General features: G+C 61.0%; 99 protein-coding genes (1 of these 99 running past the window's edge). 65 read left to right on the plus strand and 34 right to left on the minus strand.

Annotation, left to right across the window (positions count from 1 at the left end; genetic code table 11):
• Positions 1-228, plus strand: a 228-nt coding sequence (locus EJ576_RS29870) for a hypothetical protein (RefSeq protein WP_218570329.1), incomplete at its 5' end; no start/stop codon positions are given.
• Positions 229-335: 107 nt separating this feature from the next.
• On the opposite strand, the gene EJ576_RS03595 is transcribed toward EJ576_RS29870, so the two are convergent.
• Together EJ576_RS03595 and EJ576_RS03600 are read right to left on the minus strand one after the other, a co-directional pair.
• Positions 336-1,832 (minus strand): CoA-acylating methylmalonate-semialdehyde dehydrogenase, encoded by a 1,497-nt coding sequence (locus EJ576_RS03595; RefSeq protein WP_122730728.1) that lies wholly within the window; start codon positions 1,830-1,832, stop codon positions 336-338.
• 39 nt (positions 1,833-1,871) lie between these two features.
• Positions 1,872-3,221, minus strand: coding sequence for an aspartate aminotransferase family protein (locus tag EJ576_RS03600; protein WP_032887096.1), 1,350 nt, complete (start codon positions 3,219-3,221; stop codon positions 1,872-1,874).
• A 125-nt stretch (positions 3,222-3,346) separates the two neighbouring features.
• Here EJ576_RS03600 and EJ576_RS03605 point away from each other — a divergent pair, with 125 nt between their 5' ends.
• The 6 genes from EJ576_RS03605 to EJ576_RS03630 all read left to right on the plus strand — a co-directional run bounded on the left by EJ576_RS03605 (position 3,347) and on the right by EJ576_RS03630 (position 9,306).
• Positions 3,347-4,267: a LysR family transcriptional regulator gene (locus EJ576_RS03605; protein ID WP_028615621.1), complete on the plus strand. Its 921-nt coding sequence runs from the start codon at positions 3,347-3,349 to the stop codon at positions 4,265-4,267.
• Between the two features lie 80 nt (positions 4,268-4,347).
• Complete coding sequence (locus EJ576_RS03610; RefSeq protein WP_126569843.1) at positions 4,348-5,742, plus strand: uracil-xanthine permease family protein; 1,395 nt, start codon at positions 4,348-4,350, stop codon at positions 5,740-5,742.
• 87 nt (positions 5,743-5,829) lie between these two features.
• Complete coding sequence (locus EJ576_RS03615; RefSeq protein ID WP_028615619.1) at positions 5,830-6,489, plus strand: TetR/AcrR family transcriptional regulator; 660 nt, start codon at positions 5,830-5,832, stop codon at positions 6,487-6,489.
• A gap of 12 nt (positions 6,490-6,501) precedes the next feature.
• Positions 6,502-7,083, plus strand: coding sequence for a YigZ family protein (locus EJ576_RS03620; RefSeq protein WP_028615618.1), 582 nt, complete (start codon positions 6,502-6,504; stop codon positions 7,081-7,083).
• A gap of 35 nt (positions 7,084-7,118) precedes the next feature.
• A complete protein-coding gene (locus tag EJ576_RS03625; RefSeq protein WP_122730724.1) occupies positions 7,119-7,805 on the plus strand; it encodes an SDR family oxidoreductase in 687 nt (228 codons plus the stop codon).
• Positions 7,806-7,950: 145 nt separating this feature from the next.
• On the plus strand, positions 7,951-9,306 hold the full coding sequence (locus EJ576_RS03630; RefSeq protein WP_126569585.1) for an 8-oxoguanine deaminase: 1,356 nt from the start codon (positions 7,951-7,953) through the stop codon (positions 9,304-9,306).
• Here EJ576_RS03630 and EJ576_RS03635 read toward each other — a convergent pair whose 3' ends face one another.
• Positions 9,307-10,398, minus strand: a complete 1,092-nt coding sequence (locus EJ576_RS03635) for a calcium:proton antiporter (protein ID WP_016977045.1) — start codon at positions 10,396-10,398, stop codon at positions 9,307-9,309.
• Positions 10,399-10,592: 194 nt separating this feature from the next.
• On the opposite strand from EJ576_RS03635, the gene EJ576_RS03640 reads away from it, so the two are divergent.
• Complete coding sequence (locus EJ576_RS03640; RefSeq protein WP_126569586.1) at positions 10,593-11,546, plus strand: adenosine deaminase; 954 nt, start codon at positions 10,593-10,595, stop codon at positions 11,544-11,546.
• Between the two features lie 24 nt (positions 11,547-11,570).
• Here EJ576_RS03640 and EJ576_RS03645 read toward each other — a convergent pair whose 3' ends face one another.
• Positions 11,571-12,275, minus strand: a complete 705-nt coding sequence (locus EJ576_RS03645) for a helix-turn-helix transcriptional regulator (protein WP_122730721.1) — start codon at positions 12,273-12,275, stop codon at positions 11,571-11,573.
• 137 nt (positions 12,276-12,412) lie between these two features.
• The gene (locus EJ576_RS03650; RefSeq protein ID WP_122730719.1) at positions 12,413-13,339 is read right to left on the minus strand and encodes a LysR family transcriptional regulator; all 927 of its coding nucleotides are present in this window, start codon (positions 13,337-13,339) and stop codon (positions 12,413-12,415) included.
• A gap of 117 nt (positions 13,340-13,456) precedes the next feature.
• On the opposite strand from EJ576_RS03650, the gene EJ576_RS03655 reads away from it, so the two are divergent.
• From EJ576_RS03655 to EJ576_RS03665, 3 genes are all read left to right on the plus strand, one after another.
• Positions 13,457-13,750 carry a putative quinol monooxygenase gene (locus EJ576_RS03655; RefSeq protein ID WP_028615612.1) on the plus strand — a complete coding sequence of 98 codons (294 nt, stop codon included), beginning with the start codon at positions 13,457-13,459 and terminating at the stop codon, positions 13,748-13,750.
• A 22-nt stretch (positions 13,751-13,772) separates the two neighbouring features.
• Positions 13,773-14,786 carry a zinc-binding alcohol dehydrogenase family protein gene (locus tag EJ576_RS03660; RefSeq protein ID WP_028615611.1) on the plus strand — a complete coding sequence of 338 codons (1,014 nt, stop codon included), beginning with the start codon at positions 13,773-13,775 and terminating at the stop codon, positions 14,784-14,786.
• 146 nt (positions 14,787-14,932) lie between these two features.
• Positions 14,933-15,115 (plus strand): hypothetical protein, encoded by a 183-nt coding sequence (locus tag EJ576_RS03665; RefSeq protein ID WP_016977039.1) that lies wholly within the window; start codon positions 14,933-14,935, stop codon positions 15,113-15,115.
• Positions 15,116-15,123: 8 nt separating this feature from the next.
• Here the strand turns inward: EJ576_RS03665 and EJ576_RS03670 are convergent, their stop codons facing one another.
• Complete coding sequence (locus EJ576_RS03670; RefSeq protein ID WP_028615610.1) at positions 15,124-16,317, minus strand: multidrug effflux MFS transporter; 1,194 nt, start codon at positions 16,315-16,317, stop codon at positions 15,124-15,126.
• 85 nt (positions 16,318-16,402) lie between these two features.
• The gene (locus EJ576_RS03675; RefSeq protein ID WP_122730714.1) at positions 16,403-16,600 is read right to left on the minus strand and encodes a heavy-metal-associated domain-containing protein; all 198 of its coding nucleotides are present in this window, start codon (positions 16,598-16,600) and stop codon (positions 16,403-16,405) included.
• Positions 16,601-16,747: 147 nt separating this feature from the next.
• Between EJ576_RS03675 and EJ576_RS03680 the strand changes: the two genes are divergently transcribed.
• From EJ576_RS03680 to cueR, 3 genes are all read left to right on the plus strand, one after another.
• Positions 16,748-17,128, plus strand: a complete 381-nt coding sequence (locus EJ576_RS03680) for a hypothetical protein (protein WP_123474001.1) — start codon at positions 16,748-16,750, stop codon at positions 17,126-17,128.
• Between the two features lie 66 nt (positions 17,129-17,194).
• Positions 17,195-19,396 carry a cation-translocating P-type ATPase gene (locus EJ576_RS03685; protein ID WP_126569587.1) on the plus strand — a complete coding sequence of 734 codons (2,202 nt, stop codon included), beginning with the start codon at positions 17,195-17,197 and terminating at the stop codon, positions 19,394-19,396.
• Positions 19,393-19,791: a Cu(I)-responsive transcriptional regulator gene (gene cueR / locus EJ576_RS03690; protein ID WP_122730708.1), complete on the plus strand. Its 399-nt coding sequence runs from the start codon at positions 19,393-19,395 to the stop codon at positions 19,789-19,791. The genes EJ576_RS03685 and cueR overlap by 4 nt, the downstream gene beginning before the upstream one ends.
• Before the next feature lie 57 nt (positions 19,792-19,848).
• Here cueR and EJ576_RS03695 read toward each other — a convergent pair whose 3' ends face one another.
• Positions 19,849-20,748, minus strand: a complete 900-nt coding sequence (locus tag EJ576_RS03695) for a PA4780 family RIO1-like protein kinase (RefSeq protein ID WP_016977033.1) — start codon at positions 20,746-20,748, stop codon at positions 19,849-19,851.
• 124 nt (positions 20,749-20,872) lie between these two features.
• Positions 20,873-22,150: an acetyl-CoA C-acetyltransferase gene (locus tag EJ576_RS03700; protein WP_126569588.1), complete on the minus strand. Its 1,278-nt coding sequence runs from the start codon at positions 22,148-22,150 to the stop codon at positions 20,873-20,875.
• Between the two features lie 114 nt (positions 22,151-22,264).
• Between EJ576_RS03700 and EJ576_RS03705 the strand changes: the two genes are divergently transcribed.
• The 4 genes from EJ576_RS03705 to EJ576_RS03725 all read left to right on the plus strand — a co-directional run bounded on the left by EJ576_RS03705 (position 22,265) and on the right by EJ576_RS03725 (position 28,286).
• Positions 22,265-23,608 carry a 3-oxoacyl-ACP reductase gene (locus EJ576_RS03705; protein ID WP_126569589.1) on the plus strand — a complete coding sequence of 448 codons (1,344 nt, stop codon included), beginning with the start codon at positions 22,265-22,267 and terminating at the stop codon, positions 23,606-23,608.
• 2 nt (positions 23,609-23,610) lie between these two features.
• A complete protein-coding gene (locus tag EJ576_RS03710) occupies positions 23,611-24,459 on the plus strand; it encodes a MaoC family dehydratase (RefSeq protein ID WP_122730702.1) in 849 nt (282 codons plus the stop codon).
• Between the two features lie 301 nt (positions 24,460-24,760).
• On the plus strand, positions 24,761-26,431 hold the full coding sequence (locus EJ576_RS03720) for a collagen-like triple helix repeat-containing protein (RefSeq protein WP_178083523.1): 1,671 nt from the start codon (positions 24,761-24,763) through the stop codon (positions 26,429-26,431).
• 172 nt (positions 26,432-26,603) lie between these two features.
• Positions 26,604-28,286 carry a ShlB/FhaC/HecB family hemolysin secretion/activation protein gene (locus EJ576_RS03725; RefSeq protein ID WP_126569590.1) on the plus strand — a complete coding sequence of 561 codons (1,683 nt, stop codon included), beginning with the start codon at positions 26,604-26,606 and terminating at the stop codon, positions 28,284-28,286.
• Between the two features lie 27 nt (positions 28,287-28,313).
• On the opposite strand, the gene EJ576_RS03730 is transcribed toward EJ576_RS03725, so the two are convergent.
• Both EJ576_RS03730 and EJ576_RS03735 read right to left on the minus strand, forming a co-directional pair.
• On the minus strand, positions 28,314-28,712 hold the full coding sequence (locus EJ576_RS03730) for a response regulator (RefSeq protein WP_126569591.1): 399 nt from the start codon (positions 28,710-28,712) through the stop codon (positions 28,314-28,316).
• Positions 28,713-28,759: 47 nt separating this feature from the next.
• Positions 28,760-28,957: a Flp family type IVb pilin gene (locus tag EJ576_RS03735; RefSeq protein WP_126569592.1), complete on the minus strand. Its 198-nt coding sequence runs from the start codon at positions 28,955-28,957 to the stop codon at positions 28,760-28,762.
• A 333-nt stretch (positions 28,958-29,290) separates the two neighbouring features.
• Between EJ576_RS03735 and cpaB the strand changes: the two genes are divergently transcribed.
• The 8 genes from cpaB to EJ576_RS03775 are packed head-to-tail and all read left to right on the plus strand — an operon-like array spanning position 29,291 to position 36,724.
• Complete coding sequence (gene cpaB / locus EJ576_RS03740) at positions 29,291-30,235, plus strand: Flp pilus assembly protein CpaB (RefSeq protein WP_123474006.1); 945 nt, start codon at positions 29,291-29,293, stop codon at positions 30,233-30,235.
• A 19-nt stretch (positions 30,236-30,254) separates the two neighbouring features.
• A complete protein-coding gene (locus EJ576_RS03745; protein ID WP_123474007.1) occupies positions 30,255-31,484 on the plus strand; it encodes a type II and III secretion system protein family protein in 1,230 nt (409 codons plus the stop codon).
• On the plus strand, positions 31,481-32,674 hold the full coding sequence (locus tag EJ576_RS03750) for a pilus assembly protein (RefSeq protein ID WP_123474008.1): 1,194 nt from the start codon (positions 31,481-31,483) through the stop codon (positions 32,672-32,674). The genes EJ576_RS03745 and EJ576_RS03750 overlap by 4 nt, the downstream gene beginning before the upstream one ends.
• On the plus strand, positions 32,671-33,942 hold the full coding sequence (locus EJ576_RS03755) for a CpaF family protein (RefSeq protein WP_126569593.1): 1,272 nt from the start codon (positions 32,671-32,673) through the stop codon (positions 33,940-33,942). The genes EJ576_RS03750 and EJ576_RS03755 overlap by 4 nt, the downstream gene beginning before the upstream one ends.
• Positions 33,943-33,952: 10 nt before the next feature.
• Complete coding sequence (locus EJ576_RS03760) at positions 33,953-34,834, plus strand: type II secretion system F family protein (protein WP_126569594.1); 882 nt, start codon at positions 33,953-33,955, stop codon at positions 34,832-34,834.
• Position 34,835: 1 nt separating this feature from the next.
• On the plus strand, positions 34,836-35,723 hold the full coding sequence (locus EJ576_RS03765) for a type II secretion system F family protein (RefSeq protein WP_122730692.1): 888 nt from the start codon (positions 34,836-34,838) through the stop codon (positions 35,721-35,723).
• A gap of 10 nt (positions 35,724-35,733) precedes the next feature.
• Entirely contained in the window at positions 35,734-36,444 is a 711-nt protein-coding gene (locus tag EJ576_RS03770) for a tetratricopeptide repeat protein (RefSeq protein WP_122730690.1), read from the plus strand.
• A 10-nt stretch (positions 36,445-36,454) separates the two neighbouring features.
• The gene (locus tag EJ576_RS03775; protein WP_126569595.1) at positions 36,455-36,724 is read left to right on the plus strand and encodes a DUF3613 domain-containing protein; all 270 of its coding nucleotides are present in this window, start codon (positions 36,455-36,457) and stop codon (positions 36,722-36,724) included.
• 12 nt (positions 36,725-36,736) lie between these two features.
• On the opposite strand, the gene EJ576_RS03780 is transcribed toward EJ576_RS03775, so the two are convergent.
• Positions 36,737-37,525: a response regulator transcription factor gene (locus EJ576_RS03780; RefSeq protein WP_122685894.1), complete on the minus strand. Its 789-nt coding sequence runs from the start codon at positions 37,523-37,525 to the stop codon at positions 36,737-36,739.
• A gap of 126 nt (positions 37,526-37,651) precedes the next feature.
• The gene (locus EJ576_RS03785; protein ID WP_028615591.1) at positions 37,652-38,101 is read right to left on the minus strand and encodes a prepilin peptidase; all 450 of its coding nucleotides are present in this window, start codon (positions 38,099-38,101) and stop codon (positions 37,652-37,654) included.
• Between the two features lie 72 nt (positions 38,102-38,173).
• Here EJ576_RS03785 and EJ576_RS03790 point away from each other — a divergent pair, with 72 nt between their 5' ends.
• Positions 38,174-38,623 (plus strand): TadE/TadG family type IV pilus assembly protein, encoded by a 450-nt coding sequence (locus tag EJ576_RS03790; protein ID WP_028615590.1) that lies wholly within the window; start codon positions 38,174-38,176, stop codon positions 38,621-38,623.
• Positions 38,620-41,337 (plus strand): PAS domain-containing sensor histidine kinase, encoded by a 2,718-nt coding sequence (locus EJ576_RS03795; protein WP_126569596.1) that lies wholly within the window; start codon positions 38,620-38,622, stop codon positions 41,335-41,337. The genes EJ576_RS03790 and EJ576_RS03795 overlap by 4 nt, the downstream gene beginning before the upstream one ends.
• Here EJ576_RS03795 and EJ576_RS03800 read toward each other — a convergent pair.
• The 6 genes from EJ576_RS03800 to pbpC form a co-directional block, all read right to left on the minus strand.
• Positions 41,334-43,280 (minus strand): pilus assembly protein TadG-related protein, encoded by a 1,947-nt coding sequence (locus tag EJ576_RS03800; protein WP_126569597.1) that lies wholly within the window; start codon positions 43,278-43,280, stop codon positions 41,334-41,336. The two genes, EJ576_RS03795 and EJ576_RS03800, sit on opposite strands and share 4 nt — an antisense overlap.
• Before the next feature lie 104 nt (positions 43,281-43,384).
• On the minus strand, positions 43,385-43,942 hold the full coding sequence (locus EJ576_RS03805; RefSeq protein ID WP_028615587.1) for a DUF4136 domain-containing protein: 558 nt from the start codon (positions 43,940-43,942) through the stop codon (positions 43,385-43,387).
• 44 nt (positions 43,943-43,986) lie between these two features.
• Entirely contained in the window at positions 43,987-44,589 is a 603-nt protein-coding gene (locus tag EJ576_RS03810) for a DUF4136 domain-containing protein (protein ID WP_016977011.1), read from the minus strand.
• Positions 44,590-44,613: 24 nt separating this feature from the next.
• Positions 44,614-45,363 carry a methyltransferase gene (locus EJ576_RS03815; RefSeq protein WP_122730681.1) on the minus strand — a complete coding sequence of 250 codons (750 nt, stop codon included), beginning with the start codon at positions 45,361-45,363 and terminating at the stop codon, positions 44,614-44,616.
• Positions 45,356-45,664 (minus strand): MazG-like family protein, encoded by a 309-nt coding sequence (locus EJ576_RS03820; RefSeq protein WP_122730679.1) that lies wholly within the window; start codon positions 45,662-45,664, stop codon positions 45,356-45,358. The genes EJ576_RS03815 and EJ576_RS03820 overlap by 8 nt, the downstream gene beginning before the upstream one ends.
• A 140-nt stretch (positions 45,665-45,804) precedes the next feature.
• Positions 45,805-48,135, minus strand: coding sequence for a peptidoglycan glycosyltransferase PbpC (gene pbpC, locus EJ576_RS03825; protein ID WP_126569598.1), 2,331 nt, complete (start codon positions 48,133-48,135; stop codon positions 45,805-45,807).
• Positions 48,136-48,225: 90 nt separating this feature from the next.
• On the opposite strand from pbpC, the gene EJ576_RS03830 reads away from it, so the two are divergent.
• A complete protein-coding gene (locus EJ576_RS03830) occupies positions 48,226-48,519 on the plus strand; it encodes a hypothetical protein (RefSeq protein WP_016977007.1) in 294 nt (97 codons plus the stop codon).
• A gap of 36 nt (positions 48,520-48,555) precedes the next feature.
• Here EJ576_RS03830 and EJ576_RS03835 read toward each other — a convergent pair whose 3' ends face one another.
• Positions 48,556-53,454 (minus strand): alpha-2-macroglobulin, encoded by a 4,899-nt coding sequence (locus tag EJ576_RS03835; protein ID WP_126569599.1) that lies wholly within the window; start codon positions 53,452-53,454, stop codon positions 48,556-48,558.
• Between the two features lie 178 nt (positions 53,455-53,632).
• Between EJ576_RS03835 and EJ576_RS03840 the strand changes: the two genes are divergently transcribed.
• Positions 53,633-54,970 (plus strand): MATE family efflux transporter, encoded by a 1,338-nt coding sequence (locus tag EJ576_RS03840; protein WP_126569600.1) that lies wholly within the window; start codon positions 53,633-53,635, stop codon positions 54,968-54,970.
• On the opposite strand, the gene EJ576_RS03845 is transcribed toward EJ576_RS03840, so the two are convergent.
• From EJ576_RS03845 to EJ576_RS03865, 5 genes are all read right to left on the minus strand, one after another.
• The gene (locus tag EJ576_RS03845) at positions 54,915-55,808 is read right to left on the minus strand and encodes an alpha/beta hydrolase (protein WP_126569601.1); all 894 of its coding nucleotides are present in this window, start codon (positions 55,806-55,808) and stop codon (positions 54,915-54,917) included. The two genes, EJ576_RS03840 and EJ576_RS03845, sit on opposite strands and share 56 nt — an antisense overlap.
• A gap of 98 nt (positions 55,809-55,906) precedes the next feature.
• On the minus strand, positions 55,907-57,820 hold the full coding sequence (speA, locus tag EJ576_RS03850) for an arginine decarboxylase (protein ID WP_065925556.1): 1,914 nt from the start codon (positions 57,818-57,820) through the stop codon (positions 55,907-55,909).
• A gap of 143 nt (positions 57,821-57,963) precedes the next feature.
• Positions 57,964-58,335: a translation initiation factor Sui1 gene (locus EJ576_RS03855; RefSeq protein WP_123474020.1), complete on the minus strand. Its 372-nt coding sequence runs from the start codon at positions 58,333-58,335 to the stop codon at positions 57,964-57,966.
• A gap of 214 nt (positions 58,336-58,549) precedes the next feature.
• Positions 58,550-59,086 (minus strand): NUDIX hydrolase, encoded by a 537-nt coding sequence (locus EJ576_RS03860; RefSeq protein WP_095014536.1) that lies wholly within the window; start codon positions 59,084-59,086, stop codon positions 58,550-58,552.
• Between the two features lie 2 nt (positions 59,087-59,088).
• Positions 59,089-60,066, minus strand: coding sequence for a DUF2333 family protein (locus tag EJ576_RS03865; protein WP_370468598.1), 978 nt, complete (start codon positions 60,064-60,066; stop codon positions 59,089-59,091).
• A 388-nt stretch (positions 60,067-60,454) separates the two neighbouring features.
• On the opposite strand from EJ576_RS03865, the gene EJ576_RS03870 reads away from it, so the two are divergent.
• The 13 genes from EJ576_RS03870 (at position 60,455) to EJ576_RS03935 (ending at position 77,461) form a co-directional block, all read left to right on the plus strand.
• The gene (locus EJ576_RS03870) at positions 60,455-62,125 is read left to right on the plus strand and encodes a PleD family two-component system response regulator (RefSeq protein ID WP_123474021.1); all 1,671 of its coding nucleotides are present in this window, start codon (positions 60,455-60,457) and stop codon (positions 62,123-62,125) included.
• Positions 62,126-63,096: 971 nt separating this feature from the next.
• Positions 63,097-64,140, plus strand: a complete 1,044-nt coding sequence (locus EJ576_RS30150) for a methyl-accepting chemotaxis protein (protein ID WP_370468599.1) — start codon at positions 63,097-63,099, stop codon at positions 64,138-64,140.
• Between the two features lie 296 nt (positions 64,141-64,436).
• Complete coding sequence (aroQ, locus tag EJ576_RS03880; RefSeq protein WP_010213488.1) at positions 64,437-64,892, plus strand: type II 3-dehydroquinate dehydratase; 456 nt, start codon at positions 64,437-64,439, stop codon at positions 64,890-64,892.
• A 24-nt stretch (positions 64,893-64,916) separates the two neighbouring features.
• Positions 64,917-65,378 carry an acetyl-CoA carboxylase biotin carboxyl carrier protein gene (gene accB, locus EJ576_RS03885; RefSeq protein WP_123474023.1) on the plus strand — a complete coding sequence of 154 codons (462 nt, stop codon included), beginning with the start codon at positions 64,917-64,919 and terminating at the stop codon, positions 65,376-65,378.
• A 17-nt stretch (positions 65,379-65,395) separates the two neighbouring features.
• On the plus strand, positions 65,396-66,757 hold the full coding sequence (accC, locus tag EJ576_RS03890) for an acetyl-CoA carboxylase biotin carboxylase subunit (RefSeq protein WP_010213490.1): 1,362 nt from the start codon (positions 65,396-65,398) through the stop codon (positions 66,755-66,757).
• 263 nt (positions 66,758-67,020) lie between these two features.
• Positions 67,021-67,899, plus strand: a complete 879-nt coding sequence (gene prmA / locus EJ576_RS03895; RefSeq protein WP_122730670.1) for a 50S ribosomal protein L11 methyltransferase — start codon at positions 67,021-67,023, stop codon at positions 67,897-67,899.
• Between the two features lie 30 nt (positions 67,900-67,929).
• On the plus strand, positions 67,930-69,153 hold the full coding sequence (locus EJ576_RS03900; RefSeq protein WP_123474024.1) for a DUF3426 domain-containing protein: 1,224 nt from the start codon (positions 67,930-67,932) through the stop codon (positions 69,151-69,153).
• Between the two features lie 185 nt (positions 69,154-69,338).
• Positions 69,339-70,352 carry a tRNA dihydrouridine synthase DusB gene (dusB, locus tag EJ576_RS03910; RefSeq protein WP_016976994.1) on the plus strand — a complete coding sequence of 338 codons (1,014 nt, stop codon included), beginning with the start codon at positions 69,339-69,341 and terminating at the stop codon, positions 70,350-70,352.
• Entirely contained in the window at positions 70,349-70,669 is a 321-nt protein-coding gene (gene fis, locus EJ576_RS03915) for a DNA-binding transcriptional regulator Fis (RefSeq protein ID WP_002555375.1), read from the plus strand. Before dusB ends, fis begins: the two co-directional genes overlap by 4 nt.
• Positions 70,670-70,751: 82 nt before the next feature.
• Positions 70,752-72,359, plus strand: a complete 1,608-nt coding sequence (gene purH, locus EJ576_RS03920; RefSeq protein WP_123474025.1) for a bifunctional phosphoribosylaminoimidazolecarboxamide formyltransferase/IMP cyclohydrolase — start codon at positions 70,752-70,754, stop codon at positions 72,357-72,359.
• A gap of 174 nt (positions 72,360-72,533) precedes the next feature.
• Complete coding sequence (purD, locus tag EJ576_RS03925) at positions 72,534-73,826, plus strand: phosphoribosylamine--glycine ligase (RefSeq protein WP_122730663.1); 1,293 nt, start codon at positions 72,534-72,536, stop codon at positions 73,824-73,826.
• A gap of 100 nt (positions 73,827-73,926) precedes the next feature.
• A complete protein-coding gene (locus tag EJ576_RS03930) occupies positions 73,927-76,701 on the plus strand; it encodes a hybrid sensor histidine kinase/response regulator (protein WP_122730661.1) in 2,775 nt (924 codons plus the stop codon).
• A gap of 163 nt (positions 76,702-76,864) precedes the next feature.
• A complete protein-coding gene (locus EJ576_RS03935) occupies positions 76,865-77,461 on the plus strand; it encodes a MarC family protein (RefSeq protein WP_003171467.1) in 597 nt (198 codons plus the stop codon).
• Here EJ576_RS03935 and EJ576_RS03940 read toward each other — a convergent pair.
• The 5 genes from EJ576_RS03940 to cobG form a co-directional block, all read right to left on the minus strand.
• Positions 77,458-78,237, minus strand: coding sequence for a hypothetical protein (locus EJ576_RS03940; protein WP_126569603.1), 780 nt, complete (start codon positions 78,235-78,237; stop codon positions 77,458-77,460). The genes EJ576_RS03935 and EJ576_RS03940 overlap by 4 nt on opposite strands.
• A 236-nt stretch (positions 78,238-78,473) precedes the next feature.
• Positions 78,474-80,111 carry a precorrin-3B C(17)-methyltransferase gene (gene cobJ, locus EJ576_RS03945; RefSeq protein ID WP_126569604.1) on the minus strand — a complete coding sequence of 546 codons (1,638 nt, stop codon included), beginning with the start codon at positions 80,109-80,111 and terminating at the stop codon, positions 78,474-78,476.
• Positions 80,111-80,842: a precorrin-2 C(20)-methyltransferase gene (locus tag EJ576_RS03950; protein WP_122730656.1), complete on the minus strand. Its 732-nt coding sequence runs from the start codon at positions 80,840-80,842 to the stop codon at positions 80,111-80,113. Before EJ576_RS03950 ends, cobJ begins: the two co-directional genes overlap by 1 nt.
• Positions 80,842-81,468 carry a precorrin-8X methylmutase gene (locus tag EJ576_RS03955; protein ID WP_016976987.1) on the minus strand — a complete coding sequence of 209 codons (627 nt, stop codon included), beginning with the start codon at positions 81,466-81,468 and terminating at the stop codon, positions 80,842-80,844. The genes EJ576_RS03950 and EJ576_RS03955 overlap by 1 nt, the downstream gene beginning before the upstream one ends.
• Positions 81,461-82,807 (minus strand): precorrin-3B synthase, encoded by a 1,347-nt coding sequence (gene cobG / locus EJ576_RS03960; protein ID WP_126569605.1) that lies wholly within the window; start codon positions 82,805-82,807, stop codon positions 81,461-81,463. The genes EJ576_RS03955 and cobG overlap by 8 nt, the downstream gene beginning before the upstream one ends.
• Positions 82,808-82,845: 38 nt before the next feature.
• On the opposite strand from cobG, the gene cbiE reads away from it, so the two are divergent.
• The 21 genes from cbiE (at position 82,846) to ureC (ending at position 101,061) form a co-directional block, all read left to right on the plus strand.
• Complete coding sequence (gene cbiE / locus EJ576_RS03965) at positions 82,846-84,051, plus strand: precorrin-6y C5,15-methyltransferase (decarboxylating) subunit CbiE (protein WP_126569606.1); 1,206 nt, start codon at positions 82,846-82,848, stop codon at positions 84,049-84,051.
• Positions 84,048-84,767 (plus strand): cobalt-precorrin-6A reductase, encoded by a 720-nt coding sequence (locus EJ576_RS03970; RefSeq protein ID WP_126569607.1) that lies wholly within the window; start codon positions 84,048-84,050, stop codon positions 84,765-84,767. The genes cbiE and EJ576_RS03970 overlap by 4 nt, the downstream gene beginning before the upstream one ends.
• A gap of 371 nt (positions 84,768-85,138) precedes the next feature.
• A complete protein-coding gene (locus EJ576_RS03975; protein WP_122730649.1) occupies positions 85,139-85,447 on the plus strand; it encodes a type II toxin-antitoxin system RelE/ParE family toxin in 309 nt (102 codons plus the stop codon).
• The gene (locus EJ576_RS03980; protein ID WP_122730648.1) at positions 85,444-85,731 is read left to right on the plus strand and encodes an addiction module antidote protein; all 288 of its coding nucleotides are present in this window, start codon (positions 85,444-85,446) and stop codon (positions 85,729-85,731) included. Before EJ576_RS03975 ends, EJ576_RS03980 begins: the two co-directional genes overlap by 4 nt.
• Positions 85,732-85,827: 96 nt before the next feature.
• Positions 85,828-86,223, plus strand: a complete 396-nt coding sequence (locus tag EJ576_RS03985) for a DUF2946 domain-containing protein (protein ID WP_095014519.1) — start codon at positions 85,828-85,830, stop codon at positions 86,221-86,223.
• 47 nt (positions 86,224-86,270) lie between these two features.
• Positions 86,271-86,753: a copper chaperone PCu(A)C gene (locus EJ576_RS03990; RefSeq protein ID WP_126569608.1), complete on the plus strand. Its 483-nt coding sequence runs from the start codon at positions 86,271-86,273 to the stop codon at positions 86,751-86,753.
• A gap of 11 nt (positions 86,754-86,764) precedes the next feature.
• Positions 86,765-87,154, plus strand: a complete 390-nt coding sequence (locus EJ576_RS03995) for a DUF2946 domain-containing protein (protein ID WP_122730643.1) — start codon at positions 86,765-86,767, stop codon at positions 87,152-87,154.
• Between the two features lie 93 nt (positions 87,155-87,247).
• The gene (locus EJ576_RS04000) at positions 87,248-89,308 is read left to right on the plus strand and encodes a TonB-dependent copper receptor (protein WP_126569609.1); all 2,061 of its coding nucleotides are present in this window, start codon (positions 87,248-87,250) and stop codon (positions 89,306-89,308) included.
• A 115-nt stretch (positions 89,309-89,423) separates the two neighbouring features.
• Positions 89,424-90,806 (plus strand): PepSY domain-containing protein, encoded by a 1,383-nt coding sequence (locus EJ576_RS04005; RefSeq protein ID WP_122730640.1) that lies wholly within the window; start codon positions 89,424-89,426, stop codon positions 90,804-90,806.
• Positions 90,781-90,978, plus strand: a complete 198-nt coding sequence (locus tag EJ576_RS04010; RefSeq protein ID WP_371923928.1) for an iron chelate uptake ABC transporter family permease subunit — start codon at positions 90,781-90,783, stop codon at positions 90,976-90,978. Before EJ576_RS04005 ends, EJ576_RS04010 begins: the two co-directional genes overlap by 26 nt.
• A gap of 187 nt (positions 90,979-91,165) precedes the next feature.
• A complete protein-coding gene (urtA, locus tag EJ576_RS04015; protein ID WP_126569610.1) occupies positions 91,166-92,431 on the plus strand; it encodes an urea ABC transporter substrate-binding protein in 1,266 nt (421 codons plus the stop codon).
• Between the two features lie 167 nt (positions 92,432-92,598).
• Positions 92,599-94,101 (plus strand): urea ABC transporter permease subunit UrtB, encoded by a 1,503-nt coding sequence (gene urtB / locus EJ576_RS04020; protein ID WP_126569611.1) that lies wholly within the window; start codon positions 92,599-92,601, stop codon positions 94,099-94,101.
• Positions 94,101-95,168: an urea ABC transporter permease subunit UrtC gene (urtC, locus tag EJ576_RS04025; protein WP_122730634.1), complete on the plus strand. Its 1,068-nt coding sequence runs from the start codon at positions 94,101-94,103 to the stop codon at positions 95,166-95,168. The genes urtB and urtC overlap by 1 nt, the downstream gene beginning before the upstream one ends.
• Positions 95,165-95,998 carry an urea ABC transporter ATP-binding protein UrtD gene (urtD, locus tag EJ576_RS04030; RefSeq protein WP_163002065.1) on the plus strand — a complete coding sequence of 278 codons (834 nt, stop codon included), beginning with the start codon at positions 95,165-95,167 and terminating at the stop codon, positions 95,996-95,998. The genes urtC and urtD overlap by 4 nt, the downstream gene beginning before the upstream one ends.
• A gap of 12 nt (positions 95,999-96,010) precedes the next feature.
• Positions 96,011-96,709 carry an urea ABC transporter ATP-binding subunit UrtE gene (gene urtE, locus EJ576_RS04035; protein WP_028615555.1) on the plus strand — a complete coding sequence of 233 codons (699 nt, stop codon included), beginning with the start codon at positions 96,011-96,013 and terminating at the stop codon, positions 96,707-96,709.
• A 31-nt stretch (positions 96,710-96,740) separates the two neighbouring features.
• On the plus strand, positions 96,741-97,580 hold the full coding sequence (locus tag EJ576_RS04040; protein ID WP_126569612.1) for an urease accessory protein UreD: 840 nt from the start codon (positions 96,741-96,743) through the stop codon (positions 97,578-97,580).
• A gap of 3 nt (positions 97,581-97,583) precedes the next feature.
• Complete coding sequence (locus EJ576_RS04045) at positions 97,584-97,886, plus strand: urease subunit gamma (RefSeq protein WP_010213535.1); 303 nt, start codon at positions 97,584-97,586, stop codon at positions 97,884-97,886.
• Positions 97,887-97,895: 9 nt separating this feature from the next.
• Positions 97,896-98,408: a GNAT family N-acetyltransferase gene (locus EJ576_RS04050; protein WP_028615553.1), complete on the plus strand. Its 513-nt coding sequence runs from the start codon at positions 97,896-97,898 to the stop codon at positions 98,406-98,408.
• Positions 98,409-98,413: 5 nt separating this feature from the next.
• Positions 98,414-98,947, plus strand: a complete 534-nt coding sequence (locus tag EJ576_RS04055) for a GNAT family N-acetyltransferase (protein ID WP_028615552.1) — start codon at positions 98,414-98,416, stop codon at positions 98,945-98,947.
• Entirely contained in the window at positions 98,944-99,249 is a 306-nt protein-coding gene (locus EJ576_RS04060) for an urease subunit beta (RefSeq protein WP_028615551.1), read from the plus strand. Before EJ576_RS04055 ends, EJ576_RS04060 begins: the two co-directional genes overlap by 4 nt.
• A 111-nt stretch (positions 99,250-99,360) precedes the next feature.
• On the plus strand, positions 99,361-101,061 hold the full coding sequence (gene ureC, locus EJ576_RS04065) for an urease subunit alpha (RefSeq protein ID WP_126569613.1): 1,701 nt from the start codon (positions 99,361-99,363) through the stop codon (positions 101,059-101,061).
• Positions 101,062-101,116: 55 nt separating this feature from the next.
• Here ureC and EJ576_RS04070 read toward each other — a convergent pair whose 3' ends face one another.
• The 3 genes from EJ576_RS04070 to EJ576_RS04080 all read right to left on the minus strand — a co-directional run bounded on the left by EJ576_RS04070 (position 101,117) and on the right by EJ576_RS04080 (position 113,319).
• The gene (locus EJ576_RS04070) at positions 101,117-106,399 is read right to left on the minus strand and encodes a dermonecrotic toxin domain-containing protein (protein WP_126569614.1); all 5,283 of its coding nucleotides are present in this window, start codon (positions 106,397-106,399) and stop codon (positions 101,117-101,119) included.
• A 298-nt stretch (positions 106,400-106,697) separates the two neighbouring features.
• Positions 106,698-111,893: an NEL-type E3 ubiquitin ligase domain-containing protein gene (locus EJ576_RS04075; protein WP_126569615.1), complete on the minus strand. Its 5,196-nt coding sequence runs from the start codon at positions 111,891-111,893 to the stop codon at positions 106,698-106,700.
• 484 nt (positions 111,894-112,377) lie between these two features.
• On the minus strand, positions 112,378-113,319 hold the full coding sequence (locus EJ576_RS04080; RefSeq protein ID WP_126569616.1) for a DnaJ C-terminal domain-containing protein: 942 nt from the start codon (positions 113,317-113,319) through the stop codon (positions 112,378-112,380).
• 237 nt (positions 113,320-113,556) lie between these two features.
• Here EJ576_RS04080 and EJ576_RS04085 point away from each other — a divergent pair, with 237 nt between their 5' ends.
• A complete protein-coding gene (locus EJ576_RS04085; RefSeq protein ID WP_126569617.1) occupies positions 113,557-114,825 on the plus strand; it encodes an Hsp70 family protein in 1,269 nt (422 codons plus the stop codon).
• A gap of 108 nt (positions 114,826-114,933) precedes the next feature.
• Here the strand turns inward: EJ576_RS04085 and EJ576_RS04090 are convergent, their stop codons facing one another.
• Positions 114,934-115,343, minus strand: partial view of an AI-2E family transporter gene (locus EJ576_RS04090; protein ID WP_016976954.1) — the 3' portion only. Its footprint extends 604 nt past the window's final position; only the last 410 of its 1,014 coding nucleotides appear in the window; its start codon lies off the right edge, out of view — the gene reads right to left on this strand; it ends in the stop codon at positions 114,934-114,936.

The following is a 115,343-nucleotide window of genomic DNA, read 5'->3' on the forward strand; positions in this document are numbered from 1 at the left end:
TTTTCAGAAGCTTTCGAAGATTTCTTCAACAACTTCAACCACTTGCGCTTCCGATCTCTCGTCAGCGGGAGGCGAATTCTACAGCGTTACACGCTGCTGTCAACACCTCTTTTTCAACTTCCTTTTGGCTTCGATGAACTGAAGCAACCTACTGCCGAAACTTACATAACTCATTGTTTACCAAGAAGTTTTCCGTTTCGACTGCGCCGGAAGTGGGGCGAATTATAGACATCCAGAATCTGCCGTCAATGCCTTTCTTCATATTTCTGTCATATAAGTCAGAAAAGCCCCAAAAACGCGAAAGCCGGCCCCTAGGGGCCGGCTTTCAGCTTGCCTTAAGACAAGCTAGGGAACGCAAACTGCGACGCTTCATGGCTGGCCCGCTGCGGCCAGCGCTGGGTGATCGCTTTGCGACGGGTATAGAAACGCACCCCATCCGGCCCATACGCATGCAGGTCACCAAACAGCGAACGCTTCCAACCACCAAAGCTGTGATACGCCACCGGCACCGGCAGAGGAACGTTCACGCCGACCATGCCCACTTCAATCTCGTCACAGAACAAACGCGCCGCTTCACCATCACGGGTAAAGATACAGGTGCCGTTGCCATATTCGTGATCGTTGATCAGCTGCATCGCCGCTTCCAGGCTATTCACCCGCACGACGCACAGCACGGGCCCAAAGATCTCTTCCTTATAGATGCGCATCTCTGGCGTCACACGATCAAACAGGCTGCCGCCGAGGAAGAAACCCTCTTCATGTCCGGCAACACTCAGGCCACGACCATCAACCACGAGCTGGGCACCCGCCGCCACGCCGTCTTCTATATAACCACTGACTTTGTCTCGGGCTTGCCCTGTCACCAGCGGCCCCATATCCAGGCCGCAGGACGTGCCCGCACCGATTTTCAGCGCCTTGACCTGCGGCACCAGCTTGGCAATCAGCGCATCCGCTACCTGGTCGCCCACGCACACGGCTACCGAGATCGCCATGCAGCGCTCGCCGCAAGAACCATAAGCAGCGCCCATCAACGCGCTGACGGCGTTATCCAAATCCGCATCCGGCATCAGCACCGCATGGTTCTTCGCACCACCCAGTGCCTGCACGCGTTTGCCACGCTTGGTCGCTTCCGAATAGATGTACTCGGCAATCGGCGTCGAACCCACGAAGCTCAACGCTTTCACTTCCGGCGCTTCAATCAGCGCATCCACTGCGCCCTTGTCGCCGTGCACCACACTCAGCACACCTTTAGGCAGACCGGCTTCCTGCAAAAGCTGCGCGATCAACAGTGTGGAGCTCGGATCACGTTCCGATGGTTTCAGGATGAAACAGTTACCGCAGACAATCGCCAGCGGATACATCCACAACGGCACCATCGCTGGGAAGTTGAACGGCGTAATGCCAGCGACTACGCCCAGTGGTTGGAAATCCGACCACGCATCAATATTCGGTCCTACGTTACGGCTGTACTCGCCCTTCAGAATTTCCGGCGCAGAGCACGCGTACTCGACGTTTTCGATCCCCCGCTTCAGTTCACCCGCGGCATCTTCCAAGGTCTTGCCATGCTCTTCGCTGATCAACTGCGAGATACGCGCTTCGTTCTGCTCCAGCAATTGCTTGAAACGAAACATCACCTGGGCACGCTTTGCCGCTGGAGTATTACGCCAGGCCGGGAACGCCGCCTTGGCCGAGTCAATTGCCTGTTGAATGGTTTCACGGCTGGCCAACGGCACTTGGTGGATCACCTGGCCGGTGGACGGGTTGTACACGTCGGCACTGCGACCGCTGTCGTTGACCAACTCACCGTTGATCAAATGCTGGATAAGGCTCATGCGGGGCTCCTGAAAAGTTGTTCTATATAGAAGGAGAAATCAGTCGATCTTGTTCAGCACTTCGCCGACCGCATCGAACAGGCGATCCAGGTCCTGTGGCTTGCTGTTGAAGGTTGGCCCGAACTGCAGGGTGTCACCGCCAAAACGCACGTAGAAACCGGCTTTCCACAAAGCCATGCCGGCCTCGAATGGGCGCACGATCGCATCGCCGTCACGCGGGGCAATCTGGATCGCACCGGCCAGGCCGTAGTTGCGGATATCGATCACGTTCTTGCTGCCCTTCAGGCCATGCAGCGCATTCTCAAAGTGCGGTGCGACCTCAGCGACGCTCTGCACCAGGTTTTCCTTCTGCAACAGGTCCAATGCCGCCAATCCAGCGGCGCAGGCGACCGGGTGCGCCGAGTAGGTGTAGCCATGGGGGAATTCCACCGCGTACTCGGGCGTGGCCTGGTTCATGAAGGTCTGGTAGATCTCGCTGCTGGCAATCACCGCACCCATCGGGATCGCGCCGTTGGTGACTTGTTTGGCGATGCACATCAGATCCGGGGTCACGCCGAAGCTGTCAGCACCAAACATCGAACCGGTACGGCCGAAGCCGGTGATCACTTCGTCAAACACCAGCAGGATGTTGTGCTGGTCGCAGATCTCACGCAGACGCTTGAGGTAACCCTGTGGCGGGACCAGCACGCCCGCAGAACCTGCCATTGGCTCGACAAAGACAGCGGCGATGTTCGATGCGTCATGCAGCTCGATCAGCTTGAGCAGCTCATCCGCCAGCGCGATACCGCCCAGCTCCGGCATGCCACGGGAGAAGGCGTTGCTCGCCAGCAAGGTGTGCGGCAGATGGTCAACATCCATCATCGCCTGACCAAACATCTTACGGTTGCCGTTAACGCCGCCCAGGCTGGTGCCGGCGATGTTAACGCCGTGATAACCACGGGCGCGACCGATCATTTTGGTCTTGGTCGCCTGGCCTTTCAGGCGCCAGTAGGCCCGCACCATCTTCACCGCGGTATCGGCACACTCGGAGCCGGAGTCGGTGAAAAACACATGATTCAGGTTGCCAGGGGTCAGGTCAGTGATCTTTTCCGCCAGTTGGAAAGACAACGGATGACCGTATTGGAAGCCTGGCGAGTAGTCCAGAGTGCCCAATTGCTTGGCCACCGCTTCCTGGATTTCCTTACGGGTATGCCCGGCGCCACAGGTCCACAGCCCCGACAACGAGTCATACACCTTGCGCCCCTTGTCATCGGTCAACCAGCTACCCTCGGCCGCCACGATCAGGCGCGGGTCACGCTGGAAGTTACGGTTGGCGGTGTACGGCATCCAGTGCGCGTCCAGCTTCAATTGGCTGGCCAGGGACGATGGGGCGTTTTCGGGCATGTTCATCAGCAAAACCTCGCGGGACAGAAGGCAGCGTCGGGATTGAAAAGCGTTGTTGCAGCTAAATTGCCATGGCGATAAAGTCGGTGAAATTCAACTCTTCTAACCTTCAGTCAGGCCTTCACTAAACTATGAGCAGCCGTCGACCCGATCCCCTGGCCCAAGTCAGCGACTTCGATATCCGCCTACTGCGCATCTTTCGCAGCGTGGTCGAATGCGGCGGTTTCTCAGCGGCGGAAACCGTGCTGGGCATCGGGCGCTCGGCGATCAGCCAGCAAATGAGCGATCTCGAACAACGGCTCGGATTAAGACTGTGCCAACGCGGCCGCGCCGGCTTCTCGCTGACCGAAGAGGGCCGCGAGGTCTACCAATCCGCCCTGCAATTATTAAGTGCCCTGGAAAGCTTCCGCACCGAGGTCAACGGCTTGCACCAGCACTTGCGCGGCGAGTTGATCATCGGCCTCACTGACAACCTCGTCACCCTGCCCCACATGCGCATCACCCATGCGCTCGCACAGCTCAAAGAACGCGGACCGGACGTGCAAATCCAGATCCGCATGATCGCCCCCAACGAAGTCGAGCAAGGCGTACTCGACGGCCGCCTGCATGTGGGCGTGGTGCCCCAGGCCAGCGCCCTGTCGGGATTGGAATACCAGCCGCTGTACAGTGAGCGTTCACTGCTCTACTGCGCCGTTGGCCACCCGCTGTTCTACGCCGACAACAAGCAGTTGGGCGACGCACGCATCGATGCCCAAGACGCGATCGCCCCAACCTTCCGCCTGCCCGCCGAGATTCAGGCCCATTACCAGGCCCTCAACTGCACCGCGAGCGCTTCGGACCGCGAAGGCATGGCCTTCCTGATTCTCACCGGCCGCTATATCGGCTACCTGCCCGACCATTACGCCAGCCTGTGGGTACAACAAGGACGACTGCGTGCGCTGAAACCGACTACACGTTTTTACGATTTAAGCCTCGCATCGGTCACGCGCAAGGGCCGACGCCCCCATTTGGTGCTGGAAAGCTTCCTGGAAAGTCTCGCGGCAACCCGCTAACTCGGCCTCGCAGCTAAAAGCTGAGCAGTTGGACAGCTTTTTGCAATAACCCAAGGACATAGACCTTGAGTTTGCCCGCCATGCCACCAGAAGCGTCCAACAGCAGCGACCTGATCTACGGCCTCAATGACCGCCCAAAACCCGCCCCGGCTTTTCTCGCCGCACTGCAACATGTGCTCGCTGCATTTGTCGGCATCATCACCCCGCCGCTGATCATCGGCTCCACCCTGGGCCTCACTGCCCATTTGCCCTACCTGATCAGCATGGCGCTGATGGTCTCCGGCGTAGGCACCTTCATTCAGGCGCGTAGGCCATTTGGAATCGGCGCCGGGATGATCTGCCTGCAAGGCACCAGCTTTGCCTTCCTCGGCGCAGTGCTGTCGGCCGGATTCCTGGTGAAACAACGCGGTGGCAGCCCGGAAGACATCATGGCGATGATCTTTGGGGTGTGCTTTTTCGGCGCTGTAGTGCAGATCGTGCTGAGCCGCTTTATCGGCCAGTTGCGTCGAGTCATCACGCCCTTGGTGACCGGGATTGTCATCACCCTGATCGGCATCAGCTTGATCAAGGTCGGTATCACTGATCTCGGCGGCGGCTTCAACGCCCCCGACTTCGGCGCGCCCACCAACCTTGCGCTGGGCGTGTTCGTCGTTTTGACGATCATTCTGCTCAACCGCTCCAACACACCTTGGGTACGCCTCTCTGCCATCATCATCGGCTTGGCCCTCGGCAGTCTCGCCGCCTGGTTCAGCGGCAAACTCGTGCCTCAAGCCCTGCCCGACCTGCCTCTGGTCAGCCTGCCCATTCCGTTTCGCTTCGGTTTCAACTTCGACTGGAGCGCTTTCCTGCCGATTGCGCTGATTTATCTGATCAGCAGCATCGAAACCGTCGGCGACCTCACCGCCAACTGCATGATCGCCCGCCAGCCCATCAGCGGCCCTTCTTATATAAGCCGGCTTAAAGGTGGCGTACTCGGCGATGGCGTGAGCTGCATGATCGCTGCGACATTCAGCGCCTTCCCTAACACCACCTTTGCGCAGAACAACGGCGTGATCCAACTTACCGGCGTGGCCAGCCGTTACGTCGGCCTATACATCGGCGTGGTGCTGTTTTCCCTCGGCTTGTTTCCATTGATTGGCGCGATACTGCAACAAATCCCCAAACCCGTATTGGGCGGCGCCACCCTGGTGATGTTCGGCAGTGTGGCCGCCGCCGGCGTGCGCATCCTTGCCCAGGCACCGTTGGACCGGCGTAGCATGCTGATCATCGCCACCTCGTTTGGCGTCGGCCTGGGCATCGCAGCGCAACCGAACCTGCTGCACCTGATGCCGACGCTGGTACAGAACCTGTTCGACTCCGCCATCACCAGCGGCGGGTTGACCGCGATTGTGTTGTGCCTGTTATTACCCGAAGCCAAAGCAACCGCGACTGCCGCAAACCACACTCCGGAAAGCGACACCCTGGAACCGCTTTGACGGTTTTATTGCATCAGGACTTGTCTGAGGCTTGAGGGTGGGTTATCTGTGCACACGTCGCCTCTATCGATCAGCACGGAAACCTCCATGAGCCTCGAAGTTCCTGCCCACAGCAACCACGCCGGTAAGCCCGCCAGCCGCATTCGGCAAAAGAACGAACAAGCGATTCTCCAGGCTGCTGAAGATGAGTTCGCGCGCCATGGCTACAAAGGCACCAGCATGAACACCATTGCTGCCAGTGCCGGGTTGCCCAAGGCCAACTTGCATTACTACTTCACCAATAAGCTGGGCCTGTACATTGCGGTGCTCAGCAACATCCTCGAACTGTGGGACAGCACCTTCAACACGCTGACCGCCGAAGATGACCCGGCCGTCGCCCTCACCCGCTACATCCGTACCAAGATGGAGTTCTCGCGCCGCCAACCCCAGGCCTCGCGAATTTTCGCGATGGAAATCATCAGCGGCGGCGAATGCCTTACCGAATATTTCAGCCAGGACTACCGCGCCTGGTTCAGTGGCCGCGCCGCAGTGTTCCAAGCCTGGATAGACGCCGGCAAGATGGACCCGATCGACCCCGTGCACTTGATCTTCCTGCTGTGGGGCAGCACCCAGCACTACGCCGACTTCGCCACCCAGATCTGCCGCGTCACCGGTCGCACCAAGCTGACCAAGCAGGATATGGAAGACGCCGGCACCAACCTGATCCACATCATTCTCAAAGGCTGTGGCGTCAAGCCCGCCTATTAAACGAAGCGACTTATGCCTTTCACGCTCACCGGCCTTTGCGAGTTTCGTGAAGAAATACGCAAAAGCCGATTCATTACCCTCGCCGGCCCCATCACCAGCCCACAAGATGCCCAGGCGTTTTTTGAGCAGCACAGCGACTTGAACGCCACGCACAACTGCTGGGCCTGGAAGCTCGCTGACCAATACCGCAGCAATGACGACGGCGAACCCGGTGGCACCGCTGGACGGCCGATTCTGGCGGCCATCGAGGCACAAGGGTTTGATCAGGTCGCGGTGCTGGTAATCCGCTGGTACGGCGGCATCCAATTGGGCACCGGCGGCCTGGCCCGCGCCTACGGCGGAGGCGCCAATAAATGCCTGCAAAATGCCGAACGCATCGAACTGATCAGCCGCGTGCCCTTGAGTTGCGCCTGCGCTTTCGCCGAGCTGAACCTGGTTAAACTGCGCGTCGCTGAACTGGGCGGGCTGGTGGTCGAAGAAACCTTCACCGCCAACGGCGTCGAGTTGCAGCTCGCCTTGGGCGAAGCACATATCGATACCCTGCAAATTCAACTCGCCGACCTCAGCCGTGGGCGTATCCTGCTACAACGCTGAACACCCTGAACCGCGACTCTTAAAGGAAGCTTTTCATGTCTACGCCAAAAACCGCATTGATCATCGGCGCCTCGCGCGGACTGGGCCTTGGCTTGGTCAAGCAACTGTTGCAGGACGGTTGGGACGTGACGGCCACCGTGCGCGATCCGAGCAAGGCCGATGCCCTGAAGGCCGTCGGCCCAGTAAAGATCGAAAAACTCGACATGGACGACCAGCAAGCCGTGATCGCCCTGAGCCAACGCCTGAAGGAACGGACCTTCGACCTGCTGTTCGTCAACGCCGGCGTCAAGGGCCCCGTCAATCAAGAGCCGGGCCACGCCACCTTGGCAGAAGTCGGCCAACTGTTCTTCACCAACGCCGTAGCGCCGATCAACCTGGCCCAGCGTTTTGTCGGGCAAATCCGTAAAGACAGCGGCGTATTGGCCTTCATGAGTTCGGTACTGGGCAGCGTGACCATCCCCGACGGCTCCGACCTGGCGCTGTACAAAGCCAGCAAGGCGGCACTCAACTCCATGACCAACAGCTTTATTACCCAGCTCGGCGACCATAAGTTGACCGTGCTGTCGTTGCACCCAGGCTGGGTGAAGACCGACATGGGCGGTGAAAACGCACACATCGACGTCGACACCAGCGTGCGCGGCCTGGTGGACCAGGTGAACGCCTACACTGGCAAAGGCGGCCATCATTTCATCGATTACAAAGGCGACACCATCGCCTGGTAAAACCCTGAGTATCGTTATCGACCGATTGCCGTCGGTAACGATCCGCGCGTAGACTGCCCCCTCGCCTTTACCGGCGACCCTGGATCAGCAGACAGGGCAACACTGAGCTGGCAAACCTGAACCCATCATTCAGAGGAGCCGGCCAATGCCTGCGACCCGTATCTGGTTAAAAAACCCCCTCGCGATTTTCACGGCCAACGGCCTCGACGCCCGTGGCGGCCTGGTGCTGCAAGACGGTGTAATCAGCGAAGTGCTAGCCCAAGGCCAAGAACCCGCGCAGCCCTGCGCCCAAGTGTTCGAGGCGCGTGAGCATGTGGTCTTGCCGGGGCTGATCAACACTCACCACCACTTTTATCAAACCCTGACTCGCGCCTGGGCGCCGGTGGTCAATCAGCCATTGTTTCCCTGGTTGAAAACCCTGTACCCGGTCTGGGCACGACTCACCCCGGAAAAGCTCGCCCTCGCCAGCAAAGTCGCATTGGCCGAATTGCTGCTCTCGGGCTGTACCACAGCGGCGGACCACCACTATTTGTTCCCCGACGGCCTGGAAAACGCCATCGACGTACAAGTGGAAAGCGTCCGCGAGTTGGGCATGCGCGCCATGCTCACCCGTGGTTCCATGAGTTTGGGTGAAGCCGACGGCGGCCTGCCACCGCAACAGACGGTGCAGCAGGGCCAAGTCATCCTTGAAGACAGTCAGCGTCTGATCCGCGAATACCACCAGCGTGGTGACGGCGCGCAAATCCAGATCGCCCTGGCGCCCTGCTCACCGTTTTCCGTCACCCCGGAAATCATGGAAGCCAGCGCCGAACTGGCCAACCGCCTGGATGTACGCCTGCACACCCACCTGGCCGAAACCCTCGACGAAGAAGATTTCTGCCTGCAGCGCTTCGGCCTGCGTACCGTGGACTACCTCGACAGCGTCGGCTGGCTCGGCCCACGTACCTGGCTGGCTCATGGCATTCACTTCAACCCGGATGAAATTGCGCGCCTGGGCGCTGCAGGCACCGGCATCTGCCATTGCCCAAGCTCGAACATGCGCCTGGCGTCCGGCATCTGCCCGACCCTGGACCTGCTCGCGGCCGGCGCGCCTATCGGCCTGGGTGTGGACGGTTCCGCGTCCAACGACGCGTCGAATATGATCCTTGAAGCGCGCCAGGCTTTGTACATCCAGCGCCTGCGTTACGGCGCGGAAAAGATCACCCCGGAAGGCGTGCTGGGCTGGGCAACCAAAGGATCGGCGCAGTTGCTGGGCCGTACGGATATCGGTGAATTGGCCGTCGGAAAACAGGCCGACCTGGCGCTGTTCAAGCTCGACGAGCTGCGCTTCTCCGGTAGCCATGATCCGATTTCGGCGCTGCTGTTGTGCGGCGCCGACCGTGCGGACCGGGTGATGATTGCAGGCAAATGGCGCGTGATCGAAGGCCAGGTCGAAGGCCTGGACCTGAAAGGCCTGATCGCCGATCACACCCAGGCCGCGCGGCAGTTGATCGCTGGCTGATTACAACCCCAACAGCGACAGCATGATAAAGGTCGCAAACAGCACGAAATGGGTCATCCCTTCGATGGCGTTGGTTTCGCCATCGTTGAGGTTGATCGCGCTGACGATCAGCGTGATAAACACCATCACCGTTTGTACCGGCGTCATCGCCATCTGGAACGGCTGGCCGGTGTAGAGCGCCATAGCCTCCATCACCGGCACCGTCAGGATCACCGTCGACAGCGAAGCACCCAACGCAATGTTGACTACCGACTGCATGCGGTTGGCCAACGCGGCGCGCAATGCTGTCAGAATCTCCGGCGCTGCCGAAATGGCCGCGACCACAATCGCCGTAATCACCGGCGGCGCCCCCGTGCCTTCCAGGCCAAGGTCCAGGGTCTTGGACATCACCTCGGCCAGCGCACCGATCACAATCACCCCAAACACCAGGGTACCGATGGAGAACGCCAGGTTGACCGGCGGCGCCTGCTCGTCTTCCGGCAACTTCTTGCGGCGTTTTTCCGGGTAGCTGTAGCTGAAGAAGTAACTGTGCGGCCCAACCTGCATGCGCAGGAACAGGGTGTACAACACCACCATCGCGCCAATGGTGAAGGCCGAATAGATTTTCCAGTCGGCTTCGGGGATGAATTCCGGCACCACCATCGACACACCCATGGCGGTGAGGATCATCACGCTGTAGGTGCGGGCCGAATCATCGTTGTAGGACTGTTCGCCATGCTTGATGCCGCCCATCAGCGCTGCCAGGCCGAGGATGCCGTTGATATCGAGCATCACCGCCGAATAAATGGTGTCCCGTACCAGGGTGGGCGACGGCTCGTTGCTCATCATGATCGCCAGGATCACCACTTCCACCAGCACAGCGGCGAGGGTGAGGATCATGGTGCCGTAGGGGTCACCGACCTTTTCCGCCAGTTGCTCGGCATGATGGGCCACGCGCATTGACGCCACCACGATAAAACCGATCAGCACCACGCCGGCCAACAACGCCGTGATCTGCCCGCTGTGCAGCATCCAATGCTCTAACGGGTAGGCGGCGATGGCAGCAATCAGCGCCAGCAGCATGAATTTTTCTTGCTTGAGGGATGTGAGCATTCCGGGCCTTTTAGTGCGGCAAATCAGTCATTGATGGGGTACAGACTGCGTCACGCCGCTAACGTTTCGTTACACCTTAGTTCACGCGGCCATTGCGCGAATGCAACGAAAACGATCCTGCTGGTCAGGTTTTGCCGATTATTTCGGCCATGGCCTGTAGAATGCCGCCATTGCACCTGATGAGAATTTAGAAAATGTACGATTGGCTCAACGCCCTGCCCAAGGCTGAACTGCACCTGCACCTGGAAGGCTCGCTGGAGCCTGAGCTGCTGTTTGCCCTGGCCGAGCGCAACAAGATTGCGCTGCCGTGGAACGACGTCGAAACCCTGCGCAAGGCTTATGCCTTCAACAACCTGCAAGAGTTTCTCGACCTGTATTACAAGGGCGCCGATGTGCTGCGCACCTCCCAGGACTTCTACGACCTGACCTGGGCCTACCTGCTGCGTTGCAAAGAGCAGAACGTGATTCACACCGAACCCTTCTTCGATCCGCAGACCCACACCGACCGTGGCATCCCGTTCGAAGTGGTGCTCAACGGCATCGCCGCCGCATTGAAAGATGGCGAGCAGCAACTGGGCATCACCAGCGGCTTGATCCTCAGCTTCCTGCGCCACCTGAGCGAAGCTGAAGCCGAGAAAACCCTGGACCAAGCTCTGCCATTTCGCGATGCGTTCGTGGCCGTGGGCCTGGACAGCTCGGAAATGGGTCACCCACCGCGCAAGTTCCAGCGTGTGTTCGACCGTGCCCGCCACGAAGGTTTCCTCACCGTGGCCCACGCCGGCGAAGAAGGCCCGCCCGAGTACATCTGGGAAGCCATCGACCTGCTGAAAATCCAGCGCATCGACCATGGCGTGCGCGCTATCGAAGACGAGCGCCTGATGCAGCGCATCATCGACGAGCAGATCCCGCTGACCGTGTGCCCGTTGTCCAACACCAAGCTGTGCGTGTTCGATGACATGGCCCAGCACAACATCCTCGACATGCTTGAGCGTGGCGTGAAGGTGACGGTGAACTCGGATGACCCGGCCTACTTCGGCGGTTATGTCACCGAGAACTTCCACGCGCTGTACACCTCGCTGGGCATGACCCAGGACCAGGCCAAACGCCTGGCGCAGAACAGCCTGGATGCGCGCCTCGTAAAGCCGTAGCTGAGTAGAAAAGGATTGGCCATGTCATGCAGACATGGCCAATCGGGTGATTTTCCTGTGTCCTGCGGCGTTGACCCGTAAAGCCTGGGAGTCATTGACCACGCTGATCCAATTGGACTGTAGAAACAGTTGCAACAACCCCGCCCCCAACGCGCCGCCCAGGTGAGGTTGGGGCTGGCTCCAATCGAAACAATTACACACCAGCGGCGACGCCAGGGCTTGGGTAAAAATCCCCAGGTTTGCCAGGCGCTGCGCGCCCTTGACCGTGATATCGGCGCGCTGCTCATGGCGCTCTATCCAACACGCGTCCAAAAGATGCTGATACAGCTGCGCGCCCAATTCCCCGCCGAGGTGGCCATGGCACAACCGCGCATGGCGTAACAACGCCGGGGCAACTAGGGCCGGGGCAACCAGGGCGGGCGTTAGAGCCTCCGGCCCACGGCGTGCGGCGCACGCCATGGTGGTCCTGGCCAAGGCATCAATAGCGGCGCTGACATCAGGCGCCGCGACACGGAACAAGCGCTTGCCACGCTGGGCTTCGACTCGCAGCACGCCACTTGCCGTCAGTCGCGCCAGATGCGCGTTGGCAGAGGTCGGTGACAACCCGGCAAGTGCTGCCAACTCGACGGGCGACTTGGCCGAGCCATCCATCAAGGCCCACAGCATGGCGGTACGTTTGGGTTCGGCGAGCAAGCTGGCGATCTGACTGATGCAAGGTGCAGCTTCCATCTTTTCACTCCCTGTCGATTTATTTTTCTGCTGAGGTAGGCACCGAAGTATAGGGGCGCAAACCGTCGGTTCCATCGCGTCTGACAGCGTAGAGAGGGACAGGAGCTGAGTGAAATTTCCTACTTTGATGGAGTCCGTTACGTCGCACTGGATCGCACTGGCAATTGGGCGGTCAATGTCGTACAGCGGGAAGCGAGCATTTCCCGCAGCAGATTGATGGGCTTGCTCAGTTGCGCACGATGGGCACACAACAGATTGAGCGGCGTGCGCTCACCCCGCAGCTCCGGCAGGATAAGCCGCAAGCGCCCGGCCAGCACGTCGGTACTCACATCCAGCCAGGACTTGTAGGCAATGCCCACACCCGCCACCGCCCAGCGGCGGACCACATCGGCATCGTCACTGAAGCGGTCGCCAGTGACGGTCAGGCTGATCTCGCGCTTGCCGTCGTGAAAGGTCCAATGATCGTGGACCCGGCTGCCAAGCATGTACAACAGGCAATTATGCTGGGCCAGTTGCTCCAGGTGCCGAGGCTCGCCATAACGTGCGAGATAGCTGGGAGAGGCACACAGCACACGCACATTGTCTGGGGCGATGGGCAGCGCAATCAGGCTGGAGTCTTCAGGCTCACCATAGCGCAAGGCGATATCCACCGGCTGACGGAACAGATCGGCAATCCGATCACCCAGCAACAGCCGCACGGTGAGTTGCGGGTAGTCACGCTGGAACTCATCCAACCACGGCAATAGCTGATTGCGCCCGAAATCCGACGGAGCCGACAATTGCAGCACACCGCTGACATGGTCCTGCCCGCTGGCCAATAAGCGTCGCCCTTCATCCAGCGAGCTTAAGGCCGCACGGGCATATTCCAGGAAGCCCTCGCCTTCGGCCGTTAGCCGCAGGCTGCGAGTGGAACGCGCCAGCAAGCGTGTACCCAGTTGCTGTTCGATCCGCTTGAGTGCCGCACTCGCCACCGCAGGCGACAGGTCCATCACCCGTGCCGCAGCGGACAAGCTGCCAAGGTCAGCCGCACGCACAAACAACTGCAAATCATCAAAACGCAGCATGCACTTGCACTCATTATCAAAGTTTTGTTGAAACAGACTGCTGTTTTAGCGGGTTTTATCTGCGCAGGAAATAGCCAATCATCTGTGCATCCGTTCATTACGTGTCTGGAGTTGAATATGACCACCGCCTTTAACGTCATCGCCACGCTGATCGCCAAACCCGGCCAACAGGCCACCCTGGAAACCTTGCTGCGCGGCCTGTTGGAACCCACTCGCCTGGAAGCCGGTTGCGAGCAGTACGACCTGCACCAGGATCTGCAACACCCCGAAACTTTCTACATGCTCGAACGCTGGAGCGACGACGCGGCGCTGGCCGACCACGACCAGAGCGCACATATCCAGAGCTTTCGCGCCAAGGCCGCTGATGTGCTCGAACACTTCGAGCTCAAGCGCCTGAAATTTCTCGCCTGATCCCCCCTTTTCTGGAGCCATCATGAAAGCCATTGCTTACTACGCCTCACTGCCGATCAACGATCCAAACGCCCTGCAAGACATCGAACTGCCTGCGCCTGTCGCCGGCCCGCGTGACTTGCTGGTGGACGTAAAAGCCATCTCGGTCAACCCGGTGGACACCAAGGTTCGCCAGAACGTCGCTCCGGAAAATGGCGCCGCCAAGGTACTGGGCTGGGATGTGGCCGGTGTGGTCAAGGCCGTCGGCAGCGACGTGACGCTGTTCAAGGCCGGCGACAAGGTGTTCTACGCCGGCTCCCTGGTGCGTCCAGGCGGCAACAGCGAATTGCACACCGTGGATGAGCGCATCGTCGGGCATATGCCGAAAAGCCTGGGTTTTGCCGAAGCCGCCGCGTTGCCGCTGACCGCCATCACCGCCTGGGAATTGCTGTTCGAACGCCTGCAAGTGCAGGAAGGGACACAAGACCTAGGCCAGAGCCTGCTGATCGTCGGCGCTGCCGGTGGCGTGGGGTCGATCCTGACCCAACTGGCCAGCCAGCTCACCGCCTTGAAAGTGATCGGCACTGCTTCGCGTCCGCAAACCCAGGAGTGGACCAAGGCCCTCGGCGCCGACTTGGTGATCGACCACAGCCAACCGCTGAGCGAAGCGCTGAAAGCCGCTGGCCATCCGCAAGTGACCCACGTCGCCAGCCTGACCCAGACCGATCATCACTTGGACCAGTTGGTGGAGGCCTTACAACCTCAAGGCAAGCTGGCGCTGATTGACGATCCCAAGGCGCTGGACGTCAGCAAACTCAAGCGCAAGAGCCTGTCGCTGCATTGGGAGTTCATGTACACGCGTTCGATGTTCGAGACCCCGGACATGATCGAACAGCACAACCTGCTCAATCGCGTAGCCGAACTGATCGACGCCGGCACCTTGAAAACCACGGTGGGTGAGCACTTCGGTGTGATCAATGCGGCGAACCTGCGCCGTGCCCATGCACTGCTGGAAAGCGGCAAGGCCAAGGGCAAGATCGTGCTGGAAGGCTTCTGAAAAAACAGCTGTCAGAGTCGTCCATTATTCATGTAAGTAATGGACGACACCGCTAGTCAGACAGTTGACCTTTGTCATATCTCTGAGCGTATTCGGGTTTATATTGGCCGCCTTTGCCACGATTCTTTTACGTGAGGAAGTCAGCAATGAAAATCCTGATAAAAGCGTTAGCAAAATCCGCAGGCAATAAATGGCAAGTCCGTCTCGACCAGGACGCCTTCACCTTCCGCACCGAGGCAGAGGCCCGTGCCTTTGCCGACACCCTGCAAGCCCGTATCCAGGCGCCCCACCGTTTTCCAAGCAGCCAGCAACGCTCCGCCGCTGGCTGATCCGCTGTTCAGACCTGCGCCTGCAAGGCCCGTTTGCGTTGCAGGCGCTGGGTCGACATTGCGATCGTCACCGCCAACACACCGCACAAGCTGATGACCATCGCCATCGGCATCGCCGTGCCGTCGTGCAAAACTCCGACCAACGACGCCGCCCCCGCCGCCACGCCAAACTGAATGCAACCGAGCAACGCCGAAGCGCTACCGGCCCGTGCACCCTGCCCGCTCATGGCACAGGCCGACGTATTCGGCAAAATGCAGCCCAGGCTGGCGATGCAAATAAACAGCGGCACCAGTAATGGCCACAACGCATCGGTGCGCAGCGCCGCGATACCCAGCAAGCTCAACGCGGCCAGCAGATAGACCCACACACTGCGCGACAACAGGAACGCCGGGCCACGCTTGGACAGCAACCGCGCGTTGACCTGCGCCACCAGGATAAAGCCCGCAGCGTTGGAGCCGAACAGCCAGCCGTAATGCTCGGCAGGCACGCCGTAGAGCTGGATGAAGACGAAAGGTGAACCGGCGATGTAGGCAAACATCCCGGCAATCGAGATACCACCGGTGAGGGCATAGCCGAGGTAGACCCGGTCCGACAGCAGCGCAGCATAACGACGCAGCGACCCGGACAACGGCTGGCGCGGCTGATGGGCCGGGAAGGTTTCCGGCAGCCCGACGGCCACGGCGATGGCCGCCATCACGCTGAAGATCGACAAGGCGAGGAAAATCGACTGCCAGCCCCATATTCCCACCATCAGTCCACCGGCCAGCGGTGCAAGGATCGGCGCCAGGCCGGTGACCAGCATCAACTGGGAAAACACTTTGGCTGAGCCGACCGCGTCGCATTTGTCACTGACCACTGCGCGGGAGATCACCATGCCAGCGCAGCCACCAAGGGCCTGCACAAAACGCGCGCCGATCAGCCATTCCAGGGAAGGCGCAAAGGCGCAGGCAAATGAAGCCAGGGTAAACAGCGTGACCCCACTTAGCAGCGGGCCGCGTCGGCCAAAGCGGTCAGCCAGTGGGCCATAGATCAATTGGCCGATGGCCAGGCCACCGAAATACACCGCCAGCGTCAGTTGGATGTGTTTTTCGTCGGTCGCGAAGGCCTTGGCCATGGCCGGGAAGCCGGGCAGGTAAAAATCGATCGCCAAGGGCGCGAAGGCGCTCAAGGCACCCAGAATCAGGATTATGCGGAGGTTCATCGGGCACCCAAGTGAGACGGCAGCCCGATAGTCTAGCCGCGCTTGGGTGCATTGAACACGATAGCTCGCTAACTATTTACCTGTATCAGGCAAGCTTGGCGCTGTAGCCCTCTTCGGTGATCGCCTCGATCACCTGTTCGGCAGACAAGCGGCTTTCGACGCCCACTTCCTTCGCGGCCAAGTCGACCGTCACACTGGCCGCCGAATCCTGGTTCTGCACTGCCTGGGTCACCGCTCGAACGCAATGGCCGCAGGTCATTCCTTCAACGCTGAATACTTGCATGACATGACTCCTTTGATGAGGTTGGACCCAGTCTCGACCTTGCCACGATGGCAAGGTCAAGTTCCGGAAATTTCTGCCGGGCTGGTATTTGGCCGCTTCAAAGGCCAAGCTTCACCCATCTTTGATTCACACCACGGAGCATTCGCCATGCGCTGGTCGTTTTTTGCCCTTGCTGGCCTGATGAGCTTGTCGGCCGCTGCGCCCCAAGCCTTCGCCGCAGAAGACTATGCGGTGCTGATCATTTCCCGGGAACGCCTGGAAGTGCCGACCAACTGCGAAATCGGCCTGTACCTGAATGACCAACTCGCGGGTAGGCTGTTCCAGGAACAGGCCACATCGTTCAACTTGCCGGCGGGCAATCTGTCGTTGCGCCTGAAGCTGCTGCCGGGCCAATCCCCTGGCTGCCTGCCGGGGATGTTGGCGCCGCCGGCGCAGAACATCACGCTCAAAGTCGGTGACGTGCGCAAACTGCGCATTGCCCAGGGCCCGAATGGGATGTACCTGAAAGCTGCCAAATTGGAATATTAAAGGCGCTTGACCTTCCCCACAGGTCAAGGTTGATCCTAAGGGCAACTTCTCTTGGAGGACTGCCCCATGAATGGATCCACCACCTTTGACCTGCCGATCAGCGGCATGACCTGCGCCAGCTGTGCCGGCCGGGTCGAGCGGGCGCTGGGCAAGGTGCCGGGTGTGCAAAGCGTCAGCGTCAACCTGGCCAATGAACGCGCCCATATCGAAGTGCTCGGCCAGATGGACCCCGGCGTGTTGATCGCCGCTGTCGACAAGGCCGGCTACACCGCCACGTTGCCCCAGAGCGAAACAGCCACCGACGCGGGCCAAGCCCAGCGCCTGCACCGCGAACGTTGGTCGCTGGTGCTGGCGATCCTGCTGGCATTGCCATTGGTGCTGCCGATGCTGGTGGAGCCGTTCGGCCTGCACTGGATGCTGCCCGCCTGGGCGCAGTTCGCCCTGGCCACCCCCGTGCAGTTCATCTTTGGCGCACGCTTTTATGTCGCCGCCTGGAAAGCCGTGCGTGCCGGTGCTGGCAATATGGACCTGCTGGTGGCGATCGGCACTAGCGCCGGTTATGGCTTGAGTATTTATGAATGGCTCACCGCGCATCCTGGCATGGCACCGCACCTGTACTTCGAAGCCTCGGCGGTGGTGATCGCTCTGGTGCTGCTCGGTAAATATTTGGAGAGCCGCGCCAAGCGCCAGACCGCCAGCGCTATCCGCGCCCTGGAAGCCTTGCGTCCGGAGCGGGCGATTCGGATGATTGAGGGCCGTGAAGAAGATGTCGCCATCAATGCCCTGAAACTCAATGATCTGGTGCTGGTAAAACCCGGCGAACGTTTCCCGGTGGACGGTGAAGTGGTCGAGGGGCAGAGCCATGCGGACGAAGCCCTGATCAGTGGCGAAAGCCTGCCCGTGCCAAAACAACCCGGCGATAAGGTTACCGGCGGCGCCATCAACGGCGAAGGCCGGCTGCTGGTGCGCACCCTGGCCCTCGGCGCCGAAAGCGTACTGGCGCGAATCATCCGCCTGGTGGAAGACGCCCAGGCCGCCAAGGCTCCGATCCAGAAACTGGTGGATAAAGTCAGCCAGGTCTTCGTCCCGGCCGTGCTGGTGCTGGCGTTGGTGACTGTGGTGGGTTGGTGGCTGTATGGCGCGCCCCTGGAAACCGCAATCATCAATGCCGTCGCGGTCTTGGTGATCGCCTGCCCTTGCGCCCTGGGCCTGGCCACGCCAACTGCGATCATGGCCGGCACGGGTGTTGCCGCGCGCCACGGTATTCTGATCAAGGATGCCGAAGCCCTGGAACGCGCTCATGAAGTAAGCGCGGTGGTCTTCGACAAGACCGGCACCCTCACCTCCGGCGCGCCGAAGATTGCGCACTTGGCAGCCGTGTATGGCAACGAAACCTTGCTGCTGCAACAAGCCGGAGCGTTGCAACGTGGCAGTGAGCACCCGTTGGCAAAGGCCGTGCTGGACGCCTGCAAGGAACAAGGTCTGACAGTGGCGGACGTGACCGCCAGCCAATCCCTGACCGGGCGTGGCATCGCCGGCACGCTGGACGGTCTGCAACTGGCTCTGGGCAATCATCGCCTGCTGGAAGAAACCGGCTTGAACGCGGGCCATCTGGCCGACTCCGCCAAGGCTTGGGAGGCAGAAGGCCGCACCTTGTCCTGGCTGATCGAGCAAGGCGCACAACCCCGAGTGCTTGGGCTGTTCGCCTTTGGCGACACGCTCAAACCCGGTGCGCTGGAAGCGGTGGAGCAACTCAAGGCCCAGCACATCAGCAGCCACTTGCTCACGGGTGACAATCGCGGCAGTGCCCGCGTGGTGGCCGAGGCATTGGGCATCGACGATGTGTACGCGCAAGTACTGCCTGCCGACAAAGCCGCCACCGTCGCCGAGCTGAAAAAAACCGGGGTTGTCGCAATGGTCGGCGACGGCATCAACGACGCCCCGGCCCTGGCCGCCGCCGATATCGGCATCGCCATGGGTGGCGGCACCGACGTGGCCATGCACGCCGCCGGTATCACCCTGATGCGCGGCGACCCGCGCCTGGTACCTGCGGCACTGGAGATCAGCCGAAAGACCTACGCCAAGATCCGCCAGAACCTGTTTTGGGCCTTTGTGTATAACTTGATCGGCATTCCCCTGGCCGCCTTTGGCCTGCTCAACCCGGTACTGGCCGGCGCGGCGATGGCCTTGTCCAGCGTCAGCGTGGTGAGTAATGCGTTACTGTTGAAGACGTGGAAGCCCAAGAACCTGGAGGATCAGCGCCCATGAACATCGGCCAAGCCGCACGCCAGAGCGGGTTGAGTGCCAAGATGATTCGCTACTACGAATCCATCGGCCTGCTCAAAGCCGCGCATCGCACCGACAGTGGCTATCGCGTGTACGGCCAGGATGACTTGCACACCCTGGCGTTTATCAAACGCTCGAGGGATCTGGGGTTTTCATTGGATGAGGTCGGCAAGCTGTTGACCCTGTGGCAGGACCGGCAGCGGGCCAGCGCCGATGTAAAGGCGTTGGCACGCCAGCATATCGATGAGCTGAACCAGAAGATTCTTGAGCTGGGACAGCTGCGCGATACCTTGCAGGACCTGGTAGAGCACTGCCAAGGCGATCATCGGCCGGATTGCCCAATCCTCAAGGAATTGGCGTCCGGTAGCTGTTGCTGACAATCCCTTGTAGGAGCCGGCTTGCCGGCTCCTACAAGGGATTGTGTTGTCAGCGGGTCATTGCATCCACGGTGGTGGCGGTGGCTCGTCCGGCACCTTGCTCGGCGGCGCATCATCCGCCGCGCGGATCGCCTGGCGACGCTCTTCATCGAGCCGCGCCGCTTCGATCTCGCGGATCACACCGCCGACATCCGCCAGCTCTTCCGGCTCGTCGAACTCGCCGGTCAATACACTGGCCGGGTGCAGGGTGCCGGCTTCGTAAAGCGCCCACATCTCCTTGGCGTACTTGGTCTTCTTCAACTCCGGAGCAAAGCGCCCAAAGTAGGAGGCCATGTTGCCTACGTCCCGCTCCAGCATGCTGAAGGCGTGGTTGTTGCCCGCCGCATCCACCGCCTGGGGCAGGTCGATGATCACCGGACCGGTCGGCGTGAGCAGCACGTTGAACTCGGACAGGTCACCGTGCACCAGGCCGGTACACAGCATCAGCACGATCTGGGAAATCAGGAAGGCGTGGTATTCGCGCGCCTGGTCCGGTTCCAGCGTGACGTCGTTCAGACGCGGTGCTGCATCGCCATACTCGTCGGCCACCAGTTCCATCAGCAGCACGCCTTCGAGGAAGTCGAACGGCTGGGGCACGCGAACGCCCGCACCGGCCAGGCGGAACAACGCCGCCACTTCGGCGTTCTGCCAGGCATCTTCGGTTTCTTTCTTGCCGAACTTGGAGCCCTTGGCCATGGCCCGGGCCTGCCGGCTGTTACGGACCTTACGGCCCTCCTGGTATTCGGATGCCTGACGAAAACTTCGTTTGTTCGCCTCCTTGTAAACCTTGGCGCAACGCAATTCGTTGCCGCAGCGCACCACATAAACAGCTGCTTCTTTACCACTCATGAGTGGGCGCAGCACTTCGTCGACCAGACCGTCTTCGATCAGGGGTTCAATGCGTTTAGGAGTCTTCATCAGCTTTTATTGTGGGTCCTTTATTACCAAATACGCGTATGGCACTCGTTATACGGCAATCAGCGCGTCGGTGGGAGGGGCTACCGACCGTTGATCACTTAAGAATGCAACCAATAGGCCAGTTTCAGCGCTCTATGATCGCTGTAACCCCTTGCCCGCCCGCCGCACAGATGGATATCAGCCCGCGGCCTTTGCCCGCCGCATCCAGCAACTTGGCCAGATTGGCGACGATACGCCCACCCGTGGCGGCAAACGGGTGCCCGGCGGCCAGGGAGCTGCCTTTCACATTGAGCCGGCTACGGTCGATGGCGCCCAAGGGTGCGTCGAGCCCCAGGCGTGTCTTGCAGTAGTCCGCGTCTTCCCAGGCCTTGAGCGTGCACAACACTTGGGCAGCGAAGGCTTCGTGGATCTCGTAGTAATCGAAGTCCTGCAGCGTCAGACCATTCCTCGCCAGCAAGCGCGGCACCGCATACACCGGCGCCATCAGCAGGCCTTCGGCGCCGTTGACGAAATCCACCGCCGCCGCTTCGCCATCGCGCAAGTACGCGAGGATCGGCAAACCGCGCTCTTTAGCCCAGGCTTCACTGCCCAAGAGCACCAGCGAGGCGCCATCGGTGAGCGGCGTGGAGTTGCCGGCGGTGAGCGTGCCCTTTTCGCTGCGCTCGAAAGCGGGCTTGAGGGTCGCGAGTTTTTCCAGAGTCAGGTCTGGCCGCAGGTTGTTGTCGCGGGTCAGGCCCAGAAACGGGGTGAGCAAATCGTTATGCCAGCCTTCGGCATAGGCGGCGGCCATTTTCCGGTGGCTTTCCAGCGCCAGCTGGTCCTGCTCGGCGCGGGGAATTTGCCAGGCCTGCGCCATCAATTCGCAGTGTTGCCCCATGGACAAACCCGTACGTGGTTCGCCATTGCGCGGCAGTTCCGGCTTGAGGTGATGAGGACGAAGTTGTAACAGGACTTTTAATTTATCCGCCACGGATTTGCTGCGGTTGGCCTGCAGCAGGATCTTGCGCAGGCCTTCATTCACCCCGATCGGAGCGTCGGAGGTGGTGTCCACCCCGCCAGCAATCCCGCATTCAATCTGACCCAAGGCGATCTTGTCGGCCACCAGCAACGCCGCTTCCAGACCGGTGCCGCACGCCTGCTGGATGTCATAGGCTGGCGTTTGCGGCGACAGGCGCGAGCCCAGCACGCATTCGCGGGTGAGGTTGAAGTCGCGCGAATGCTTGAGTACTGCGCCAGCGGCCATCTCACCCATGCGCAGGCCGTGCAGGTTGTAGCGTTCGATCAGGCCTTCTAGGGCGGCGGTCAGCATGGCCTGGTTACTCGCCGTGGCGTAAGGGCCATTAGAGCGAGCGAAAGGAATGCGGTTACCGCCGATGATCGCCACACGGCGCAATTGAGTCATGGAAAGCTCCCTGAAGGTTGTGGGTGGAATCATTCAGCCTAGCCTAGGCTCAATCGAACGACTGCCGCCCCGGGGTGGTCAACCCTTTGAACCCCAGCCTTCGGAGAGCGTTCCATGTCTGACCGTTATATCGACTTCGCCAACTCAAGCCTCGGCCATCGCCTGGTCGCCGCCATTGGCCTGCCGTCACCGGTACGCCTGGAACGCTGGCAAGCCGGGCGCCTGCGTCCAGTGGAAGGTGCTTTGCTGCTGGGCGGCGGCGCGCTGACGAGCAACGTGCAGGCGTTTGCCCACAAGCTCACCGACGCGATTTATACCTACGGCGCGCAGACGTCGACGTGGATTCCCGGTCACGGTCCCAAGCTCAAGGCCGTGGTGTTCGACGCCAGCCACTTGCAGCACACTGATCAACTCAAGCAACTGCGCGAATTCTTCCAGCCGCTGCTGAAAAACCTGGATAACAGCGCCCACCTGGTGATCCTCGGCCGCGCGCCGGAAAGCCTCAGCGACCCCTTCGCCGCCAGTGCCCAGCGCGCCCTGGAAGGCTTCAGCCGCTCGCTGGCCAAGGAACTGCGCAATGGCGGCGTGCTGCAATTGCTTTATGTGGCCGATGGTGCCGAAGACCAACTGGAAGGCGCGCTGCGCTTCTTCCTCTCGCCCAAAAGCGCGTATATCTCGGGGCAAGTCATTCGCCTGGACGCTTGCGCCACACCCGTCGAGGACTGGACGCGGCCCCTGGCCGGGCGCAAAGCGCTGGTCACTGGCGCAGCCCGAGGCATCGGTGCCTCCATCGCCGAAACCCTGGCCCGCGACGGCGCCGAGGTGATTTTGCTGGACGTGCCCCAGGCCAAGGCCGACCTCGAAGCCCTGGCCGCGCGCCTGGGGGCACGCACTGTCGCACTGGATATCTGCGCTGCAGATGCCGCCAGCCAATTGGTCGAACAGCTGCCTGATGGCCTCGACATTCTGGTACACAACGCCGGGATCACTCGCGACAAGACCCTGGCCAACATGACCCCGGAATACTGGGACGCGGTGCTGGCGGTCAACCTCAATGCGCCGCAGGTACTGACCAAGGCGCTGCTCGACAGCGGCACCCTGCATGACAACGCCCGCGTGGTGTTGCTGGCGTCGATCAGCGGCATCGCCGGCAACCGTGGGCAGACCAACTACGCCGCAAGCAAAGCTGGATTGATCGGCCTTGCGCAGGCCTGGGCGCCGCTGCTCCAGGAGCGCGGCATCAGTATCAACGCCGTGGCGCCCGGCTTTATCGAAACCCAGATGACTGCGCATATTCCGTTTGCCTTGCGTGAGGCCGGACGACGCATGAGTTCGCTGGGCCAGGGCGGCCTGCCGCAGGACGTCGCCGAAGCGGTAGCCTGGCTCGGCCAACCGGGCTCCGGGGCCGTTAGCGGCCAAGTGCTGCGGGTGTGTGGGCAAAGCCTCTTGGGAGCATAAACATGCAATGGAAGACGCTAGGCACTACGCCATTCCTGCCGCCGTTGTATTGGCGCGCCGCGCTCAAGCGCAAGATCACCGGCAACACGTTGCCCGAGCAGGGGTTGCGCTGTCGGGTGAGCATCAACTTCGAGCAAGTAGCGGCGTACCGCAAGGTCTGCGGTTTTGCCGACAGCCCGATCCTGCCGGCGACTTATCCGCATATCCTGGCGTTCGGGTTGCAGATGCAGTTGCTCACCGACAATAGTTTTCCCTTCCCGTTGCTGGGGTTGATTCACCTGAGTAACCGCATCCGTATCCATCGCCCGCTCGGGGGTGTAAGCGAGTTGTCCATCGCTGTCCACACGCAGAACCTCAAGCCCCATCCCAAGGGCGCGACCTTTGATCTGATCACCACCGTCGAGGACTCCCTCGGCCTGCTGTGGGAAGCCGAAAGCCGCATGCTTTGCCGGGGCGTAAAGCTCGAAGGTGAACCCGAGGATGACGCCCAGCCTTCCCCCACTCAGGTCAGCGAACTGACCCGCTGGAAAGCCCCCGCCGATATCGGCCGCCGTTATGCGCGGGTCTCCGGCGACTACAACCCGATCCACCTCAGCGCCCTCACCGCCAAGCTGTTCGGTTTTCCCCAGGCCATCGCCCACGGGCTGTGGAACAAGGCGCACACCCTTGCCGCCCTCGGCGAACACCTGCCCGCCGCCAATATCGAGATCAGCGTCGAGTTCAAAAAACCCGTGCGCCTGCCCGGTGAAGTGACGTTGTTGACCAGCGCCGCCGGCTCCAGCGGTGAGTTGTGGTTAAAAGGCGCGGGCGATATTGAACATATGGTGGGCAAGTGGTGGCCGATCGCCTGAAAGAAACCGATTAATTGTATATATATACCCTAAGTAATAGCGGACTTTTTTACGTCCGCTTTTTTATTCAAGTCATTGATTCAAAACACATATACATCTTGATACATCCTTGCCTTATACCCTTGGTATTAGTTACTTAACCGGTACACCCGTGCCGTATATAAATCGTTAATACCAAGTAGAGCATTGAGCGAACGCACCGCCCGGGCTGTTATAGCCATACGGACAAACACATTGCTACCCCGAGAAGTAGCGAGTGTTTGAAGACAACCAAGGTTGTACAGGTGCAAGGAACTCAATCATGAAAACTCAAGTCGTGTTTTGGAAAGCAAGTACCGCGCTGGCCCTGGCCGTAGCACTGGCACTCGGCGGCTGCAGCAGCGGTGGTGGTGGGCACAAATCCAGCGTGGCATCGTCCTCACCCGATGCGGGTGCAGGAACAGGTGGCGGTACCGGTGGCGGCACAGGTGGCGGCACAGGCGGCGGCACAGGTGGCGGCACAGGCGGCGGTACCGGTGGCGGCACAGGTGGCGGCACAGGCGGCGGTACCGGTGGCGGCACAGGTGGCGGCACAGGCGGCGGTACCGGTGGCGGCACAGGTGGCGGCACAGGCGGCGGCACAGGCGGCGGCACCGGCGGTGGCACCGGCGGCGGAACAGGTGGTGGCACGGGTTCGACAACCACTCCCCTGGTGACTGGCCAGATTGCCGGCACTCTGGGCGGTACTGTCGGTAACGTGGGCGCTGCGGTCGGCGACCTCGGCGACACCTTGAACAACGTTCCCATCGTTGGCACTACGGCTGGCGGTCTCGTCACTGCTACCGGCAACGCCGTCACCAGCATTGGCACTGGCGTCACTGCCGGACTGGGCTCTCTGGGTACCAACAGCAACTCCCTCGGCATTACCGTGGCGGGGGTCGGTAACGGCGTTGCCGACCTGGGCGACGGTCTTTCGACGACCGGCAAATCCCTGTCGACCACACTGGGCGGCATTCCGGTGGTGGGTGGTTTAACCGGCGGCGTCGGCGGTGCTGCCGGCGGCGTGGTCGATAAGGTGGGCCAGACCGTCACCATGCTCGGCGATACCTTGAGCACTGCCAGCACCACCGGGCCGCTGGGTTCTCTCACTAACACGGTCGGCGGTAAAGTGTTGGTGCCTGTGGTCTCGCTGGTGGAAAACACCACGGGCAACCTCGGCAAGGCCACCGGCCTTGGCAACCCGGTCAATGGCCTGCTGGATAAAGTCGGCTCCACTGTGACCGGCCTGGGTGGTCAGGTTGCCAGCGCAGGGGGCACCGGCAACCCGGTGACCAATATCGTCGGCGGTGCATTGACCGGCGTCGGTGGCGTGCTCGACAAGTCCGGTGGCTATGTCGCCCAAGCGGGCGGCGCTTCGAAACCCGGCCTGCCTGAGTTGGTGGGTGGCCTGGTAGCCAACGTCGGTAATGGCCTGAATGCCGGCAACACCAATGGCGCCGTGAGCGCGGCAGGCGTGACCGGTGGAGCATTGGGTGGCACTGTCGCTTCCCTCGGCACAATCATTGGCGGCAATGGCGTCGCCAATACTGCAGCGACGTCGCCCGTTGCCGGCTTGGCGACCAACGTCGGCGCGGCCCTTAACCCAGTGACCTCCGGTGTCGCCAGCCTGACGCAAAACATCGGAAACACCACGGGCATCGGCGCTCCGGTCAATGGCCTGGTGACTCAAGTCGGTGGCGCCGTCAGCGGTATCGGTGCCAACCTGACGGCGGCCAACGCCAACCCGATCACCAATGCCCTCGGCGGCACCGTCAGTGCGGTTGGCAGTACCGTAGGCTCGGTCGGTGGGTTGGTCACAGGCGGTACCGGCACCAGCGGCGGTCTGCTTGGCGGACTGAACGTAGGCGCCAACACCTCGGCGGGTGGCAGTGCGAATACAAATACCGGCAGCGGCCTGGGCGGTTTATTGAACGGCCTGACCGGCAAAAAATAGAATTGCACCTGGCCGATTAGACGGCCTCCCCTACAGCGCCTACGCTTGGTTGAGACGAGAGACCCAATAAGTCTCTCGTCTTTTTTATGGGGCCTGGAACATGCCCCACCCGAACCGAGTCCCAGAACCGGGCGGGCCCGAAACGCTGCTGCAGTTGACCATGGAGTGTCCTATGCGCGTGTTGACGCCGTTGTTATTGCTTACTCTCAGTGCCTACGCCCAAGCCGAGACCCTTCCCAGCTTCCTCAACAGCAACGACACCATCCGCAACCTGCCAGTGCCCAACCTTCCCGCCGACGCCTATCGACCGGCCACGCCACAGACCCAGGTGCCCGAAACACCACCTACTCAGGGCCAGCCGCTGTTGATGGACACCAAGGTCACGATTCGCAAGCTGCAGATCGAGGGTGGCACCATCTACCCGCTCGACGAGACCGCCAAGGCCTACGAACCGTTGTTTGGTCATGAGACCAACCTGGCGCAACTGATCGAAGCCACCCGTGGGGTTACCCGTCGCTACCAGCAGGACGGCTACCTGCTGTCCTACGCATTCCTGCCCCAACAGAGCTTCGAAAATGGCCTGGTGCGCGTGATTCTGGTGGAAGGGTATATCAAGGACTACCAGCAAACTGGCGATATCGGCTCGGTCTCGGCTTACGTCGACAAACTGGCCAATAAACTCCTGGCCGAACGCCCGCTGACCCGCAAGACCTTCGAGCGCTATACCACGCTCATGGGCCGTATCCCAGGCGTCACACTGCAAGCGCAAGTACCCGCGCCGGGAACCACCGACGGTGGCACACACATGCAGATCACTGCCAGCCGCAAGCCCTTCACCAGTAGCATGAGCATGACCGATGACAGCCGCGGAGGCCTGCAGGCCCTGCTTACCGGCACCAGCAACTCCCAGACCTCAATGGGCGAGCAACTCAACGTCAGCGGGCTGTTCCCGCCTGGCGAAGATAAAGAGCACTACTACCGTGTGGGCTACAGCCAGTTCATCAATGCCGAAGGCACCCAGCTGGCGCTCGCCGCCGAACGCTACCGCGCCGACCCCAAAACCAACGTGCAACTGGACGGCGGCTTCGAGCTCAAGCCGCACCAGTCCATCGATCGCTATTCCATCGGCCTCAGCCACCAGCTGATAGCCTCACCGAATGAATCGCTGACCCTCGGCACGCGCCTCTACGCAGTGGACCAAACCACAGGCTACAAACTCTTGGGCTACCCCCAGCGTTTCGACGTTGAAACCAACCTGCGCGCCCTGGCCTTGGAGGGTGACTGGCGCAAGTCCGACACCCGCCAACTGCGTATCCTCAGCGCCGGTCTGTACCAGGGCATCAACGGCATGGGCGCCAGGACCCACAGTGATTTCGAAGGGCTCAAGCCCGACCTGGACTTCTTCCGCCTGCGCCTGTCCGGCGTACAAAGCGACAAGTTCTTCGATAACTGGCAAGGCGTCCTGTCGGGAGCCTTTTACTGGAGCAATGACACCCTGCCGGACAGCGAACGCGCCACGTTCGGTGGGCAGAACTTCGGTCGTGGCTACCCTGACGACCAGGGTTCCGGTGACAAGGGCTGGGGGCTGGCGTATGAGGTCAACTACAGCTACAACCGCGCCGGCGACTGGGTGAGGATTCTGCAGCCCTACATCGTGTTCGACCGCGCCAAGACCTGGTTCAACGATCTGCCCGTCAAGAGCAACGACCTGTCATCGGCTGCAGTCGGGCTGCGTTTTGGGGACAACAAGTACTACAACATCGCACTGGAAGCGGCCAAGCCGATGTCGGATATCGCGCTGGACAGCTTCAACCGACGGCCCCGGTATACGTTGAGCTTCAGTTATCAGCTCTGACCCTGCCTGTAGGCGCCGGCCTGGCGCCTACAGCCTGGGCTTCGGAAGGGGAAACAGATTGTTCAACGTATCAATCAACCGCACCAGATAGATCGGCTTGCGAAACAGGTCCAGCACTTGCAAACGCAGCATGTCGCTCACATCGTCCATTTCGGCATGGCCCGACATCACAATCACCGGCAGGTGTAAGCGTGAGGTGTGTTCGCGCAGGCGCTTGATCAAGGAGATACCGCTTTCCTCGGGCATGCGCAGATCGGTGATGACCAAGGCGATGTCGGGGTGAAGTGTCAATTCTTGCAGGGCGAAGGTGACGGAGGTGGCGGTAAAACAGACAAATCCCTCGTTTTCGAGGGATTCGGCGAGTTCGATCAAGGCGTCCTCTTCATCGTCCACCAATAGAATTTGCTGGCGTGAAGACGCGCTCATGGCATCACCTTCAAGAGGGGATCATCATAACGGCCACCACAACTAAATCATGTTCCGGTCGGCATATTAGTGGTCATATTGGTGAAAATGGTTTTTACCTTAGTTCCAAGCTCCGTCCCGGCACCCACTATAACGAGCGCTACCAACGCTACGACAATGGCGTATTCGATGCCTGAGGCTCCTTCTTTGCGACTGAAGAATAGTTGGGTTTGGACATACAGCTTCAACACCAGGTCAAGGAACATAAGACTTCTCCCTAAAACGCCACTGGAAGCCGGAACGGCTCTAGTACCAGATAATCGCGGCGTGCCATTAGAGCATTGTCAACAAACCCCAGCCTCACAACTGTAATAACGAATTAATCATAAAGTATTAGTCGTAACGTCAACCCCCCATAAACGCGCCGTATAAAGGCAGCGTTTATAAGCTCACATAATTTTTCTCTAGGGTAATGGCATTTCGTCCTAGCTGAGCTACCTTCAAATAGCCAAATCGTTAGATGTTCATCACAGCCAGGTTGCGGATTAACCCATTCGAATTAATCGGGTGTGCAGTGCAACGGGAAAGGGAGAGCCGTCATGAACAGTCGCATCAGCATGGTCCTGGCCGGCTTGTTGCTGATCGGGGCCTTGATCGCCGGGTACTGGGGGCTTGTTTTGAGCCGCGCTCCGGAGCCTGTCGCAGTCCCCGCCGTACCTGTCGTTTCCGTTGATAACACTGTCGCTGCGGTGGAAGACCAGACCCGCCAACCGGTGGTGGTGCTGGCGCATGACGTGCCCGCTTTTGTGCCACTGACCGACGCCGACCTGATCCTGGAAAAACTGCGCACCGCGCCCGCCGGCAGCCTGACCCAGCTCGATCAAGCCATCGGCCGCATCCCCCTGCGGACCTTGGGCGCAGGCACTTGGCTCACCGAAGAAAGCTTCAGCGGCGGCGGCCCGCTCGCCCGCATGATTCGCCCGAATGAGCGCGCCCTGGCCGTGGCCGTGGATGAGGTGAGCGGCGCTGGGGGCCAACTGACGCCAGGCGATTACGTGGATGTGCTGCTGTTCCTGCGCCAGGATGTCGGTAACGTCGAGCAGTCGGCGCAGATCGTCCTTCCGGCCATGCGCCTGCTCAGCGTCGGTGACCAGTTGGGCCTGGCCAACGATGGCAAACCCGCTGTGCCACCCCCGGTCACGCCTGAAGAACGCGCCCAAGCCGCCCAACGTCGATACGGCGCACGCACCGTGGTGCTGGCCGTGCCGGAGCCACTGCTAAGCCGACTGATGCTCGCGGCGCAAGCCGGCGTGTTGCGCCTGGCGGTACGTAGCGCCGAGGAACAACTGCTCAGTCGCTACTGGGCTGGCGAAAGCGACGCATCAGAGAGACTGGAAAGCGCCAACCGCAACCTCTACCAATTCACCCAATTGGCCTTGACCGGCCCGCCCAAACGCGTGGTCCAAGCCAGCACCACTGGGCCTGGCGTACGCCGTGGCGTTGAAGTGATTCGCGGTGCCCAAGCGGCACCACAAACTCCGTGATCGAGCAAGGATGCCTTGAATGAGCCATCGCTACGCACCCCTGTTCACGCACATGGCCTGGGCCCTGATGCTGTCGAGCCTGCCGGTCGGCATGGCCTTGGCAGCGCCGGGCAACTGCGGTGCCCTGGGTCAGTTACCCGCCGTGGTCGAGGTGGGAGAAGGCCTGCAACAAGAGCTGCAATCACCGGTGGCCATTACGCGCCTGGCCATCGGCGACCCGAAAATCGCCGATGTGCGGGTCAACGGTGACCGGAACTTTCTGCTGACCGGTGTTTCGTCCGGCGCTACCAGCCTGATGGTATGGACCGCCTGTGCCAGCGCGCCGCGCCAAAGCATGGTGTTCGTCAAGGGCAAGGCCACGTCAGCGCTGACCAGCGTGTCGCTGCCGCCGTCGGAAGACCCGTTGTTACCCAGCCAGGTGCAGACCGATATCCGCTTTGTCGAGGTCAGCCGTACCAAGCTCAAGGAAGCCAGCACCTCGCTGTTCGGTCAGGGAGGTAACTTTCTGTTTGGCAGCCCCGGCAATGGCACGGCACCTGTTGCGCCGGCCAATAGCTTTCGCGGACAGGGAGTGAATAACGGTTTTTTCAATATCGGCTTCGGCGGTGGCCGCATCTCGGCCATGATCAATGCCCTGGAGCAAAGCGGCTTCGCCTATACCCTGTCGCGTCCCAGCCTGGTGGCGCTCAGCGGACAGAGTGCAAGCTTCCTTGCGGGCGGTGAAGTCCCCATTCCAGTGCCCAGCGCCGGCAGCGACAGCATTTCCATCGAGTACAAAGAGTTCGGCATTCGCCTGACCCTGACCCCGACCGTGATTGACCGCAACCGCATCACCCTCAAGGTGGCGCCAGAAGTCAGCGAACTGGACTACAGCAACGCGGTGCAGATCGAAGGCATCCAGGTGCCGGCGTTGACCGTCCGCCGTACCGACACCAGCGTGTCCCTGGCCGATGGCGAAAGCTTTGTGATCAGCGGCCTGATCAGCAGCAACAACCGCTCCACCATCAGCAAGTTTCCGGGGCTGGGCGACATCCCGATCCTCGGGGCGTTTTTCCGCGACTCCAATATCAGCCGCGAAGAAAAAGAGCTGCTCATGATCGTCACGCCGCATCTGGTGCAACCGTTGGCGGCCAACGCCCAACTGCCCTCCTTGCCCGGCGAGAAACTACGCAGCTACGACCCAAACTGGTACCGGCTGTTCTTCCTGGAAAACGGCAACTTTGACCGTCGCAGTGGACTTTCCCAATGAGCGATAGCCTGAGCCAGACCTTTCTCGCCATCACCCGCAACACCACTGACCTGGAGTGGCTGCAGGGCGCCCTGGCACCGCTTGGCCAAGTCGTCAGCGCCGGCACCGGCAGCCTGGACGAACTGCTGGCACTGGTGGATGTGACCTTCGCCAACCTGGTGTTCGTCGGCCTGGACCGCGAAAACGTCGTGGCCCAGAGCGCATTGATCGAAGGCGCCCTGGAAGCCAAGCCGATGCTCGCCGTCGTCGCGCTGGGCGATGGCATGGACAACCAGCTTGTGCTGAACGCCATGCGGGCCGGCGCCCGCGACTTCGTGGCCTACGGCTCGCGCTCCAGTGAAGTGGCGGGCTTGGTGCGACGCTTGAGCAAGCGCCTGCCCACCGTCGCCAACCATGCACAACTGGGTGGCCTGACCGTGCTCTTTGGCACCCAGAGCAATGCCGATGGGGCGATGCTGGCCACCCACCTGGCGCTGGTCGTGCAGAAAAGCGGCCAGCAAACCCTGTTGCTCGACCTGGGCCTGCCGCGCAGCGACAGCCTGGCCTTGCTGGGTCTGCAAAGCACCTTCAATTTCGGTGACGCGTTGCGACACTTGCGCCGCCTCGATACCACCCTGATCAACAGCGCCTTTACCCCTGCCCTGGACGGGCTGCGCATCCTGGCCTACGCCACCGGTGACGAACCGCTCAAACTCACCAGTGCCGCCGAGCTGTTCATGTTGCTCAGTGCACTGCGCCAGCACTTCCAGCACATCGTCGTGAACATTACCGGGCAACCCGACAGCGAGGCCCTGCGCACCTTTGTCAGCCACTGCGACAAACTGCTGTGGTGCACCGACCAGAGCGTACTGGACTGTCGCCGCAACCTGGCAATACTCAACCGCTGGCGCGAAAAAGGCATGAAGCTGGATCACGCCAAGCTGGTGGTGGACCGCTACATCAAGGCCTGCGCACCCGATACCGAGGCCCTGGAAAAAAGCTTCGGCCTTGAGTGCATCGCCGTACTCCCGCTGAGCGCCGAGCTGCGCCTGAATGTGAAAAACCAGGGCCAGACCCTGTTTGCCCTGGCCCCCCGTGAACCTTTGACCCAAGCCGTGCGCACCTTGGGCGAGCGCCTGGCAAAACGCTCCGAGGGCCTGACGAAGCCGTCGATGCGCTGGTTTGAACGCTTCCTGGGGTCTGGACGATGAACGGCGAAAAACTGTTTGGCGGCCCAGCCCGCGCCGATGGCGGCAACAGCGATCACGATGGCCTGAAACTGGTGCTGCACCGCTACATCATCGATGCCATCGAGGAATCGGGTAAAAACCTGCTCGAAGGCACACGCCAGTCCCTGGCGCAATTTGTCATCGACAAGGTTTCCGAATACATCACGCGCATGCGCCTGGCGATCTCGCGTTATGAGATGGAGCGCCTGGCCGAAGAGATCGTCGACGAACTCACCGGTTTCGGCCCGCTGGAAGTGCTGCTGCGTGACCCTTCGGTGACAGAGATCCTGGTCAACGGGCCGCACCGTGTGTTTATCGAACGCGATGGTGTGTTGCACCAGAGCGACCTGCGTTTCATCGACGACCACCATGTGGAGCGCGTGATGCAACGCATCCTCGCGCCACTGGGCCGGCGCCTGGATGAATCCTCGCCGATGGTGGATGCGCGCTTGCCCGACGGCAGCCGGGTCAACGCGATCATCCCGCCGATTGCCCTGGACGGGCCGTGCCTGTCGATTCGGAAATTCCGCAAGGACATGCTCAAGAGCAGCGACTTGGTTGCCATGCAAACCATTGATCAAAGCATCTTCGAGTTCTTCCAAGAGGCCGTGGGCAAGCGCTGCAACATCTTGATCAGCGGCGGCACCGGCACCGGCAAGACCACGCTGCTGAACATCCTCAGCCAGTTGATCAACCCCCACGAGCGCCTGGTGACCATCGAAGACGTCGCTGAACTGCAACTGGGCCACCCCCATGTGGTTCGCCTGGAAACCCGCCCGCCCAACGCCGAAGGCCATGGCGAAGTGCGCTCCAGCGACCTGATCCGCAACGCCCTGCGGATGCGCCCGGACCGCATCATCCTCGGCGAAATCCGTGGCGTGGAAGTGCTCGACGTGATGACCGCCATGAACACCGGCCACGACGGTTCCATGAGCACCGTGCACGCCAACAATGCCCAGGATGCGTTGCTGCGCCTGGAAACCCTGGTGGGTCTGACCGGCCGTGTGGTCGCGGAAAAAACCCTGCGCCAGATGATCTGCGCCGCGCTGGACGTGATTATCCAACTGACGCGCATGCCCGATGGACGCCGCTGTGTGAGCGAAGTGGTGGAAGTGGTCGGCGTGCGCGAAGACGTGTATGTCACCAACACCCTGTTCCGCCTGGACCGGCGCACCGGCGTCGGTTTCCTGCGCGAAGCCATCAACCCGGCCGGCGACAAACTGCGCCGCGAATCGGCCTTGCAATCCTAGGGAGCGCCAGATGATCGGACCTGTGTTGCTCCTTATCTGCCTGCTGCTGATCGGCCTGTCGTTCTGGCAATTTCAGCACGGCCTGCGCAAGGCCCAGACGGACCGCGTGCTGGAACGTCTCGGCGACGGTCAGCCCGAAGTACAGGACACCAACACCCGTTGGACGGGCCTTGAGCGGATGTTTCAACGTGCCGGGCTGGGCAAACCCACGGACCGCCTTGGCCTATGGCTGAGCGCCTGGGTGACCGGCGTACTGTTGGGCTGGCTGCTCGCCGACGGGTTGGGCCTGGTCACAATGATCGTCGGACCGCCTCTGTTTCTGCGGGTGTACATCAGTTGGTGTTATCAACGCCGCGTGCAACGTATGGTCGAGCAACTGCCTCAATTGCTCGACCACAGCGTGCGCAGCCTCAAATCCGGCAGAACCTTGGCCGACGCAGTACTGGGCGGTGTCGAGAGCACTGAAGATCCGCTCAAGGAAGCCATGGGCCGCGTTCAACGCAATGTGCGCATGGGCGTCAGCCTGCCGGACTCGGTCAGCGACTTTGCCGAGTTCTATGAACAGGATGAATTCCGCCTGTTCGCCCTGGGCTTGAAGGTCAATCACCGCTACGGCGGCAACGCCAGTGAGCTGCTGGAAAACCTGATCAAGATGATCCGCGAACGGGAACAGGGCGCCCGTCAACTCAGGGCCATGACGGGTGAAACCCGCATGACCGCGTATGTGCTGGGCGGGCTGCCGATACTGATCGTGGGTTATTTCATCCTGGTCAACCCCGATTACCTGATGACCATGTGGAACGACGATACGGGACGCATCATGCTGTTCAGCGCGCTGGTCATGGACATCAGCGGCACCTTGCTCATGTGGCGCATGCTGAGGAGTGTCTGAGATGGCGCTGCTGGCCTGTGTCTTGTTGTTGCTCGCCGCCTTGGTATTGTTCGGCGGCCAATTGCTCGAGAATCGCCGACGTGACCGCCGGGTGGCTGAGCGCCTGCAAGGGCGTATGGGCGGCGATGCCAAGCTCGGCACGTTCATGCGTCAACTCGGCGCCAGCACCCTGGCCCAGCGTTCGGTCAGCCTGGACAACGAGACCCAGATACTGCTCAACCGCATCGGTTGGCGCAAGGCCAGCCAACGTTCTCTGTTTGCGGCCTTTCAGATCGGCTTGCCCATCGTGTTCCTGGGCCTGACCGTCATCGGCCAGCAGGTTTTTTTCCCTGAAATGGACCCCGCGTGGATTGCGCCCCTGTTTGGCCTGGGCATTGGCTACCTACTGCCCAAACGCGTGCTCGCCGCCGCCACCAAACATCGTCAGCAAACCATCGCCAAGGAAATCTCAACCTTCATTCCGCTGCTGCGCATCCTGTTCGAATCGGGCATGGCGGTTGAACAGTCATTGCGCGTCATGGGCACCGAAGCCCAGCGCTTGCTCCCTCACCTCACGCATGAGCTGCGCCTGATCCTGGCGCGGGTCGATTCCGGCCTGGAGCTGGGCGAAGAACTGGGCAAGACCGCGCGTTTGCTGGAAGTCGATGAGTTCACCGACACCTGCATCATCCTTCAACAATTGATCCATCAGGGCGGCGGCGCGATGAAGTCCTTGCTGGCGCTCAAGCAACTGCTCGACGACCGACGCCTGACCCGCCTGCAGGAATACATTTCAAAGATGTCAGCAAAAATGTCGGTGGTGATGATGGTGTTTCTGTTCCCCGCTTTGCTGATCGTGCTCGGCGGCCCGGCCTTTATCGGCATCGCCCGTGCGATGGCCAACTTTTGAGGAGACCTTGATGAGAGTACTGATTGCCGGCTTGGCCCTGCTGATGCTCGGCGGCTGCGCCACCAATGGCCAATCACCCTGGGCAGCGTTGACCTCACCGGGCAGTTGCGCCAAGCCAAGCTCGGAACAGGAACTGGCGCTCAACCTGTCTGATGATTTGGCCAACGAAGGCAAGCTGCACGCCAGCCTGGCCAACCTGCAAAGCCTGCCCGAAGCCTTGCCCCAAGTGCGCCAGCGCAAGGCCCGCACTTACCGCCTGCTCGGGCGCAGCGAAGCTGAACCGTTGTACCGCAGCCTGCTCGGCACCTGCATGACCGCCGAAGGCGAGCACGGCCTGGGGCAATTGGCGGCCGCCAAGGGCAACAACGCCCTGGCCATGGCCCACCTGCAGCGGGCGGCGCAGCTGGCGCCCACTGACGAGAAAATCCGCAATGACTTGGGCGTGGTCTACCTCAACCAATTGCGCGTGGAAGAAGCCCGCTTTGAATTCATGACCGCCATCGAACTCAAGCAGGGCGACCCGTTGGCCGCGGTCAACCTGGTCACGCTGTTGATCTACCAGGACGACTGGGGGCAAGCGGCCAAGGTCGTCAGCCAGTTGGGCCTGAGCCGCGAGCAAGTCTCCGATGCCCAGGCCCGCGCGGGAAAACTCAAGGGCGCCCGGACAGCGGCGCGCAAAATCGCGACAGTGCGCGATGCCCTGCCGGTGAGCCTCAAGTAAGGAGTGATCAATGAAAGTACATTACCTGATCGGCCTGGCGCTGTTACCGCTGGGCGCCATGGCCATCGAACCCGGCCCGTCGTCCCCGCAGCAGGCGGAAACGGAAAACTGGATGGTCTTGCAGATCAACGGGCGAGCCGCTTCGCCGACGCCACAAAGGGCCACGCCCGCGGAACGGGAGCAGGCCTCGCAGCGTTGGCTGGACACTTACAAATATCCGATTCCAGAGTTTTTCGAAACGGGCACCAGTGGGGACTCTAAAGGCGGCCAGAGTCAATGAGGTCCTGGCGCTTCAGTGCGCCGTCACTCGCTGGCGCATCGCCGAGTTGCTCGGCGACAAGGCCAGTGCCAGTTGGGTACGGTTATGCATATGGGTCAGGCGCAGTACTTGGGACACGTACAGCTTGACCGTGTTCTCGGTAATCCCCAGTTCGCAGGCGATCTGGTAGTTGGTCTGGCCCTTGCCCACCAGGCGCGCTACATCCAGTTGGCGTGGCGAGAGCTGGTTGAAGATGCTCGGAATTTCCACCGGGCCGGCTTCTTCGGCGACCAGGTCGGCCTCATCCGCCACGCCGGCACCTGGGCTGCGGCGCACTTTGTCGAGGTCCTGGTACAGGTCGTTGATGGATTCGGAAAGGTATTGCAGCTTCTGGTTCAGGTGCCCCAGTTGCAGCTCCTTGCGTCGCTCTTCCAGCGCTGCTTCCTGGCGTTGTAGACCTTCGAGCAACTCGTCGAGGTTGATCGGCTTCTGGTAGTAGTCCGAGATTCCGGCACGCAGGGCCTTGATCACGTCCTGTTTATCGGCGCGCCCAGTGAGCATGATCGCCTCGAATGCCCGCGCCTTGCCTGCCACCTTTTGCATGGCCTTTACAAGCTCGATGCCGTCCATGTCCGGCATGTGCAGGTCGCACAGCACCAAGCCGATCTCGGCGTCTTCGCTGAAGCGCTGCAAGGCGTGTCGGCTGGACTCACAAGGGACGCAGCGATAACCACTGCCTTCAAGAAATTCGCAGAGCTCTTCCACGATCAATGGCTGATCGTCGACCACGAGCACTTTTACCGCCGAGGTAAGCTTGTTCACGCGTTACTCCATGCCTGGCCAGCCAAAAGATTGACCTATCCTTTTTGACGAAGAATCCTACACATCTACTCAATAAACGTAGACCTACTTTCCGACTATGTACATAGCGATAGAGGCCTTGTGCGACTAATGGATCCAAAGCCAGTACAGCACAAATCCTGTCAATACAAAGGGGGCAAAAGGCTGCTTTGTTGACACGCCCGGTGAAGGTACCTCTCGGTGCGCGCTAAACCTTTGATGGATAAGCACCCAGGCGCCCTGGAAGACGGCGGCACCGATCAACGACCATAACAAAGCATCCAGATTGCTCGCCAGGGCCAGCGCGGCCAACAGCTTCACATCCCCCGCGCCAAAGCGGCCCAGTGCATAGCCCGGCAAGGTCAGCAGCAGGGCCACGGCAAAGGCCCAGCCTCCGTCGCCAGCGGGTGCCCCCAGCCAGGTCGTGCCCCTCCACAACAGGTAAATCAACGCCAACAGTGCCACTCCGAGGGTCAAGCTGTTGGCGATTTGCCGTTGACGCATGTCCTGCAACGCACAGAGCCCCAGCCAGAGCAGTATCACCGCGCTATGAATCACGTAAAAAACATCCCTTTTCGCTGATTGATTCTATGCTGATATCAAGTAGTAGCCGTCAGGGTAGACGCAGTCATGAAAACAGGCCTCCCTAGAAAGCAAAAAGGTGCAGCAGCGATTGAGTTCGCCCTGGTCTTCGGGATCTTTTTTGCAGTGTTCTATGGGTTGATCAGCTATAGCCTGCCGTTGCTAATGTTGCAGTCGTTCAACCAGGCGGCGGCTGAGGGCGTGCGCCAGGCCATGTCGGTGGACCCGGTAGCTGCCGGTTCCGCTTATACCAACCAGGTGACCACCCTCGCCAAAACCACCGCCTTAAAACAGTTGCAATGGATCCCGACCAGCTTCCAGTTTACCGATGACCTGGTCACCGCCACCTACGCCGGCACCGGCACCACGCTGAAAGTCACGATCAAATACCCCTCCAGCCGCCTCTATTCGGTGTTCCCGGCGCTGGTGTTGCCGGTCATTGGCACCGTGCCGAATCTGCCGGCGAACCTGTTGGTCAGTTCGAGTCTGCAGCTTTGACCTCGGGGGACAAGCTCTTCGGGCGACTGCTCGGCCGCAGCAGCGCGCTCACACTCGACATGCCCGGCGCCCCCACGCCAGGGCTGCACCTGCAACTGGACGCTCTGGGCCACGTGCTGGGCATCAACGGCACCCTGCGCTCACTGCTCGCGCCGCATGAAGCCCGACCGCTGCTGCGCGAGCTGTTATGTGCCAGCAGCGCCTTGAGCATCGAAGGACCCCCCGCCGACTGGCAACGCCAGAGCCTGGACCTGGACTTTCAAGGCGCCGCCGGCCAGATCCTGCACACCCGTGGCTGGGTCGAACCCGAGGGCGATGGCTGGTGCTTGCGCCTGCAGGACGTCAGCGACTTGCTGGCCAGCCGGCAACTGGCCCAGCACCGCGAACAGAACCATCAACTCGCCTGCCAGATGAGCGAACAACTGCGGGTATGCAGCCTGACCCGCCTGCCCGAGGTGTTCAACGAACACCTGCGCAGCCTGGCCCAGCGCTGGCGAATCCCCTGCGTGGCCATGGCCTTGCTCGATGAAGAAGACCAGGGCTGGCGGATCTACAGCCACTACGCCGCCCACGATGCGCCCACCTTGTGGCAGACCGGCCAGTCCTTGGGCATCAGCCCGGACAGTGCCAATGGCAATACGCCGTTGAGCCTGGCCCAAGAGCGCAGTGACAACCCGCGGCTGCAGAGCATTTTCGGGAATGCCGATGGATTCCTGGTGCCTTATCGTGACAGCCAGGGCGTCGCCGCGTGGTTGCTCTGCGGGTTCTACAGCGGCCAGCAACACACTAGCGAACGGGACTGGTTGAACCTCACCGCCGCCCTAGCCGCCCCGCTGCTGAGTCGCCTGCGCGAGCAACGCAACCACCAACAGCTTGACCGCATGGAAGCCCTGCAAGGCCTGCTCGGCACCGGCTGGTGGGAACTGCTGCCAGCCACTCAGGAGATCCAGTTGGCCCCGCAGTTGCTGCACAATCTCAGCCTGGAAGACGGCCCGACCCGCCAGCCGCTAGACCAGTGGCTTGAACTGATCCATCCCGCCGACCGCCAGGCGCTCAACAGCCGCCTGCACGACCTGCAAGCCTTGGGCAAACCCTTGCTGACCAGCGTGCGCCTGCAGCGTACCGACGCCGAGCACAACCCCCTGTGGTATCGCGTGCTGGGCCAGGTGTTGGGCGTGGGTGACAACCGGCGCTGGATCGGCTTCATGCTCGACATCAGCGACATCAAGAACCAGCAACTGCAAGCCGCCGCCGCCCATGCGCGCCTGGACAACCTGATCGCCAGCTCGCCGGCGGTGATCTACGTGCAACGTTATGTCGGCGGCGCCCTGCTCCCGGCGTTCTTCAGCGACAGCTTGCTGCCGCTGCTGGGTTGGACTCTGGCCGATTGCACCCCTGACAACCTGGCGTCACTGATCCACCCCGAAGACCGCGAGCTGTACTTCGAGCGCAGCCGACAATTGCTGCGCGAAGGCAGCGTACGCAGCCGCTACCGTCTGCGTGATAAACAAGACCATTACCATTGGCTGCTGGACGAAGCCAAGCTGTTGCGCGACGACCTCGGCCTGCCGGTCGAAGCCGTCGGTTTATGGCTGGATGTCACCGAGGCGACCCTGGCGGCCGAGCAGATCAAACAGAGCGAAGAACGCTACCGCATCCTGGTCGAAGACTCTCCGGCGATGATCTGTCGCTATCGCCCTGACCTGACCCTGACCTTCGGCAATACACCGCTGGCCAACTACCTGGAATGCCTGCCGGCGCAATTACCGGGGCTGAACCTGGGGCACTGGCTGTCGGACGAACAACGCCAGGCCTTTGTGCAGCGCATCGAACAACTGACCCCGGAATTCCCGGTCAGCACCGCCGAGATCAGCCTGGAATTGCCCGGCCGCGAACATGCCTGGTGGGTGTGGTCGGACCGTGGCGTGTTCGACGAACAGGGCACACTGGTGGAGGTGCAAGCGGTGGGCCGCGACAACACCGAAGTGCGCCGCTCCCAGCAGCAACTGACTCAAAGCGCCAAGATGGCCACCCTTGGCGAAATGGCCACCGGCCTGGCCCATGAGATCAACCAGCCGCTGAACGTGATGCGCATGGCCATCGTCAATGTGCTCAAACGCCTGAGCAACGGCGATGCGCAGATCGACTACCTCACCGAAAAGCTCCAGCGCATCGACACCCAGGTACAGCGCGCGGCGCGGGTGGTGGACCACATGCGCGTGTTCGGCCGCCGCTCGGAAATCGAACAACAGCCCTTCGACCCGTCGCAGGCAGTGGAAGGCACCTTGTCGCTGCTCGGTGAAGGCCTGCGCGGCAAGGGCGTGGAGCTGCGCATCACACCTGCGGACTTCAAGGTGCAGGTCAAAGGGCATGTCGACCAGCTTGAGCAAGTGCTGATCAACCTGATGGTCAACGCCCGTGATGCGCTGTTGAGCAAGCGGGAAAAGGATCCCGGGTTCCGCCCGTGGATCGCCCTGCACTGCGAGCATGACAGCCGGCATGTGCGCATCTGGGTTGAAGATAACGGTGGCGGCATTGACCCACGGTTGCTGGAGCGGATTTTCGAGCCGTTCTTCACCACCAAGCCCATCGGCGTGGGCACGGGGTTGGGCTTGTCGGTGAGCTATGGGATCGTGGAAAACATGGGCGGACGCCTCAGCGTCGCCAATGGCGAGCACGGCGCGAGGTTCTGTGTGGAGTTGCCGGTGAGTTAGATCACCAGATAGGCGCGGCCCATGTGGCAACTGAGATTGGCGCCGACCTCGGCGTTGCCCAGGCTGATGCCCAACGCCGAGAGCAGTGTGTTGACGATGGGATCGAGTATCGGCGACAGGACGTTTTGGACTAGGCCCACCACCGAACTGATGATGGTCGCCAGCGCGTTGGTAACGGTGCCATTAGCTGGGTTGGGTGTACTGCCGCTGGGCGGCACGTAGGTGACCTGCAGACCGTTCAGGGTATTGCCCAGGCTTAACACGATATCGGCGGTGCCGGGTGGTTTTTTGTAGATCGTTGCCGCGTTGATGTCATTCACCGGATTAAACACCAACGTATTGGTTTGCGCGCCTATGGTGGACAACGCTCTCAGATTCAGGCCGCCGCCAACGCCGGGTGTGCGCGGACCACACACCAACGTCAGCAGGCAAAAGCGTTGGCCAAAGTCGATCAGCCTCACCGGCTGCACATTCACTGGCGCAGACGATGAAAATGCCGACACCGGATCAACATAACCCACGCCCAAGGTGGCGATTGAAGTGGTGGCCTGCACCGTCAACGACTTGGTGGCCGGCGTGGCGCAACTGAAGTCTGTGACGTGGCTCTCCGCACTGGCCGCCTCGATATAGATGGACAAGGTCTGAGTGATATCCACGTCAGCGACATTACACCCCACTAAGCACACGACACCGGCCACCACGTCGAGGAGATTCAAGTTCAGTAAACCACCGACCACCTTGGATACCGGCGTCGCAAGCCCGCTCAGAATCGATGAAACCCCCGACACCACCTTGATGATCGGCGCATCAATCGTAACCAAGGTGCGTACCTGGGCGGTTCGAACAAAAATCTGATCCGTCGGCGGATTATTCAACAGCCCCATCTTGGCCTTGAGTGGATTGCCAATCGCCGACAATTGCGGGGGTTCAATGACTTTGGTCTGGATCGAGACGGTGCCTACCAGCGGAATATTCACTTGGGCTGCCGCACTGACCGCACTTTTGCTGCTGGAGAGCTGTGCCACGGTCTCCAGCAACTGAAACAACTGCACACTGGTATTCAAGGCCGCCGCCGGCGCTCCGGTGGCGACTTTCAGCAAGTCTCCAACCTTCAAGAGTTGGGTATTCGGCGCGATGGCTTTCACGCTAATCAAATCGTTGATGACCGCCGTGGCGACCGCGCCGTTTTTTTGCAGGACTTTCACCGCGGCGTCGAGCAACTGGCTGGCGGAAACTGCGGTACTCAGCAGCGCGTCGTAGTCACCCGCCTTCACGTTCAACTGAATCGCCAACTGATCCAGATAACTGAGCAGGTTCACGTTCGTCGTCAGCAAGCCATTCCAGCCTGCGGCCGTCAGGGACAGGCTGCCGCCCAATAGATTGCCGACAACCATGTTCAGCAACGGGGAATTGGCCGAATTCACGGAGGCCAGGCCGCTGCGAATGGTCAGTTGCGCCACCGGTGGCGCAGCCGCAGCCACGGCGGTGGCACTCAATATCGTCTGGGTTGCAACCGGCGCGCCGCTGAACATGTTCCAGATGCCGTTGGCAAGACTGGTCATCACACTGCGCGTTGCGACCACGCGCACGGCGTCGTTCTTGGTCGCGTCGGCGACGAACACACGGATATTGCTGGCATTGGTGGGCAAGGTGCCGCAGGTCACGGCCAGGCCCCGGCTGTTGTCGCCGGCGACCACGGTAAAGCCGTTGCGCGCGGCGTTTTCCTTGGCGTAGTCATTGGCCGTGGTAGTGGGCGTGCACTGGCCGCCACGACCGGCGGCTTCCAACGCCGCTGTGTCGGCGATGGACTGCAACCTGCGCTTTTCCAGGTACAGGCGACCGCTGTCCAGCGCCAACAGCATGAACACCATGGCCACCGCCAAGGTGCCTGCCGCCATCAAGCCAATCGCACCAAGCTGCCGGGAACCAAGTCGGGGAGACATCAGGCACTCCTTAGCGCTTACTCTCCGTAGTTGAATTGGAGTGTAGACAAGGCTTCAGGTGTGCGCTGGCCAGTCGCCACATTGACGACTGGCGGAAGGTATTTCTAGTGTGGAGGGTAGCTGGAGAGGACGCGGGTGACGGTGGTGCGGATGGCTTTGTCACGGTCCTGGGGGTTGGGCGAAGTGGCCATCATCTGTTCGTCGCTGCCGCGCCACACCAATTTGCCGTCCTTGCCGTCGAGCAGGTCGATCTGGATGGTGGCGACTTTGTAGGTGATGTTGCGCGTTTCGTTGTACATCGGCGCGCCCCAATAGCCGTTCCATGGGCCGCCCCAGGCGCCGCCGTAGTTGGTGGTGACTTGCTGCTGGCGGTCCTCCACGATCAGGTAGGCCTGCACGTTCAGGTCAGCCTTGCTGCCCGGCGCCGCTGGGCGCAGGCCGCGCTGGTCGAGTTGTTCACCCACGGCCTGGCGGATGCGCTGTTCGGTCAGGTCGCTCTTGATGCGCGGATCATCCGGACGATATTGCAACGCCGGGTCTTTCCAGGCCCAACTGCGGTAGGCACCAAAATCCCGGCTGGCGTCGAAATCGTGGTTGACCTGGCTGGTCTGGCAACCGCCCAGCAGCACTACAAGAGCAAGCGTAGCGATACGACGAAACATGGTTTTTCTCCAAAGAGCGACCGCGCTAAAGATGAGAATAGCTGTTAACTGGGAGGATACGCCGTCATTGCCTTTTGCACCGCCTGGCGCAAGGCATCTCCCCGCTCACTGAGGCTTCCCTGGCTGCCGGTTTCCGCACTGGCACTCCACACCGGCTGGCCGGTGCGGGCATCGAACAGATTGACGCGAACCACCACGACCTGCACTTCATAGGTGCGCACGATCGGCACCGAGTTGTACATGCCGTAACCATTGCCATAGCGGTTGTAGCCGCCATAACCGTAGCCGTAGTCATCCTGGACCTGCTTGAGGCGCTTCTCCAGGCGCACATCGGCGCTGACAAAAAGGTCTGCCGGGCGATTGTCATGCAACGGGCGCAGCCCGCGTTGATCAAGGGCACCGCTGACCGCTTCGGCAATCTGCGCCGAATCCGCCCAGGCCGTGCCCGCCGGCAACTGGCCGTTGCGCCAGGCCCAATTGCGGTAGGCGCCGTAGTCGCGCACGGGCGCCGGGTAGGCGCTGGCATCAAAGGTGTTGGCCGCCTGGGGCGGCGCCGGAGGAATCGGCGCCGAAGCGGCAACATAGGGGTTTGGGCTGGAACACGCGCCCAAACCCAGGGACAACAGGATCAAACAGAGACGACGCATTTCGACCTCCGCAGACTGGGCCGCTTAAACCGGACGGCAAATCCAGTGCAAATAACGCCCAAGTCCGGCAAAGCTTGGGTGACGACGGTGAGCGAGTTCCATCTCCAAAAGGTCCTGCAAATCGGCGCGGGCCTGGAATTCCACCGGCATATAGTCGTGGAACACCCGCACGCCGCTTTGGCTTTCGACCTGCCAAAGGCCTTCGAGTTGCGCCGCCAACTCACGGGGATCGAGGGGTTGTTGCGGCGTCAGGCTCTGCTTTTCGCCGGCCATGTCATTCTTGCGCATTTTGCGGAAGTGGCCTTTGAGCAGGTTGCGGTAAATCAGCGCATCGCGGTTGTAGAAGGCCAGCGACAGCCAGCCGCCGGGCACCGTGAGCTGATGCAGCACCGGCAGGATCGCGTGGGGTTCGGCCAACCATTCCAATACCGCGTGGCACAGCACCAGGTCGTAGGGTTCGGTGAGTTGGCCGAGCAGCTCTTGCCAGGGTGCATGAATAAAGGTGGCGGTTTGCCCGGCATCCGCGAAGCGTTGACGGGCGCCTTCCAACATCGGCTCAGCGGGCTCGGCCAGGGTGACCTCATGGCCTTGTTCGGCCAACCACAGCGACATATGGCCCAGGCCCGCGCCAATATCCAGCACGCGCAAAGGGCGTTTGGGTAGCGCTTCGGTCAGGTCGGCCTGGAGCACCGCCAGGCGGATCGCACCTTTGGCACCGCCGTAGATTTTTTCGGCGAAACGCGTAGCCAGTTGGTCGAAATGACGATCACTCATGGGCAAACCGCCGTTCACTGTCGGCCAACTTGGCGCGCACCACCTCGTTCATGTCCAGGCCCAACTCGCTGCACAGCAACAGCAGGTACAACACGATATCGCCGACTTCCTGCCCGGCATGGGCGAGTGAGTCGGCCGGCAACTGGCGCGACTGGTCTTCGGTCAGCCATTGGAAGATTTCCACCAGCTCGGCCATTTCCACGCTGGCGGCCATGGCCAGGTTTTTCGGGCTGTGGAACTGCTTCCAGTCGTTGTTATCGCGGATGCGGTGCAGACGTTCGGTGAGGTGTTCGAGGTTCATGCGGTACTCCTGAAGGTGGATAGCTTCGGGGGGATTAGCCTTGAAGGCAAGTGAACCTTTAGGCCGCTATCGCCGGCAGGCCGGCTCCTACGGTTTGGAATGCGTTCCCTTGTAGGAGCCGGCTTGCCAACGATGGCGATTCAATCGACGACGCTGAACTCAAGCCGGGCCGTTTGACCGGCTTCATCGAGGACGCTGAGCTGGTAGCGGCCCAGGCGCTCGAAACTGGCGTTGATAAAGTCCTGGTTGGCGCTATCTCCTAACGGCGCACCATTAAGGAACCACCAGCGCCGGCCGCTGCCGCCCAAGGCGGAGATTTTCAGGCGCAGGGCCTGTTGGCTGGTGGCGGGCAGGCGCAATTGGTCGCCTTCGCGCACGCCGACAATCGACAGCGGTGACGACGCGGCCAATGCCGGAGGCGGGCAATCGGGGTCGGCGGCCGGGATGCGCGCTTCGCGGCGTTCGGCCCGTGGCAGCCAGGGTTCCAGCGGTGCGGGCCACAAGGCGATGTTTTTCGGCTCAGCGCCAGGGCAATGGGCGTCGACCCGCAAGCCCTTGGCATTGACCCACACGCTTTCCATCAAGCCCACGCCCAGCGGCTGATCCAGTGCCTGCAACGTCGGCGGCGTGGTGTTATCCAGGGTCCAGGCAAAACGCTGGCGGCGGCAATTGGGATCGCTGCGGCTCATGGGCTGGCCCAGCGGCCAACAGATCGCCGCCACGCCGACATTGGCCGGTACCGGTTTCACAGGGGCGCTGATACCGCGCTGGCTGTCGCGGTTGGTTAGCACGTCGTGCACCTGCAACATCAACGGCGCTGCCGAGGCCAGGCCGAACTGGCCCGGCACTGGCGTGCCGTCCGGGCGGCCGATCCACACGCCGATCAGATAACGCGGGCCTACGCCGATCGCCCAGGCATCGCGAAAACCGTAGCTGGTGCCAGTCTTCCAGGCCAGCACCGGGCGTTGCACCAACTCGGCACGCGGGTCGCGGTCCGGGCGTGCCTGGCCACTGAGGATACGCCGCACAATCCAGGCGGACCCCGGCGACAACAGCGGCCGCTCCCTGAGCGTATCGTCCGGCTGCAATCGAATAGTGGCGCTCCTGCCGTCCCGTGCGAAGGCGCTGTAGCCGCTTACCAGGTCTTCGAGACGACTGCCTGCACCGCCCAGGATCAGTGCCAGGTTCGGTTCGGCCAACGCCGGCAGCGCCAGAGGCACGCCGCCGATGCGCATTTCGGCGGCAAAGCGCTTGGGCCCATAGGCCTCGAGCAACTGCACCGCCGGCAGGTTGAGCGAACTGGACAGCGCCGTACTTGCCGGCACCGCACCGGTAAAGCCCATGGAGAAGTTGCCCGGCCGGTAATCGCCATAACGCCGGGGCACGTCCTGCAGCAGGGATTCGGAATGAATCAACCCATCATCCAGGGCCATGCCGTAGAGGAAGGGTTTCAACGTGGAGCCCGGCGAACGCAGCGCGCTGATCATGTCCACATGGCCAAAGCGCTTGGTGTCGTTGATGTCCACCGAGCCGAGGTAAGCGCGCACGGCCATGCTTTCCTCTTCCACCACCAGGATGGCGGCGGACGTATGTTCCGGCAGACGCGCGCGCCACCCCAGCAGCAGGTCTTCAAGACGGCGTTGCAAGGTGGCATCCAGAGTGGTGCGGATCAGCGGCGGGCTGTCGGGACGATTCAGGCGCCGCGCGAGCAATGGCGCCAGGCTCGGCTCCAGGCGTGGGGCGAGCAGCAACGGTTCTTCCAGGGCTTCATCGACGGCAGACTGCGGCCAAACCTGGAACTCCGCGAGGCGGCGCAAGACTTTGTCGCGGGCTTCCTGAGCGCGCTGGGGATGGCGATCCGGGCGCAAACGGCTGGGCGCCTGGGGCAGAACGGCGAGCAAGGCGGCTTCGGCGTGGGTCAGTTGCGCAGGGGATTTGCCCAGGTACGCCCAACTGGCCGCCGCCACGCCCTGCAACGTACCGCCGAACGGCGCGCGGTTCAGGTAGAGGTTGAGGATTTCGGCCTTGGACAGGTGCCATTCCAACTGCACCGTGCGCCACAACTGGCGCAACTTGCCATGGAAGGTGCGCGAATGCGGATCCAGCAACCGCGCCACCTGCATCGACAGGGTGCTGCCGCCCGATACCACCCGCGTGCCCGTGAGGTTCTGCCAGGTCGCACGCGCCAGCGCCAGCGGATTCACACCGGGATGCTGGTAGAACCAACGGTCCTCATAAGTCAGCAGCGCGTCCAGGTAATACGGCGACACTTCGCTGGTTTGCACCGGGTAGCGCCACACGCCATTGGCATCGGCAAACCGCCACAACGGCGTGCCATCCTCGGCCAATACCACACGCGCCAGGTCATCCTTGGGCAACGGGAGAGGCCAGATGCGGTCGGCCAGCCACAGCAAGGCCACCACCAACAACAGGCTGGCCAAGGTCCAACGGGCAACTAAACGCAAACTCAAACGGGCAAACCTCTATGCTGGTAGGGAACTAGCCTGTTGCAATAACAACCAAAGGCACAGATTCGCCCACCTTCTCATCAGGACACACATATGCAGGTAGAAAGCTTTTTCGGCTGGTTGGGCCAGGCGCTCGGTTCCATCATCCGTTTTATCGTCGACGGCCTCAGCGGCCTGTTCGGTGCACTGACCAATGCCGGCGGCAACTTCATCGATGGCTTGTCCCGCACCTTGGGCATGGACACCTCGATCATCAGCATCATCACCCTGATCATCGGCCTGATGCTGCTGTACTCGGCGGTGCGCGCCTTCATGCGGGCGTCGATCATCATGGGGATTATCTGGTTGCTGTTGGGACTGTGGCTACTGAGCTGGGTTGTGCATTAACAAACGGGGCCATGATGAACAGGGCCCCGTTTTACATTAACGCCCCTTGATCACCAGATCCGCCGGCGTCTCCCCCACCGCCTGCCAGTTCGGCCGGTACATCGACTCCACCTGCGGCGGTGGCACGCGGTAAGTGCCCGGCGTCACGGCACGCGCCAGGTACAGCAGGTGCGTGGTGCCGGAGCCTTCGAGGTTGATCGCCGCCACGTAGCGGTCATCGCGGAACTCCTGGTGCTTGAGCGATGCGTTCTGCATCGACTCACGCCACTCCTTCACTTGGCTGCTGGCGTTTTCCAGGCTGGCAGCGCTTTGTGCCAGGTTCTGGTTCTCCAGTTCCAGGCCAGCCGGCAACAGGTCCACCACCAACGCATCCGGCACGCGCTGCTTGGCACTCACCGCCAAATGCACCAACACCAGATCGCCACTGTTGAGGCTGCGCAGGTTCAATGGTTGGCCGTTCATGCCCAGGTATTCGCGGCGGATGCTCAGGTTGTCGCCACCCGGTGCCGGTGGCACCTGTGGATAACCCGAAATCGTCAGTTGCTGGTACACCGGCGTCTCGCCCTGATTGCTCAAGGTCAGATCACTGGACAGCCACTTGCCTTCCAACTCCAGCGTCGACTGTTGAGTGTTCAGTTCCTGCACACCGCCACTGCCCGTCAATGACACCTGCCAGTTCGCATCAGGCTTGGCAAACCCGAGACGCCCGGCCAGGAACAGCGAGTTGCGCTCCTGGGTCGACAGATACGGGCTGGCCGCCAGTTGATCCGACAGCGTGAACAAGCGCTCCTCACGCTTGCCCTTGGCCAAGTCGTTCTCTTCCAGCAAGGCCAGGATCATCGCCTGGTCGCGCAACGGGCTGCCGTAGTCGGCCAGCCATTCATTGGCATTGCGTTGCGCGGCCAAGCCAGCGAGCAGGGCTTGGTCCGCACGCGGCTGGTCGCCCATCTTCTGCAACGCGATGGCCAACTGCACCAGCGGCAGACCAGAGCGCGCATCGCTACGACGTTCGAAGATGCTGCGCAACGCGCCCAACGGCGCCTGCTGACTGCGCGCCAGGACCATACCGGCGTAGGCCTGCACGGCAAAGCGGGTGTGGTCGGCATTGTCGCTGTAATCGACGTCGATCAGGTTGCGTTCCTGCACGTAGCGCAGCAGACGCTCGCTGGCCTTTTTCAACGCTTCAGGCGGCACGGCAAAACCCTGATCGCGAGCGCGCAACAGGAAGTCGGTGACGTAAGCCGTCAGCCAGTATTCTTCTTCACCGTCCGCGCCCCACAACCCGAAGCTGCCGTTGTAGCGCTGCATGCCCAACAGGCGCTCGATGCCCAACTCGATCTTGCGTTTGCGTTCGCTGTCCGACTCGCCTTTGATCGCCAGGCGCTTGAGCAGCGCATCATCGGCGTACAGCGACGGATACAGGCCGCTGGCGGTCTGCTCCAGGCAACCGTAGGGGTAGGCCTTGAGTGCACTGATCTGCGCACCGAGGTTCAGCGGCGGCCGACTCGACAGGCTCAGCAGCGCCTGGCGCCCCGAGGCGTCGAACTGATCCAGCGTCCCCGCCGGCAAGCTCCACGGTTGATCCTTCAGCACCGCGCGATAGTGCTTGAGCAGCGCCGGATAGGCCGGACGCACCCCCAAGGTCCATTCGCGCGTAAACGGCGGCAGGTTCTCGCCCGGCAGGTCCAGGCCATTCACCGTCACCTTGACCTTACCCTGCCCCAACCCGCCCCAGGCTTTCACCGGGATACGCAGGGTGGTGCGCTGGCCTTGCTTGAGTTCGACGCTTTGCGCGCCGCTGCTGACCAGTTCCAATTGCCCATCGGCGCTCAGTTGTACATCGAGTTTCTGCGGTTTGCCCGATAGGTTGGACAGGTCCAGCGCCAACGTGGTCTGGTCACCACCCGCCATGAAGCGCGGCGCCGACAGCTCGGCAATCAGCGGTGCGGCAATCACCGTCTTGGCTTCGGCCATGCCGTAGCGATCGTCGCTCCAGGCCTGGGCCATCAGGCGCAGTTCGCCGTTGAAATCGGGAATATTGACGCTGACTTCGCCCTCGCCTTGCTCATTCAAGGTCACCGGCGCGCTTTGCAGGGCGACGATGGTCACACTGGTGTCCGGGCGCTTGCCGCCTTTAGCCAGCGCCGCATCACCACCAAATGCCAGGCTGGCCAATCGGCCCTGGCCGGCTTCGATCAACTGGCCATAGATATCGAATTGGTCCACACCATAGGCCTTGCGACCGAACAGGCTGGAATACGGATCCGGCGTCGGGTATTCGGTGATATTCAGGATGCCCACGTCCACCGCTGCAACCAGCACATGTACCTGTTTCGGCACGCTGCCATCGGCATTCTTGGCGGCGATTTTTACGGTGAGCGGCTGTTTGGGACGCATTTTTTCCGGCGCGCTGAGGGTCACGCCAAGCTTGCGCTGGGTGCGATCCAGCGGCAGGTGCAGCAGGCCCACCGCACGTTTGGGCGTGATGTTGGCTTTGCGCTCGCCGGGGCGGATCACCAAGGCGCTGACATACAAATCATGGCGCGACCATTTCGGATCGAGTTTCACGGCGAAGCTTTTGCCCTCGGCCGGCACGTCGATTTCCTGCCACCACAACGGGCCTTCCGCGGACTCCACCAGCAGGTAGCCCTTACCGGCTGCCGGCGGCGTCACGGTGACGTTGGCGGTGTCGCCATCGCCATACGCGGGTTTATCCAGCGCAAGCTTGACCTGGTCCGGGCGCACGGCACCGCCTTCGGTGTTGTCCTGGGCCTGGTAGCCGGCCCAGAAGCGCAGGCTGCTGACCAGGCCGGTTTGCGGGTCTTCGACCTCGACGCGGTAAGGACCCCACTCCACCTGGAAGCTGACCTTGGCGGTATCGCCGGCCTTGATGTTCAGGGTCTGTTCGTCGAGGTTGAGGAATTTCTCGTTGAAGTGATAGCTCCAGCCATCATTCTCGGAGTAGTTCCAGTAGTAGTCGCGGCGCTCACGCACCAGGCGCACCTTGAGGTTGGGCGCGGCGAGTTTCTGCCCGTCCTGGTTGGCCAGCAGCACTTCGAATTCCGCGGGGCCGTCGCCATTGGTTTCCTTGCCGTCAAACAGCCCACGCAGGCCCGGCAATTGCTCGGCCGGCCAGATCGGCTGCACCAGGCGCCGGGTGATCGGCCGTCCACCCGACTCTTGCAGGCTGGCCTGCACGATCAGTTGCAGCGGCGACTTGACCTCGGCCCATTTGCTTTCCAGGGTCAGTGCTTCCTGGCCCTTGGCGTCGAGCACGCTTTCTTCCAGTTCGAAATCCTGACTCAGTTCTTCTTCGGTGACGGAGCCGAACTGATAGCCCGGCAGCGCTTTGACCGCTTCGCGCAACGGCCGCACATAGACTTGGCCGCTGACACGATTTCCCGACGCGGGGGCGCCGTACAGGTAACGGCCGGTGACCTGAATCACCGCGTCATCCGCTGGTTTCAACGCGGTGTCGCTGCCCTTGAGTTCCAGCGCCAGGCGCTCGGGCAGGAAGTCTTCGACAAGGAATTCATACAGCTGCGGCTTGCCATCACCCAGGTCGAACACCAACTGCCAGCGCCCGGTCGGTGCTTCGCCGGCCAGTTGCAGTTGATATTGATAGAGGCCAGAGGCATCGGCGTCCCAGACGAATTTGCGGCTGACCTGCTCATCCGGTCGACGGACTTCGACGCTCACCGGCTGCGGCTTGACGGCATTGCCGTCCTTGTCCCGCAGCAGGGCGTTGAGTAGCACGGTTTCGCCAGGGCGATACAGGTCGCGCGGGCCAAACACAAAGAACTGCAAAGGGTGGGAGGGTTGGCCGCCAATGTCGAACTCGGCCAGGTCCAGCGCCGCGCTGTCGAGGCGCAACATACTGGTCTGTTCGCCCTGCTTGGCCAGCAGCACCTGGGCCTTCTTCGGCAGCGGCAATTCAGCGTGGCCGCCCTTCTCGGTCTTGCCCTGGCCCAGCACACGCCCTTCGGCGTCGAGCACTTCAAGGTCGATGCCATCCAGTGCCTTGCCGCCTTCCAGCGCCTGGGTAAAAACGTCCAGGCGATTGGCGTAACGGTGCACCGACAGGCCGATATCACTCAGGGTAAATAGCGTGGCCGGTTGGGAGTAGTTGTAAGTGCCCGAAGCCCGCATCACCGCCAGGTACACGCCAGGCTGCTGCAGTTGCTTGAGGCCGGCGATCGGCAGCAACAGGGTTTCACGGGTGTTGCGCGCCGGGTTCAGGTCGAAACGGCCGCCGTAGACCAAGTCGGCCAAGGGCAGCAGTTCGCGGGATTCATAGCTTTGCAGGCTGGTGTTGCGGCCCCACTGCGCGAGGAAGGTAGACAGGGATTCGGGTTTGATGCGGAAGAATTCGACATCGATCTTGTCGACGTTCAACGCGATCACCGGCAGGCCTTCGGCCAGGCGTGTCGGCAGCAAGGTGCCACGGCTGGCAAAGCCGACGGTGGCTTGCAGGTCGCGAGTTTCCAGGCGGGCTGTGTATTCGGCGGCGAGCATGTTGTCGTTGACCGCCTTCACACCGGCGTCGACTGTCAGCACCAGCTTGCGCTGTGGCTCCAGGTGGCGCAGGCGCAATTCCATCAGGTTATCGGAGATTTCCCAGGCGCCATCGACCTTGCCGGACTTGCTGTCCACCAGGTGAAGTTTGTCGGCGAATTTTTGATCGGGATCCAACGGAATGGAAAAGCTCACAGAGAGCGTGCTGGCGCCGTCGAGCTGCACTTCGGACACGTCCACCACACTTAACTCACGCCCGGCATAACGCTGTTTCAGCGCCGCCACATCCACCGCGGCCTTGGCCGGTTTGGGCGCCACTGTCGCTGCTGCGGGAGCGGTCGGGGCCGCTGGTTTATCGGAGGAATCGCAGGCGCTCAGCAGGGCCAGCGCGCAGGCCAGGAACAATCCTTTGTTAAGCATGGGGCACTCGTTTGTGAGGGGGTCCGAGAGGTGAACTATATATCAGCCCGCAGGGGGCCGATGGGGTGCTGGTCACATTGACCGACGGAGGGTGGTTTGGTTCTGAGGTCATCCTTGATCAAGCCAAATCCCACAGCCAAGGGCAGCCAGTTACAATGCCGCTCCCCAAGGAGCCTGCATGCCCACCTTACTCACCGACTGGCGCCACCGCCCCACACACCGCCGCGTCTGGGCCCTGGCCGCGCCAATGATCCTGTCGAATATCTCGGTGCCGTTGGTGGCGCTGGTGGACAGCATGGTCATCGGCCATCTGCCCCACGCGCACCAGCTGGGTGCCGTTGCAGTCGGCGCCAGCCTGTACACCTTCCTCGCCTGGGCCATGGGTTTCCTGCGCATGGGGTCCACCGGTTTCGCCGCCCAGGCTGCCGGACGCAATGACGGGGCGGCGCTGCGGCAAATCCTGCTGCAAGGCCTGTTGCTGGCGCTGGGTTTGGCGGTGCTCCTGGGCACGGTGGGTATTCCGCTGAGCCATCTGGCGCTGGAGTGGATGCAGCCTTCGCCCGAACTGAATCAACTGACCCGCGAATTCTTCCACACCCGCCTGTTCGGTTTGCCCGCCGCGTTGGCCAGCTATGCGCTGGTGGGCTGGTTCCTCGGCACGCAGAACGCCCGCGCGCCGCTGGCGATCCTGCTGACCACCAACCTGGTCAACATCGCCTTGAACCTGTGGTTTGTACTCGGCTTGGATTGGGGCGTGGTCGGCTCCGCCCGCGCCTCGGTGATTGCCGAATGGACCGGCGCCTTGCTCGGCCTGGCGATGACGCAAAAAGCCCTGCGCGCCTACCCTGGTCATATCGCCTGGGCGGCGCTGAAGCTGTGGGAAAGCTGGCGCCCGCTGCTGGCGGTCAACCGCGACATTTTTATCCGCAGCCTCGCGCTGCAATCGGTGTTTTTCATGATCACGGTGCAAGGCGCGCGACTGGGCGATGCCACCGTGGCGGCCAATGCACTGCTGCTCAACGGCCTGCTGTTGACCGCCCATGCCCTGGATGGATTGGCGCATGCGGTCGAAGCCCTGTGCGGCCACGCCATCGGTGCCCATGACCGCCAGGCCTTGCGTCGTTCATTGGTGGTGGCCGGCGGCTGGTCGTTGATCGCTAGCGTTGGCTTTGCGCTGCTGTTCACCGTCGGCGGCCACCTGTTTATCGCCATGCAGACCGACATCCCCAGCGTGCGTGAAACCGCCGACCTCTACCTGCCTTATCTGGCGGTTCTGCCGTTGATTGCGGTGTGGAGTTACCTGCTGGATGGCCTGTTCATCGGCGCAACCCGCGCGCGGGAAATGCGCAACGGCATGCTGCTGACGGTGCTGCTGACATTGCCATTCGCCTGGGCATTGCAGGCCTTGGGTAACCACGGGCTGTGGATAACCTTCCTGCTGTTCATGGCCCTGCGCAGCCTCACTCTGTGGGCGATTGCCTGGCGCTTGAACCGGCAGGATCAGTGGCTTGGATAAACGCTGTCACCCGGTCCAATACCGGTGCCAACCAGCGCAGCGGTTTAGCGATTGCAGCCACCAGCGTCTGGTGGTTGGTCTTGCCGAAACAGAACACCTCCACTGGAACACCTGCCGCCCGCAACTTGTCAGCCAACCCGCCGGTATTGCGTGTGGGGTTGACCAGCTTGTCGTCCGTCGAGGCCATCAACAGACTCGGCGGTGCGCTGGCGCTGACATGATTGATCGGCTGAGAATCCGGCGGTGAATCAGGGAAGAAAAACACTGGCCTCACCTCTGGGTTTTCAATTGGCAGGAAGTCATAGGGGCCGGCCAGGCCGATCCAGCCTTTGAAGATTGACGGCGTCAGGCCAACCTCTTTCAGCCAACGTGCATCCAGCGCCAGCATTGACGCGTTATAGGCGCCGGAGCTATGCCCCATTACATAGAGCTGGTGGGGATCACCACCGTGTTCGGCGATGTGTTGATAGGTCCAGGCAACGGCGTGGGCGTTGTCTTGGAGGAAGGTGGGATATCGCACTTGAGGGTAAAGCCGGTAATCGGCGATCACCACCACGATGCCGCGTGAGGCCAGGGCTTCGCCGACGAAACCATAGTCGTCCCTGGAGCCGCTGTTCCAGCTGCCGCCGTAGAAGAACACCACCACGGGGGCGTTGGAGATAGCAGGAGCTGGCCGGTAGATATCGAGTTTATGGCGGGGATCATCGCCGTAGGCGATGGCAGAGGTTTTGGTGAAGGTGTTGGAGGGGGTGAGTGCATTGAGCACTTTGATGGGAGAGCAGGCCGCGAGGAATGCCGCGACGGCCAGGGTAAACGCTTGCAAGAATACTCTCGACATCGCCCACCCCTTATACCTGTGAAGACTGACTTATGTGGTGAGCGGGCTTGCCCCGCGCGAGGCAAGCTCGCTCACCACAAAGAGCACGTTGTACGCGGTTATGAGGACAGGTACGAAGACCGTGTCAGGCCCAGGCGCAAAGCGTCCAGGAACTGCGTGCGCTCACTGGCACTGATCTTCGCGCTCGCACACTTGTCACGGTAATGCGTCATCAACTCCTCCGGCGACAAGTGCACATAACGCAGCATGTCCTCGATGGTGTCGTGAGTCTCGATACCGGCGCTGTACACCGAACCGTCTTCACGCTGGTAGATGTTCACCGAGTCGGTGTCACCAAACAGGTTGTGCATGTCGCCCAGAATCTCTTGGTAAGCACCGACCAGGAAGATACCCAGCAAGTAGTCCTCGCCTTCGTTCAAGGCGTGCACCGGCAGGCTGGTCTCGATCGACTGCTCGTCGACGTATTGCTTGATCTTGCCGTCGGAGTCGCAGGTGAGGTCTTGCAGTACGGCACGGCGCAGCGGCTCTTCATCGAGGCGGTGCAGCGGCAGGATTGGCAGTACCTGGCCGATGGCCCAGGTGTCCGGCAGGCTCTGGAACACCGAGAAGTTGCAGATGTACTTGTCGGCCAGCTTGTCGTTGAGCTCGTCCAGCACCTGGCGGTGCGAGCGCTGACGGGCCTTGAGCGAGTTGTGCAGGCGGCGGCACACGGCGAAGTAGCACTGTTCGGCCAGGGCTTTCTCGGCCAGGGTCAGTTTGCCGTCGGCGTACTGGGTGGCCACGTCGCTCATGTAGTGAGTGGCGCGCCAGTAGGTTTCGGTGACCATCTCGATGTCGGTCGGGCCGAGCAGGTCCACCAGCCATTGCACGGTTTCCGGCAGGCTTTCCTTGTTTTCGATGGTCGGGATTTCATCGTTGTGTTTCTCGACGTCGGTCACCTGCACCACCAGCATGGCGTGGTGGGCGGTCAGGGAACGGCCGCTTTCGGAGAAGATGTTCGGGTGCGGCAGGCTCTGCGCGTCGCAGAATTCCTTGAGCATGCCCACGACCACTCCCGCGTAGTCGTCCATGTCGTAGTTGATGGAGCTGGCGTTACGCGAGTGCGTACCGTCGTAGTCCACGCCCAGGCCACCGCCGACGTCGATGTGATCCACCGGCAGGCCGAGGTTGCGCAGTTCGCCGTAGTAACGGATGGCTTCCTTGAACCCGTGCTGGTAGTCCGCCAGGTTGGCGATTTGCGAGCCCATGTGGAAGTGCAGCAGGCGGATACCCTGGTCCAGACCGGCCGCGCGGAAGCGCTCGACCACGGACAGCAGTTGCGCCGCCGACAGGCCGAACTTGGATTTCTCGCCACCGGTGTCCGCCCACTTGCTCGATGCCAGCGACGACAAACGCACGCGCAGGCCGACCTGTGGCTTGACCTTGAGGCTGGCGGCCTCTTCGATCACCAGTTCAACTTCGGATTCTTTCTCGATCACGATGAACACGTTGTGGCCGAGTTTCTGGCCCATCAGCGCGAGGCGGATGAACTCACGGTCCTTGTAACCGTTGCAGACGATGGTGCCGCCCTTCGGCGCCAGCGCCAATACGGCGAGCAGCTCAGGCTTGGAGCCGGCTTCCAGGCCGATCGACACGTTCTGGGTGGCGATGATGTTCTCGATCACCGCTTCCTGCTGGTTCACCTTGATCGGGTACAGCGCGGTGTACTTGCTCTGGTATTCCAGGCGCTCGATGTTGGCGTCGAAAGCACCGGTCAGCTGGCGTACACGGTCTTGCAGGATGTCAGGGAAGCGCACCAGCAGCGGCAACGACAGGCCGCTCTTGCGCAGCTCGTCGACTTGTTCGTACAGGTCGACCGGCGTGCTGTTCGGGCCGTTCGGACGGACTTCAACGCGACCGGCATCATTGATCGCGAAATACCCGGCCCCCCAATGGCGAATCCCGTAAACACTGCGGCTGTCCGCAACTGTCCATTGGCTGCCATCGTCTTTGCGTGTGCGTCGTACGGACATCGAAGTCCCCTATAAATGAAGTCGAAGGCACCGCCCCTATCAGAGGCTGGCGCAGTCTAAAGAATGAAAATGACGATTTGCCTGCGTGCAAGGTAGGACCCCACGCGCAGGACAGAGTTTAGACACAGGTCGGGAAGAGGCTCTCAGCCGCCGGACTTCTTGGCCTTGTACCCGAGCTTGATCAGCTCGGCCAACAGTAGCTCGACGTGATCGCCCTGGATCTCGATGACACCGTCTTTCAACGCGCCTCCGGTGCCACAGCGTTTTTTCAGCGTCGTGGCCAGTTCCTTCAGGGCTTCTTCGGCCAACGGCACGCCGGTGATGGTGGTCACCGTCTTGCCCCCACGGCCCTTGCTCTCGCGTCGTACGCGGGCAATACCGTCGCCATCAGGGATCAGGGTCTGTTTGCAGGTACACGAATCCACGGGCTGACGACAGTCCGGGCAGTGTCGACCTGCGTCGGTGGAAAATACCAGGCCACCAAGGGCGGCGAAGGATGCGGCTTTTTTGGCCACCGGCAATCCTCTTGGGAGGATGAAGACTGATCGGCACCCGCAAAGAGGTGAACCGACCGCGAAGCCCCACTCAGGCAGGGGCAGCGCTACCGAACCGCCAAGGTCAACCCTATCTGTAGGAGGGTGAAACAATGGTGGTTCGGGTGAAAAGTCGCGCAGTGTAACCACAAAAAGCCGACTTGCTAAGAGCCAAATGGCGCCAATTTATGCAACTTTAGCGACGCAAGGCCAGATAACGACGCAACCCTTCCTGGGCATCCGGGCAGTAAGGCTTTTGCCCAGCCTCCTGCAGGACCGTTTCAAGGGGTAAAAAGCGCGCTTCCATGACTTCTTCCGGCTGCAAACGCAACGGCCCGTCCCAAACGGCGGAGTAGGAGGTGCACCAGAGCCGACTGTCGCCATCCTCGAAGTAGAAATGGTCATGTTCGACCAATTCCACTCCACCGACACCCAACTCCTCCTCCAACTCGCGCGCCGCCGACACGGCATATGACTCTCCCGCCGCCACCATTCCACCCGCCGCCGTGTCCCAGAAACCGGGGTACAACGCTTTGCTCAGGGTGCGTCGATGCACACACAACTCACCCTTGGAATTGAACAGGAATATGAAGGTGCAACGGCCGATCAGACCGCGCTGGCGAAGGTCGGACCTGACGAGGTGACCGAGCAGGTTGTCCTGCTCGTCGACCCAGCAAATCAGTTCAGCATCGGAAGCCGCGCGGTGGGCGGCCTCCATTTGGGTAGCGTCCATCATCAACCCTGGTTGAGGAGCTGACGCAAGTCGATCACTGCAGCGTTGGCCCGGGAAATGTAGTTCGCCATTACCAGCGAGTGGTTAGCCAGAACGCCAAAACCACTGCCATTGAGGATCATCGGACTCCACACAGGCTCTTGCGACGCTTCCAGCTCACGAATGATCTGGCGCACGCTGACCGTGGCGTTCTTCTTGGCCAGCACGTCGGCAAAGTCGACTTCGATGGCGCGCAGCAAGTGTGACAAGGCCCAGGCCTGGCCACGGGCTTCGTAGAACACGTTGTCGATCTGCATCCATGGGGTTTCCACCACTTCTTCATCGACCTGCGGCACTTCACCCGGCGCCAAGGCTTCGGTTTTCAGTGCGGTGTTCAGTTTCACCCGGCCGACGCTGGCCGACAGGCGTTGCGACAGCGAGCCCAGGCGAGTGGCGACGTCACCCAGCCAGTTGTTCAGGTTGTCGGCACGTGCATAGAACAGTGCGCCGCGCTGGTTCGGATCGGACAGGCGTGCTTCGTAGCGGCTAAGGGAATTGATGCCTTCCTGATATTCCGACTCACTGGACGGCAGCACCCAGCTCTTGTTGTCGAAGTTGAAGCGTGGCTCGGCCTTGGCCAAATCCGCGTCTTCGGCTGACTGCGACTGCGAGCGGGCGAAGTCTTTACGCAGGGCGCGGGTCAGGTCGCGCACCTGCACCAGCACGCCGTATTCCCAGCTCGGCATGTTGTCCATCCACAGGCCCGGCGGGAAGCGATCGTTGGAAATGTAGCCACCGGGCTTGTTCAGCAACGTGCCGACCACGGTCTTGAGGGTTTCGACCGTGGTGTAGCCCACCACCATCTGCTTGCCTTCTTTCTCGGCGGCCAACTGCGCATTCTGCTGCACCGGAAACAGCGCCGGCTCTTCGCTCCAGTACCAGCCCAGGGCGCCGGTGACCAACAGGTACAGGCCGAGCACGCTGAGCACGGCGCGGCTCATCAGCACGGTACGAAAATAGCCGCGGTTGGCCGACTTGGGCTCAGGCGCGGGGCCTTTGGCGCTGCCTGCACGGTTTTTCCAGTCCAGCATGGCGATATCCTTTCAATCACTTGAGTTCATGCACTTGAATTGATGGCGTGCGTTCAAACACTCCGACCACAACCCTACCCCATCGTGCCAACCCGTGCGGGGCTTTTCGCCAAACTGGCGCACAGGGCACGTTCGACTATAAAGGATGCACGCTTTTTACGCTGCGCGACCATCCAGTCAGCAACTGAATGCGACGGGCACGCAGTTTATTGACGTATGACACTCATCCTATCGGAAAGAGGTGCTAGCATAGAGCCATCAGTCGACCTCAGCATGCACCCTAACTAGTAGTCAGGATATGACCGAGCCAGAAGACCCCAGCCGTGAGCGCCTCAAGCAGCATTTTGCCCAGCGGGTAATTCATCAGGCACGTCAAATTCTTGAGATCTGGCAGCGCCTGCAACGCAGCGAATGGTCCGGCGCCGACCTCTCCGAACTCAGCGAGGCCAATTTGCGCCTGCTGCGTTTTGCCGAACGCTTCGAACAGCCGGAACACGGCCAGTTGGCGCGACACATCGGTGAATCCCTCAAGGCTGTGGACGAAAACCGTGGCCGCCTGAGCAGCCACTTGATCACCGAACTCAATCGCTTGATGCAGCGCCTGTCCCGTACCGGCCTGCGCCAGGGCGACCAGCTCGAACAAACTTTCCTGCCGCCCATGCGCAAGCCGATCTACGTGATGCTGGCCGATCACGACCGCGCCGAGCGCCTGGCCAAGCAGCTGGAATTCTTTGGTATGAGCGCCCAATCCCTCGACAGCGTGGCGGCGTTTCGCGCGTCGATGGCCGAGCGCCTGCCCTCGGCGATTGTAATGGACGTGGATTTCTGCGGCGCCGGCCTGGGCCTCAAGCTCGCCGCCGAAGCCCAGGAAGGCCTGGAGCAAAAGCTGCCGCTGCTGTTTTTCAGCCTGCACGAAACCGATACCCCCACGCGCCTGGCCGCCGTGCGCGCTGGGGGCCAGGAGTTCCTCACTGGCACGCTGGAAGCGTCGAGCCTGTTGGAGAAGATCGAGGTACTGGCCTGCGTCGCCCAATACGAACCGTATAAAGTATTGATCATCGACGACTCGCGGGCCCAGGCGCTGCACACCGAGCGCCTGCTCAACAGCGCCGGCATCGTCACCCGCACGCTGATCGAGCCGATCCAGGCCATGGCCGAGCTGGCGGATTTCCAGCCCGACCTGATCATCCTCGACATGTATATGCCGGCCTGTACCGGTACCGAACTGGCCAAGGTCATCCGCCATAACGACCGTTATGTGAGCGTGCCGATCATCTACCTGTCGGCCGAGGACGACCTGGACAAGCAACTGGACGCCATGAGCGAAGGCGGCGACGACTTCCTCACCAAGCCGATCAAGCCGCGCCACCTGATCACCACCGTGCGCAATCGCGCGGCGCGTGCGCGCAACCTCAAGGCACGGATGGTGCGCGACAGCCTGACCGGCCTGTACAACCACACTCACATCCTGCAATTGCTCGAAGACTGCAGCTTTCGTGCGCGCCGCGAGAACAAGCCGCTGAGCTTTGCCATGCTGGATATCGACCACTTCAAGCGGGTCAACGACAGCCACGGCCACCCCATGGGCGACCGTGTTATCAAGAGCCTGGCGCTGTTTCTCAAGCAACGCTTGCGCAAGACCGACTATATCGGGCGCTACGGCGGTGAAGAATTCGCCATCGTGATGCCGGACACCGACCTGGAATCGGCGTGCAAAGTGCTGGATGAAATCCGTGGGCGCTTTGCCGAAATCCACTACCCCGCCCAACCCCAGGATTTGTGGTGTACCTTCAGCGCCGGGTTGGTCGAACTGTGCGACGGTTCCGATAGCCTGATGATGGCGGCCCAGGCCGACGAGGCGCTGTACCGCGCCAAGGATGCCGGACGTAACCGCGTGCAGGCTGCGCGCACATCAAAGCAAAGTGCCACCTTTTCACCAGAATCCACTGATTCGGTCATAACCCTGTAATGAAAACGCAATAACTTCAGGCACTTATCTTTTGCTGTCGGTTGAAACCACGCATGCGCCTGAAGCTGCTGACCAATCTCAATACCCTTCTTCTGGTGGCCGTGTGCCTGGCGCTGGGGGCGACCCTGTGGTGGTCGCAGCGCGCGCTGGAACGGCCGTATTTGCTAATGGAACGCTACCTGGGCCTGTCCCAGACCTTCCAGAACCAAGCGGCGCGTAATATCGACGACTACCTCGCCAGCGGCGACGCCCTGCGCTTGAGCAGTGCCAGCCAGAGCTTGGAAAACCTGTTGCAGCATCTGGATGAGTTGCCGGCGGACCTCGCGCAAAACCTGCGCCCGAGCCTGGTTGACCTGGATGCGTTCAGCAAGACTGACCTGCTGGCGGCCGGCAAGCTGGCGGGCGACCCGCAAGCCTTGTTGCTACAGGCCGAGCGCGAATTAGGCGCGAACCTGGAGCAATTGAGTCAGTACGCCATCGGCGTGACTACCCCTGACGCCGCCCGCTATCTGCCGCCTTTGCTGGCTGCGTCGCAGCACCTGGGCAAACTGTCCCTGGCCCGCGACAAACTGGTGAGCAGCGGGCGCGCGGAACTGGCCGATGATGTGGAGCGCGAAGTCAGCAACATCCGCAGCCAAGCCGATGTGCTGGAACAACTGCCATTGCTGGGCGTGAAGGCCAGCGCCGAATCCAGCGCCGACGACTTTTCCGCACTGATGGGCCTGGAGAACACCGAAAAAACCGAAGCCCAGGACACTGGCGTCGACCTCAAGCGTGAACTCAACAGCCTGCTGACCCGCTACCCCGCCGAACTCAAGCGCACCCGCGAACAAATCCAGCAACGCACCGACCTGGCCGCCAAGACCCACCAGAAAATCGACACCGTGCAACAAGCCATCGCCGGCCTGGAGCCCGTGGTGCGCGCGCAGCACGGCAAGATCCAGGGCGAAGTGCGCCTGATTCAAGGGGTGATGATCGGCCTGATCCTGCTGATCGCGCTGCTGATCGACACCCTGCAACGCCGCCTGGCGCGGGTGCTGACCAACCTCGCTCCAGCCCTGTCGACTTGGGCCGAGGGCGATTTCAGCCAGCCGATTGCCCTGGGTAAGACCAACCGCGAGCTGCACGACATTGAAGCCTCCTTGAACCGCCTGCGCGCCTATCTGGTGGATTTGGTGGGTACGATTCGCGGCAATGCCGAGGAAGTCGCCGGCAGTAGCCGCGCACTGGCCGAATTAAGCAGCGGCCTGCACGACGGCGCCGAACGCCAGGCCGGGGATACCGCGCAGATCCGTGATTCGCTGGGTGAACTGGAAGCGACCATCCAGCAAGTCGCAGGCGATGCCAGCCAGGCGGCGGGCGCCAGTCGCAGTGCCGGTCAGGCGGTGGAGCAAGGCCAACGTGTGATCGGCCTGAGCCTGACCGGGCTGCATGCCCTGGTCGGCGAAGTACAGCAGAATGCGCAGATGATCGAAAAACTCGCCGAAGAATCAGCCACCATCGGCGGCGTGCTGACGGTGATCCGCTCGATTGCCGACCAGACCAACCTGCTCGCCCTTAACGCCGCGATCGAGGCCGCCCGCGCCGGTGAAGCCGGCCGTGGCTTTGCCGTGGTCGCCGACGAAGTCCGCTCCCTGGCCCAGCGCACCGCCGGCGCCACCGCAGAAATCCAGACCTTGATCGCCGGCCTGCAAAGCGCCGCCCATCAATCGGTGCAAGGCATGCGCGCCCAGGTCGAACACGCCGAGGCGACCGCCCAGCAAGCCCAGGCAGCGGACGGCGCGCTGGATGAAATCGTCGAGGCTATCCAGACCATTTCCGACACCGCCGTGCGCATCGCCGATGTGACGGCACAGCAGAGTGGCGCCGTCAGTGAGATTCGCGACAACAGCGAGCGGATTCACCAGTTGGGTGAAGATAACTTGCTGCGAATCGGCCAGGGCCGCAGCCAAGGTGAGCACTTGCTGGTGCTGGGTGGGCAGCTCAACACCGCCGTGCAGGCATTCCGCGTCTGACACGATCTTCAGCCTTATAGAGATCAAATGTGGGAGGGGGCTTGCCCCCGATTGCAGTGTGTCAATCTCAGCATCTGTAACTGATCCACCGGCATCGGGGGCAAGCCCCCTCCCACATTTGACCTTCATGGCATTCAGGAGCGTATTACCCATGACCGGATCACCGGCCACAGTCACAAATTTCGCGCTATCCTCGCTAATCGTGCTGCGTACTGCATAGAACTGGACAGTCACAAAGGCTTTGCGGCATAGTCGCCGGGTTCTGCCGTACCCACATCAATAACAAGGAACAGCCGATGGCGACCTTACTGGTTCTTCACGGACCCAACCTGAACCTGCTCGGCACCCGTGAACCGGGCGTCTACGGGGCAGTCACCCTGGACCAGATCAACCTCGACCTGGAGCGCAGGGCCCGTGAAGCCGGCCACCATCTGCTCTACCTGCAAAGCAATGCCGAGTACGAATTGATTGATCGCATCCATGCCGCGCGCGGCGAAGGCGTGGACTTTATCCTGATCAATCCCGCCGCTTTTACACATACAAGCGTTGCATTACGTGACGCGTTGCTGGCGGTGAGCATCCCATTCATCGAAGTGCATTTGTCGAACGTGCACAAACGCGAAGCTTTCCGCCATCACTCCTACTTCTCCGACGTAGCGGTAGGTGTGATCTGCGGCCTTGGCGCCAGCGGTTACCGACTGGCCCTGGAGGCCGCCCTGGAACAACTTGAACAACCGGCCAAGCGCCCCTGACCGACCCTTGGGAGTTGATGATTCATGGATATCCGTAAAGTTAAGAAACTGATCGAACTGCTGGAAGAATCCGGTATCGACGAGCTGGAAATCAAGGAAGGCGAAGAGTCCGTACGGATCAGCCGCCACAGCAAGACCCCGGCCCAGCAGTTCTACGCGCCACAGATGCAAGCACCGGCGCCGGCTGCTGCTCCAGCCGCCGCTCCGGCTGCCGCCACTGCACCTGCCGCTCCAGCTGCTCCTGCGCTGAACGGTTTCGTGGTCAAGTCGCCAATGGTCGGTACCTTCTACCGCACCCCGGCACCGACCTCGCCAGCCTTCGTTGAAGTCGGCAAGACCGTGAAAGTGGGTGACACCATCTGCATCGTTGAAGCGATGAAGATGATGAACCACATCACCGCTGAAAAAGCCGGCGTCATCGAATCCATCCTGGTAGAAAACGGTCAGCCGGTTGAGTACGACCAGCCGCTGTTCACCATCGTTTGAACCGCGGAGCGCCTTCGATGTTGAAACCTGCGAAGAAACTGCAAAAAGTCCTGATCGCCAACCGCGGCGAGATCGCGCTGCGTATCCTGCGCGCCTGTAAGGAAGAGGGCATCAAGACCGTCGCTGTTTACTCGACGGCCGATACCGAATTGATGCACGTGAAACTGGCGGACGAAAGCATCTGCATTGGCCCGCCACTGGCCACGAACTCGTACCTGAAAGTCTCGAACATCATCGCGGCCGCTGAAGTGACTGGCGCTGATGGCATCCACCCGGGCTACGGCTTCCTTGCGGAAAACGCCGACTTCGCCGAACAGGTGGAGAAATCCGGGTTTGCCTTCATCGGCCCTAAAGCCGAAACCATTCGCCTGATGGGCGACAAGGTGTCGGCCAAGGACGCCATGATCGCGGCCGGCGTGCCTACCGTTCCTGGCTCCGACGGCCCGCTGCCGGAAGACGAAGAAACCGCGCTGCGCATTGGTCGTGAAGTCGGCTACCCGGTGATCATCAAGGCCGCCGGTGGCGGTGGTGGTCGCGGCATGCGCGTGGTGCACAAGGAAGAAGACCTGATCGAAGCGGCCAAGCAGACTCGCTCCGAAGCGGGCGCCTGGTTCGGCAACCCGATGGTCTACCTGGAGAAGTACCTGACCAACCCACGTCACGTGGAAGTGCAAGTACTGTCCGACGGCCAAGGCCACGCCATCCACCTGGGCGACCGCGATTGCTCGCTGCAACGTCGTCACCAGAAGGTCCTGGAAGAAGCGCCAGCACCGGGCCTGGACGAAAAAGCGCGCCAGGAAGTACTGGCTCGTTGCGTCAAGGCGTGCATCGACATCAACTACCGTGGCGCGGGTACTTTCGAGTTCCTGTACGAGAACGGTCGTTTCTACTTCATCGAGATGAACACTCGTGTGCAGGTAGAGCACCCGGTGTCGGAGATGGTCACCGGTATCGACATCGTCAAGGAGATGCTCAGCATCGCCGCCGGCAACCCGCTGTCCTTCACCCAGGACGACGTGAAGATGCACGGCCACTCCCTGGAGTGCCGCATCAACGCCGAAGACCCGAAAACCTTTATCCCAAGCCCTGGCCTGGTCAAGCATTTCCACGCGCCCGGCGGCAACGGCGTACGTGTGGATTCGCACCTGTACAGCGGCTACAAGGTTCCGTCCAACTACGACTCGCTGATCGGCAAGCTGATCACCTGGGGCGCCACCCGTGACGAGGCCATGGCCCGTATGCGCAACGCCCTGGACGAAATCGTGGTCGACGGCATCAAGACCAACATCCCGCTGCATCGGGACCTGGTCCGCGATGAAGGCTTCTGCGAAGGTGGTGTGAACATTCACTACCTGGAACACAAGCTGGCTAACCAGTAAGTGCTCCACCCAACAAGGCCGCCTTCGGGCGGCTTTGTTGTTTCTGGGCCCTGGGTTTTGCTGGATGGATACATCACCCTGTGGGAGCGGGCTTGCTCGCGAATGCGGTGCATCAGCTAAAATACTCTTCACTGACTCACCGCATTCGCGAGCAAGCCCGCTCCCACATTTGTTATGTGTACACCCCTCCCGCCGCTCGCGTAAACTTGCGCGCTTTCGCAGCCCTACCCCGCTGCACACTCATTTTTTCAAAGGTGCCCGCCATGCCTTGGCTGCAAGTCCGTCTCGCCATCAGCCCAGAACAAGCCGAAACCTACGAAGACGCGTTTCTCGAAGTCGGCGCCGTCTCGGTGACCTTCATGGACGCCGAAGACCAGCCGATCTTCGAACCCGAACTCAACACCACCCCGCTGTGGTCCCACACCCATTTGTTGGCCCTGTTCGAGGACGGCACCGATGCCGCCGCCGTGCTGGCCCACATGGAATTGCTCACCGGCGGCCCGCTGCCAGAGCATCACAGCGAAGTCATCGAAGACCAGGACTGGGAACGCAGCTGGATGGACAATTTCCAGCCGATGCGTTTCGGCCAGCGCCTGTGGATCGTGCCAAGCTGGCACGCCGCGCCTGAACCAGACGCCGTCAATCTGCTGCTGGACCCGGGCCTCGCGTTTGGCACCGGCACCCACCCCACCACCGCGCTGTGCCTGGAATGGCTGGACGGCCAGGACCTGAACGACAGCCATGTGCTGGACTTCGGTTGCGGCTCTGGGATCCTGGCGATTGCAGCATTGCTCTTGGGCGCCAAAGAAGCCGTCGGCACCGACATCGACGTACAAGCGCTGGAAGCCTCCCGCGATAACGCCGGGCGCAACAACATCCCTGAAGGCAAATTCCCGCTTTACCTGCCGGAGCAACTGCCCCAAGTGCAGGCCGACGTGCTGGTCGCGAACATCCTCGCCGGGCCACTGGTTTCGCTGGCGCCGCAGCTGTCGAGCCTGGTCAAGCCGGGCGGTCGCCTGGCGCTGTCGGGCATCCTGGCCGAGCAGGGCGAAGACGTCGCCGCTGCCTACGCGAAGGATTTCGAGCTGGATCCGATCGCCAACCGCGATGGCTGGGTACGCATCAGCGGTCGTCGGCGCTAGAATGAGCGCTTGCCTGAATCGGATGGCCGCATGACCGACAGTTTCGTCACCCAGTGCCCGCATTGCCAAGCACGCTTTCGTGTCAACCACGCTCAATTGAGCGTGGCCCGTGGCGTGGTGCGCTGTGGTTCGTGCCTGCAAGTGTTCAATGCCGCTCGTCAGTTGCTGGAGCAGCGCGACCAAGCGTCCGCGCCTGAGCCAGACGTGCCGGTTGAGCTGACGCCTGAACCAGCGCGGGCCATCAGCCAGAAGCAGTGGACTGCCGAAGAGCTGGACCTGGACAATCTGGACCTGGACGAAGAACTGGCCAAACTGGAACGCCGCGAGATTCAGCACACGTTGCCGATCGGTGCAGATCGTCGCCAGTCCGGTATCGACCGCCGCCAAAAGGAAGAATCCTTCAGCGCCAGCCGTGACACGGTCAAGGCCGAAGAGGAAAAATGGGCAGCGAGCTTGTTCAGCGAGCCGCCTGAAGAGCGCATCGACGTCACTGAAGACGCACCCGAACCTGCGACGAGGCAGCGCACAGAACCGTCCATGTCGTTCCACACCGACGATATCGACGATGAGCCGCCGCTGCGCTCAACGCCAGACGATGACGACATCGAACCGCCGTTCACGCCACTGACCCAATCGGCCGATGACGTAGAACCCGAAGAACGCCCCAAAGCCCGTCGCAAGCGCCCGCGCGCCGAAACGAGCGTGCAAGACGACCAACTGCTGGATCTCGAAGACGACCCGCTGCACCTCTACGCGCAAAAGCGTCCGGCCAGCCTGGGCCGTCGTCTGATCTGGCTATTGCTGGTACTGATCGCCGCCGCCGGTCTCGCAGGCCAGTACATCGCCTACCAATTCGACGAACTGGCCCGCCAGGACGCCTATCGCCCGTGGTTCCAGCAACTGTGCCCCACACTGGGCTGCACGGTGCCATCACGGGTCGATATCGCCCACATCAAGAGCAGCAACCTGGTGGTGCGCAGCCATCCGGATTTCGCCGGAGCACTGGTGGTGGACGCGATTATCTACAACCGTGCGACCTTCTCCCAGCCCTTCCCACTGCTGGAGCTGCGTTTTGCCGATTTGAATGGCAGCCTGATTGCCAGTCGTCGCTTCAAACCCGCCGAATACCTCAGCGGTGAGTTGGCCGGAGTAAGCGAAATGCCCTCGCAGACCCCGATCCATATCTCCCTGGATATCCTCGATCCGGGCAATAAAGCCGTGAATTACAGCCTGAGCTTTCACTCGCCAGAGTGAATCGGTGCATGGGTTGAGATTTGACGGCAGGTTATTGACTTTCCCGGGCGCAACCAAACCGGTGGCGATAAAGAAATAACTGTTCAGATTTTATCCAATTCAGCCTTTATCCAGTCATCGAGAGCGGGTATCATGCCAACCCTTTTTCGAACTCTAATGATCCGGCCCCACAACAGGGAAGTCCTATGTCGGCGGTACGCATCGGCCCATATACATTGCAGAACGGCTTGATCCTCGCCCCGATGGCGGGGGTTACCGACCAGCCCTTTCGTCAGCTGTGCAAGCGATTGGGCGCGGGTCTAGTAGTCTCGGAAATGGTCACCAGCGACATGAGCTTGTGGAACACCCGCAAATCGCGGATGCGCATGATCCACGAAGGTGATCCCGAGCCCCGCTCGGTACAGATCGCCGGTGGCGATGCACAGATGCTGGCGGATGCGGCCCGGGCCAACGTGGAGTTGGGGGCGCAGATCATCGACATCAACATGGGCTGCCCGGCCAAGAAGGTCTGCAACAAGGCCGCCGGTTCCGCACTGTTGAAAGATGAGCAATTGGTTGCCGAGATCCTGCAGGCCGTTGTCGCCGCAGTGGATGTGCCGGTCACCCTGAAGATCCGTACCGGCTGGGACCGGGACAACAAGAACGGCCTGACAGTGGCGAAGATCGCCGAACAGGCAGGCATTACAGCGCTGGCGGTGCATGGCCGCACCCGCGCCGACCTTTACACCGGTGAAGCCGAGTACGACACCATCGCTGCGATCAAGCAGGCGGTGTCGATGCCGGTGTTTGCCAATGGCGACATCGACTCCGCCGAGAAAGCCCGGCGCGTGCTGCACGCCACCGGCGCCGATGGCTTGTTGATTGGTCGGGCTGCCCAGGGGCGGCCGTGGATTTTTCGTGAGATCGAGCATTTTCTGCGTACTGGCGAAGTGTTGCCGGCACCGGAGCTGATCGAGGTGGAACGTATTCTGCTAGAGCATCTGGCCGCCCTGCACGCCTTCTATGGGGACGTGATGGGAGTACGCATTGCTCGCAAGCATGTCGGCTGGTATCTCGCAACCCTGCCGGGCGCCAGGGAGTTTCGCGCCCACTTCAATCGTTTGGATGATACGGAAGCACAGTGCGCCAACGTTCGTGAGTTCTTCAGCGAGCGTTACAAGAGCCTGGGGACAGGGGACGGAGAGGGGGTGGCCGCATGACGATGATGACCGAGACTTTAGTGAGTGGAACAACACCCGTGAGCGACAACGTCAATTTGAAACAGCACCTCAACACGCCGAGCGAAGAAGGCCAGACCCTTCGCGGGAGTGTCGAGAAGGCGCTGCACAATTATTTCGCCCACCTTGAGGGCGCTTCCGTCACGGACGTGTACAACCTGGTGCTCTCCGAAGTCGAGGCACCCTTGCTCGAAAGCGTGATGAACTACGTCAAGGGCAACCAGACCAAAGCCAGTGAGCTGCTGGGCCTCAACCGTGGCACCTTGCGCAAAAAGCTCAAGCAATACGATTTGCTGTAAGCATTCAATCAAACCAGAAAGGCGCCCGCGTAAAACCGGTCGCCTTTTTTGCTGACTTCCTTTGCTTTTGATGGAAATTGAAATGACCGACCAGACTACCCGCCTGCCGATCCGCCGCGCCTTGATCAGCGTCTCCGACAAGACCGGGATCCTCGAATTTGCCCGGGAGCTGGAAGCCCTGGGCGTGGAAATCCTCTCCACGGGCGGGACCTTCAAACTGCTGCAGGACAACGGCGTGGCCGCAGTAGAAGTGGCGGACTACACCGGTTTCGCAGAAATGATGGACGGTCGGGTCAAGACCCTGCACCCGAAAATCCACGGTGGCATCCTCGGCCGTCGCGGCACCGACGACGCGATCATGGCCGAACACGGCATCAAGCCGATCGACTTGGTGGCCGTTAACCTCTACCCGTTCGAAGCCACCATCAACAAGCCAGGTTGCGACTTGCCGACCGCCATCGAAAACATCGATATCGGCGGCCCGACCATGGTGCGCTCGGCGGCCAAGAACCACAAAGACGTGGCCATCGTGGTCAACGCCAGCGATTACGCCAACGTGCTGGAAAGCCTGAAGGCCGGTGGCCTGACCTACGCCCAGCGCTTCGACCTGATGCTCAAGGCCTTCGAACACACCGCCGCCTACGACGGCATGATCGCCAACTACATGGGCACTGTTAACCAGGCTGCTGAAACACTGTCCACCGAAGGCCGCAGCCAGTTCCCGCGCACCTTCAACAGCCAGTTCATCAAGGCCCAGGAAATGCGCTACGGCGAGAACCCGCACCAGAGCGCGGCGTTCTACGTAGAAGCCAAGCCTGCCGAAGTGGGCATCGCCACCGCGACCCAGCTGCAAGGCAAAGAGCTGTCCTACAACAACGTGGCCGACACCGACGCCGCGCTGGAATGTGTGAAGAGCTTCGTCAAGCCGGCCTGCGTGATCGTCAAGCACGCCAACCCGTGCGGCGTGGCGGTCAGCCCGGACGCTGAAGGCGGTATCCGCCAGGCGTACGAACTGGCCTACGCCACAGACACCGAATCCGCGTTTGGCGGCATCATCGCCTTCAACCGTGAACTGGATGCCGAGACCGCCAAGGCGATCGTCGAGCGTCAGTTCGTTGAAGTGATCATCGCCCCAAGCGTCAGCGAAGAAGCCCGCGCTATCGTGGCGGCCAAAGCCAACGTACGCCTGCTGGCCTGCGGTGAGTGGTCGACTGAGCGTGCGGCTGCCTGGGACTACAAGCGCGTCAACGGCGGCTTGCTGGTACAGAGCCGCGACATCGGCATGATCGGCAGCCAGGACCTGAAAGTCGTGACCAAACGCGCGCCGACCGAGCAAGAGATCAACGACCTGATCTTCGCCTGGAAAGTGGCCAAGTACGTTAAATCCAACGCCATCGTCTACGCCAAGAACCGCCAGACCATTGGTGTCGGCGCCGGCCAGATGAGCCGCGTGAACTCGGCGCGTATCGCCGCGATCAAGGCTGAACACGCTGGCTTGCAAGTCGTGGGTTCGGTAATGGCTTCCGATGCGTTCTTCCCGTTCCGTGACGGCCTGGACAACGCCGCGAAAGCCGGTGTTACCGCCGTGATCCAACCGGGTGGCTCGATGCGTGATGCTGAAGTCATCGCTGCCGCTGATGAAGCTGGCATCGCTATGGTCTTCACCGGTATGCGCCACTTCCGCCACTGATTGATTAGATCGCCTGTGGGCACCGGCTCCATGTGGGAGCTGGCTTGCCTGCGATAGCATCACCCTGGTCTGGCTGGACGACCGAGGTGCCTGCATCGCGGGTAAGCCCGGCTCCCACAGAAAAGCACAGCCCACGGTGCTCTCCCGAATTCAGCGTCATCCGAGGTTTTTGAAATGAATGTTTTGATCATTGGCAGCGGTGGCCGTGAACACGCCCTGGCCTGGAAAGTTGCCCAGGACCCGCGCGTCCAGAAAGTATTCGTAGCACCCGGCAACGCCGGTACCGCCATTGAAGCCAAGTGCGAGAACGTCGCTATCGACGTGCTGGCCCTTGAGCAGTTGGCAGACTTTGCTGAAAAGAATGTGTCCCTGACCATCGTCGGTCCGGAAGTGCCATTGGTTGCCGGCGTGGTGGACCTGTTCCGCAGCCGTGGCCTGGATTGCTTCGGCCCAACCGCCGGCGCGGCCCAGCTGGAAGGTTCCAAGGCATTCACCAAGGACTTCCTGGCACGCCACAAGATCCCGACCGCCGACTACCAGAACTTCACCGAGATCGAGCCGGCCCTGGCTTACCTGCGTGAAAAAGGTGCGCCGATCGTGATCAAGGCCGATGGCCTGGCCGCCGGCAAAGGCGTGATCGTCGCCATGACCCTGCAGGAAGCCGAAGACGCCGTGCGCGACATGCTCGCTGGCAACGCTTTTGGTGACGCTGGTTCACGCGTGGTGATCGAGGAATTCCTCGACGGCGAAGAAGCCAGCTTCATCGTGATGGTCGACGGCAAGAACGTCTTGCCAATGGCCACCAGCCAGGACCACAAACGCGTCGGCGACGGTGACACCGGCCCGAACACCGGCGGCATGGGTGCCTACTCCCCTGCCCCGGTGGTCACCGCCGACGTGCACCAGCGCGTCATGGACCTGGTGATCTGGCCGACCGTGCGCGGCATGGCCGACGAAGGCAATGTGTACACCGGCTTCCTGTATGCCGGCCTGATGATCGACAAAGCCGGTAACCCGAAAGTCATCGAGTTCAACTGCCGCTTCGGCGACCCGGAAACCCAACCGGTGATGCTGCGCCTGCAATCGAGCCTGGTTCTGCTGGTGGAAGCTGCCCTGGCCCAGGCCCTGGACAAGGTGGAAGCCCAGTGGGATCCACGTCCGAGTGTCGGTATTGTGCTGGCGGCCGGTGGCTACCCTGCTGACTACGCCAAGGGCGACGTGATTGAAGGTCTCGACGCGGCTGCTACGCTGGAAGGCAAAGTGTTCCATGCGGGCACTGCGCTCAAGGATGGCCAGGTCGTGACCGCCGGTGGCCGTGTGTTGTGCGCTACCGCCATGGGCGCCAGCGTCGACGCCGCGCAGCAACAGGCTTACAAGCTGGCTGCAAAAATCGACTGGAATGGCTGCTTCTACCGCAAGGACATTGGCTATCGCGCCATTGCGCGGGAGCGTGGCGAGAGCCAGTAAGCTGCTATCCGTTCGGCTAGGCAAGGGCCTCTGGCCCTTGCCGTATGCCGGCCGACCCGCGCATAGTTAACCGTGCATCAACCTACGAAGGGATTTCGCCGTGCGCTGGCTCAGGATCGCCATAGGTTTCACTGTCAGTCTGCTGACACTGCTCTGCTTGTTCCCGGCCCAGGCCGCCGCGCAAGGCAGTGGCTGGGCAGTATTGCTTGATGAACAGGCCGACCTGCAACTGAGCGACATCCGTTCCTCGCGCTACACCAATCAATTCAGCCCCATCGAACTGGACCGCCTTACCGCCGCCGAACCCGACGGTGCGTTGTGGGTGCGTTTCAAGCTGCAACCCGGCAAGCACGAACAAGTACTTCGGGTCTTTGCCCCGGATTTGTCCCACCTGAGCCTCTATGTACTCGACGGCGACACCCTGGTGGAGCAACAAAGTACCGGCACACGCCAGCCCCAGGCCGAGCGCCCGTTACCCAGCAGTGACTTCATGCTGCCGATGCCCCAAAGCCAGAAACCTTTAGAGGTCTACCTGCGCCTGGTCTCGGAACATGAACTGCGCCCCTATATCACCCTGGAACCGGCCGTGCTCGCCGCCGCCGACCAGACCCAGACACTGATCTACGGCCTGTTGTTCGGCTGTCTGCTGATGCTGATCCTGCATAACATCACCCGTTTCGCCTACCACCGCTCGCGCAGCAGCCTGTGGCTGGCGGCTTGCGAGATCCTGCTGATGCTCAGCCTCGCACTGCTGCTCAACCTGATCGGCCCCTGGCTGCCAAACTGGCACGCGATCCAGACGCCGGGCGCCTACCTGGCCCTGCTGCTGACCGCGCCGTGTGGGCTGATGTTTGCCTACCGGTTCTTCATGCCGCTGGGCCCACACCCGCTGAACAAGCTGTTGATGGCCGACATCCTGTTTATCGTCCTGTGCGGCCTGCTGCTGTTGTTCGTCAACACCCTGCCGCTGAACATCATCACCTATGCCCTGGTGGCATTGGCTGGCTTGAGCATGCTGTTTGTCTCGGCCTATCACTGGCAGAAAGGCTACCGCCCGGCACGCCTGTTCGTGGCGGCGATGGTGGTGTTCAACATCGGTACGCTGATCATCCTGCCGGCGCTGTTGGGCCTGACGATGGTCTCGCCACAGGGCCTGATCGTGACGCTGCTGGCGTTTATCTGTCTCAGTGGTCTGTTGATGAGCTTGGCGCTGGGCGAACGCCAGCGGGCGATTGTCGAAGCGCGCTTCAGCCTCAGCCGTGACCTGGCGGCAAGCAATGCTGAGATCGCCGCCAAGGCCGAGTTCCTGGCCAAGATCAGCCACGAAATCCGCACGCCTATGAACGGCGTGCTGGGCATGACCGAATTGCTGCTGGGCACGCCGCTGTCGGTAAAACAGCGCGACTACGTGCAGACCATCCACAGTGCTGGCAATGAACTGCTCACGCTGATCAACGAAATCCTCGATATTTCCAAGCTGGAATCCGGCCAGATCGAATTGGATGACGTGCAGTTCGACCTCAACGCGCTGATCGAAGACTGCCTGAGTATTTTCCGCGCCAAGGCCGAGCAACAGAACGTCGAACTGATCAGCTTTATCCAGCCCCAAGTGCCCCGTGTGATCAGCGGCGACCCGACGCGCCTGCGCCAGGCCATGTTGAGCCTGCTGGAAAATGCCCTGCAGAAGACCGACGAAGGCGAGGTGCTGATCGTCGTCGCGCTGGATGATCGCAGCACCAAGCCGCGTCTGCGCATTGCCGTGCAGGACAGCGGCCTGCCGATGGAAGCCGCCGAACGTGACGCCCTGCTGCACAGCGAACTGCACAGCAAGAATTTCTTCTCGGCCACCCGCCTGAACGGCCATCTGGGCCTGGTCATCGCGCGCCAATTGATCCTGCTGATGAATGGCGAGTTCGGTATCAAGAGCGGCAGCCATCAGGGCAGCACCTTGTGGCTGACCCTGCCGCTGGACCCGGAACGCCTGGAACACCCGACCTCCGACCTCGACGGCCCACTCAAGGGCGCGCGGGTGCTGGTGGTGGACGACAACGACACCTGCCGCAAAGTATTGGTGCAGCAATGCTCGGCCTGGGGCCTCAACGTCAGCGCGGTGCCGTCGGGCAAGGAAGCCCTGGCATTGCTGCGCACCAAGGCACACCTGCGCGATTACTTCGACGTGGTGCTGCTTGACCAGAACATGCCCGGCATGACCGGCATGCAACTGGCGGCGAAGATCAAGGAAGACCCAAGCCTGAACCACGACATCCTGTTGATCATGCTCACCGGTATCAGCAACGCGCCGAGCAAGATCATCGCGCGCAATTGCGGGATCAAGCGCATCCTCGCCAAGCCCGTGGCGGGCTACACGCTCAAGACCACCCTGGCCGACGAACTGACCCAGCGCAGCAAGGGCAACGTCCCACCCCGCCCGGTCCTCAATGCCCCGGCCGCCATCACCGTGCCGACGGATTTCCGCATCCTGGTGGCCGAAGACAACAGCATCTCCACCAAGGTGATCCGTGGCATGCTCGGCAAGCTCAACCTCAACCCCGACACCGCCAGCAATGGCGAAGAGGCGCTGGAGGCGATGAAGGCCCAACGTTATGACCTGGTGCTGATGGACTGTGAAATGCCGATCCTCGATGGCTTTTCGGCGACCCAACAACTGCGCGCGTGGGAAGTCAGCCACCAGCGTATTCGCACACCGGTGGTGGCGCTGACGGCGCACATTCTGTCGGAACATAAAGAGCGTGCACGCCAGGCCGGGATGGACGGGCACATGGCCAAACCGGTGGAGTTGTCGCAGTTGCGTGAGCTGGTGGAGTTCTGGGTGGCACAGCGTCAGCAGAAACAAGAACACAGCACTGCTTCCTGACCTGGAATGCTCTCCCCTGTGGGAGCTGGCTTGCCTGCGATAGCGGTGTGTCAGACACAAATCAGTTGCCTGAGCCATCGTCATCGCAGGCAAGCCAGCTCCCACATTTGATCGCTGCCGCCTGATAGACTCGCGCAACACTTTCCGCCGCGAGCCACTTTCCATGCTCCACGTGTTATTCAGCGTCTACCTGAAAATGCTGGTGCTCTACAGCCCGTTCTTCGTGCTGTCCTGCTTTATCAGCCTCACCCGTGGCTACTCAAGCAAAGAACGGCGCCGCCTGGCGTGGAAGGTGGCGTTGGCGACCCTGGTATCGAGCGTGCTGCTCTACCTGTTCGGCCGCGTAATTTTCAGCGTGTTTGGCATCACCGTCGACGCCTTCCGCATCGGCGCCGGCAGCGTGCTGTTCATTTCCGCCCTGGGCATGGCCCAGGGCAAGTCGGCGGTGCAGACCGACAACGTGCAGCAAGACGTGACCATCGTGCCGCTGACCATCCCCCTTACCGTCGGCCCCGGCACCATCGGCGCACTGTTGGTGATGGGCGTGAGCCAGCCGCACTGGGACGACAAGCTCACCGCCATCCTCAGCATTGCCCTGGCCAGCCTTACGGTGGGCGTGGTGCTGTACCTGTCCAACCGGATCGAACGCATCTTAGGCGACCAAGGCCTGCAGATTGTCAGCCGGTTGATGGGACTGTTCGTGTGCGCCCTGGCCGCGCAAATCATCTTCACCGGTGTGCGCGGTTATCTGGTGCCTTAGATCCGGTATTTGGCGATCGCCAACTGCACCTTGTCACCCGCACTCTCGCGCATCAGTTGGATCGTCTCTTCGTTGACCACCGAGGTATTCAGCACCAGGCATGTCTGCCCGCTGAAGGCCTCGAACGAGGAGCTGTCCCATTCCAGGAAAGGCAGACCCACCTGTTTGCTCACGCCATGGCTGCTGTAGGTCACCAGTACCATCATCAACTCACCCTCTGTTTCTGCACAGGACGCCAGGCCGAAGTCACCGCCCTGGTGTACCGCGCTGTTGCGTTTGAACAACTCGAAAGTCCCAGGTGCCTGCTTCAACGCCTCTAATGCATCGGCCGCCAATTTCGGCAAAACGCTCATCAAGTGGCCAGACAATGAAGTCGACGCAAGCAGGGCCGCGATGATGTTCAACGCCGCTAATTGTACGGTCAGGCCCTTGCCGGAACGCGAAACCCGTTCGAAGCGGCTGCGCACCGGCAACCAACCCAGGCTGACCATCACCTTGATGAATTCGTCGTACCAGCGTTCGGTGCCACGCTGGACTTTCAACACATCGCTGACGTAACTGCTGGCCAGCAAATAGCTTTTACGCACGTACTCCCGGTTCAACCCGGACAAGCCTTCGGCAAACGAGATGACGCTGTTGTTGACCACGGCGGCATTGAAGTCGTCCTCGATGTCCAGCGGTAGCGCCGCGTGCTTGCCGGCCGCTCCCGGTAGCTTGTAGGCGGCAATCAACGTGCGCCTTTTTTTGTTGTTGATCCTTCTGTGATGTCGCTCCATTTTGGTTCTCCACAAGCACCCCAACTCGGGGCTTATGTCCACCCTAGTCCACTGGCCTAAGCGTTTTCCAGACGACAAACATCCCTTGGCGCAACCCGTCAAACCATGCCGCCCAGCAATCACGCGGCGTGTCTGGCGGGCTTCCGGATTTCGTCGCAGAAAAAAGAAAAAGCCCCGGACAACGCCAGGAAAATCCCTGGGTCATTCGGAGCTTTCAGGCACCTGAAGGGCGGTTTTCAGGTGGCGGGTTTCTCGCCGTACCAGCGCGGTGTGTACACCCACTCACCGCCACCGGCACGCGGGAAGGTGACGGTGGTGGAGGAGCCGATCAGCACCATGGTGCGCATGTCCACCTGCTCCGGCGTCAGTTGCCCCAGCGTAGTGACGCGCAGGGTCTGACCCGGCCGACCAATATCCCGGCCTAGCACCACCGGCGTATCAGGCGTGCGATGCAGCGCGACGATTTCCAGGGCACGCCCCAGCTGCCACGGCCGCGAGCGCGAGATCGGGTTGTAGAACGCCAGCGCCAGGTCGGCCTGGGAGGCCAAATCCAAGCGCTTTTCGATGATCGACCAAGGTTTGAGGTTGTCCGACAGCGACATCACGCAGAAGTCATGCCCCAACGGCGCACCAGCCTGGGCGGCGGTAGCGAGCGAGGCCGAAACGCCCGGCAGGATTTCCAGGTCGACCTGATGCCAGGCTGGATCGCTGGATTCGTGCAGGGCTTCGATTACCGCAGCGGCCATGGCGAACACGCCGGGGTCGCCGGACGACACAACCACCACCGAGCGACCTTGGGCCGCCAGTTCAAAGGCGTGGCGGGCACGCTGCATTTCTTCGCGGTTGTCGGTGCAATGCTGCACCTGGTCGTCACGGAAGGGCCCGGCCATGCGCACGTAGGTTTCGTAACCCAGCACATCGGTGCAGCGCGCCAGTTCAGCCTTGACCGCTGGCACCATCAACTCAGCGGCGCCGGGGCCCAGGCCGATCACGGCCAAGCGGCCACGCACACGGCCGACTTGCGACAGGTCCAGGGGTTGCTCGGCAACGTTGATGACAATATCGACGTCCTGGGTGACGCTGGCAAACCGTAGCGGTACACCCAGCTTCAACGCTGCCTCATGCAACGACGCTTCGGCCATCTGTGTATCACTGGCCAACAGGCACGCCAGGGATTGCACGGCGATGCCCGCCTCATGCAACCCAGTGCGCACACGCTCAGCCAACTGCGCACCTGGCTTGCAGGTCACGCTGATGTTCTTCGGGTAGATCAGCAATTCATTGGCGGCAGGCGTGCGCTCGGCACTGCCCACATGAATCGCCAGGCGTGCCTGTTGGTCCTGGGGCAAATTGGCCTGGTCCAGCCACGGCGCGGCGCCTTCAATGCGCACGCTTTCGCCGGCCAGCAGGTCGGAGACGAAGCGCTTGCCCAGTTCCAGGTCGGCCAGTTCATAACCCGCAGGCGGGTTGAGCAGGCAGGTGCCAAAACGCAGCTCGCCACTGGTAGTGATCGCAGCGGCTACGTTCAACGCAGCGGCGATTTCGCGCGCGATCACGTTCACACCGCCCAGGCCGCCGAGCAACGGCACCACCGCGCGGCCGTCTTCGGCCACGGCCAGCACGGCGGGTTCTTCGCCTTTTTCCAACAGCAGCGGCGCCAGGGTACGAATGACGATACCCGCCGCGCACAGCGCAATCAGCGGCGTGCCTTGCTGATAGAGCAGACGCAGGGTCGCGCCGAATTCACTGTAGGTCTGGTCCGCGCCGTCGACCCGTCCGGCCAGGCCATGGATCAACGCACCGGGGTAGACCTGCTGGATCTTGCGCGCAGTGGCCAGGCTGCCCTGGCCCAGAATGACAATCGCCGGGCTCATCAACCTTGCCACCGTTCACCGGGCACGATGATCAGCGAGAAGTACGGCGACGACGACGGGTCGACCTGATCCAGCGGCACGATCTTCTGGTTCGCCATGGTGGCGCGCTCCACATACAGCGCACGCCCGGCCAGGCCAAGGTCTTCCAGCACCTGACGCACTTTCGGGAAGTTGCGACCCAGCTTCATGATCACGGCCGCATCGGCATCCGCCAAGCGGCGCTTGAGGTCTTCATGGGGCAATACACCCGAAAGAACTGACAGGCTCTGATTGCGATACACCAACGGCGCACCCAGCACCGAGGCACCGCCGAGCATCGAACACACGCCAGGAATCACCTGCGCTTCATAGCGCTCGGCGAGGCGGTCGTGCAGGTACATGTAGGAGCCGTAGAAGAACGGGTCACCTTCGCAGATCACCGCCACGTCACGGCCGGCATCCAGATGTGCGGCGACGTCAACGCTGGCGGCGTCGTAGAAATCGCTGATCACCTGCTCGTAGGACATCGGCGCCGGCAACACTTCGGTGGTCACCGGGTACACCAGCGGCATCAGCGTCTGTTGCGGCACCAGGTGATCTTCGATGATGCCAAAGGCGTTGCCCTTCTTGCCCTTGGCCACGAAGTACGCCACCACGGGCGACTCACGCAGCAGGCGCAGGGCCTTGAGGGTGATCAGTTCCGGGTCACCGGGGCCTACGCCCAGGCCGATCAAACGTCCGCGTGCCGGCATTATTCGACCTCCGTGGCCAGGGCATTCACCGCGGCGGCGGCCATGGCGCTACCGCCCAGGCGGCCCTGCATGATCACGAACGGCACACCACGACTATCGGCGGCGAGCATTGCCTTGGACTCGGCAGCGCCGACAAAACCGACCGGAAAACCGAGGATCAACGCCGGTTTCGGCGCGCCCGCATCCAGCATTTCCAGCAGATAGAACAACGCGGTCGGCGCATTGCCGATCACCACCACGCTGCCTTCCAGGTGCGGACGCCACAGTTCAAGGGCGGCAGCGGAACGGGTGTTACCGAGTTCGCGCGCCAGCTCCGGCACGCTGTCGTCGCGCAGGGTGCAGATCACTGGGTTATTGGCCGGCAAGCGTGCGCGGGTCACACCTTCGGAAACCATCCGCGCATCGCACAGGATCGGCGCGCCAGCGGCGAGCGCATCGCGCCCGGCCTTGCCCGCGCCCTCGGAGAACTGCAGGCCGTCGATGGCGTCGACCATGCCGCAGGCATGAATCACCCGCACCGCAAGTTTCTCCAAATCAGCCGGGATGCGGTCCAACTTGGCTTCCGCGCGAATAATGGCGAAGGAGTTGCGATAGATCTCCTGACCGTCGCGGATGTAATCAATCATCGGTGTTGCTCCGTGGGCGGGCGCGCAGCAAGGCGCCCGTCGCTTCAATAGAAAGGTTGCGTGCGTGCAGCCGGCCGAAATCGGGGTGGGCTGCCTCGCGAAAATAGAGGTCGTAGTGGCCGGGGCTCACCGCCAGCAAGGTCACCGGCGCGGTATGTGCGGCGGCGCAGGAGCGTGGGCAGCCGGACAGGTGCACGTTGTGCCCGGTGTCCAGAGCAGCGAGTTGCACGGCGTCGGCCTTGGTGTCGGCCAGGGCCTTGCCGCAGCCGCTGGAGCCGGTGCAGGCGGTCATTCGCGCCAGGGGTTGGTCGATGGTGCAAAGGAAGCCCAGTTGCGCCAGGCGCTCGGTCACGGCGTGCGGTTTTTCGACGTTGGGCAACAGCACACCTTGCCAAGGGGTGAAGCGCAAGGTGCCGTCGCCGTACTCACTGGCCAGGTGTGCGGCGCTTTTGAGCATCGTCGCGTCCAGGCGGCCCAAGGGTGCGATGGCGGCAACATAAAACTGATTCTTTTGCTCCTGTGGATACGTACCGAGGTGCAGCAAAGCCCCGCTGGGCTGGCGTTTGAAGCCATCGGCCGACAGTAATGGCAGGCTCAGATGCCCCAGCAAGTTATCCACAGCCAAATGCCGCATGCGGGTTTGTTCCGGGCTGGCCAGGTCGAGGAACGCCTCCAGCACGGCCACCACCAGCGCATGCCCCTGCTCGAGCGGCACGGCGGCCAGCGGCGCATCCAGCCCCGGGCAACCCGCCAGGCCAAAGGCGAGGAGCGTCTGGCCATTGCGGATGAAGGCCGACAGCCACAGGTCGTGGTGATGCTCGAGCATCGCCAGGGCTTCGCCGCCATCCAGCTGTATGGCGAACTTGGCTGACAGTTCATGGAAACGTGGGTGGTTTTGCAGGGTGGCGAGGATTTCATCGGCCAGCGGGCGGGTGTCGAACAGCATCTGCGGGTCGATCCCTGCGCTGGGGCTGAGCATCAGGTTGCGTACATCGTCGCCGGCGGCATTGTTGGGGCCAAGGCCCGCGGCCAGCAGCAGGGCGATCAAAGCCCCCTCCTCGGCACCGATCCCGCGAATCTGCAGATTGGCGCGGTTGGTCGCCTCGATCACCCCACCGGCATAGGCCTGGGCGGCATCCGCCACCGCGTGGGCCTGGGCGGCGCGGATCGAACCACCGGCCAATTTGATCCGGCAAATGCCGCCATCCAACGCCTGGACAATACGCAGCAACCCCGGACAAGCCGAGGGGCGCAAGGTATTCACAGCGGGCGTTGGGTTCACGGGGCTACCGGTTGATGGGTAAAGGCGCGGTATTATGCCTGCTTTGTCCGGCGGCATGAAAAGCCTGCCCGTCGGATGTCGTTCAAGGAATTGTTATGTCGCCCTGGCTGACGGTTGTAGGCATCGGTGAAGACGGCTTCAAGGGGCTGGGCAGGAATGCCCGGCATGCCCTGTTGCGCGCCACGCGGATTATAGGTGCTCAGCGCCAGTTGGACCTGTTGCCGGTGTGTATTCGCGGCGAGCGGGAGTTATGGCCGAGCCCGTTTTCCCTGGAACCGGTGCTGGCGCGGCGCGGCGAGCCGGTGTGTGTGTTGGCCAGTGGGGACCCGATGTTCTATGGCGTGGGCGCGAGTCTGGCACGGCAGGTGGCGGCGAATGAATTGCTAATCTTGCCGACGCCTTCGTCGGTGTCGTTGGCGGCAGCGCGGTTGGGTTGGCCGTTGCAGGAAGTGGTGACGCTGTCCGTGGTCGCCCGGCCGCTGGCGGCGCTGAATGCGCATCTGGCCAGTGGCGTGCGCTTGTTGGTGTTGAGCAATGACGGTCGCAGTCCGGCGTTGATTGCCGCTTTGTTGGCTTCGTGCGGGTTTGGGCCGAGCCGCTTGAGCGTGTTTGAACATTTGGGTGGCGCGGACGAGCGGCGCATCGACGGGCTGGCGGTTGATTGGCAGCACGCGCCAATCGCCGATTTGAATCTGGTTGCCATCGACTGCGTGTCTGACCCGCAGGCTGCGCGCCTGTCACGTCTGGCCGGCCTGCCAGACTCGGCCTTCAAACATGACGGCCAACTGACCAAACGCGATGTACGCGCCATGACCCTCGCCCGCCTCGCGCCGATGCCCGGCGAACTGCTGTGGGACGTGGGCGCCGGCAGTGGCTCCATTGGTATTGAATGGATGCGCGCTCATCCGAGTTGCCGTGCAGTGGCGATTGAAGCGGATGAAGGTCGCCAAGGCCTGATCGAACACAACCGCGACGCCCTGGGCGTGCCGGGCCTGCAACTGGTTCGCGGCAAAGCGCCCGAGGCTTTAAGCGGCCTGGAGGCACCGGACGCCATCTTCATCGGCGGCGGCGTCACCCGCGACGGCGTGCTCGAGACCTGCTGGCAACACCTGCGGCCGGGCGGGCGGCTGGTCGCCAATGCTGTGACCCTGCAAAGCGAAATGACCTTGATGGACTGGCGTGCGCGTTATGGCGGAGAACTGACGCGTATCCATGTCGCCCAGGCCCAGCCGCTGGGCGAATTCGATACGTGGCGACAGGCGCTGCCGATCACGTTGCTGGAAGTGGTCAAGCCGCTATGAAACGCATCCTGTTGTTGGGCGGCGTGACTGAAGCGCTGGCCATTGCCCGTACGTTGGGCCCGGAACATATCTACAGTCTGGCCGGTGTGGGCCGAGTGCCGACTGACCTGATATGCCAAGTGCGGGTGGGCGGTTACGGCGGGCCCGAGGGCTTGGCGCAGTTTGTTCGGGATGAGGGGATTAGCCTGATTCTCGACGCGACCCATCCGTACGCGGCGCAGATCAGCCGCAATGCGGCCGAGGCTGCTCGGTTGAGCAGTGTGCCGTGTTGGGCGTTGCGCCGCCCGGCGTGGCAGCCGCAGGCGGGGGATGATTGGCGCGAGGTCAGTGATTGGGCCGCGCTGATTGAAGCGCTTAAACCCTTCAAGCGTCCGCTGTTCACGTTGGGGCGCGAGCCGTTGCAGCATCTTGATGAAATCCCGCCGGAGCAGTTCTGGACGTTACGTGCACTGGATGTGTATCCGGGGAATGAGCGGTGTGAAGTGATCGGCGCGCGGGGGCCGTTTTTGATTGAGGATGAGCGCGCGCTGTTCAGGCGCCGTGGGATTGATGTGTTGATCAGCAAGAACAGCGGTAGCACCGCCACAGAACCAAAGCTGGAAGTGGCAAGAGAGCGAGGCGTGCCGGTGCTTGTATTGAAACGCCCCGCTCTGGCTACCGTCGACCGAGAGTTCACCAACGTGCAAGACCTCCTGCAAACACTGCAATCCTTGTAGGCGCTGGCTTGCCAGCGATGAGGCCCGCACGCTCACCGCAAGTCTCAGGGACCTCATCGCCGGCAAGCCGGCGCCTACAGTGAGGACGTGCCGTGTACGCGATCAGCCAGCACCTTCGCCAGCTCAATCAACTGCGCAACGCAGAACAATTTCTCTTGTTTCAAATAACCCGCTAAATGGCCAACCATTTGGCCTTCTCATAAAAGCCGAATCCCCCTACAAACACTTCCGAACCTGCTGGCTGGCTCAGCCAAAAGCCCCCGCCCTAACCTCCCCCCTCGCAGTTTCGCGTCAAATAGCCTCAATGGGGATGCCTGCTTTTACAGTGCATCGCAACTTGCCAGGCTGTATCCCAAGGAATACGATCAGCGATGATTCATTTCAAAAAATCGAAGGAATTTCAGGAGTGGCTAGTTTCATTGCGCTGTAATGCTGCTCGTGCACGTGTGATAACACGGTTAGACAACGCAACATATGGGAATTTTGGAGACTGTGAGTCAGTAGGAAACGGCGTATCAGAAATGCGCATCCACTATGGTCCCGGATACCGAATTTACTTCACGCGCAAGGGCGATGTGGTTTACCTACTGTTGATAGGAGGCGACAAATCAACCCAGAAGCGTGACATCCAACACGCAAAGAAAATTGCAGAAGACTTTGAAAAAAGGAATAACCCATGACTGAATTTACAGATTTCGACGTCGCGGACTACCTCAAGACTCCCGAGGACATGGCAGAGTACCTTGAAGCCTCTTTCGAAGAGGACTCCGGCGACGGCTTGCTGATTCGTTCAGCCCTCAACAACATCGCCCGCGCCCAAGGCATGACCCAAATCGCCCGCGACGCTGGCCTCGGCCGCGAAAGCCTATACAAGGCCCTCTCCGCCACTGGCAATCCCGAATTCGCGACTATCATGAAAGTCATGAAAGCGTTGGGCCTCAAGCTCCACGCCACCGCTATCTGATAGCACTGCGACACCAAACCACATGCCCTGTTTTTACTTATCTCCTACGATCAGGCTAAATACCCCCTGATCGTTTAACCCTACGGATTGTCCGCCATGGCTCGTCAACGCTTTGCAATCGCCTGGATCGCCTGCCTCGCAGTGCTGTTCAACGCCTTTGCCATGCCGATGGCCAGCGCGATGCAACAGTCCCAGGACCCGGTGCAGCAATTGCTGTGGGGCAGTTTCTGCTCCTCCAATGGCGCTACGCTCAAGACCATCGCCCTGGGCAAGCTGGAGATTCCGGCGCCGCAGCAGGACGATCACTCCACCATGCAGCATTGCTGGTGTTGCTCGGGCTCGGCGCCGTTGGTGGCGTTGCCGGGACATGTGCCGCAGTTGTATCTCACCCAATTCAGTACCTCCCAGAGCTTGCCGTCGCCCCGGCTGCAAAGCCCGACCCCGCGCCAGCAATGGCCAAGCCTCAACCCCCGCGCCTCTCCAACGGTCTGATTTTCTTCGCAAGTGAACTGCGTTTAGAACCGTTCTGGAGAACTGCCATGCTCAAATCTTCCCTGCTTCTGGCTGCGTTGCTGCTGCCGGTATTCAGTGCTGCCAATGCCGAGGACTACAAGTCCGGTGACCTAGTGGTCAGCGAACCCTGGTCCCAGGAGTTGCCGCCGAATGCGCCGACTGTCGCTGCCTATTTTGTGATTCATAACACCGGCGAATCCCCGGACCGCCTGCTCAGCGTCGAAACGCCAGTGGCGGAAAAAGCCGAGCTGCATGAACACGTCATGCTGGGCGACCTGATGAAGATGCAGCAAGTGCCCAGCGTCGCCGTACCGGCCAAGGGTGACCTGACCTTCGCGCCCATGGCCTACCACGTGATGCTGCTCGGCCTCAAAGACCGCAGCCTGTTGGCCGACGGCAAGCAATTCCCGCTGACCCTGACCTTCGAAAAAGCCGGCAAGGTCGCGGTGCAAGTGTCGGTACAGAAAGTACCGCCGATGGCCGGCCACGCACACAAGCACCCGCAATAGACTGACACGTAATGGGCGCCCCTCGCGCCAGGCTCTCCCCACACGCCCGCGTAAGGCGCGGCGGTTGGATCAGCCTGTTCGCCATGCTGATGATCTTTATCGGTCCGCTGATTTCCCAAGCGATGCCGATGGACCATCACGCCGGTATGTCGATGGACATTCCGATGGACCACGGCGACTCCCATCACAAGAAAACCCCTGACGAACACCACGCCCTCTGGTCCAAGTGCGGCTATTGCGACCTGCTCTACAGCTGCCCCGCCTTGCCCGGCGGCGTTTCAACCTTCACCCAGAGCAGTCCGCCGCCCGCCAACGCCCTCACCCCCGCCACGCGCCTGGGCCATGCCCGGCAAAGCATCTTCCCCGGCGCCCGCAGCCGCGCGCCGCCCATCGCTTCGTAAGCACTTCACAGCGTTACTTCACCCCGGCCGACTTTAGACAGACAGCCGCAGGCTGCTGGCCGGGTTGTTTACGATTGATTGATGGAATTTGTCATGTCCAGGTTTTCTGCTGACACCCGTTTGGGATGTACTCCCGTGTTCGCCGTTCTGTGCGGCGCACTGCTGGCTCCAATGGCTCATGCCGACGAAAATGAATTGAGCCCCACCGTCATTACCGCGATCGCCCCCAGCTCACCGCTGACCGTGATCACCAACCCGAAAGACCCGCGCCAACCGGTGCCCGCCAGCGATGGCGGCGATTATCTCAAGACCATCCCCGGCTTCGCCCTGGTGCGCAATGGCGGCACCAATGGCGACCCGGTGCTGCGCGGCATGTTCGGCTCGCGCCTGAATATCCTCACCAATGGCAGCATGATGCTTGGCGCCTGCCCGGGCCGCATGGATGCGCCCACCTCGTACATCTCACCGGAAACCTACGACAAACTCACCGTAATCAAAGGCCCGCAGACCGTGCTCTGGGGCCCTGGCGCGTCGGCCGGCACCGTGCTGTTCGAGCGTGAGCCTGAGCAATTCGGCGAGCTGGGTACGCGGCTCAACGCTAGCGTGCTGGCCGGTTCCAACGGGCGTTTCGACAAAGTCATTGATGCCGCAGCCGGGGGGCCGCTGGGCTATGTGCGGGTGATCGGCAACCAGGCCCATGCAGACGACTACAAGGACGGCAACAACGACACCGTCGCCTCGCGCTACGACAAATGGAACGGCGACGTAGCTGTAGGCTTCACCCCCGACGCCGACACCCTGCTGGAACTCACTGCCGGCCGTGGCGATGGCGAAGCGCGCTACGCCGGGCGCGGCATGGATGGTTCGCAATTCCTGCGCGAAAGCCTGGGGCTGCGTTTCGAAAAATCCAACATTGGCGAAGTCCTCGACAAGGTCGAAGCCCAGGTCTACTACAACTACGCCGACCATGTGATGGACAACTACAGCCTGCGCACGCCCTCGGGCACCGGCATGATGGCCGGGCCGATGGCATCCAACGTCGACCGGCGCACCCTCGGCGCGCGCATCAAGGCCACTTGGCGCTGGGCCGATGTGCAGTTGATCAGCGGCCTGGATGCGCAGACCAACGAACACCGCCAGCGCAGCAGCATGGGCATCGAGACCTACAAGGACCTGCCACGGGTCAAGGACGCCAACTTCCACAACTATGGTGTGTTTGGCGAAATGACCTGGTACGCCGCCGACCGCGAACGGCTGATCACTGGCGCGCGCCTGGACCGCGCCTCGGCCAAGGATTTCCGGCAGAGCACCGGTTCCGGCATGATGACGCGCGCCAATCCGACGGCTGACAACACCCGCGCGGACACCTTGCCCTCCGGCTTCGTGCGCTATGAACACGACCTGGCCGACAGCCCCACCACCCTCTATGCAGGCCTGGGCCACTCGGAGCGTTTCCCCGACTACTGGGAGCTGTTTTCGCCCAACACCGGCGCGGCCGGCTCGGTGAATGCCTTCGACGGCGTGAAGCCGGAGAAAACCACCCAGCTCGATTTCGGCGCGCAGTACAAAGCCGAAAACATGGAAGCCTGGGCTTCGGGTTACATCGGTCGGGTGCAGGACTTCATCCTGTTCGACTACCGGCCCGGAATGATGGGCACCACCTCTCAGGCCCGTAACGTCGACGCCCGCATCATGGGCGGCGAACTGGGCGCAGCGTACAAACTGACGAGCAACTGGAAGGCCGACGCCACCCTCGCCTACGCCTGGGGCAAGAACAGCAGCGACGGCAAAGCCCTGCCGCAAATGCCCCCGCTGGACGCACGCCTGGGCCTGACCTACAGCGAGGATGACTGGAGCGCAGGCGCGCTGTGGCGTGTGGTCGCCGCACAAAACCGCATCGACCAGAACAAGGGCAACGTGGTCGGCAAGGACTTCGACAAGAGCGGCGGCTTTGGCGTGTTCTCGCTGAACGCGGCGTATCGCATCAACAAGCACTTCAAGGTCAGTACCGGCGTCGACAACCTGTTCGGCAAGGCCTACGCCGAGCACTTGAACCTGGCCGGCAACGCCGGGTTCGGCTACCCGGCCAGTGACCCGCAGGCCATCAAGGAGCCGGGGCGCACGCTCTGGACCAAAGTTGATATGAGCTTCTAAAAGCTTCGCAGGCAAGCCAGCTCCCACAGTTTGGAATGCATTTCAAATGTGGGAGCGGGCTTGCTCGCGAAGGCGGCATAACAGACAACAATTTTTAAGCCTTGCGGAGCACCTGATGAACCCCCCAAAACTCTCCTTCTACAACCTGGCCTGGCGCTGGCACTTCTACGCCGGCCTCTTCGTTGCCCCATTCATGGTGCTACTGGCCCTGACCGGCATCATCTACCTGTTCAAACCCCAACTCGACCCACTGATGTACGGCGACCTGCTCAAGGTCCAAACCGCCGAGCACGTCATGAGCGCCGACGAGCAACTGCAACGCGCCAAAACCGCCTACCCCAACGCCGCGATCAGCAAATACCTGCCCCCTGCCGACAGCACCAGCAGCGCGCAATTCGTGATGCACAACGGAGGCCGCGAAGTAACCGTGTTCGTCGATCCCTATCGCGGCACGGTCCTCGGTGAGCAGGACTCGAAATACAACCTGCAAGCCATCGCCCGCGCCCTGCACGGCGAACTGATGATCGGCACCGTCGGCGATCGCCTGGTGGAACTCGCCGCCGGTTGGGGCGTGATGCTGGTGGTGTCGGGCCTGTACCTGTGGTGGCCACGCGGCAAGTCCTCGGCGGGTGTGCTGTGGCCGCGTTTCAACAGTCGTGGCCGGGTGCTTTGGCGCGATATGCATGCGGTCACCGGTTTCTGGGGCGCGTCCTTGTTGCTGGTGATGCTGCTGAGCGGCATGACCTGGACCGGCTTCTGGGGCAAGCAATATGCCGACCTGTGGAACACCTTCCCGGCGACGATGTGGAACAACGTGCCGCAGTCCGATCAGCAGGCACGCGCGCTCAATACGGCCAGCCAACAGACCGTGCCCTGGGCCATGGAAAACACGCCGATGCCGATGTCCGGCGACCATGCCGAACACATGAACCATGGCGCTATGCATTCAGCTCCGGCGGCGCCCACCTTGCGCTTGCAACAAGTGGTCGACCTGGCCAACGCACGCCACGTCGAGCCCGGCTACAGCATCACCTTCCCCACCACCGCCGAAGGTGTATTCACCGTCGCGGTGTTCGCCAACGACCCACGCAACGACGCCACCCTGCACGTGGACCAGTACACCGGCAAGGTGCTGGCCGATGTGCGTTGGGAACATTACAACCTGGTCGCGCGAGCCACCGAGACCGGCGTGATGCTGCACGAAGGCAAGATGTTCGGTTGGGTCAATCAGCTCATCGTGCTGTTGATCTGCCTGATGATCCTGCTCAGCGCCGTCAGCGGCGTGGTCATCTGGTGGAAGCGTCGGCCTCAAGGCGGCTTGGGCGTTCCGCCGCTGCGTCATGACCTGCCAAAGTGGAAAACCGCGATGGTGATCATGCTCGCCCTGGCGATCATTTTTCCTCTTGTTGGCGCGTCTTTGATTGCGGTGTGGGCGCTGGATCGCCTGGTGCTGTCGCGCTTTTTTGCGCAACGTGAATCTGCCTCGGGTTCAGCATGAAATCAGCGAGATGCCCGACGCAGAGGCTTTCTGTAGCCTTGCGTCCGGGCTGTGCCTGGTATGGGTGGACGTGGCTGCGCGCACGCTGATCGCCCCTGAAGACCTGCCCATCGGCGTAGCCACGGCGGCGATTGGCGGGGTGTTTTTCATCGGGCTGATGCGCAAGCGCTGACCGCGCCCCGTTGTAGCGCATAGCGATGCACCTGGCACCCCGCCCTGCCATTTGATGGTGCGCAACCCGTGCGCAACACACGGCGAAGCGACTATTTCATGCCTTTTCCCGACTAGGCACAGCGCTTGCAATCACCTCCTCGACTTTGTCCCCCTCATAACAATTTTGAGTTCACGGAGATCGCACCATGAAGCGTCGCAGCTTGATCAAGGCTTTCACTCTTTCGGCGTCCATTGCCGCCATGGGCATGTCCTGGACGATCCAGGCCGCCGAGACCATCAAGGTCGGCATCCTGCACTCGTTGTCCGGCACCATGGCGATCTCCGAAACCTCGCTCAAAGACATGGCGCTGATGACCATCGACGAGATCAACGCCAAAGGCGGTGTGAACGGCAAGATGCTTGAGCCGGTGGTGGTCGACCCGGCGTCGAACTGGCCGCTGTTCGCGGAAAAGGGCCGGCAATTGCTGACCCAGGACAAAGTCGCGGTGGTGTTCGGTTGCTGGACCTCGGTGTCGCGTAAATCCGTGTTGCCAGTGTTCGAAGAACTCAACGGCCTGCTGTTCTACCCGGTGCAATACGAAGGCGAAGAGATGTCGCCAAACGTGTTCTATACCGGTGCGGCGCCGAACCAGCAGGCGATCCCGGCCGTGGAATACCTGATGAGCGAAGAAGGCGGCGCGGCCAAGCGTTTCTTCCTGTTGGGCACCGACTACGTTTACCCGCGCACCACCAACAAGATCCTGCGTTCGTTCCTGCATGCCAAAGGCGTAGCGGATAAAGATATCGAAGAGGTCTACACCCCGTTCGGCCACGCCGATTACCAGACCATCGTCGCCAACATCAAAAAATTCTCGGCCGGCGGCAAGACCGCGGTGATCTCCACCGTGAACGGCGACTCCAACGTGCCGTTCTACAAAGAGCTGGCCAACCAAGGACTGAAGGCCACCGACGTACCGGTGGTGGCGTTCTCCGTAGGTGAAGAAGAACTGCGCGGCATCGACACCAAGCCGCTGGTGGGCAACCTCGCCGCCTGGAACTACTTCCAGTCAGTGGAGAACCCGGTGAACAAGAAGTTCGTTGCCGACTGGAAAGCCTACGCCAAGAAACACAACCTGCCAGGTGCCGACAAAGCTGTGACCAACGATCCGATGGAAGCCACCTACGTGGGCATCCACATGTGGGCGCAGGCGGCGGAGAAAGCCAAGTCCACCGACGTCGACAAAGTGCGTGAAGCGCTGGCCGGGCAGACGTTCGCCGCGCCTTCGGGCTTCACCCTGACCATGGACAAGACCAACCACCACCTGCACAAGCCGGTGATGATCGGCGAGATCCAGGCGGATGGGCAGTTCTCGGTAGTGTGGCAGACCCAGGAACCGATCCGGGCACAGCCGTGGAGCCCGTACATCCCGGGCAATGATAAGAAGCCGGACTATGCGGTGAAGAGTAACTAAGCCCCACCGAAGCCCAGATGTCGGGCGCGGTCAATGTGGGAGCTGGCTTGCCTGCGATGCAAACAACTCGGTGTACCTGACACACCGCAGCGATGCGATCGCAGGCAAGCCAGCTCCCACACAGAGCCAGCGCCCACACCGTCCGTGCATGATCAGGACATTTTGTTATGCCCACTGCCTTTTACCGCTTCATCCTTATGGCCCTGCTGTTGCTGCCTTTCGCGGCACACGCCAACGATGCCGAAGACTTCCTGGCTGCCAACCCCAGCCAACAAGCGAAGCTGCTCCAGGACTGGGCCACCCAGCCCGACCCAGCACGCATCGAGTTGGTGGACGCCCTTGAACAAGGCCAACTCACGCTCAACGGTGAAACCAAAACCGTACGCCTGAACAACCGCCTGCGCAGCCTGATCGACAACGTCCAAGCCAGCCAGCAACTGCTCGCCGCCGACCCCAAGGTGCGCCTGGCCGCAGCGGTGACCCTGCAAAAAAGCGCACAACCGGCGCAACTGAAATTCCTCGATCAGCAGGTCGCCGCCGAGACCAACGAGGACGTGCACACCGCCCTCAGCCTGGCCCTGGCCAACCTGCAACTGGTCGACCCCGACCCCGTCGTTCGTCTTGCCGCCGTACGCCTGTTGGGCAGCACCGGTGATCCACTGGCGCGCACGCGTCTTGAGGCGCTGCTCGCCCCCGGTGTCGAAACCGATGCCGCCGTGCACACCGCCGCCGAAACCAGCCTGGCCCAAGTCAAACGCAAGTTGATGCTCGGTGAAATCCTCGGGCAAGCCTTCAGCGGCATGTCCCTTGGTTCGATTTTGCTGCTGGCAGCCCTGGGTTTGGCGATCACCTTCGGCCTGCTCGGCGTGATCAACATGGCCCACGGCGAGATGCTGATGCTCGGCGCCTACTCCACGTATGTGGTGCAACTGCTGATGCAGCGTTACGTGCCGCAAGCCATCGAGTTCTACCCGCTGATCGCCTTGCCCGTGGCGTTTTTTGTCACCGCCGCCATCGGTATGGCCCTTGAGCGCACGGTGATTCGCCACCTCTACGGTCGGCCACTGGAAACGTTGCTCGCCACCTGGGGCATCAGCCTGATGCTGATCCAGCTTGTCCGATTGCTGTTCGGTGCGCAGAACGTCGAAGTGTCCAACCCGGAATGGTTGTCCGGTGGCATTCAAGTGCTGCCCAACCTGGTGCTGCCGTACAACCGCATCGTGATCATCGCCTTCGCGCTGTGTGTGGTGGTGCTGACGTGGCTGCTGCTGAACAAGACCCGCTTGGGCCTCAACGTGCGTGCCGTCACCCAGAACCGCAACATGGCGGCCTGCTGCGGCGTGCCCACCGGACGTGTGGACATGCTCGCGTTTGGCCTGGGCTCCGGTATTGCAGGTTTGGGCGGCGTGGCGCTGAGCCAGATCGGCAACGTCGGCCCAGACCTCGGCCAGAGCTACATCATCGATTCCTTCCTAGTGGTCGTACTTGGCGGTGTAGGCCAGTTGGCCGGTAGCGTCATGGCCGCCTTTGGCCTAGGCATCGCCAACAAGATCCTGGAACCGCAGATCGGCGCCGTACTCGGCAAGATCCTGATCCTCGCGCTGATCATTCTGTTTATCCAGAAACGCCCGCAGGGACTCTTCGCACTGAAAGGACGGGTGATCGACTGATGAACCAACCATTGATGCTGACGGCCACGCAAAAGGCTGGCCCTAAGGTGACGATTGCGGTGGGCGTGGTGATTCTCGCGCTGCTGCTGGCGTTGCCATTATGTTCACTGCTGTCACCGGAAAACCCGTTGCATGTGTCGGCCTACACCCTGACCCTGGTGGGCAAGATCCTCTGCTACGCCATCGTCGCCCTGGCGCTGGATCTGGTGTGGGGCTACGCCGGGATGTTGTCCCTCGGCCACGGCCTTTTCTTCGCCCTCGGTGGCTACGCGATGGGCATGTACCTGATGCGCCAGGCCTCCGGCGATGAGTTGCCGGCGTTCATGACCTTCCTGTCGTGGACCGAATTGCCCTGGTATTGGATCGGCACCCAGCACTTCCTCTGGGCGCTGTGCCTGGTGGTGTTGGCGCCAGGCTTGCTGGCGCTGGTGTTCGGCTTCTTTGCCTTCCGCTCGCGTATCAAGGGCGTGTATTTCTCGATCATGACCCAGGCCCTGACCTTTGCCGGGATGCTGCTGTTCTTTCGCAACGAGACCGGCTTTGGCGGCAATAACGGCTTCACCAATTTCCGCAGCATCCTCGGCTTTGGCATTACCGAGCCAGGCACACGGGCGGTGTTGTTTGTGGCCACGGTGCTGTTGTTGGTGGCGAGCCTGTTCATCGGCTGGCGCCTGGCGCGCAGCAAGTTCGGCCGAGTGCTGACCGCCCTGCGTGATGCGGAAAACCGCCTGATGTTCTGCGGCTACGATCCGCGCGGCTTCAAGCTGTTCGTGTGGGTACTGAGCGCGGTGCTATGTGGCTTGGCAGGTGCGTTGTACGTGCCGCAGGTGGGCATCATCAACCCCAGCGAAATGTCACCGACCAACTCCATCGAAGCCGCCGTGTGGGTTGCTCTTGGCGGGCGCGGGACCTTGATCGGCCCGCTGCTCGGCGCTGGCGTGGTCAATGGCATGAAGAGCTGGTTCACCGTGGCCTTTCCGGAATACTGGCTGTTCTTTCTCGGCGCGCTGTTCATCATCGTCACCCTGTACCTGCCCAAGGGCGTCATCGGCCTGCTGAAGAAATGAGGAACGTCATGCTTGAACCTATTTTCGATGCAGGCGCCGGCCGCGATGCCATCGGCCTCGGCCAAGTGGCCGGCAAGGGCCTGAACACGCGCCATGGCACCATCCTGACCCTGGAAGATATCAGCGTCAGCTTTGATGGCTTCAAGGCGCTCAACAACCTCAACCTCTATATCGGCGTCGGTGAACTGCGCTGCATCATCGGGCCCAACGGCGCGGGCAAGACCACGCTGATGGACGTGATTACCGGCAAGACCCGGCCCAGCCACGGCACCGCCTGGTTTGGTGAAAACCTGGACCTGACCCGCCTGAGCGAAGTGCAGATCGCCCAAGCCGGCATCGGCCGCAAGTTCCAGAAACCCACCGTGTTCGAAGCCCTGAGCGTGTTCGAGAACCTGGAGCTGGCGCAGAAGACCGACAAGTCCGTGTGGGCCAGCCTGCGCGCACGCTTGAGTGGCGAGCAGAAAGACCGTATCGACGAAGTGCTCGACACCATCCGCCTGACAGCCTCAGCAGAGCGTCAGGCCGGGTTGCTGTCCCACGGTCAGAAGCAGTTCCTGGAAATCGGCATGCTGCTGATGCAGGACCCGCAATTGTTGCTGCTGGATGAACCAGTGGCGGGCATGACCGACGCCGAAACCGAATTCACCGCCGAGCTGTTCAAGCGCCTGGCGGGCAAGCACTCGCTGATGGTGGTGGAACACGACATGGGGTTTGTCGGCGCGATTGCCGACCACGTCACCGTGTTGCACCAGGGCAGCGTGCTGGCCGAAGGGTCGCTGGAACAGGTGCAGGAAAATGAGCGGGTGATCGAAGTCTATCTCGGTCGCTGAGGAGAGCTGAACATGCTGCAAGTCGACAAGTTGCACCAGTACTACGGCGGTAGCCACATCCTGCGCGGGCTGTCGTTTGACGTGAAGATCGGCGAAGTCACCTGCCTGCTCGGACGTAACGGCGTGGGCAAGACTACCTTGCTCAAATGCCTGATGGGTTTGCTTCCAGCCAAAGAAGGCGCAGTGAATTGGGAAGGCAAAACCATCACCGGGTTCAAGCCGCACCAGCGTGTGCATGCCGGCATCGCCTACGTGCCACAGGGCCGGGAGATTTTCGGGCGGCTGACGGTGGAAGAAAACCTGCTGATGGGGCTCTCGCGCTTCCCCGGTTCGCAAGCCAAGGAAGTGCCCGAGTTCATCTACGAGCTGTTCCCGGTGTTGCTGCAGATGAAGCACCGGCGTGGCGGTGACCTGTCCGGCGGGCAGCAGCAACAGCTTGCGATCGGCCGCGCGCTGGCCAGTCGACCGCGACTGCTGATCCTCGATGAACCCACCGAAGGCATCCAGCCGTCGGTGATCAAGGAGATCGGTGCGGTGATCAAGAAGCTGGCGGAGCGTGGCGACATGGCGATCCTGCTGGTAGAGCAGTTTTACGACTTTGCCGCCGAGCTGGCCGACCAATACCTGGTGATGTCCCGTGGTGAAATCGTGCAGCAGGGCCGTGGTGAAAATATGGAAAGCGAAGGTGTGCGCGGCTTGGTAACCATCTAATCTGTAGCCTCCTAACGATAAATACTCTGCCATGAACCTGCCCGTTACTCCTGCCCTGTTCACCCCCAGCTGGCACGCCGAGCTGGAACTCGGCTATGCGCGCTTCGGCGACACCACGCGGCCGGTGATGCGTCGCCACCTCGGCCCGTTGCGCGTGCAAAAACACCTGTACGCCGAAGGCCCCGAGGTGTGCCAGCACATCATCGTGCACCCGCCCGGAGGCATTGCCGGCGGTGATCGCCTGGACATCAGCGCCCACGTCGGCGCCGGTGCCTGGGCGCAACTGACCAGCCCCGGCGCCGCCAAGTGGTATCGCGCCAGCGGGCCGGCTTTTCAACAGCTCGACCTGACAGTGGAAGCCGGCGCCACGCTGGAATGGCTGCCCCAGGAAACCATCGTGTTCAGCGCGGCCCAGGCCGAACTCACTACGCGTATCGATCTGCAGGGTGATGCGCGGTTGTTCTACTGGGACGTGGTCGCTCTAGGTCGCCCCGCCAGCGGCGAGCGCTTCGACCTGGGCCATTTTCAATCGCACCTGGATATCCGCCGCGACGGCCAGTTGCTCTGGCATGAGCGCCAGCGCATTGTGGGCGCCGACGGTTTGCTCGATTCGCCCATCGGCCTGGACGGGCAACCGGTGTTTGCCACGTTGCTGCTGACGGGCGATATCGACACTGAATTACTCGAAACCTGCCGCGCCCTGCCACACGCGGTGCGCGGTGACCTGACCCAATTGCCGGGCTTGCTGATCGCCCGCTGCCTGGCCAGCGAGGCGCTGCATGCTCGCGCTTGGCTGATCAATTTATGGCGCCTGTTACGCCCCGCAGTACTGGGCCGTGAAGCCGTCCCCCCCCGAATCTGGAGCACTTGAACCATGGACCTGACCCCACGGGAAAAAGACAAACTGCTGATCTTCACCGCAGGCCTTGTGGCCGAACGCCGCCTCGCACGCGGGGTGAAGCTCAACTACCCGGAAACCATCGCCTACATCTCCGCCGCCTTGATGGAAGGCGCTCGCGATGGCCGCACCGTGGCCGACCTGATGCACTTCGGCACCACCCTGCTCAGCCGCGAACAAGTGATGGAAGGAATCCCGGAAATGATCCCGGATATCCAGGTGGAAGCCACCTTCCCCGACGGCACCAAGCTGGTCACCGTGCACCAACCGATTGCGTGAGGTCTGATAATGATTCGTGACGCAACCCAAAACGATTTGCCGGCGATCCGCGATATCTACAACGACGCGGTGCTGAACACCACGGCGATCTGGAACGAACAACCGGTGGACCTGGGCAACCGCCAGGCCTGGTTCAGTGCGCGGCATGCCCAGGGTTATCCGATCCTCGTCTCGGTGGAAAACGGTGAAGTCACCGGCTACGCCTCGTTTGGCGATTGGCGCCCGTTCGAAGGCTTCCGCTACAGCGTGGAGCACTCGGTGTACGTGCGCAGCGACCAGCGCGGCAAAGGCGTGGGCCCGCGCCTGATGGAAGCCCTGATCGAACGCGCACGTGGCTGTGGCAAACACGTCATGGTCGCTGCCATCGAAAGTGGCAACCAGGCCTCGATCCGCTTGCATGAACGCCAAGGCTTCATCACCACCGGGCAAATGCCCCAAGTAGGCATCAAGTTTGGCCGCTGGCTGGACCTGACCTTTATGCAACTGACCTTGAACCCGGGCGCCGAACCGCCCAAGGAGTGACGTCGATGAACGCCGCGCAACTGCGTCGAGTCAATGCGGAAAGTTTTGCCCATTACCGTCTGGGCTTGATCGAGCTGTTGCTGGACGCGGTCAAGCATGGCGCCTCTGTTGGTTTCATGGCCGACTTCGACGAGGCCCAGGCCCGCGAGTATCTGCGCAGCGTGCAGGCCAGCATCGAAGACGCCAGCCTGCTGCTATGGGTGGTGGTGCGTGATGAACAAGTGATCGCCAGTGTGCAGTTAGCACTGTGCCAGAAAGCCAACGGCCTCAACCGCGCCGAAGTGCAGAAGCTGCTGGTGCACAGCAGCGCACGACGCCATGGCCTCGGCCAGCAATTGATGAACACCCTGGAACTCGCCGCCCGCCAGCACAAGCGCGGCCTGTTGTACCTGGACACCGAAGCCGGCTCACCCGCCGAAGCCTTCTACCAGTCGCTGCGCTACACCAAGATCGGCGAATTGCCTGACTACTGCCAAAGCCCGGACGGGCGCTACAGCCCGACCGCCATCTACTTCAAGACCCTGGGGCAACCTGCATGATTCCTGGTGAATATCAGATCCAGCCTGGCGACATCGAACTGAATGTCGGCCGCCGTACTGTCATCCTCAGCGTGGCCAACAGCGGCGACCGGCCGATCCAGGTGGGCTCGCATTACCATTTTTTCGAGACCAATGACGCGCTGACGTTTGATCGTGCGGCGAGCCGTGGCATGCGTTTGAACATTCCGGCGGGGACGGCAGTGCGATTTGAGCCGGGGCAAAGCCGTGAGATTGAGTTGGTCGATTTGAGCGGGGGCAGGCGGGTATTCGGCTTTGCCGGGAGAGTCATGGGCGACCTTTAGGGCCTCTTCGCAGGCAAGCCAGCTCCCACAGGGGAACGCATTTCAGCTGTGGGAGCTGGCTTGCCTGCGAAAGCGATCTCACATTCAACAGATTCTTTTCAGGGCACACACATGAAAATCACCCGTCAAGCCTACGCCGACATGTACGGCCCCACCGTCGGTGACAAGGTCCGCCTGGCCGACACCGAACTGTTTGTCGAGGTCGAACAGGACTTCACGGTCTACGGCGAAGAAGTCAAATTCGGCGGCGGTAAAGTCATCCGTGATGGCCAGGGCCAAAGCCAGTTGCTCGCCCATGACGTGGTCGACACGCTGATCACCAATGCGCTGATCATCGACCACTGGGGCATCGTCAAAGCCGACGTCGGTCTGAAGAACGGCCGCATCCACGCCATCGGCAAAGCGGGCAACCCGGACATCCAGCCCGGTGTGACCATGGCCATCGGCGCCAGCACCGAAGTGATCGCGGGCGAAGGCATGATCCTCACCGCCGGTGGCATCGACAGCCACGTGCACTTCATCTGCCCGCAGCAAATCGAAGAGGCGCTGACCAGCGGCGTCACCACCATGATCGGCGGCGGTACGGGACCTGCGACCGGCACCAACGCCACCACCTGTACCTCCGGCCCGTGGCACCTGGCACGCATGCTCCAGGCCAGCGATTCGTTCCCGATGAACATCGGCTTCACCGGCAAAGGCAACGCCAGTCTGCCGGAGCCGTTGATAGAGCAGGTCAAGGCTGGCGCCATCGGTTTGAAGCTGCATGAAGATTGGGGCACCACCCCGGCGAGTATCGACAACTGCCTGAGCGTCGCCGATGAATACGACGTACAGGTGGCGATCCACAGCGACACCCTCAACGAATCGGGCTTCGTCGAAACCACCCTCGCCGCGCTCAAGGGCCGCACCATCCACACCTATCACACCGAAGGGGCAGGTGGCGGCCACGCGCCGGACATCATCAAGGCCTGCGGCTTTGCCAACGTGTTGCCAAGTTCGACCAACCCGACGCGGCCGTTCACCCGCAACACCATCGACGAACACCTCGACATGCTGATGGTCTGCCATCACCTGGACCCGAGCATTGCCGAAGACGTGGCCTTCGCCGAAAGCCGCATCCGCCGCGAGACCATCGCCGCTGAAGACATCCTGCACGACCTCGGCGCGTTCTCGATGATCAGCTCCGACAGCCAGGCCATGGGCCGCGTCGGCGAGGTGATCACGCGCACTTGGCAGACCGCGGACAAGATGAAAAAGCAGCGCGGCCCGCTGCCGGGTGACGGCCCGGGCAACGACAACTTCCGCGCCAAACGCTACATCGCCAAGTACACCATCAACCCGGCGATCACCCACGGTGTGAGTCACATTGTCGGCTCCATCGAAGTCGGAAAATGGGCCGACCTGGTGCTCTGGCGCCCGGCGTTTTTCGGTATCAAACCGACCCTGATCCTCAAGGGCGGCGCGATTGCCTCAAGCCTGATGGGCGACGCCAACGCCTCGATCCCGACGCCGCAACCGGTGCACTATCGCCCGATGTTCGCCAGCTTCGGCAGCTCGCTGCACGCCACCAGCCTGACCTTTATCAGCCAGGCCGCCCAGGACGCCGGATTGCCCGAGGCCCTGGGTTTGAAAAAGCAGATCGCTGTGGTCAAGGGTTGTCGCAACGTGCAGAAAACCGACTTGATCCACAACGATTACCTCCCGGATATCGAAGTCGATCCACAGACCTATCAGGTCAAGGCTGACGGCGTTTTACTGTGGTGCGAGCCAGCCGAGGTGTTGCCGATGGCTCAACGTTACTTCCTGTTCTGATGCTTCTATTGGCGCGCAGGCACCTGGTATACCCGGTGCCTGCGCTCAACCGCCATCAACTGGCGGGTTCAACGGTGAAAGGGATTTCCACCCGTCGCAATTTCGCCCGATCAATCGCCTGGCCAGTGATCGTCTTGAGCATTGCTTTCATCTCATCCTCAATCACTTTCACATCGGCAACGTACTCGTCTTCGGTCATGACGGTACCCGGGGCATACGCGCTCTCCGGTTTTTTCAATTCAGAACCCAGCACCCTGATTTCAATCTTCAACTGTTCCTTTTGCTCGAAGGAAAGCTCGGTGCCTCGCGCGCGTTCCTCCAGCGCCATATAGAACTCGGTAGTGAGATCCAGCCGGCGCCTGAAACCTTTGAACGTGCTGCGATTGGAGCCTTCAACGTAGGATGTCCAGAACGGTTGATCGAGGAGCACGTCATCCAGCAAATCCCCAGCTTCAAGGTCCAGCACGCGTTGATAGGCAGCATCGATCATTGCCTTATCAACCCCGGCGATTCCTCTGAATTGCATCTTGCGGAACTGCCAGGGCAAGTCCAGCCGTTCTGCCAGATCGGTCATGAACGCCATATGCACCTCGACTTCGTCGATGGTTCCCTGGACCTCGCCGCCAGCAGCGACTCGCCTGAACTCCTCACCCTGCTCCAGGCGCTCGGCGACCGTCTTGTGGGCGATCCTGGTCAATTCGTCCAGCCGCCCCTTACCCCGCGCCAGCGTGGCTAGCTCGGTTTCCACCAGGCCGGGATTGGCTAACCCATACGCCTCATGAATCAGCACCTCCATGCCCATGGCGTTGAACAACTGCGCACCGGCATCAACACACGAAGTGCCGGGTTCAGCCATGGTGAACAACTTCAAGCGCAACTCCGTGTTCTCGGCCATGGCTTCGAGCATTCGCCACACCTTAGCAGTCAGGTCGACCCGGTAAAGCGTGTCATTGACGTAATGGGACGATTGGGTCAGTTTGCGGATCTCGTTGAAAAACTGAACCGATCCGGTCTCGTCCTCGACGCTGTTCCAGACCTTCTGCCGGGAGTACCACTCGCGTCGAGACAAGCCCTCCTCCCAGTCGAGGCTATCGCGCATCCCACGCGGAGGATAAGGTCGATCGGGGTCGAGGCCGACGGACTGGATGTAATCGCGCAACGTCCGCAAATTGTCTGCTGAAAGAAATTCCGGACCACGGCTCACCACGGTTCGCGCCAGCAATTCCGCTTCGGCCGATCCACGGGTGACTGCGGGAATGTCGGTGAGCACGTTGCACTGCAAATCCAGGTAAAAATGCCGAAACCGCGGTTGCGCAAACAATCCACTCGGCCAGCTTCGAATGTGTGTGTCAGCCAATAGAAGCGTATGCAACATGCTCATCCTGCTTATATCTGGGGGGGTTCTCAATGGGTTACCCACCAGGTCCAGCCTCTTGAGCCGTGTGAGCACTGCCAGGTCGGCGATACCTCGCGCATCCAGCACAATCTGGTTACCGCGCAGGTTCAAGTCGGTCAAGGCACGCATGCGCCCGAGTGCATTCGGAATGCGCGTGAGCGAATTGCCGTTGGCGCTCAGCGAGCGCAAACGAGGGAAATGATCAAGGAATGAAATGTGTATCTCGGACAATTCGGTGCTGCTCACATCCAGCCGGGTGACGTGATCGAAATTGCCTTCCAGAGTAGGCATGGTGTTCAGGTGCCGTCCCAGCGGGACATTGTGTAAATCCAGCACCGAGCCCTGCAGGTTGCCGAACGCATCCACGTCGCGCGGACCGCTGTGCTGCCAGCATTCGCGCACAGCCTTGTATAACGCATTGCGCGACTGCCATTCCGCAACCCCGGCTGGCGAGTAGCGGAACGATTCGGTCGGCGAGCTTAACCAGCGTTGGAAATTCGCGTTGAGCCTATTGAATTCCGCCTCCAGCGCACTTACCCGCTGCTCAATACCGGCATCACTTCCACCCGCCTGCAGATAGGCCAGGGCCTCTAACTCTGACCATCCAGGACGCACGACGCGCACTCGCTCTTGGGGTGTCAATTGCGCAGTGACTCGACGCAGCCCGTGAGAAATCCCGCGCATGCCGCCTCGCAGGCGCATGGTGAGCGGGTCATAGTGCGGCTTGCGCACCGGATTATCAGCCAGCAAGGCAGTGAACCTGTCTCGCGCAAACGGGCCTTGGAGAACGGCCTGTTTGAGCGTGGCGCCCTGGTTGATCTGATAGCCCAGCGCATCTCGCTCGGCATCGGGCAGGGCATGCAATACGGACACGTAGAGATCGTTGGGGCTATTGAGGTGCAAGTCATTGGCGTCGCGGGCTTCGTACTTTCCACTTTTGCTGACGATCACCCGGCGAATGTCAGCATCTACTGGGCCGATGCTATTGCTCAACTGGCCGTCGAACGAAGATTCACGGATTTCAATCCGGACGTTTTCCGGCCAGTTGGGTAACGCCTGCAGCGAATGCAACGCCAGCAGCTCGGTGTCCGCGCTGTAGGCCACATCGAGAAACAACCCCTCATATGCGCGTGCAACTCGTGACGTCAGCACGGCCGCTCGCGCCCGTTCCCGTAACGCCAGCGGGATGTGTGCAGAGTCGGTAATCTTCGGCAAATCCCTTGGTGCGACGTCCGCCAGCAACTCCTCGGCAGCGGCCGTGGAAAGCCCGCTGAATGCATCCTGCAACACCACTGCCTGCGGCGAGCCGGTCTGCCGTCCCGCACGGGTGAGCGCATAAAACAAGGAGTCGCTTTGCAGCTTCGCCTGCTCGGCCAGCTTGTTTTTCAGTGCATCAATACGCACGGGCTGTTCTCTTGAAATGCCCTGCCCAAACATGGCGTGGATTTCCGTTTCACTCATAAACTTCACCGCGAATTCAGGCAGTTTCCCTGCACGAATGTCGGCGCGAGTGATCTTCAGGGTGTTCGCTGGCGATGCGTCGAGGCTACCAAACTTCATCGAGGCGCCCCAATGTTCGGTGCCTTCAAATAATTCGATGCTGGTGCGCGCAGGGCATCTTGGCAGCTCAAGCAGCAAGCGCGGCATCTGTTCAACAAAGGCCTGCGGCACCTGGTCGAGTTTGATCTGCCCCGGCAGCTTGCCTACCTCGGCCCACACCTTAAAGCGTTCGAGGGTGTCGAGCAAAACTGCAGGCGGTGGCTGGTTGACCACATGCAGCCTGCGCAACTCCTCCTCGCCCACACCGCCAGCCACGCGAACCTGCTCCAGCGTCGCATCGGAAAGACCTTCCGTCATCGGTCCAAGTCGGCGCATGAGAGTAGGCTTGTCCCACTCGAGCGGACGGTCGAGTTCAGTCTTCCAGCCGCCGGCCCCGTTGTGTTCGAGTTTGGGCTGATAGGCTTTCGGTCGGCTCGGATGCGGCACGCATGACTGGCCCGTGCGCGGATCATCGCGCACCTCGAAATGCCGGCCGTCATGTTTGAGGATGTCTTTATTGCTGTGCCGGAACAGGCCCTGCTCATTGGGTTTCGCGTCGGTGGCCAAGGCAATGTCATGGGCATAGGGAGCCAGGTTCTTGTTCCACAGGCGCATGCTGCCATCGGGCAGTTGAACCGGTTTCAGGTTGTCGATAAGCGAGGATGGCTTGACCGGGGTGGCTGCGCCACCCGGCAGGATGTGCCCTGCCATCATCAGCGCCAACTGCGCCGCATTGATCATGACCCCGACCAGATGGGCCGCAGCCTCTTCCTTGTCGCCCTTGCTCCACTCCTCTATACCCTCCATGGTTTCGAGGAGCATTTGCCCCACCATGACGGCCAGCAGCGGTCCGGCCAGGCCAGGAACGAGCATGGCGCCGAAATTGAACACGTTCCAACCGATATTCAGGTAGGTGGTCAGCCGGTTCCAGCGCGTGGCAGCGTCTTCATCGTCAGTCAGCACCGCGATCTGCCGTGCGTCCGCTATCGCCTTTTCCCTGCGCCAGCGACCTATTCGCGGCCACAAATCGCCGGGGATGACGTTGGTGATAGGTTCGGCGTTGGGGTTTTCGACGGCCGTTTCACGCCACCAGGGGCCCATGTCCAATGGGCCACGGGCAGTCCAGGTATAGGTCGTGAGGCGCTCACGCACGCGGGCAAAGAACCGGCCCTTGTCTTTGTGCGCAATAAATCGACTAAAAAACTCCTGGTAACTCGGCGAACGCAGTTGGCCCAGCAATACCTTCATGAAGTCCGCGAGGGAGTCATACTCTTTGATGGGGTGATCAGGGTCATCGGGTACATAAACCAGTAATGTGCCGTCCAGACGGCTCTGCTCGTAAAGATCATTGCGTTTCATCATGGCTTCGACCAAGCCCTTGGGCCCATTGGCGAAGAACGCCTTCAACAACTTGAATTGGTCAAATTCCTGTCCTGGCAACAGGGTCAGGCGTCGCGACCACTCCATCAGCGTTCGCTGGTGCTGCGGCACCAAGCTGTCATAAAGCCGTTTGACTTCGGAAGGGTCCGCAACGGCGCTGAACAATACAACTCCCGAGACGTTAAAACCCATCAGCGAGAGCCTATGGCAATGCAAAGGACGATTACCCAATAGCACGCCCTGATTACCTTGGTGGATCTGCAACAGTTTTGCCCAACTTGCTGAAGAAACGTCTTTCTTCAAGTAGGCAATGAAAGCCGATTCTTTGAAGGCGGCTTTTTCAATATCCATTTCTTGTTTGGCGACCGCCGACATAGCGGCTGCCTGCTCGGGCATCAACAAGGCCTTTATATGCGTTTGATACTGCGCCCCCAGATCGAGCTTACGACACAAGGTCGCAAATTTTTCGACGGTCAACTCATGGCGCTGCAACGCGTTGGTGCTGTCGACGGTGAAGATGCCGGAACCATCACGGAACGCCCCTGCCAACGTTTCTGGCTGCTCAAAGTTGTGCAGTGCCGCTTCCAGTAATGAAGATTGCCGCAACCGGCTGGCGTTGTTATCGATGCCGGGAAACAGAGTGGCCGGGATGTACAACCGAATCACGGTCGTATTGACGTCCAGTTCCAGCTGGAATTCGTCTTTCAGTGCGGCAACGAGCAACGGCTCGGCAAAAGCATTGATGTCCTGCTGCACGTTCTCCAGCGTTTTTTGCAGCGGGCCCTGGAGTCGCCAGCGTCGATCTATCAAGTCGTCGAGATATTCTTGATCCATGCGCCGCGCATTCATGTACCACTCAGGAAAATGCGGTTGCGTGTTGACGATCGATATCAATACCGAGGGCGGAGCGTCTTTTATCGGCGTCGGCAACTTGCTCAGCAGATAATCACGGTAGACGTTCGGCTGCCCCGCGACCGCTGAGTACAATACATCAACGGTGGAACTACTCGTTAGCTGGCTCATCTTGCATATCCTATGCAGTAAATTCACTTGCCAGTTTCAGTGAGCCCCAAACAAAAAAAAAGATTAAAAAATGGCTGAAAACAACACATTCCAATTGAAGTTACATTGAATTTTGCCCGCTGAAAAACAAGTAATTACCGCGCACTTAGTTCCCACATATATAGGCACGGCGGCAACGTATTTTTTAGCGCCCGGGACACAGGGCATCGGAGCTTGGATTCATCCTTTTGATCACTCGGCCATGCGCCCCCCGACTGTTGTTCTTACAACATCCGGGGGGCTATTCATCTACCAAGGCTCACTTTTCCAGGTTGAGTATTTCCTGAGGAGTCAGCAGATCGATGAGCTTGCGCTCAGTCAGCTGTTTTTCCTCAGCCAACGCCGTGAACTGGCGGTTGTATTCACCACTGCTCATCGTGCCGCTGGCTAGCTCAAGCTGCGCCATGCGACTGTAGATAGGCTCCTCAGCCAACTCGAACCTGGAACGATATTTATCCTTCAGGTACTCGCCCCAGAAGTCTCGACGAGCAATCGACTCAATCTCCTGCTTCGAATTCCGCAGGCTATTCACATGGTCCTCAGCAGCACGCAGCTTTGCTCGCGACACGTATTGGTGACCGGTGTATTCAGCTTGCTTGGGCTGCCCGGGCAATTGGAGTCTGTCGCGCAGACTCACCCGATAAGACAGTCGTACTTCGATTTGATCCATCAACAACAGCTGATTGCCCATTTCACTCGACAATATGTTGGAGCGGAGAATCAGCTGAATGCGCTCTTTGATATCGTTGAGCGCAAATGCCTCGACCTCATCCAGGCGGAACAGACCTTTGGCCAATTTGAGCAACTCAACGCCCGCGCCAGCCTCACCGACCTGCGCCAATGCTTTATGAATCTGTACCTTGATTTCCAGCTCGCTAAACACCAGCGCGGCCCGATCACTGCACGTCTGTGGTTCGCCCGCAGCCTCGAACAACTCGCGACGCAGTGCTTCATTTTGTTCTGCCGCGTCCAGCACCGCCCACACCCGCGCTTTGAGATCGGAATATGACTTTTTGTATTCGGTCGTTTCCTTCAACTTTTCCAACAACCGGAAAAATTCTTCGCTCTCACTGACTATGCTGCCACCCTCTCCTCCTGCCGCTTCTCGCTCCAGAGCCTCAGCGTCGAGTAGCGCCCACTGTGTTTTTCTCGCGGCCTGCTCAGCCGTCGAAAAGCCTTTCAACCAATGCTCAACTCTCTGCGCCGATGGCGCTAAAGTGCCGCCTTCTGCGCCACGTTCAGCCGGGCCATCCGGAGGAATTGGCATCAAGCCGGCCTGATCGTCATCCAGAAAGATACGCGTCAGAATGTCGGCATACTGCTGCATGCCTTGATCAGAAAGGGGATTACCATTGAGTTCAGTGACTTGCAACACACGGTTGATGTCAGGCGCATGTTCCGCTGATGGATTCACCGCCCATTCAGGAAACGAGGTGAGCTGGTTATCACGTAAGTCAAGCATGACTAGCTCCGCTTGATCACGCAGCCCGACAGGCCATTCGGTGAGACCGCAGGCTTGTAGTCGGACTTGGATCAGGTCCCGCATCTGACTAAAGTCAGGGAGAAGCCCAAGTGGATTGTGGCTCAGTTCGAGATATTCCCAGTGAGTCATCTTCGCCAAAGCGTCGGCTGTTTGCTCTGTCAGGGTGATGTTGTTATTGGAAACATCCAGATAAATCAGCGAGGATTTATCAGTGATCATTGTCGGCAACTCAACCAGCCCGTTGGACTGCAACTGCAACTGCACAATAGACGGAAACGAGTCCAGGAACTCAGTGGGCACCTCTGTGAGTCCCATGTTATTCAGGTCCACAAAGCGCACGTGGGGGAAGTAGCCTTTCATCGCAGGCAGCTCCCCGGGGAAGCGGCCGTGAAGATCGAGCTCATACCCCAACGCCCTACGGTTTGGCCCGTACCTCATCGTACCTGTGCGCCTCTGCCAGCAGCGCTGAAGCTTTTCTGCGACTACGGCCTTTTCATACGGCTCGACAGCGACGATCCTGCCATCCGGCAGTACGCGAGTACTCGGTGTTGACTTCCATTGCTGCAACTCGTTGCGCAGAACTTCCAGCTCTGCCTCAAAATTGACCAGGTACTTCTCACGTTGAGTGCCTATCTGCCCCAGAAACCTGTCAATTTGTGCATCGGTATAGTCAGGAAACAGTCTCAAGACCCTGTTCCTGTCTCTTAACAGCCGGGGCTCGCCAGTCCCACGACCACTTAACGGATAACCCAGACGCCCATTGCTCCCGCGTGTGGGCGCCTTGAACCAGGGGTTGATCGGCTGCATCTTCAATACCGAGCGCAGCTCTCCCCGTGAAAGCAGGTGCTGCTTGATCAACGTTTCCAGGGCTGGCCCCTGGTTCACGTCAGGCAAGCCCAATGCAGTGCGATGGTCATCGGGCAGAGCATGTTGAAGGGCGGCGAAGAAATCGTCGGGCTGATGCAATTCAAGATCATTACTGTCACGCGCCTCGTACCGACCGTCGTAGTCGTGCACAAGCACTTTGGTATTCTCAGTCCCTTCAGCACCGGTACTGGCCCGTAGTTTTCCGGTGACCGAACCCTCTCGAACTTCAATACGCAAATCAGCTGGCCAGCCAGAGAGTTTCTTCAGCGAATTAAGCACGAGCGTCTCTGTATCCGGGTTGATCAACCCGTCCAGATAAAGCCCCTCGTAGGCACGCGCCAGACGCACTTCACGCTGGGCGATGCGCAAGGCCTCCGCCAATTTGAGCGGTATGGGCTTGGTCTGCAGCCTGTCGGCGAAGTCCCATTTGGCCATTTGTTGCCGTTCAGCGCTGCCGGCCTCTCGCAGAAGCGCTTTGATCACGTTCATGGGCACACCGCGAAAGCGTGCCCAAAGCAAATTGGCCCGAGGGTCGCTGACGTCGGTATCGCCCCTGTAAAAATCATTGAGTAGCGGAGCTTTACGGCGTGCGGCAACCTTGGCAATGGTCGCGCGTAGTTTTGCAACACGCGCGTCGAGGAGGCCGCGCGGGGTTCCAGGCGCTTGTTCAAGTAGCGTATTGGTTTCGCTCTCATCCAGGGCTTCCAGAAGCGTCGGCAGCAGTTCACCGTTGCGCACCTGCAAATCATGGATCTGCACGGTACGTATTTCGCTCTGTGGACTGTGCGAGCTGGAATATCTCCAGAGTGTCTTGGCCTGTGCGTCGATCACTCGCAGCGAGACCCGTTCCGGCCACTTGCCGTAACGCGTCATGACATGCAGTTGATTGATCGAGTGGTCCTGAGTAGATAAGGTCGAGGAATCATCCTCCATGGCGGCGATGAACGTTTCGACCCGTTTGTACGCGTCGAAGCGACTGATCGTATCGGCCAGCAGTGGCCCTGGCGGCTCGTTCTCGACATGCATTCTGCGCAACACGTCTTCAGAGGTGTCGCTGACATGGCGAATCTGCTCCAATTCGGTATTGCTGAACTCACTGACTGAATGCCCAAGGCGCTGCATCAACTGGGGTCCCTCCCAGGTTCGCGGCTGTTCCAATTCATGATTCCAGGCACCGGAGCCGTTGGTGTTCAGCTCGGGGGCGTAAGCATCGGGCCGCGTGGGGTGCTGCATCCGATACCTGCCCGTGGCCACGTCTTCCTGCACGGCGTAGTGATTGCCGTCCAGCGGCAGAACATCTCGCCCATCAAAGCGATGAAGGCCCTGTGCGTTGGGCCGGGAGCCTTCCGGCAACGTCATGTCCAACTGATAGGGCTTGAGGTCCGGCTTCCACAAACGTGTTTTGCCACTGGGGAGCACGACGGCTTTGAGCTCTTCGATAAAAGGTGAAACCGCGAAATGGAATACTGGCGCCAACGCCAACACGGTTGCCAGATTCTCCACGACATCAGTGATATGCGCCCAGCCTGCCTCCCTGTCACCCCGGCTCAACTCACGAACACCTTCAATCGTCTCGGACAACAATTGGTTTGCGGTGATCAACAACATCGCGGCGCCTGCGGGCGGCACCAAGAACGCGGCAATACCCACGATGAACAGGCCGATGTTCAGATAATTGGAGAGTCGGCGCTCGCGAGTGAGGTTGTCCTCGGCAGCCGTAGACACAGCCAGCACCTGGGCGTTCTCGAGGATACGTCGGCGGTGCTGCAGGTACATTTCAAACCAGATGCCGGACATACCCAGCCACTGCTTTTTGAACGACATCTCCAGGTGCAGGTCGATGTTTTCCAGGGGATCGCGCCGCCGGTGCCGGTCAACCAAAGGACCGACCAATCTGTCGGCCGGATTAAGGAACTTCTGATAGTTTCGCAGGTGGGCGATCCAATAGGCACCGGACGGGAAGTCTTTTGCTTTCTCGGTGAAACGAAGAAAAAACCGGCCGCGGTCCTTTTCCGACACGAAGCGGCTGAAAAACCGCTGGTAGCCGGTGAGCACATCCCGGCCACTGTCGATCTTGCTCCCCTGGGGCCGGTACAGCAGTTTATGGGTAAGTTCCTCTTCAAACTCGGCAAATGACGCGTACTGTTTGACCGGATGTTCGGGTTCGTCCGGAATATAAACAATGACATAGCCGCCGTCGTAGCGATCCTTGTGCGTGGGGAAAAACAGCGCGCACTCGGCAATGTCATATCCCATCAATTTTATTGGACTATAACTGATCAATCGGTCTATAGCGCTATCCTCGACCTTGGACTTATCGCTGATCAACTCGACCAATAAATCATAATGTTTGCGCTCAATATCCTTTTTCAGCAAGGCGGCAAACGCGGCGGCCTTCAGGGCTGCTTTTTTATTTTTGGTAAAGGGCTCACGCCCCAGCTCAAATCTCCCGCCGGGGCCATAGAGCTTATCTTTTATAAATTTCTCATATTGTCCACCGATGTCCAGCTTGCGACAAAGGGCAACGAACGCCTCCACCGTCATCGGCGCGGGTCGGATGACATCGAAGTGCCCCCGCGCATCGGGCTCGGTTATAAATAACGACTCGCCGTCGAAGTAACCCGCCTCAGCTTCAAAGGCTTCGAAATTATGCAAAGCCGCCTGTAGCAAGGAAAAAGTCCTGCTACGAAAGTCGCCCGTTTGGACGCCTGTCGGAAGGCCGAAAAACTTATACTCCACCGGGTAATACAGGCGCAGCCAGGTAGTGTCGACATCCAGCTCGACGCCTGCTTCGGCCAAGGCTGCGGTTAATTTTGGTTTAGCGTAGGCGGTGATGTCCTGCACGTCCCCGAGAAACTTTTCCCATTCATTTTGCGCATGACAGTCAGCCTCCAATAACTGTTTTAACTGCTCCCGCTCCTCAGTCGAACATTTTTCATACCAGTCTGGAAGATCAGGTTTGGTGTCTTTAAGCACTTTACGCCGCACGGGTGAAGCGCCAATTAGGCAGCCTGGGATGATGTTTTTAATTAAGTCAAAATGAATACCCTTATCGTTACTCTCGGGATTATCACCAGCGACATTTACTACTAAATCGTCAGTCATTTCACACGTTCCATATGCAGTTGAATTCAATAACTGTTTTAGGCATTACCGATAAAAAAATAAATTAATGCCCACCGGGCAGTTCTTGACCCGAGAACAGAATTAACCATTTAAACAAGTGCAAAAAAGAATAGTCTTTTATTGCCTTTATCCGGAAAGTCGACTGCGTTAATTATTTATGCAGGAACGAACGAAGGGCGCCCGGTTGAACCAAGAGGGCACACGGTCTTTCAGGAAGTCGTAGTGGACACCGCGAGCGCCGGCGTTGAACACACCAACGGGGGTGGCAGTTGCAGTAGGGTTTGACATGACGGATCGTCCTTGACGGGTGACAAAGACACCAGCCTATAGAACGATCCGACACGCTCGGACTGCATAGATAGTGTGCAGGCAGCCTGAGTGCATGGGGTGCTCCTGCGTTTTTCGCGAGCACGGACTAGCCCGCCGCCTCGCCCCCTACACTGAAAGGCATCAGGGCTTACGATCAGCTATTCCAGGTTTGCCTCGGATCGAAGTCAGCGTTTTTCGCCAACGCCTGCCACAACGCCTTGGCCTCTTCGTCGACCTCTTTGGGCATCACCACCTTGAGCTGAATAAACAGAAAGCCGCGCTCCCCGCTCTTGTTCAGCAAGCCATGGCCCTTGGCGCGCATGCGCTGGCCGTTCTGGCTGCCAGCAGGCACCTTGAGGTTGATCTTGCCGGTCAGCGTCGGCACAGCTACTTCCGTGCCCAACGCCAACTCCCACGGTGCCAGGGGCACTGTGATTACCAGGTCCTGACCTTCCACCTCGAACTTAGCGTGCGGTGCAAACTTGATGATCAGGTACAGATCACCATTGGCCCCGCCGCCAATCCCCGGTGCGCCCTGCGCCTTGAGGCGGATGCGCTCACCGTCGGCCACGCCGGCGGGGATCTTCACGTTCAAGCTCTTGGTAGTGTTGCTCACATGCCGGCCCGAGGCATCGTATTGCGGCACCTGGAAGCTGATCTGCTTGGACTCGGTGGACAGTGTCTCTTCAAGGGACACTGTCAGTTGCATCTCCACGTCCTGCCCCTTGCGCCCGGCCGGACGGCGCTGGCCGCCACCAAACGCATCGCCACGGGAGCCGAAGATCGAACTGAAGAAGTCCGAGAAATCCTCACCGCCACCGCCGCCAAAGCCGCCACGGCTCTGCCAGCCCGGTGGTCCCTGGAAAGGTTGGCCATGCTGGCCGTATTTGCGCAGTTCGTCGTATTCGGCGCGTTTGTCGGCGCTCTTGAGCGCCTCATAGGCTTCGGACGCGTCCTTGAATTTGGATTCGGCGTCTTTTTCCTTGCTCACATCCGGGTGATATTTGCGCGCAAGCTTGCGATAGGCCGCCTTGATTTCCTTGTCGTCGGCCGTCGGCTCTACGCCCAATATCTTGTAGTAGTCTTTGAAATCCATCGGCGGTTCACCATCCTTAATCGAGATCGCACAGCCCGGGGCACAGCGTGCGCTGCATTGCACCTGTTGAGTGATGTGGCCTGGGGTGCGTCAAAGTGTTATCGGCACTTGCCGTATGCAGCAGATGTGGGGGCAAATCCCCAGGTTTCAAGCACGATTTAACAGATGGTCGGCCTACGCATCCGGCGTCGACTGGCATACACTGCGCGGCCGTTTTTCAACCGGAACCTGATTGTCATGGAAAACTCATCCCCAGCCCGTGCCTGCGGCATCGACTTTGGCACGTCCAACTCCACCGTCGGCTGGATCCGCCCCGGCGAGGAGACGCTTATCGCGCTGGAGGACGACAAGATCACCCTGCCGTCGGTGGTGTTCTTCAACTTCGAGGAACGCCGCCCGGTGTACGGCCGCCTGGCGCTGCATGAGTACCTGGAAAACTACGAAGGCCGACTGATGCGCTCGCTCAAGAGCCTGTTGGGCTCCAAGCTGATCAAGCACGACACCAGCGTGCTCGGCACGGCGATGCCATTCACCGACCTGCTGGCGCTGTTTATCGGCCAGCTCAAGAGCCGCGCCGAAGCCAATGCCGGCCGTGAGTTCGAAGAAGTGGTGCTGGGTCGTCCGGTGTTTTTCGTCGACGACGACCCAATGGCCGACCAGGAGGCCGAGAACACCCTGGTCGACGTGGCACGCAAGATTGGCTTCAAGGACATCTCGTTCCAGTACGAGCCGATTGCCGCCGCGTTCGACTATGAGTCCACCATCCAGAAAGAAGAGTTGGTACTGATTGTCGATATCGGCGGCGGTACCTCCGACTTCTCCTTGGTGCGCCTGTCACCGGACCGTCGCCACAACGACAACCGCCAGAGCGACATCCTCGCCACCGGCGGCGTGCACATCGGCGGTACTGACTTCGATAAACAGCTCAGCCTGCAAGGCATGATGCCGCTGTTCGGCTACGGCAGCCGCATGAAAAGCGGCGCCTACATGCCCACCAGCCATCACATGAACCTCGCCACCTGGCACACCATCAACTCGGTGTACTCGCAAAAATCCCAGTTGGCGTTGGGCAGCATGCGCTACGACATCGAAGACACCGGTGGCATCGACCGCCTGTTCAAGTTGATCGAACAGCGCGCCGGGCATTGGTTGGCGATGGAAGTGGAAGAAACCAAGATCCAACTGACCCACGAAGACAGCCGCCATGTGGCGCTGGACCGCATCGAAGCAGGCCTGAGCGTAGACCTGAGCCGGGCGCTGTTCGAGTCGTCCATCGACAGCTTGCTGGAGCGTGTGCGCGGCAGTGTCACACAGCTGCTCAACGACGCCTTGGTGAGCGTGGCACAAGTGGACACGGTGTTCTTTACCGGCGGTTCCAGCGGGATTCCGGCGCTGCGCCACAGCATTTCGGCGATGCTGCCGAATGCGCGGCATGTGGAAGGCAATATCTTTGGCAGCATCGGCAGTGGTTTGGCGATTGAGGCCAGCAAGCGCTACGGCTACTGAGTTTTAGCTGACACCGCGCCGTGCCCATCGCGGGCAAGCCCGGCTCCCACACTGGCGGTGTTCACAAATCAAGATGTGTGAATGCCGTCAGCCCAGGCAATACAAGGCTTAAACCATCCCACCGAGCTTCAGCTCACTCTTCAAATACGCATAGTAAATCGGCCCCGCCACCACACCCGGCAGGCCAAACGCGGCCTCAAACACCAACATCGCCAGCAGCAACTCCCACGACTTGGCACTGATCTGCCCGCCCACGATCCGCGCATTGAGGAAATATTCGATCTTGTGGATCACGATCAGATACCCCAACGCCGCCACCGCCACCCAGATCGACAGCGACAGCGCGACGATGGTGATCAGGGTGTTGGACATCAGGTTACCAATGACCGGCAGCAGGCCGAGCAGGAACGTGAGAACGATCAGGGTTTTGGTCAACGGCAGGTGAATCCCGCACAACGGCAGCACCACGGCGAGGAACACGGCAGTGAAGGCGGTGTTGAGCGCGGCGATCTTGATCT

The organism is Pseudomonas sp. C 49-2 (assembly GCF_003970195.1).
In the GTDB taxonomy this organism is placed as follows: Bacteria; Pseudomonadota; Gammaproteobacteria; order Pseudomonadales; family Pseudomonadaceae; genus Aquipseudomonas; species Aquipseudomonas canadensis.

What these genes read in the sequence shown, in the direction of transcription:
- EJ576_RS04040 (WP_126569612.1), top strand. Translation starts at nt 96,741, where the DNA reads ATGAACCTGCCCGTTACTCCTGCCCTGTTCACCCCCAGCTGGCACGCC.
- ureC (WP_126569613.1), top strand. Translation starts at nt 99,361, where the DNA reads ATGAAAATCACCCGTCAAGCCTACGCCGACATGTACGGCCCCACCGTC.
- EJ576_RS03710 (WP_122730702.1), top strand. Translation starts at nt 23,611, where the DNA reads ATGCAATGGAAGACGCTAGGCACTACGCCATTCCTGCCGCCGTTGTAT.
- urtE (WP_028615555.1), top strand. Translation starts at nt 96,011, where the DNA reads ATGCTGCAAGTCGACAAGTTGCACCAGTACTACGGCGGTAGCCACATC.
- cueR (WP_122730708.1), top strand. Translation starts at nt 19,393, where the DNA reads ATGAACATCGGCCAAGCCGCACGCCAGAGCGGGTTGAGTGCCAAGATG.
- EJ576_RS30150 (WP_370468599.1), top strand. Translation starts at nt 63,097, where the DNA reads ATGATCGGCCTGATCCTGCTGATCGCGCTGCTGATCGACACCCTGCAA.
- EJ576_RS03645 (WP_122730721.1), bottom strand. Translation starts at nt 12,275, where the DNA reads ATGGAAGCTGCACCTTGCATCAGTCAGATCGCCAGCTTGCTCGCCGAA.
- EJ576_RS03770 (WP_122730690.1), top strand. Translation starts at nt 35,734, where the DNA reads ATGAGAGTACTGATTGCCGGCTTGGCCCTGCTGATGCTCGGCGGCTGC.
- EJ576_RS03680 (WP_123474001.1), top strand. Translation starts at nt 16,748, where the DNA reads ATGCGCTGGTCGTTTTTTGCCCTTGCTGGCCTGATGAGCTTGTCGGCC.
- EJ576_RS03725 (WP_126569590.1), top strand. Translation starts at nt 26,604, where the DNA reads ATGCGCGTGTTGACGCCGTTGTTATTGCTTACTCTCAGTGCCTACGCC.
- EJ576_RS04060 (WP_028615551.1), top strand. Translation starts at nt 98,944, where the DNA reads ATGATTCCTGGTGAATATCAGATCCAGCCTGGCGACATCGAACTGAAT.
- speA (WP_065925556.1), bottom strand. Translation starts at nt 57,820, where the DNA reads ATGTCCGTACGACGCACACGCAAAGACGATGGCAGCCAATGGACAGTT.
- EJ576_RS03660 (WP_028615611.1), top strand. Translation starts at nt 13,773, where the DNA reads ATGAAAGCCATTGCTTACTACGCCTCACTGCCGATCAACGATCCAAAC.
- EJ576_RS03840 (WP_126569600.1), top strand. Translation starts at nt 53,633, where the DNA reads ATGCCCACCTTACTCACCGACTGGCGCCACCGCCCCACACACCGCCGC.
- EJ576_RS03950 (WP_122730656.1), bottom strand. Translation starts at nt 80,842, where the DNA reads ATGCCGGCACGCGGACGTTTGATCGGCCTGGGCGTAGGCCCCGGTGAC.
- EJ576_RS03665 (WP_016977039.1), top strand. Translation starts at nt 14,933, where the DNA reads ATGAAAATCCTGATAAAAGCGTTAGCAAAATCCGCAGGCAATAAATGG.
- EJ576_RS03810 (WP_016977011.1), bottom strand. Translation starts at nt 44,589, where the DNA reads ATGCGTCGTCTCTGTTTGATCCTGTTGTCCCTGGGTTTGGGCGCGTGT.
- accB (WP_123474023.1), top strand. Translation starts at nt 64,917, where the DNA reads ATGGATATCCGTAAAGTTAAGAAACTGATCGAACTGCTGGAAGAATCC.
- EJ576_RS03995 (WP_122730643.1), top strand. Translation starts at nt 86,765, where the DNA reads ATGGGCGCCCCTCGCGCCAGGCTCTCCCCACACGCCCGCGTAAGGCGC.
- EJ576_RS03830 (WP_016977007.1), top strand. Translation starts at nt 48,226, where the DNA reads ATGCAGGTAGAAAGCTTTTTCGGCTGGTTGGGCCAGGCGCTCGGTTCC.
- EJ576_RS03635 (WP_016977045.1), bottom strand. Translation starts at nt 10,398, where the DNA reads ATGCTCACATCCCTCAAGCAAGAAAAATTCATGCTGCTGGCGCTGATT.
- EJ576_RS03615 (WP_028615619.1), top strand. Translation starts at nt 5,830, where the DNA reads ATGAGCCTCGAAGTTCCTGCCCACAGCAACCACGCCGGTAAGCCCGCC.
- cobJ (WP_126569604.1), bottom strand. Translation starts at nt 80,111, where the DNA reads ATGAGCCCGGCGATTGTCATTCTGGGCCAGGGCAGCCTGGCCACTGCG.
- EJ576_RS04005 (WP_122730640.1), top strand. Translation starts at nt 89,424, where the DNA reads ATGAACCCCCCAAAACTCTCCTTCTACAACCTGGCCTGGCGCTGGCAC.
- EJ576_RS03860 (WP_095014536.1), bottom strand. Translation starts at nt 59,086, where the DNA reads ATGGACGCTACCCAAATGGAGGCCGCCCACCGCGCGGCTTCCGATGCT.
- EJ576_RS04075 (WP_126569615.1), bottom strand. Translation starts at nt 111,893, where the DNA reads ATGACTGACGATTTAGTAGTAAATGTCGCTGGTGATAATCCCGAGAGT.
- EJ576_RS03790 (WP_028615590.1), top strand. Translation starts at nt 38,174, where the DNA reads ATGAAAACAGGCCTCCCTAGAAAGCAAAAAGGTGCAGCAGCGATTGAG.
- EJ576_RS03675 (WP_122730714.1), bottom strand. Translation starts at nt 16,600, where the DNA reads ATGCAAGTATTCAGCGTTGAAGGAATGACCTGCGGCCATTGCGTTCGA.
- cpaB (WP_123474006.1), top strand. Translation starts at nt 29,291, where the DNA reads ATGAACAGTCGCATCAGCATGGTCCTGGCCGGCTTGTTGCTGATCGGG.
- EJ576_RS03730 (WP_126569591.1), bottom strand. Translation starts at nt 28,712, where the DNA reads ATGAGCGCGTCTTCACGCCAGCAAATTCTATTGGTGGACGATGAAGAG.
- prmA (WP_122730670.1), top strand. Translation starts at nt 67,021, where the DNA reads ATGCCTTGGCTGCAAGTCCGTCTCGCCATCAGCCCAGAACAAGCCGAA.
- EJ576_RS03845 (WP_126569601.1), bottom strand. Translation starts at nt 55,808, where the DNA reads ATGTCGAGAGTATTCTTGCAAGCGTTTACCCTGGCCGTCGCGGCATTC.
- EJ576_RS03670 (WP_028615610.1), bottom strand. Translation starts at nt 16,317, where the DNA reads ATGAACCTCCGCATAATCCTGATTCTGGGTGCCTTGAGCGCCTTCGCG.
- EJ576_RS03805 (WP_028615587.1), bottom strand. Translation starts at nt 43,942, where the DNA reads ATGTTTCGTCGTATCGCTACGCTTGCTCTTGTAGTGCTGCTGGGCGGT.
- accC (WP_010213490.1), top strand. Translation starts at nt 65,396, where the DNA reads ATGTTGAAACCTGCGAAGAAACTGCAAAAAGTCCTGATCGCCAACCGC.
- EJ576_RS03640 (WP_126569586.1), top strand. Translation starts at nt 10,593, where the DNA reads ATGTACGATTGGCTCAACGCCCTGCCCAAGGCTGAACTGCACCTGCAC.
- EJ576_RS03970 (WP_126569607.1), top strand. Translation starts at nt 84,048, where the DNA reads ATGAAACGCATCCTGTTGTTGGGCGGCGTGACTGAAGCGCTGGCCATT.
- EJ576_RS03865 (WP_370468598.1), bottom strand. Translation starts at nt 60,066, where the DNA reads ATGAGCCGCGCCGTGCTCAGCGTGCTCGGCCTGTACCTGTTGGTCACC.
- EJ576_RS03985 (WP_095014519.1), top strand. Translation starts at nt 85,828, where the DNA reads ATGGCTCGTCAACGCTTTGCAATCGCCTGGATCGCCTGCCTCGCAGTG.
- EJ576_RS03630 (WP_126569585.1), top strand. Translation starts at nt 7,951, where the DNA reads ATGCCTGCGACCCGTATCTGGTTAAAAAACCCCCTCGCGATTTTCACG.
- EJ576_RS03620 (WP_028615618.1), top strand. Translation starts at nt 6,502, where the DNA reads ATGCCTTTCACGCTCACCGGCCTTTGCGAGTTTCGTGAAGAAATACGC.
- EJ576_RS03760 (WP_126569594.1), top strand. Translation starts at nt 33,953, where the DNA reads ATGATCGGACCTGTGTTGCTCCTTATCTGCCTGCTGCTGATCGGCCTG.
- EJ576_RS04050 (WP_028615553.1), top strand. Translation starts at nt 97,896, where the DNA reads ATGATTCGTGACGCAACCCAAAACGATTTGCCGGCGATCCGCGATATC.
- EJ576_RS03600 (WP_032887096.1), bottom strand. Translation starts at nt 3,221, where the DNA reads ATGAACATGCCCGAAAACGCCCCATCGTCCCTGGCCAGCCAATTGAAG.
- EJ576_RS03765 (WP_122730692.1), top strand. Translation starts at nt 34,836, where the DNA reads ATGGCGCTGCTGGCCTGTGTCTTGTTGTTGCTCGCCGCCTTGGTATTG.
- fis (WP_002555375.1), top strand. Translation starts at nt 70,349, where the DNA reads ATGACGATGATGACCGAGACTTTAGTGAGTGGAACAACACCCGTGAGC.
- EJ576_RS03800 (WP_126569597.1), bottom strand. Translation starts at nt 43,280, where the DNA reads ATGTCTCCCCGACTTGGTTCCCGGCAGCTTGGTGCGATTGGCTTGATG.
- EJ576_RS03625 (WP_122730724.1), top strand. Translation starts at nt 7,119, where the DNA reads ATGTCTACGCCAAAAACCGCATTGATCATCGGCGCCTCGCGCGGACTG.
- cbiE (WP_126569606.1), top strand. Translation starts at nt 82,846, where the DNA reads ATGTCGCCCTGGCTGACGGTTGTAGGCATCGGTGAAGACGGCTTCAAG.
- EJ576_RS03990 (WP_126569608.1), top strand. Translation starts at nt 86,271, where the DNA reads ATGCTCAAATCTTCCCTGCTTCTGGCTGCGTTGCTGCTGCCGGTATTC.
- EJ576_RS03870 (WP_123474021.1), top strand. Translation starts at nt 60,455, where the DNA reads ATGACCGAGCCAGAAGACCCCAGCCGTGAGCGCCTCAAGCAGCATTTT.
- purD (WP_122730663.1), top strand. Translation starts at nt 72,534, where the DNA reads ATGAATGTTTTGATCATTGGCAGCGGTGGCCGTGAACACGCCCTGGCC.
- EJ576_RS04080 (WP_126569616.1), bottom strand. Translation starts at nt 113,319, where the DNA reads ATGGATTTCAAAGACTACTACAAGATATTGGGCGTAGAGCCGACGGCC.
- EJ576_RS03820 (WP_122730679.1), bottom strand. Translation starts at nt 45,664, where the DNA reads ATGAACCTCGAACACCTCACCGAACGTCTGCACCGCATCCGCGATAAC.
- aroQ (WP_010213488.1), top strand. Translation starts at nt 64,437, where the DNA reads ATGGCGACCTTACTGGTTCTTCACGGACCCAACCTGAACCTGCTCGGC.
- dusB (WP_016976994.1), top strand. Translation starts at nt 69,339, where the DNA reads ATGTCGGCGGTACGCATCGGCCCATATACATTGCAGAACGGCTTGATC.
- EJ576_RS03835 (WP_126569599.1), bottom strand. Translation starts at nt 53,454, where the DNA reads ATGCTTAACAAAGGATTGTTCCTGGCCTGCGCGCTGGCCCTGCTGAGC.
- EJ576_RS03700 (WP_126569588.1), bottom strand. Translation starts at nt 22,150, where the DNA reads ATGACTCAATTGCGCCGTGTGGCGATCATCGGCGGTAACCGCATTCCT.
- EJ576_RS03940 (WP_126569603.1), bottom strand. Translation starts at nt 78,237, where the DNA reads ATGGAGCGACATCACAGAAGGATCAACAACAAAAAAAGGCGCACGTTG.
- EJ576_RS03745 (WP_123474007.1), top strand. Translation starts at nt 30,255, where the DNA reads ATGAGCCATCGCTACGCACCCCTGTTCACGCACATGGCCTGGGCCCTG.
- urtC (WP_122730634.1), top strand. Translation starts at nt 94,101, where the DNA reads ATGAACCAACCATTGATGCTGACGGCCACGCAAAAGGCTGGCCCTAAG.
- EJ576_RS04045 (WP_010213535.1), top strand. Translation starts at nt 97,584, where the DNA reads ATGGACCTGACCCCACGGGAAAAAGACAAACTGCTGATCTTCACCGCA.
- EJ576_RS03975 (WP_122730649.1), top strand. Translation starts at nt 85,139, where the DNA reads ATGATTCATTTCAAAAAATCGAAGGAATTTCAGGAGTGGCTAGTTTCA.
- EJ576_RS03695 (WP_016977033.1), bottom strand. Translation starts at nt 20,748, where the DNA reads ATGAAGACTCCTAAACGCATTGAACCCCTGATCGAAGACGGTCTGGTC.
- EJ576_RS04085 (WP_126569617.1), top strand. Translation starts at nt 113,557, where the DNA reads ATGGAAAACTCATCCCCAGCCCGTGCCTGCGGCATCGACTTTGGCACG.
- EJ576_RS03755 (WP_126569593.1), top strand. Translation starts at nt 32,671, where the DNA reads ATGAACGGCGAAAAACTGTTTGGCGGCCCAGCCCGCGCCGATGGCGGC.
- EJ576_RS03815 (WP_122730681.1), bottom strand. Translation starts at nt 45,363, where the DNA reads ATGAGTGATCGTCATTTCGACCAACTGGCTACGCGTTTCGCCGAAAAA.
- EJ576_RS03685 (WP_126569587.1), top strand. Translation starts at nt 17,195, where the DNA reads ATGAATGGATCCACCACCTTTGACCTGCCGATCAGCGGCATGACCTGC.
- EJ576_RS03980 (WP_122730648.1), top strand. Translation starts at nt 85,444, where the DNA reads ATGACTGAATTTACAGATTTCGACGTCGCGGACTACCTCAAGACTCCC.
- EJ576_RS03595 (WP_122730728.1), bottom strand. Translation starts at nt 1,832, where the DNA reads ATGAGCCTTATCCAGCATTTGATCAACGGTGAGTTGGTCAACGACAGC.
- urtB (WP_126569611.1), top strand. Translation starts at nt 92,599, where the DNA reads ATGCCCACTGCCTTTTACCGCTTCATCCTTATGGCCCTGCTGTTGCTG.
- EJ576_RS03610 (WP_126569843.1), top strand. Translation starts at nt 4,348, where the DNA reads ATGCCACCAGAAGCGTCCAACAGCAGCGACCTGATCTACGGCCTCAAT.
- cobG (WP_126569605.1), bottom strand. Translation starts at nt 82,807, where the DNA reads ATGCCGCCGGACAAAGCAGGCATAATACCGCGCCTTTACCCATCAACC.
- EJ576_RS03900 (WP_123474024.1), top strand. Translation starts at nt 67,930, where the DNA reads ATGACCGACAGTTTCGTCACCCAGTGCCCGCATTGCCAAGCACGCTTT.
- EJ576_RS03735 (WP_126569592.1), bottom strand. Translation starts at nt 28,957, where the DNA reads ATGTTCCTTGACCTGGTGTTGAAGCTGTATGTCCAAACCCAACTATTC.
- EJ576_RS03720 (WP_178083523.1), top strand. Translation starts at nt 24,761, where the DNA reads ATGAAAACTCAAGTCGTGTTTTGGAAAGCAAGTACCGCGCTGGCCCTG.
- urtD (WP_163002065.1), top strand. Translation starts at nt 95,165, where the DNA reads ATGAGGAACGTCATGCTTGAACCTATTTTCGATGCAGGCGCCGGCCGC.
- purH (WP_123474025.1), top strand. Translation starts at nt 70,752, where the DNA reads ATGACCGACCAGACTACCCGCCTGCCGATCCGCCGCGCCTTGATCAGC.
- EJ576_RS04070 (WP_126569614.1), bottom strand. Translation starts at nt 106,399, where the DNA reads ATGAGCCAGCTAACGAGTAGTTCCACCGTTGATGTATTGTACTCAGCG.
- EJ576_RS03655 (WP_028615612.1), top strand. Translation starts at nt 13,457, where the DNA reads ATGACCACCGCCTTTAACGTCATCGCCACGCTGATCGCCAAACCCGGC.
- EJ576_RS03605 (WP_028615621.1), top strand. Translation starts at nt 3,347, where the DNA reads ATGAGCAGCCGTCGACCCGATCCCCTGGCCCAAGTCAGCGACTTCGAT.
- urtA (WP_126569610.1), top strand. Translation starts at nt 91,166, where the DNA reads ATGAAGCGTCGCAGCTTGATCAAGGCTTTCACTCTTTCGGCGTCCATT.
- EJ576_RS04055 (WP_028615552.1), top strand. Translation starts at nt 98,414, where the DNA reads ATGAACGCCGCGCAACTGCGTCGAGTCAATGCGGAAAGTTTTGCCCAT.
- EJ576_RS03775 (WP_126569595.1), top strand. Translation starts at nt 36,455, where the DNA reads ATGAAAGTACATTACCTGATCGGCCTGGCGCTGTTACCGCTGGGCGCC.
- EJ576_RS03650 (WP_122730719.1), bottom strand. Translation starts at nt 13,339, where the DNA reads ATGCTGCGTTTTGATGATTTGCAGTTGTTTGTGCGTGCGGCTGACCTT.
- EJ576_RS03935 (WP_003171467.1), top strand. Translation starts at nt 76,865, where the DNA reads ATGCTCCACGTGTTATTCAGCGTCTACCTGAAAATGCTGGTGCTCTAC.
- EJ576_RS04000 (WP_126569609.1), top strand. Translation starts at nt 87,248, where the DNA reads ATGTCCAGGTTTTCTGCTGACACCCGTTTGGGATGTACTCCCGTGTTC.
- EJ576_RS03705 (WP_126569589.1), top strand. Translation starts at nt 22,265, where the DNA reads ATGTCTGACCGTTATATCGACTTCGCCAACTCAAGCCTCGGCCATCGC.
- EJ576_RS03955 (WP_016976987.1), bottom strand. Translation starts at nt 81,468, where the DNA reads ATGATTGATTACATCCGCGACGGTCAGGAGATCTATCGCAACTCCTTC.
- EJ576_RS03750 (WP_123474008.1), top strand. Translation starts at nt 31,481, where the DNA reads ATGAGCGATAGCCTGAGCCAGACCTTTCTCGCCATCACCCGCAACACC.